The following is an 83231-nucleotide window of genomic DNA, read 5'->3' on the forward strand; positions in this document are numbered from 1 at the left end:
CTAACGCCGGCGTGTTGGCACCACCAGCGTAGTGGCGGCGGGGAGGCACGGTGGCCATTATTCGGTGACCGGGATTGGTCAAAATAGTTTGACTATTAGCGGCTAAAATCGCCCGGCGCTAACAATGGTCACGCCCGAAGCGACGGCATTCATTCCGCGGCCTGCAAACAACAGTGAGAAAAAGTCTTCCAGAGCGACGAAGGCAAATGCCTGAGAACAGTCCATGATGAACGCTGACCGAAGAATGCCATTACCCGCAATAGCAGCACCGATCATCTTCGGGCTAATTCCATGCTCAGGTGTCGCTGCAGTGCCCCCTCTTCGCATCTCAGGAATGCAGACAACGACAACCAACGTCAACACCATTGCGATGATATCCGCCGAAAGACCAATGAGATATGCACCGACAGACGAAATGAAACCGCCCACGCAAGCGGAGATGGCATAAGAGGCATAGAAAACAAATCGCTCAACGACATTAAGTCTTACGAGCTGGTCCTGAGAGACGCTGTCAATGTAGATCGCTTCTATGGATCCGCTCACACATGCAACGGCAAAACCTTTGAGAGCAAACGCGCCGATTAAAAGCAGAGGAGAACGGACGAGGAGCAGGGCGGCGTAGTATCCAAGCATTCCCACGACGCCAACGAGACCGCTTGTCTTTCGTCCAAACCTATCAGCAATATAGCCAGTGGGAACTTCAAGAATGAACTTGCTCACTTGATAGGCAATCATCATGCTAGAAATCGCTACCATCGAGAATCCGACGAATGCAAGATAAACCGTCAGAAAATACAAGATGGTGCTGAAGTTCGACAGAAAAACGAACGTCATATAAAGCAAAACCGTACGGTTTTTCATGCTCCGCCCTCCAAGAGTCAGCAATCTAAATCGAAATCTTGGAAAAGCATGAGGGCAAAGCTGTCAGCTATGTGTTGTAAGGCGTCAATAATCACTTGACGTCTCGAAGCCAACTAATCTCACGAAGCGAGATGACGCAATAGATGAAGAAATACCGTCTGGTGTCGATCGGTCCAGGCATTTTGTCGATAGCAAAAGTAGATGGGCAAGGCTACGTCATGCGAGGCTTCAATGGAGCACTCGCTCACTTCCAATCCATCTGATGCGAGAGAAGAGCCAGAAAAACTCAATATCAATCCCCCGGCTTGAAGAAACTCGGCCTGCGCCCTGTTTCCGTATTCGACATCGCGAAAGCGGAAATTAACCAGTTGAGCTTCGGGACATTGATTGATTGCATTGAGACAGGGTGACAAATTAATTGGAACAGCGAGCCTGCCGCCCAGCAACTCTCGAACGGTCATAGCGCCCACAGATTGATGACCCGCTGGACACGAAAGAACCTTGAGCTCCTTTTCACCCAAGTATTTCGAAGAAAGGACACTGCCCCTTGGTTCCTCAAATGAGATGGCCGCATCCGAAATGCCAAGCACAAGTGATTCAAAGCATGTAGCCGTTGGCTGATGCCACACATCAAGGTGAATCTGAGGGTGCGAGCTTTCAAACAAGTCGTACCAGTTTTCGGAAAAAAGGCGCCCCCGCCCGTGAAGGCAGGGGGCGTAAAGACGGAAGTGGCCGTCGGGCGAAACGCCGCCGTTCCCCGATTGAGCGTACTTTTTGAGATCGTCGATTTGCGCCAGGATCATACGTGCGCGACGCGCAAACTCTCGGCCCGCAGGAGACAAAACAGCCTCCCCCGCCGATCGGTTGAGCAAAACAATCTGGCACTCAGATTCCAGTTTCTTAATTGCCGACGAAACGGCCTGCGGGCTCACGTGAACGGCGCGAGCCGCTTTGCGCACGCCGCCGTAGTTCGCTACCGCTTGAAGGTATTCGAGTTGAGAAAGCTGCATAGGTTACTCCAAAGGCAGCCAAGGCGACGGGCTGTGCGTCCTCAGATGAGGTTCTCGCCCAGGTTCTTGCCACCGAGGACGTGCATGTGGAAGTGTATGACGGTCTGGCCGGCGTTGACGCCCTTGTTGGAGATGACGCGGAAACCGTCCTCCAGACCCTTGGCCTTGGCGACCTCCTGGATGGCGTGAGCCATGGCGCCCATGGTCTCGGCCGGTACGTTGTCGGCGATATCGCTGTAGTGTTTCTTGGGAATCACGAGCGTGTGGACCGGCGCCTGGGGGTTGAGGTCGTCGAAGGCGATGACCTGGTCGTCCTCATAGACAACGGTCGAGGGGATCTCGTGGTTGGCAATTTTGCAGAAGATGCAATCGCACATGGTTGGTTCCTTTCTCACAGACCAAGGTAATTATATTTGGTCGGGATGGTTAGAACGAGAGGTTGTCGTCCGTGTTGGCGGCTTCGCCGTCGGCGAGCACGTCGTTGCCGTCGACGTCCTTAAGGAGCACCGAGACCTTCTGCTCGGCATCGGACAAGCGGGTACGCAGGCTCTTGAGGAGCTCGACGCCGCGGGTATAGCTCTCAAGCGACTCCTCGAGCTCCATATCGCCCGACTCCAGGCTGCGGATGATGAGCTCCAGCTCCTGCGAGGCCTGCTTGTACGTAAGCTGCTCGACCGGGGTCTTCTCTGCCATATCTGTTTCCTTTCCTAAAGGTTTATCACAATGAAACGCGGCCTACTCGACCGTATTGACCGTTGCCGCCACGTTGCCGTCTGCCATGCGTACACGAATGGCATCGCCGGGCTTAAAGGTCTTGGCGCTCGTAGCCACACCGTCATCGCTGTACGCGATGGAATAGCCGCGGGCAAGCACCTTGAGCGGCGACAGGGCATCGAGCGACGCGGCAGCTCGGCCCAGGTCGGACGCAGGTTTGCTGAGCATCGTACGTCCCTGATGCTCCAGACGGGAACTCGCAAGCGTGAGCGCATGGCGCTTGCCATCGAGCCCCGAGGTGCTTGCGATCAAACGCTCGGGCAAACGCTCGAAGTTGGAGCGGAATGTCCCGACCGAGCGCGTTATGGCACCGGACAGGCGATCGGCAGTCAGCGCAAGCTCCGATTCGCGACGCTCGACCATAAATGTGGGGTCGTTGAGGCACGGGCGGCATGCGGCGGCATTGAGCGCGTCGCCCAGACGGGCCGTATAGGTATCCCAGGCACGGCGACCGCGCTGATCGAGCATCTCCAAATCAACCTGATTCGACCCAATCATCGATGCCATCGCGGCGCCCAGGCGCTGATGGCGCGTCTCGAGCACGTCGGCCAACTCCGTCATGGCCGGCGCCACCGATTCTGCCGCCGCCGTGGGCGTGGAAGCGCGACGGTCGCTCACCATGTCGCAAATCGAGGTATCGGGCTCATGGCCAATGCCGGTCACCACGGGCACGGGACAGGCCGCCACCGCGCGGGCAAGCTCCTCGTCGTTAAAGGTCATGAGGTCCTCGAAAGAACCGCCGCCGCGCACCAGCAAAATACAATCGGGCGCCGGCGTAATGGAAGCGGCGCGGCGCAAGCCCTCAATGAGCTCTGTCGGCGCACCCTCGCCTTGAACCTTAGCGCCCACGCAGACGAGCTCGACGAGCGGGTTGCGACGACGCAACGTGCGCTTGACGTCGTCGATTACCGCACCCGAAAGCGAGGTGACGACCGCCACGCGGGAGCAGAACACCGGGATGCGGCGTTTACGAGCTTCGTCCATCAGGCCCTCGCGGCGTAGCTTTTCGGCCAGTTGCGCCACTTGTTGACGCAGCAGACCCTCCCCCGCCAGCGAAAACGAGCGAGCGACAAAGCTCATACGACCCGTGGCCTTATAGAGATTGAAGCTGCCCTTAAAGCTCACCTGCATGCCGTCGCGCAGATCGAACGTGCGCTTGAGATAGGCGCCCTTCCAAATGATGCAGTCAACGGCGGCCGAATCGTCCTTAATCTGGAAGTAGCAGTGGCCGCTTCGGGCATTGGGGCCACGGAAGCCCGTGACCTCGCCCAGGACGCTCAGCTGCGGAATGGCATCGAGCGCACCGGCGGCGATCTCCACCGCCTGGCTCACGCTGAGCTCCTTACGCTCCTGCCCATCCGAACCGTCGAACTCGGCGGAAAAGGCATTGCCGGTTAGATTCCAGCCCGCCACGCAGCCTCCTTTCGTCATCGTGCACAAGGACTCCGGCCCTGCGCAAATTCAAGTCCAACACATAGTACAGCGCCGCGGGGACACGAATCCCCGCGGCGCCCAGCGACCCAATTTGTTATCGGTTGGAGTTTCTGTTGTAGCGAGCCATCAGGTAGAGCAGCTGAATAATCGAAGTGAGCGCTGCGGCCACATAGGTGAGCGCGGCTGCTGTCAGGACCTTCTTGGCACCGTTGACCTGCTTGGAGCTCATACCCGACTGTTCGATGTACGCCACGGCGCGGCGGCTGGCATCAATCTCGACCGGCAGCGTAACCAGTTGGAACAGCACACTAAACGAGAAGAAGATCAGCGCGAGGGTCGTGAGCCCCGCGATGTTCATAAACAGGCCTATGAGTAGCACGATGGTCCAGGTGTTCTGGGTAAAGTTGACGACCGGAACCAGGGTAGTGCGCACCTTCATCATGGCGTAACCGCTTTGGCGCTGGGCGGCATGGCCCGCCTCGTGACAGGCGACGGCAACGCTTGCAACCGAACCGCCCGAACGGTTGGCGTCCGAGAGATACAGGTTGTTGTCCTGCGGGTTGTAATGGTCGGTGAGCTCGCCAGCGACACCCTTGATACCCACGGCGTTACAACCGTTGGCATCGAGCATGCGGCGAGCGACCGTGGCACCCGTATCGCCGTCCGAGCGAACCTTGGACCAGGTTTTGTACGTCGAGTTGATATAGTTCTGTGCGGCAAGACCGAGCACCGTACACACAAGAACAACCAGCAGGTACAGCGGGTCGATGCCAAAGCCGTATCCATAGTAATAAGGCATGCGAATTCCTCCGAATCGAGTTACACGTTGGAGGCATTCTACCCATTCGACTGACCAGCAAATCAACATCGATGTTTTGGCAATGTCAGACACTATGACCCAATCCGAGGGCACGGAAACGACAGGAGCCCCCGCTCGTGACCGCGGGTCGGGGCTGCGACAATGTTGTTGAAGTGCCAGAGGCGCAGCCGCGCCGCAACGAGGTTGGGAGGCTCCCGTGCCTAGATATTCTACCGCCTTCGGAATGGACGTACACCTCAGGTCCACCACCGTCTGCGCGCTCGACGCGGAGACGGGCGAGGCCGTGACGAGGAGGTTCCGCGGCAACCCCTGGGGCGAGGTCGCGGAGTGGATGTCGGGCTTCCCCGGCCCGTCGCTCGCCGCCTACGAGAGCGGCTACCTCGGCTTCGCCCCGCAGAGGGAGCTCTCCGGGCTCGGCGTCGACTGCGTCGTCGCGGCCGTCTCCAGGGTCCCGAGGTCGGCGGCAGACTTCTCGTCCAAGAACGACCGCAACGACGCGGCCAGGATGGCCAAGGCGATACTGTCGCACGACGTCACCCCGGTATGGGTCCCCTCCCCCGAGATCGAGGGGCTCAGGGACCTCGCCGGGGCCCACGACGCGGCGACCGCGAGGCTCGCGGCGGCGAAGCAGCGGCTCCTGGCGTTCCTGGCCCGCCGTGGCTACGCCTACGGCGGCACGACGCCGGCCGGAAACCCCCGGAGGTACTGGACGTACGACTTCCTCAGGTGGCTCGACAAGGTCCGGCCCGCCGACGACGGCGGCATCCGGGCGCTTGCGGCGCTGAGGAACGAGGTCGAGGCGGCCGCCGAGACGCGCGACGACCTCCTCGCCGAGTACAGGGCCGCCGTCGCGGCGGGCCCCCTCTCGGCGGAGGTCGAGGCGCTCCAGTCGATCAAGGGGTGCGGCTTCGCGCTCGCCGCCGCCTTCGCGTCCGAGGTCGGCGACTTCTCGAGGTTCCGCTCCGGCAGGCAGGTGACGTCCTACTTCGGCCTCGCCCCGAAGCAGAGGTCGAGCGCGGACTCCGTGCGCCTCGGCGGGATCAGCGGGGCCGGCAACGCCCTCGTCAGGAGGCTGGCCGTCGAGGGGTCCTGGAGCTACGTCCAGGCGAGCCACCAACCGAAGCTGATGCCCAAGGGCAGCGGCGTCCCGCTCGAGGTGAGGATGCACGGGAGGAAGGGTTCCGAGCGCCTGCTCCGGCGCCGCGAGGAGATGCTCGCCAGGGGCATGCCCCAGGCGAAGGCGAACGCCGCCACCGCCGCCGAGCTCGTGAGGTGGCTGTGGGCCCTCGGCGCGATGCGCCGGGAGGCAACCGAATAGACATAGCCCCCGTCCCGGCGAGCCGGGCAGCCTTCGGGGATACCCCCGCTTTCGCTGGGCGCGCGGCAGCGGCCGCATGCGCGTAGTCAGACTTGGGGAGCCCCGCCGAAGGAGAGGATTGCGGGCCGCCGGAGCGGTATCCGCGGATATGAGACTGAGCCGAAGGCGTCGACGACATGCCGGGGGCGGACCGGGACGGGTTCAACGGCAGGCCCCGCCGACCGATTGCAAGCGGTCGGCGGGGCCATTGTGGCTCTTGACAGCGGATTGGGTCATATGAGCGAAAACGGCCGAGAGCGAGCAAGGTGACGTGAAAGAGAAGCGACGCGTACTTTGGTACGCGAGCGACGATTGAACGTCAGATTGCCGCTCTCGGCCGTTTGCAGCGTCGAGCTGTTACGCGGTTTGGTAAAACCGCGTAACTATATACCTACAGCAATTCAATTTTGCCATCTTTGACCGTCAACCCCATATTACCCGAGAGCAGATCGTCCAGGCGCGAGCCCACAAGCTCAAAGCGCCAACCTTCGCGCAGGCGGCTCTGCTCGGGATGCTCAATGTAGTCGGCCAGGTCATCGCGCGAGGCAATGACCGAGGTCGCAACGCCTGAGCGCTCGGCAACCAGGCGGATGAGCGCGTACATCAGGTCCGTCACGCTCTCCAACTCCGGCGAAATCTGACGGTGCCCGCGCACCATGAGCGGCAGGCGATCGTGCGGACAGCTCGCACCGCGCTTGATGGCCATGAGCGCACCGTCCACGTCGCGCTCCCCCAATTGATCGGTACCGCGAATGCTACGGAACTCCTCAACGCGCACGGGATTGCGCTTAACGAGCGCTAGCAGCGTGTCGTCGGACATGACCCACTTGCGTGGGATGTTGCGCCGCTCGGCGCGGTCCTCGCGCCAGGCGGCGAGCTCGCGCGCGATACCCAGCTGATGACGGCTGCACGAATTGATGCGCTTGACCTTGCGGAACGCCTCGTGGCGATCGGCGCGATAGTGTGACTCGTCAGCCAGCGGGCGCAGCTCGTCGAGCACCCAGTCCACACGGCCCAGCTCGCGCAGGCGGCTCATCATCTCGGTATAGGCGACGATCAGGTACTTGACGTCATCGATCGCATACTCAATCTGCTTATCGGTCAGCGGGCGGCGCGACCAGTCGGTCAGTGACTCGGTCTTGGGCAGCGATACGCCGCAGAACGTCTGAACAAGCGCGCCATACGAAATCTGCTGGCGCTCGCCCAAAAAGGCGGCGGCGACCTGCGTATCGAAAATCGGTCGTGGCAGCACGCCCACGGTATGGAGCATGACCTCCATATCCTGCGAGCACGCGTGGAAGACCTTGGTCACGCTCTCGTCGGCCATAAGCTCGGCCAGCGGCGATAGGTCGTCGATTACCAGGGGATCGACCGCGACGCTCTCAGCAGGGGTGGCAATCTGAACCAAACATAGACGCGGATGGAACGTGCGCTCGCGCAAAAACTCGGTATCGACGGCAATCGCGTCGAACTCACGGGCGCGCTGGCAAAAGTCGAGTAGAGCCTGATGTGTGGAAATGTACATATCAACCCATCGAATAAGGTTAGGCCCGAAAAACACGGGTAGGATATCGGCATTGCCTTACAACTATACTCGGTTAGTCACAGAACGGGAACGTAAGTATGCGCTGCCTTATCATCCACAACCCGGCATCGGGCCCCAGCTCAGATGAAATCTTCGCATTCACGCACGCCCTTGCACAGGGCGGCGACGAGGTCGTGATGCGCTTTATCGGCGATGGCATGGAACCCGAGGACGCCGTGGCAGACGTGCGCGAGTTTGACCGCGTGGTCGTTTCGGGCGGCGACGGCACTGTCTCCAACGTGCTCGACCAGATGCGCGGATGCGGTGTCCCCACGCTCGTCTTCCCCTCCGGTACGGCCTGCCTGTTCTTCAACAACATCGGCAATGCCCCCGAGGCGGCGGCGCTCGCCAAGGCCTGCCGTGCCGGTCGCACGGTCAAAGTCGACATGGGCGAGCTCTTTTGGCTCGACGAGAACGGCAACGAGAAGCGCCACGGCTTCATCATCATCGCCGGCTCGGGCTTCGACGCCGAGATCATGATGAAGGCCGCCCCCACCAAAAACGACATCGGCGAGATCGCCTACTTCCTCTCTGCGCTCGCCACGCCCAACCCTACGGTAGCGCACTTTACGATTGAGCATGACGGCATTGTCGAAGAGCTCGACGGCATCTGCTGCATGGCCGGCAACACCTCGGTCATCCAAAACGACATCAACCTGTTCCCCGACTGCCGTATGAACGATGGCATGGTCGACATTGCGGTCATCGAACCCGTGCGCACCGTGCAGCTGCTGCCTACCGTGATCACCGCCGCACTCGACCCCGCCGGCAAGGTACTCGGGCGCCCGCAGTTCAAGATCATCCAGACCAAGGAAGCCAAGATCACCTGCACCCCGTCGCTGGGCATGCAGTTCGATGGCGAGATTATCTCCAGCAACTCGGGCGTCTTTGGAGCCCGCGCGCTTCCACAATGCCTCGACCTCATCGTCGACGAATTCTCCCCGCTCGGAAAATAGGAGGACCCTATGAACGACAATCCCCTGCTCGGCTTCATCATCATCGTTTTGGCCATGCTCGTCGGCTATGCGATCAACGTGATCCACCGCCGGAAGAAGTAATTCCACATTGGTATGATATTCATCCAATTATCGTCTCCCCTGCTGTTTATGCATTTGCCAAACAGCAGGGGGATTTTCATTTCGGGCATTCCCAGCTACTTTATTCGGCTACAGTAATCACAGGGCGCCTTTATTAAAGTAAAGCTACAAACTGAGTATAATTAACCGCTCATCGCATATTTCATTACGCTTATCGAGTAAGTTTCTTTCATAGATGAATATTGTTTCCAGTTCGTTACGCTAATGGGGTGTCTTTATTGGCTGAAGCCCTCTGGCAACGGAGGGCTTTCGCACGCTGCGAGGGAAAATGAGGAAAACTCACCCCGTCAACGCGCTCAAGAAGCTAGGCATAGGCCTCGCCTTTGGAGCTGCAACCATCATGTCCATGCCGACATCTGCGCTCGCCTGCACGCAGATATACATGGGCAAAAACCTTACGGCCGACGGCAACACGTACTACGGCCGCGCCGAGGACTTTGGCAAGCGCTATCTTAAGCACTACGGCATCGAACCTGCCCACGAACCTGGCTTTAAGTACAGCTCGATTGAATCTGCTTTTGAATACACTTCGAACAAGCCTACCTATCGCTACAGCTATGTACGCGACCACCCCTCCAACTGGATGGGTCGCACCGACGCCTACTCCGAGGCCGGCATCAACGAGAAGGGCGTCTCCTGCTCCGCCACGCTAAGCACCTCCTATAACGAGGAGGCCGCTGCAGCAGACCCCATCGATGAGGAAGTGGGTCTGGGCGAGTACAGTTACGGCAGCATCATCCTGGGCGAGAGCGCCACGGCCCGCGAGGGCGTCGAGCTTCTCGGCAGCCTGATCGATGATCAAGGCGTCTGCACCAACGACCAGATCATCATCGCCGACAACAACGAGACCTGGCTGTTCGCCACACTTTCCGCCCATCAGTGGATCGCCATGAAGCTCGCTGACGACGTCGCGTCGCTCAACCCTAATATCGGGAGCCTCAACTACGATGTCGACCTCAATGACACCGAGAATTGCCTCCACTCTGAAAAGATCCAATCCATGCCCGAAGAAAAGGGTTTCGCCAAATACTCCGCTGACGGCAAATTCGATGTCGCCCAAACGTATGGCGAAAGCCTCGCCGATTCCGGCGTAAACCAGTGGTCCCGTTATGTGCAAGGCCGCAATTATTTTGGTAGTCAGCTGACCGAAGGCACAGATTACGACATTATCACAGTAAAGGAGAAAGGAAAACCTGACCAAAAGGGAGCCATGGTCAGCGAAATCCAGCCCCTGTTCTTCAAGCCTGGCAAGTCTGGTTGGAGCACTTTCGAGTTGATTCGCGCCTTCGGCAACCGCGGCGAGAACGTCCCTGGCCTCAACGCGAACACTGATGGTGTTTATTGCATCGGCAGCGAGCGCAACACCGAGATCAACCTCTTCCAGATTCGTCGCGGGTATGACCCCGAAGTCGCTACCATCCAGTGGGAAATGCTCTCCCGCGCCGCGTACTCCGTCGCCATCCCGTTGTACTCCGCTCTGATAACTGAGGTCAGCCCGTACTTCAGCGATCAGACCGTCTCCTTCGATCACTGCAAACAGACTGACGTCGTGTACAACGAGGAGCCCGAGAACTCAATCAACTACGTCCTCATGGACATCAGCTCGCTCTGCTTTGAGAACCCTGACACCCTTGGTATCAGCGTCCGTGCCTACCTCGATGCGCTCCAGAACGAGCTCATCGAGCAGAACAAGGAAGTCGACACCGCCATGCTGGCCGAGACGACCACCGAGGGCCGCACTGCCCTGGCTAACAAGGCCGGCAAGGCTGCTACCGAGAACACCTACAAGAAGTGCAAGGCACTGCTCCAGGAGATGCGCGCCTATCAGAAGGCCGAAAACTTCGACCAGCCCTTCACCCCGAGCGACCTGAACACCGAGATCAACGGCCTCAAGGTGTCCATCACCTACGCCAAGGACGCTCTTGCCACCGACCCGGTAACCCCGGATCAGCCTGGTACTCCTGAGCAGCCCGGTACTCCTGAGCAGCCCGGTACCCCCGAGCAGCCCGCTAAGCCCGAGCAGCCCACCACCAAACCCGAGAAGCCTGGCAAGTCGGACACCACGACCACGGTAACCACCAACAAGACGAACACCAAGGGCGGCCTGCCCACCACCGGTGATCGTTTTGATGGCCGCATGGTGGCCGCATTCGCCATCGCTGGCGTTGCCGTCATCTCCGCGGGCGGTTACTTCCTCTACCGTCGCAATAAGGAGTAACGTCTTAGCTGAGCGGACAAGGCAGCAATGGCAGCCTCGCCCGCTCAGCCCGCTCTTTTGACCGGCGGGAAACCCGCCTGAAATCTTTTTAAAAAAGATTTCCCCGCACACACTTCGCTGTGCTATAGTGCAGCGCAACAGCAACTAGGTGCGACCGCGCCACGGCATCACGAAAGGAGCCACCAACATGAAGAACACGATGAAGTCTCTCAACAACTGGTGGTGGCGTGATGCGAATACGATCGGTCGACAGTGAGTCCCTCACGCCTGTTTTTGCGCTCTAGGTGATTGGAAGGCCTCCGGTTTCGACCGGGGGCCTTTTTCTATCTCGAGCCCGATCGCATTCGCATCACGCGCCTCCGCTTTTCTCTTGCACCCCCATTCCGAAAGGATTTTCACCATGTCTCAGAACACCACCGCCGCCCAGCCCCGCACCGTCCAGACCGCCGACCGCGGCAAACTCGACGTCCGCGCCCTCGTCCTGCTCGCCATCCTGCTCGCTGCCGGCTTCATCCTCAACTTCACCGTCGGCAAGGCCATCTCGGGCATCTCGGGCGGCATGATCAGCCCCGAGTTCATCATCTCGGCCTTCTGCCTCACCATCCTGGTCGTTCGCCCCAACATCGGCCAGGCGCTCGTCATTGGCCTCATCTCGGCTGCCGTGATCCAGATCACCACCACCTCGCCGTTTGTCGATTTTGCCGCCGAGGGCATCGCCGCCATGCTCATGGCCGGCATCGTCAACGCCGCCGGCAAGAACGGTCAGGTCAAGCCCGCCATCGCCATTGTCGCAACCTTCCTGACCACCTTTGTCTCCGGCGTCATCTTCATGGTCATCAAGATGGCCATGCTCGGCGTGGTCGGCGAGCTCGCCGCCGCCATGCTGCCCGTCGTTGCCATGACCGCCGTCTTTAACGCCATTCTGGTCGGCGCCCTCTACCTGCCCATCCAGAAGGCTCTTAGGCTCAACTAACCCGCTCGGCTTTACGAGCCACCCCATCTTGGCGTTCATTCGTCGCTCGCGTACCCAAGTACGCTTCGCTCCTCTTTCTCGCGCCAACCTGGGGCCCCTCGTAAAGCCGTCTCCGTGCTTCACCACCAAAAACTGTCCCAAACGACTAGCTTTTGGGGACGTTCTTAAACGACTAGTCATTAAAGAACGTCCCTAATGACTATGAAAGGTATCCATGGAAACGATCATCAACGTCGACGATGTCTCGTTCTCCTATGGCACGCAGACCGAGCAGGCGCTCAGCCACATCTCGCTCAGCGTGAACAAGGGAGATTTCATCGGCATCATCGGACCCTCGGGCGCCGGCAAGTCCACGCTTGCCGCCTGTCTGTCGGGCGCCGTGCCCCACCACTACACCGGCACGTTCTTTGGGTCCGTCATGGTCGACGGCCACGACACCTGCGAAGTCTCGCTCACCGACGTGTCGCAAATCGTCGGCAGTGTGCTGCAGGATATCGACACGCAGATGGTCGCTTCGGTCGTCGAGGACGAGATGCTCTTTGGCCTCGAGAACTTTGGCGTTCCCCACGACCAGATCAAGCAGCGCGTGAGCGAAACTCTCGAGACCGTCGGCATCAGCGACCTGCGCGACCGCGAGATCGCCACCCTCTCGGGCGGACAGAAGCAAAAGGTAGCCATCGCCGCCATCCTCGCCATGCGTCCGCGCGTCTTGGTTCTCGACGAGCCCACCGCGGCACTCGACCCCGCCAGCTCCACGTTGGTCTTCGAGACGCTGCGTGAGGCAAACCGCGCACTTGGAATCACCATCGTCGTCGTCGAGCAAAAGGTCGCCCTGCTCTCGGAGTACTGCAACCGCGTGCTCGTGCTCAACCATGGCGAAATCGCGCTGCAGGGCGAGCCACACGAGGTCTTCGCGCATACCGACGAGCTCCGTGCCATCGGCGTCGACTGCCCTCGCGTCACGCGTATCTTCAATAGCCTCGAGGCCGATGGCCTGGTAAGCGGTACCCCCTGCTTGGATGTCGATGAGGCCGAGCGCATGATTTCGGGCATCGTCGACCCCGCACGCGCGGCTATCGAAGCCCAGGCGCCCGCCGGTTCCCCGCATGCACCGTCGTTGCGCCCTCATGCCAAGGACGCCGAACCCGTACTCACCTTCGACCATGTTGAGTTTGCCTATCCCAATGGCGGCGCCGCCGTACACGACCTTAGCCTGACGCTCTATCCCGGCGAGCTCGTGGGCATCGTCGGCCAAAACGGCGCCGGCAAGACCACGCTCACCAAACTGCTCACAGGCCTGCTTAAGCCCGCCTCGGGCAGCGTGCGCGTCACGGGACTGGATACCGCAGCCGTTCCCACGAGCCGTATCGCCCGCGAGGTCGCGACCCTCTTCCAAAACCCCGACCGCCAGATCTGCAAGGACACCGTGCTCGACGAGGTCGCCTTTGGCTTGGAGCTTGGCGGCATGGACCGTGCCGAGGCTCTGCGTCGTGCTCAACTCGTCATCGACCGCTTTGGCTTGCCGGCCGACGAGGCGCCCTTCTCGCTCTCGCGCGGCCAGCGACAAATGGTGGCGCTTGCCTCCGTCGTAGTGGTTGAGCCCAAGATCGTCGTGCTCGACGAGCCCACGAGCGGCCTTGATTACCGCGAGTGCATGACCGTCATGGAAACGGTGCGCACCATGGCCGAGCGTGGCTGCGCCGTAATCATGGTCTGCCACGATATGGAAGTCGTCTCGGATTTTGCCGAGCGCATTGTGGTAATGGCCGACGGTCGCATCCTCGACCGCGGCCGCACGCACGAGCTATTCTCGAACATCGATCTCATGCGGCGTGCCTACGTGGAGCCTCCCCAGGTTATTGAACTCTCGCGCCGTCTGGCATCTTCCGTCTCGCCCGCTTTTGCGCAGGTGAGCGAAGTCACCGATGTCGTTCGAATTACCAAGGAGATGGTCCACCGTGGTTAACGTCATCGATTACATGCCGGGCGATACGCTGCTGCATCGCCTGAATCCCGTCGTCAAACTGGGCCTCGCCGCCGCCATCATCGTCGGCATCTTCTTGTCCGACACCTACGTGGCGCTGCTGGGCTTTTTGGCACTCACCCTTGCGCTGGGCGCCTATGCCGGCGTCGTCGACCGTCTGTTCTCGCTGCTCAAGTTGCTGATTCCGCTTGCGCTTATCATGCTGGTGCTCCAGCTGGCCTTTATGCGCGATGGCAACGTGGTGTGGGGCTTTATCACCGACACGGGCCTCGTCACAGGGTCGAAGGCCTGCCTACGCCTGTTGGGCGTGGCGCTGCCACTCATCCTCATGCTCATGGTGACCAAGCTCAACGACCTTGCCAATGCCTGCGTCGAGGTGCTGCACGTGCCGTATCGCTATGCCTTCACCTTTACCACGGCGCTGCGCTTTGTGCCGGTGTTTGGTCAGGAGATGAACGCCATCATGGAGGCGCAGACCGCACGCGGCGTCGAGTACGACACCAAGAACCCCATCAAGAAGCTTAAGCTCATGCTGCCACTGTGTGTGCCACTGCTCATCTCGAGCGTGGGCAAGACCGATGCCACAGCCTTGGCGGCAGAACAGCGCGGCTTCTATCTGCGTACGCGCGCCAGCTCGTACAAGCGCTACCCCATCAAGGGCCTGGACATCGCCGTGCTCATCGTCAGCATCGCCCTCATCGCCATCGGCTTCCTCTTCTAGTTCACCACCGACAGCAACCGCCCAACGCAAAAGGCCTCGGCTCGCACCAAACGAGCCGAGGCCTTTACTGTTTCACCAGATAAAACCTACCAAAATAAACCTGTCCCTTTTTGGCGGGTCGGAAGCTAGAGGCGGTAGGGGGCGCCGCTGCGGATGATGGATTCGCGCACCAGGACGTCCATGGCGTCGAGGGTGATCTCGGGCATCTCTCGGTACTTCTGCAGCACCGATAGCTCGGTGCAGGCCAGAATGACGCGGTCGCAGCCGCTACGGGCGAACTCCCACATCACGCGGTCGAACTTATCCATATCGGGCTCACGTCCGGCCTTCACATCATCGTAGATAAGCGACATCACATCGTTCTGACGTTTCTCGCTGGGATAGACGACCTCAACACCCGCAGTCTTACATTCGCGGCCGTAGACGCCCGCGCCCACGGTACCGTCGGTGCCCATGATGCCAATCTTGTGCACCGGCTCGGCCGGCATACTCAGGTTGGGGTCGAACTCGCACTCCCCCATCACCGCACCGGCCAGAGCATAGCGCACCGACTCACGCGGCATGTGGATAATCGGCACCTTCGTAAACGACTGGATCTGGTCGTAGAAGTAGTGCGACGTGTTGCAGGGAATGGCAATGTGCGCACAGCCCAGCGACTCGAGTGCCTGGGCACACTCTTTCATGGTCGCCAGCAGCTTGGCATGCTCGCCGGTCTTAATAGCCAGCGTGCGGTCGGGCATGGTCGACTTGGAGAGCACCACCATGTCGATATGTTCCTGATCGCAAGCAGCAGCCGTATGACGCACCACCTGGTCGTAGTAATACGACGTGGCCTCGGCGCCCATGCCGCCGATAACTCCCAGCTTTTCCATCGCCGCCTCCTTGGTGACGCTTGCGCAATTGCGCGTATCATACCCGCGCCCGCCCGATGTAAACCGGACGGGCGCCGCACTCATCTACTTGTAATACGTCTTGAACAGCTTAAAGTGGCGCAGCTTGGTGTGCCACATGCGCAGCCAGCGGTTAAAGACAAAGTCGCCCTTCATAAACGAAGGGTCGGCGCCCTTGCCTTCCTTGTCCAGGCGATGCACCTTAGCGCGCAGCTCGGGATCCTTGACGTACTTGTCGACGACGCCCATGGGGACGACCATCCACAGCGCCTCGTCCTGTGCCGTCACAAACTCCGGCTCAAACGGGCGGTTGAACACATACTCGTCCACCACATACTTGGCAACGTTAAAGCCGCTGTTGGTGACGTAGTAGTTGCTGCGACCCTGGCGCGTGTTGAAATCGAAGAACTTAAACGAGCCGTCGCGCTCGTCGTACTTAACGTCAAAGTTGGAATAGCCCACAAAGTGAAGGTCCTCGAGCAGCTTGCGCACGCCGCCCATGAGCTCGTCGTTGGGCTCGGTAATGATACAAGCATGGTTGCCGACACCGTGGGGCTGATGCTCCTCGAGCAGCACATGGCCCAGGCACATCATGCGCACCTTGCCGTTGCGGTCGGAATAGCTGGTGAGCACGCGCATGTACTCGTCGTTGCCGGGCACGCGGTCCTGCAAGATCAGATCGTCGGTGTAGCCGCTGGCATACGAATCGCGAATGACCTGTTCCAGCTCGGCGCGGTCGGCAATCTCATAGGCCTTCTTCTGGCCCTCGAACTCATGCTGCCACCACATGATGCCGTCAGAAGGCTTCAGAATCATCGGGTAAGGAAAATCGATCTGGTCGAGCACTTCGGCAGGCGCCTCACCCTGGGCATTAAGCATCGCCATGGTGAAGGTAAAGGTATGCGGATAGGGCACGCCATGCTTCTCGCACAGCTCGTAGAAGATCTCCTTCTTCTGGCACTGCTCAAGCATGCTATAGGGAGCGTAAGGCGCGACGATGTTATCCGCCAGCTCATGAGCATCCTTGGCTTGAGCCACGAGAGCGACATAGTTGTCGCCACAGCCCACAAGGACAATCGTCTTATCGGCATGCGCTTGGGCAATGCCGTTGACGGTTTTGAGCATCACGGGCATGGTGTCGATATCCACGTTGGGCGTGTAGTCGATAATCTGGCTGCGGTACGCGGGACCCGTCTGATACTTGCCAAAGACCAGACTCTTGACCTGGTACTCCTCGTAGAAGGCGCGCGCCACCGAATAGGCGTTGATGTCGCCACCGAGCAGCACGGGAATGAACTCGCGCTCTGTAAATTGCAATGCCATGGAAACTTCCTATCATGAACTGCCCACACAACGGGCGGTCTTTGCGCAACTGATTTATTCTAGCGTGCCAAGCCGCCGGCGCCCAAAGCTCCACCGTATCTATGGCAATCGACGTAATCGTCCAGCACGAAGACGGCGCTCACCGTTGTATGACAATGGGCAATGAACCTACCATTGTTGTAGGATTCAGCGTATTGACATCCTCAAGCGAAAGGCGCGCACGTGCCCCAAGACCATCCGACCGATAATCCCATCCTCAATGCCGCGAGGCGCGAGCTGGCGGAACGTGCGAAAGCGACCGCTCCCCTGTGCACGGCAAACGACGCCTACAACGGACCCGCCCGCATCGTCTCGATCAACACGTCGGCACACAAGGGCACGCGCAAGTCGCCCGTCGCGGATGGACACGACACCGTTATAGAGCAATTTGGCCTCGCTTCCGACGCACACGCCGGGCATTGGCACCGTCAGGTTTCCTTTTTGGCCGCAGAGTCCATCCAGACGGCGCAGGCCCGCGGACTCGACGTACACGAGGGTGACTTTGGAGAGAACTTCACAACCCGGGGCATCAACCTGCTCTCGCTCCCCTTGGGCACGCAGCTCAAGCTTGGTAGCGAGGTGCTTGTCGAAATCAGCCAAATCGGCAAGGTCTGCCACACACGCTGTGCCATCTACCATCTTGCTGGCGACTGCATCTTTCCCCACGAGGGCGTTTTTGGCGTGGTGCTAAAGGGCGGAGAGGTCTACGCCGGCGACGATATCCAGGTAATCAAACTCGGCGACGGCACCTGTTCGTTCACCCCCGCCGAGGCCCTCGAAGAGATCGAGCAGGCTCGCCAGAAGGGCACGCTGTAGTTATAAAACCCCACGTTGAGATGGCTTTTACAGCCCAAAATTCCTCTCAAACAGGGCTCTGTAACGTTAAAGTTGAACTCTATGGTTTCTCAACAATTCATCATAACTGCAGGTCAAAGCCAAAGCCTCAAGTTCAACTTGACCCTTTGGGACCTTTAAGGTTCAAGTTGAGGTCGAAAGCAGTAGTAGAATACCGTTCGAACCATAACCTACGATTGATTGCAGAGGGACTGGATGCAGCATTCGAATCATCGCGCCGCAGCGCTCATTGCGTCGAAGCCGGCTCGTATCATCACGAGCGCCGCGCTCGCCGTTGCGCTGACGGCCACGCCGATGCTCTCCCCCGTTGCGGCGTATGCCGCCTCGCAGGCAACGCAGGACCAGCTTTCCGCAGCCCAGCAGAAGATCGAAGCCGCCACGAGCGCCTACAACGACGCCCGCACCAAACTCGATGACCTGCAAAAGCAGATTGACTCCAATGAGGCAAGCATCGAGGAAATCGAGGCTAAGCTTCCCGAGCAGCAGGCCAAGGCAAGCTCCGCCATGCGCGATCTGTACAAGTATCAGAAGGGCACCAATCCCATCGTGAGCTTCCTGGTCAACGCGCAGAGCCTGGGTGAGTTCATCACGACCTGCAAATACACCAACCAGATCACGAGCTCGAGCGTCGACGAGATCGAAGAGCTCAATAACATGCAAACCGAACTCGAACAGAACAAGGCCGAGCTCCAGCAGGCCAAGTCTCAACTTGAGGCAGAGCAGAAAAACGCCGAGGATGCACTGGCGCAGGCCCAGCAGCTCCGCAGCGAGGCACAGGCAAAAGCCGAGCAGGAAAATGCCGCCGAGCTTGCCAAGCTTGAGGCCGATAAGGCCGCTGCCGCCGAGAAGCTCTCGGGCGAGGGCGTAAGCGGCAGCAATTCCAGCAGCCAGGCCACCAACACCAACACCACCATCGACACCACGGTGAACAGCTCCAATACCGGTAGCTCCGATTACGATTCGTTCATTAATGAGTGGACGAGCCGCATCGACAATTATCTCGCCGGCTCCCCCATGGCAGGCCAGGGCTATAACTTTGCCGTCGCCGCTTGGAATACCGGTGTCGACCCCCGTTGGTCTCCCGCTATCGCCTGCATCGAGAGCACCAAGGGTGCTTATTGCGCCAATTCTTACAACGCCTGGGGCTGGAGTGCACGTGGCGGCGGTTGGCGCAGCTTTGGCAGCTGGAGCGAGGGCATCTCCGCTCACGTTGCCTATCTGGGCGCCAACTACGGCTCCACCCTTACCCCGGCTGCGGCCAAAAAGTACTGCCCGCCCACGTGGCAGGACTGGTACAACAAAGTCGCCGCTCAGATGAACCGCATCTAAGTGCAACTGCAAAGGGCCCCAATGGGGCCCTTTTCTTTTAGGTAGCGGAGGTATCGACGACGCCGGTCGCATTGGCAACCGCGACTATGACGATCATGCATAGGAGCAGCACACCCAATGCCTTGAGCCAGAGTTTCGCGAGTTTCTTGCCGCGATAGCTGTCGAGCAGTGCGAATCGCCGACGAAGACGACGCTTGTCGAACAGCGCAAAATGCATAAGCACCATAAGGCCATCGACAAAGAAAAAATACTCGATTATGAGAAGCCACGTCGGGTAGCTTTGGTTTGCTCCCGTGGGGTGAAAGACGGCAAAGTGACTTCCGGCAAAGAACACAAGCAGCGAGACGAAGACGAGCGTATTCCAAATGCGCCCCAGAGACTCCGGAACGCGAGAGAGCAGACCGCATGCAGTGGAGGCGGCAGGCCTAGGAAGCCCTGCGGGTTTCTGGAGCCCTTGGGACGCCAACACTGTCTCCGAGTCTGGAGTACGGACAGGCGCAGGCGCAGGAGGCCGCACGGGGCGACTCAGATCGTATGCCGCGCGCGTCGCCCGTCCCAATGCTTCCGCACTCGCAAAACGCTTGGCCGGATCGAGCGCCATCGACATGCAGACGGCATCGGAAAGTGGAGTGGGAATACCGCGCGCCTCGCATTGCTCGCGCATGTCGAGCCCTGGTTTAGGGTCGACTCCCGTCAAGCAGAAGAACAACAGGGCGCCCAGCGCGTACACGTCGCTGCGAACACTCGTCTGCCCAAACCCATACTGCTCGGGCGGCGCATAGGGTCGCGTGCCAAACTTGACGGTGTCGGCATCGGCGCCATCGCGCCATACGCGCGCGATCCCCAAGTCGATAATCACCAGCGATGAAAATGTCAGGCCGTCATCAGGCGTATAGTTGGCACCTGTCACGATGATATTCGACGGCTTGAGGTCGCGATGGATCACCGGCGCCGACGTCTCCCCCGCTATTGCAAAACCGGCGTGGAGCTCGCCCACGGCATCGCATAGGGCAGGATACAATTCACGCGCATAATCGGGGGTGGCTCCCAGACGGTCCACCAGCGCCCCGAGCGTCTCCCCTTCGATGTATTCCATAACCACGTTGAGCTCGTCGCCCACACGACGACAATCGACGATTCTGGGCAGGTGCTCAAAACGCCTGCCTGCCCGCTGAGCGGCAAACAGACGCTCGTATGCCCCGCCGATTTGAGCCGAAGCATCGATGCGTTTACGGACAAAGGGGCCGAGCGAACCACCGCCGGTTCCTTCAAAGTACACGAGCTCGGTTGCTTCAACGGACGAGCGCTTAAGTACACGCTCCACGCGATAGCTGTCGTCGCGATCGAGCGACGCCAGGTGCTCGGCAAGCGCTGCGGTCAGCTCGTCATCGGAATATGTTGGGCTCTGAGTATCCATAGCCTCCATCATAGCGCAGGGCGCAGACACCCCATGGCATCCGCGCCCCGTTCGTTTGCATCGTTGTTCGACAGCTCTACCGGCTCAGATATCAGCCGCTAACTCACCGTCTCCTCGCCAAAGCGATACAGTTCCTCGTTGACCTTTTGGAGACTGCACCCGCGATCGATGCAAAAGATGATAATCGCATCGCGGCGGTCCTTGCAGTTAAGGACGCTTACCCCGGCAGCCGTCAGCGCACGGTTGGTCTCTTTGAGCGTCAGCGCCATCGCAAAGGCAATCTGCAGCACCTTATTGCGACTCGGATGACGCGCACCGGTAAAGATCTGATAGCCAAAGGTCTCATTGAGATCAGCCATACGGACCACGCGCGAGCGCTCCAAGCCCTTTTCCTGCAGTAGCTGCTTCAGGTAGTCCGAAAGCGACGGGGCGGCAAAGTCGTGCTCCCTGATATAGCCATCGATGTTCGGCGCATCGAGAAGCTCATTGAGCAACTCCTCGGTCAGCTTTTTATCGGACATACGACTTCACCTCCCCCAGTGCATGCAACATGCTAGAAACCGCTTACGTCCGAACGCTCCCAGCTAGCAACCTGGTCGGGAGACACCGTACCCAGCGCCTCGAACTTCCAGGAGCCGCCCGCCTTCAGATGATTGGTGTTTGCAAGAGCCGTTCCAACCTGGTTGCCATCGGCATCATACAGAACATATTCAATCTGAATGTAGCTCTTTTCCTTGTCCGTGTTATTGGTCAGGGTGCCCGTGATCTTATAGGTAAACTGATTGGAAGTGTCTTCAGCCTCGTCAGCAATGGTATACGGTTCTTGCGGTTCTTTTTGCTCCTCAGCCTGCCGTGTCGTCTCGGCAGGTTTTGCCGAATCGCTCGCAGACGAATCGGTTGAGTTGCCGCCCATAGAGCCCACAGCACCGACAATAACCAGCACCACGATGATGCCTAGGACAATCTTACCGATTGGCTTCTTTCCCTCTTTTGCCATTATTCATCCTTCCTACGATCCGGCTACCGTGCCGGTACACAGCACATCGTAGGAAGGATTGAACTTGAATTCATTAGCTGAGAGCTAAGGCTGCGGTAAACGACCAATGCAGTTATCCAAACGCCGAGCAAACGCACTGCGCGCGACCGTCTGCCGGCAGCGATCAACCCACCGTGACGGATTCCCCGGTAAAGGCACTGATCATCAACAGGATAAAGAAGGCCAAATAGCTGATGCTCAGCAGGTAGGCGATGACCAAAAAGGCAATCCATCCTACATTGGTCTTACCGTCGGCGCGGCGCTGTTCACGACTGCGATAAAGCCAAATCGTCACGCCGATGGCAGTGATAAACAGCACAAGTGCTGCCGCGGCAAGCCCGGCAAGCGTAAACATCACGCCAATGCTCACAGCAATAACCGGAAGCAGCAGCAAACCGCACCCGCATCCACCCGGACTATATACGGCAGACTGTCGGCGTCGTTCCATCGTCACTCCATCACAAGCAATCGTTTATAGACATCGAGGCCTGTGAGTAGGATTTCCTCGTCGAAGAGCATGCTATCGGCATGCAGAGCGCTTGTGGCATAGGCGGGGCAGCCATCCGAATCACTCGGGTTGTCTTGGCCCTCTGGCATACCCGTGCCCAGCAGGAAAAACACGCCCGGCAAATGGCGCTGATAGAACGCGAAATCCTCGGCAATTAACAGCGGCTCCTCCATAAGCTGCAGCCCGGGCAAGGCAGGCGCGACGCTGGCAAATAGCTCGGGGTCGTTGTCGACCGGCGGATAGCCCTCGGCAAAGTCGAGATCGTACGTGCAGCCCGTTGCAGCGCAGGCATCGTCCAGCACGCGGCGCACGCCCTCGCGCGCCCGGTCGAACATGTCGTCTGTAAACACACGCAGGCTGCCGGCAACATGGGCCTCCCCCGCCACCGCATTGCAGACGGTGCCTGCCTGCAGCAGGCCGAACTTGCCAATGCAGGGCTCATCGGCACCCAGCTCATCCATCAGTTCGCGCTCGGCAACCAAGAACTTGGCAGCCGCCAGCGCCGCATCGTGCGACTCCTCGACCGGAACGCCATAGGTCTTAGCAATATGGATGCTCGTCCCGTGAATATGAATGTGTGTCTCACTCGAACGCGCCAGCAACGGACCGGAGCAGCTCGCCAACGTGCCGGCGGGCAGATCGGGCCACACATGGAAGCCAAAAATGCGGTCGGCCCCATAGCGCTCGAACACACCGCTCTCGCATACCGTCTTGGCACCACCGGTCGTTTCCTCGGCCGGCTGGAACACAAAGAGAACATTGCGCCTAATGGCGCCCGGATGCTCGCGAATCGTACGGTCGACATACGTCGCGGCGGCAAGCGCCATGGCCATGTGTCCGTCATGTCCGCAAGCGTGCATCTTGCCGGGATGGGTTGAGGCAAAGGCCGCTCCCGTCGCTTCCGCGATGGGCAGCGCATCCATATCGGCGCGAATCGCCGTGGCATGCGCGGCATCAACGCCGGCGTCGAAGAAAGCACAGACGCAGCTGGGGCACGGATGGGTCACTTCGCAGTCGAGCGGTGCCAGCACGTCCTCGATATAGGCGATGGTCTGCGGAAGATCGAAATCGAGCTCCGGAATGCGATGGAGATCGCGACGATAGCGACGGAGTTCTTGGAGCTCGGTCATAGAGATTCCTTTCGTGGAGCGCATCAGTTGCCATCCATGGTGACGCAGGATTGTTGTGTGCATGTTTCTAGCAAAACGCTGCATTTTTTAAACGTTATATACGAATACTCTTGTTTGGTAAAGTGCAACGTGGTAGGGTCGTTACCACTTGATAGAGGCGCGGGCACGAAGAGCCGCGGGCGAGCCGGCAGGCTTTGACCCCGCGGGGAGGCGAAACCCGCCGAACTGGGTTTTTCGGGCACGAACAACCTGGTGGGCCTGCGGGAAACACCCGCAGGACTGTCTGCAGCAATGCGGGGGCGCTATCCGGACATGGGGTCCACGCTATGCGGATTCGATGCGCCGATGGCGCCGTCTGGATAGCGAGGTTTACGGGACATGGCATTGACCCCCAACGAAGCATATGCGGCCAAACAGCCGTTTGTGGACAAGGAAACGCTCGAGCATATCGTCGAGCAGTTCCCCACGCCGTTTCACCTATACGACGAGGCGGGCATCCGCCGCAACATGCAAGAGGTGCGCGACGCCTTTGCGTGGAACCCGGGCTTTAAGGAATACTATGCCGTCAAGGCCAACCCTAACCCGGCACTCATCTCCATCCTCAACGAATACGGCTGCGGCTGCGATTGCTCGAGCTATACCGAGCTCATGATCGCCCGCTCACTGGGTATCACCGGCCACGACATCATGTTCTCGTCCAACGACACGCCGGCGGCGGATTTTGAGCTCGCCGACAAGCTGGGCGCCATCGTCAACTTTGACGACATCAGCCATATCGAGTTCTTTGAGCGCGTCGCGGGCCCCATCCCCAAGACGGTCAGCTGCCGTTTTAACCCGGGCGGCCTGTTCCAGCTCTCTAACGGCATTATGGACAACCCCGGCGACTCCAAGTACGGCATGACCACCGAGCAGCTCTTTGAGGCTTTCCGCATGCTCAAGGCCAAGGGCGCCGAGGACTTTGGCATCCACGCCTTCCTTGCCAGTAACACCGTCACTAACGACTACTACCCCAAGCTTGCGCGCATCCTCTTTGAGCTTGCCGTGCGCCTAGAGCGCGAGACCGGAGCACGCGTCGCCTTCATCAATCTATCCGGCGGCGTCGGCATCCCCTACCTGCCCGAGCAGCAGGCCAACGACATTCACGCCATCGGCGAGGGAGTGCACGCGGCCTACGACGAGATCTTGGTTCCCGCCGGCATGGACGATGTGGCGATCTGCACCGAGATGGGTCGCTTTATGATGGGCCCCTACGGATGCCTGGTCACCAAGGCCATCCACGAAAAGCAGATCTACAAGGACTATATCGGCGTGGACGCAAGCGCCGTCGACCTCATTCGTCCCGCTATGTATGGTGCCTACCACCACATTACGGTAATGGGTCAGCCGGGTGGCCCTAACAAGACCGCAACACCGGTCACGAACACGTATGACATCACGGGCAACTTGTGCGAGAACAACGATAAGTTTGCCATCGACCGCGAGCTGCCGCAGATCGACATGGGTGATGTACTCGTAATCCACGATACCGGCGCGCATGGCTACTCCATGGGCTACAACTACAACGGCCGTCTGCGCTCCGCCGAGGTATTGCTGCACCCCGACGGCTCAGCAGATCTCATTCGTCGCGCCGAGCGCCCGGACGATTACTTTGCCACGCTCGACGTGTTGCCGTGCGGCCGTGAGCTGTTGGCCAAATCGCGTGCTGAAAGCGCCCGCCGTCGCGCCCAGGACGAACGCCTGGCCGTCGCCGCCCAATGGACCAAACGCATCCAGATCGCGGAAGCGAAGGAGAAGAACATGGATATCCGCAACCTCGTGGGTTCAATCGTCGCCCTTGTCACGCCGTTTAAAAAGGACGGCAGCGTCGACTTTGACGCGCTCGAGCGCCTTATCGATTTCGTCCCTGCAAAACGGCACCGACGCCATCCTCACCCTGGGCACCACCGGCGAGAGCGCCACGATGACCGATGACGAGGACAACTCCGTCGTCGCCGCCGTGGTCAAGCAGGTTGCAGGACGCGTCCCCGTCATTGCAGGCTCGGGCTCTAACTCCACGCAGACCATGCTCACCAAGTCGCTCACCTACCAAGGCCTGGGCGCCGACGGTCTGCTACTCATTACCCCCTACTATAACAAGTCTAACGAAGAGGGTATCTACCAGCACTTTAAGACCGTAGCGGATGCCGTGGACATCCCCTGCATCCTGTACAACATCCCCGGCCGATGCGGCTGCGGCATCAGCGAGCGCAACGTAGAGCGCCTGGCCGCGCACCCCAACATCATGGGTATCAAGGAAGCCTCGGGCAACGTCGCCTACGCGGCCAAGATCGCCCACCTGCTGTCCGACGGCTTCCGCATGTACTCGGGCGAGGATGCGCTCACCGTGCCGCTCATGAGCCTGGGCGCCTCGGGCACCATCAGCGTGTGGGCCGACGTTCAGCCGCAGCTCGTGCATGACATGTGCCGCGCCTATCTGGACGGTGACGTGGCACGTGCCCGCGATATCCAGATTGCCGGTCAGCCGCTCATCAACGCCCTCTTTAGTGAGGTCAACCCCATCCCCGTTAAGGAAGCGCTCGCCCAAACGGGTATGATCGAGGCAAACTACCGCATGCCGCTGTGCCCCATGGCAGACGACACGCGCGCTGCACTTACCGATGCTCTGAAGGGAGCTGGTCTGCTTGATTAAGACCGTCATTATGGGAACGGGCCGCATGGGCTCGCTCATCCGAACCACCGCCGAGGGCGTTGTCGACGCCGCCGGTCAGCCCGTTTTTGATATCGTCGCCCAGATTGGCTTCGATTTGAGCGAGCTCGAGAACGCACCGGCCGCCGATGTAATCATCGACTTCTCGAACGTCGTTACCTTCGATGCCGTCGTCGCCTATGTCGAGCGCACGGGTGCCGCGTTGGTCTCGGGCACCACGGGCTACACCCCCGAGCAGATGGACCGCCTACGCGAGCTGGGCCAGAATGCCCGCGTTATGCACTCGGGCAATTACTCCATCGGTATTGCAGCCCTGCGTCATCTGGTAGCGCAGGCCACACGCGAGCTGCCCGGCTTTGACTGCGAGATCGTCGAGACGCACCACAACCAAAAGGTCGATGCCCCCAGCGGCACAGCCAAGTTGCTGCTCGATGCCGTCGTCGAAGCTGAGCCCGAGGCAGGCTACCACCCCGTCTATGGCCGCGAGGGCATGTGCGGCGTGCGTGACCCCAAGGAGATCGGTATGCACTCGCTGCGCGGCGGCACCGTCGCCGGCGTGCACGAGGTGAGTTTCTTTGGCCAGGACGAGGAGGTCACGCTCACCCACCGCGCCACGAGCCGTCAGGTCTTTGTCAACGGCGCCTTGGCGGCCGCGCAGAAGCTCGTCACCCGCGAACCCGGCTTCTATACGTTCGACCAGGTCATGTTTGCCTAACCAGGTATCAACCGGATCCACCCAAAGGAGAGATAGCAAATGAGCAACGCAGCCGAGATGGATGCACGGGAGATTATCAACTACATCGCCACCGCGCCTAAAAAGACGCCCGTCAAGCTGTATGTGCGCGAGAAGCCCGGCATGAAGGTCCAGTGGGGTGATGCGCACGTCTACGGCGGCCGTCGTGGCAAGACCGTCTTTGGCGACTGGGATGAGCTCAAGGCCATCCTCGATGCCAATGCCGAGTCCATCGACTACTACGACGTCGAGAATGACTGCCGCAACTCCGCCGTCCCCATGCTCGACCTTAAGGGCATAAACGCCCGCATCGAGCCGGGCGCGATCATCCGCGACCGCGTCGAGATCGGCGATCACGCCGTCATCATGATGGGCGCCATCATCAACATCGGCTCCGTCATTGGCGAGGGCTCCATGATCGACATGGGCGCCGTGCTGGGCGGCCGCGCCACTGTGGGTAAGAACTGCCACATCGGCGCCGGCACCGTGTTGGCGGGCGTCGTGGAGCCCGCCAGCGCCACGCCCGTCATCATCGAGGACGATGTCATGATCGGCGCCAATGCTGTGGTCCTGGAGGGCGTGCACGTAGGCAAGGGCGCTGTCGTTGCCGCCGGCGCCGTGTGCGTCGAGGACGTCCCCGCCGGCGCCGTCGTGGCCGGTGTCCCCGCCCGCGTCATCAAGATGCGTGACGAGAAGACCGACAGCAAGACCGGTCTCGAAGAGGGCTTACGTCAACTTTAATAGTTACGCGGTTTTGACAAACCGCGTAACAGGTCGACGCTGCAAACGCCCCTAAGCGGCAATCTGACGTTCAATCGTCGGGCATGACCAGAAGGTCAATGCCCTCCTCTTTCACGTCACCTTGCTCGCCTAGGGGCGTTTTCGCTGACGTGTGCTCAACCTGCGGGGTAATGTCAGCAACCAAGCCGAAAACAAAAAAGGCCGAAGTCCCAAAAGGCTTCGGCCTTTGTTTTTTGCAACGTCCAAGAGCAGTTTATCGATTCTCAATACTTCCGATGTTCTTGAGCTCGATGGAGATGAGGCCGTTGGGCTCGTTGACAAACTCGATGTACTCAGAGTTCGAACCCATCTCGGCCGGGAAGCTGATCTCGATGCCCGTGTCGGTACGGATCTTGTGGTTGCGCACCGCCGCGCGTTCGACCTGCTTGCGCTCCACGGGCACACGCTCAGGCACCTTCTCCTCAGTCAGTGCCGCGCGCACGCTCTCCTTGATAACCGGCTCGTCCTCAAAGACCTCATCGACGATATCCCAAGGGGGCAGTTCCTCGTCATCCTCAACTTTCTCGGCAACAGCAGCCTTAACCTTGGCGAGTGCTACAGCCGTGTTGGCACCATGCTCCTCGGCGACTTCCTCGACCACACGCGTCACGGTGTCGATGACCTCCTTGCCCGATACGCCCGTATCGCACTGCAGCAGGCCATCGGGGATAAGCATGCGGTCCTCGCCGGCAATCTTGCGCTTCTTGTCCACGTAGCCGATCTCCATGGTGCTTGCGCGCACGATGGCATAGCTCGGCACCTTTTGCGAGGGGTTCGGCAGAATGGCGTAGTGGCGCGCAATGTCGTTGCGCACCTCCCCCTCCTCGCGGCCCACTTCGTGCATAAAAGCCTGCTTGGAGCCCAGCAGCATCACGGCAAACCAGCGGACATCCTCATCGTCGTCAAAATCGGCCACGAGCACATCGGTGGACTCGGCTTTCTCGGCTTTGGTGAGCTCGGAGGAAATAAACTCCGCAATCTGCTGCGACAGGTCCACGAACTCGCGCTCGCCAAAGAAATAGCCCTTGAGCTCGCCGCCAAACGCAGAGTTCTCGGCAAACATGGCACGTTTATTGTCGGCCGAGGTACGCGCGCGGCGCAGATGCGTTGTCACGAAGTTGCGCACGGTACGGCTCTCGATATCCAACTCGCGCTGGCTCATAACGTTGACGGCAGAGTCAAAGTCCAGGATATGCAGAATCGCGTGATTGATTTTCATATACGGCATTCCGTTCTAGATCGATTTCGGCACGAACCAGTATAGCGGTCGAGCCCGCCCCAGGCGCATCGAAGATTGGTGCATCGGGGACAGGTTGCTTTGCACCAATGGCTAGCGCAGGAGCTCGGACTGCCAAGCCTCGAGCTGTTCTGCCAAACTCTTGCCGGCAGCGGGCATGTCGATCTGGGGTCGTTTGGGCAGCAGTGCGCATTTAAGGATTGCCGCGATGGTCTGCGAGACAAAGCGTCGCGTATCCTTGTCAAAGCCTTGCGCAGCCTGGAGCATCACGGGCAGGCTCTCGCGCAGATTCCCAGCGATATCCGCAAACCGCTCTGCACCCGTAGCCTCAAACACGGAGAACAACGCATCTACAAAACGCTCGCGCTCGCTAGGCGACACTGCAAGCAGCATCTCGCGAATAGAGCCATCAACGTATCGAGCACCGGCGGACAGGCGCTCGCAGTACACGAAGTCGCGACCATCAACCACCCAGCTAAAGGGATTGTGTTGCAGCAGGCTGAACTCGGTGCTCTCAACGATGGCATAGTCCTCCTGTGTCTCGAACATCATGCCAAAGATCGACGACCGAGGTAGTGTCTTGTCGATTCGACCGGAAAGATCGGCAAAGGCGTCGCCGTTCAGGAACTCCTCGACGAAACCCGGACCATCATGGGAATATGCCCGTTCGATTCGCTCGCGGGCGACATCGGAGCACATTGCCGCACCGTACACCGCAAGGTTTCCACCCTTGGAATGACCTCCGCACAAAAGCGGCCCGTCAATCGCATCCGCCGCCTCGTCCACATAACGTGCCGCGGATTCCTGGGCCGGCACAGGACACCGGAACGCCATGTTAAAGTCCTCTTTCCAACCCACAATCGTGCTGTCGGTCCCCCGGAAGGAAAGGTAACTAAACCCCGCCGGAAACCGGAACGCCATGGCTGCAAACTGCTCCGTCGCCACCACATCGCTCACAGCACGATAGCCGCAAACGTGCACGCCACGGTAGCGAGGACTTGCTGCCACGGCCTCCAACAAGGCCCTGCTCCCCTCCGGGTCCCACAAGTCGTCAATCATGTCCCGATAGCACTCGGCACGCAGCAGCTCGCGTACGTCTAGGCCCTGCCAGTTCGTCAGCTCCGCCATATCACCCGGCAAACGCAAATAGGACAACCACGCAAAGACCAGGCTATCCACCGCGCAGAACGGCCGCTCCTCAAACGGATCAAACGCCGTCTGGGCATAGGTCAAAAAATTAGGCGAATCCGACATGGCCCTCCCATCGACTATAGTGCATTGGGGTCAGGTTACTTTGCACCAAAAAAGCGCCCGGGCCGCGTGGACTCGGACGCCTTCATTGTAGCTTTTCGCTCGAGCGAGCTCGATTTAGCAGGAGAAATCGACGCTGTCGATGATGTCCTTGAGAGCCTTTGCAGAGGCGGTGAGCTCATGCTGCTCGCCATCGTTCAGTGGCACGGGAACGCGGCAGACAACGCCGTCGCGACCAACGACCGTCGGCATGGAGATGGCCAGATCGGACAGGCCATACTCGCCCACCATGAGCGAGGAGACAGGCAAAACGGTCTGCTCGTCACGCATGACGGCAGTGCAGATGCGCTTGACAGCCATGGCGACGCCGTAGTAGGTAGCGTGCTTCTTCTCGATGATGGTGTAGGCGGAGTTCTTGACGTCCTCGGCGATACGCTTCTCGGCGGCTTCGTGCTCCAGGTGGCCGTGAAGCTCGCAGAAGGTGTTCAGCGGAACGCCGGCAACCTGAGCGCTGGACCAAGCGACAAACTCGGAGTCACCGTGCTCACCCATGACATAAGCCTGGACATCGCGCGGGTCAACCTCGACATGAGCACCAAGCATCTGCTGCAGACGGCCAGTGTCGAGCACGGTGCCGGAACCGATGACGTGGCCCTCGGGCAGACCGGACATCTTGATGGCGGCGTAGGTCAGAACATCGACCGGGTTGGAGACGATGAGCAGAATGCCGTCGAAGCCGGACTTCTTAATCTCGGGGATAATGGACTTAAAGATTCTGACGTTCTTGTTGACCAGGTCCAAGCGGGTCTCACCGGGCTTCTGGGCAGCGCCAGCGGTGACGACGATCATGGCGGCGTCGGCGACATCGGAATAATCGCCGGCATAGATCTTCATCGGCTCGGCAAACGTCATGCCGTGCGCGATATCCAAGGCCTCACCCTCGGCGCGGTTCTTGTCCACGTCGATGAGGACCATCTCGGAGAACAGACCACTCTGCATCAGCGCGAACGCCGAAGACGAACCGACGAAACCGCAGCCGACAATAGCGACCTTCTTCTCGTTAACCATTAGAAACTCCCATCTCTCTCCACAAACAAGCCGCCCGGGAACGACCCGAGCGGCTTGCCGTAATCCCAATACATCCAATCGGGACTTTGATTATGCTCCTATTCGAAGCCAAAAATCGACCGTTTACCGAAAATGTTTGCAGGATTCGTAAAATAACTGTACGAAATCGGTTTCGATCTATTGACGAGCCGAAATAGCTTTTTAATACAGGCCTGCCTCGCGAATGGCCTCGACAGCCAAAGCAATCTGATCGGGCGGCAGGACCAGCGCCATGCGCACGTGCCCCTCACCCGAAGGACCAAAGCTCGCGCCCGGCGTCACCACAACGCCGGCCTTCTCCATGAGCTCCTCGCAAAACGCCATGGAATCGGTGCGACCACCGGGAAGCTTGGCCCACACAAACATAGAACCATGCGCGTTGGGACGCTCCCAGCCCAGGTCCTCAAGACCGTCGCACAGGGCATCGCGGCGATCCTGGTACTTCAGACGCTGTGCCTCGACCTCATCGCGCGGGCCATTAAGGCACGCGATAGCAGCCTTCTGGATCGGGAAGAACATGCCAAAGTCAATCTGACTGCGCAGCTTGGCAAAGGCAGAGACCACATCCTCGCGGCCGACCAAAAAGCCGATACGCGCACCGGTGACGTTAAACGACTTGGAGAGCGAGAAGAACTCAACGCCCACCTCGATCGCACCAGGGTACTGCAAGAAGCTTCCACCCGGATCGCCGTCGAACACGATGTCGGAGTAGGCATTGTCATGGACGATGAGCAGATCGTGCTCGCGGGCGAAAGCGATGATCTCCTCGTAGACCTCGGGCGTTCCAACCGAGCCCACCGGGTTGGCGGGCAGCGACACGATCATGTACTTGGCACGATCGGCCACCTCGGGATCGATGCCCGCCACATAGGGCAGGTAATTGTGCTCGGCAACCAGCGGATAGTACTCGAGCTTGGCATCGGCGATCTTGGCACCCGCCTCAAAGACCGGGTAGCACGGATCGGGAACCAGGATGGTGTCGCCCGGATCGAGCAGGGCCAGGCCCAAATGGCCCACGCCCTCCTGCGTGCCGTTGCACGACTGCACCATGGACGGCGTAATGCCCGAAACGCCAAAGCGACGCTCATAGTAATCGCACACGGCTTGCTTGAGTTCGGGCAGGTCGCGCAGGGCATACTTCCACATCTCGGGATCTTGGGCTGCCTGCGTGAGCGCCTCGACCACGTGGTCGTACGGCTTAAAGTCGGGCGTGCCCACGCTCATGTTGTAAATGGTCTTGCCCTGAGCCTTCAGCGCGAGGAGCTTGTTGTTGAGCGAGGCGAAGACCTCCGCGCCAAAGCGGTCGAGACGCTGCGATGCCTGCATGGTGCCACCTTTCGATATAAAAAACGCGGCGCTCCGACAAGAGCGCCGCGCGATACGGGCCATCAGATTGCAAAAGTGTAACGCTTACAAACCCCGCATTGGTTCAATTTAGCCAACCTTAGCCAATTGCATTGAGCGCGTCGATCTGCGCAAGCCACAAACGCGAGCTGGCGTCACTCGGCATACGCCAATCACCGCGCGGGCTGAGCGTCACCGAGCCCACCTTGGGACCATCGGGCAGGCAGCTGCGCTTAAACTGCTGGGCAAAGAAGCGACGATAGAACGTACGCAACCAAGCGTGGACGGTCTTGGCGTCGTAGACGCCCTCGAAGCTCTTGAGCGCCATGCGGTAGATCTTGCCCGGCTCAAAGCCAAAACGAAGCAGGTAGTAGAGGAAGTAGTCGTGCAGCTCATACGGGCCCACCAAATCCTCGGTCTTCTGCGCAATCTCGCCATCGCCCGTGGGTGGCAGAAGCTCGGGGGACACCGGCGTATCGAGGATATCGAGCAAGACCTCGGCGATACGCCCGCCAAAGACATCAGCCGCATAACGCACCAGATGGCGCACAAGCGTCTTGGGCACGCTCGCGTTGACGGCGTACATGCTCATGTGGTCGCCATTATAGGTAGCCCAGCCGAGCGCCAGCTCCGACAGGTCGCCCGTGCCGATGACAAAACCGCCAGTCTGGTTGGCCAGATCCATCAGAATCTGCGTACGCTCGCGAGCCTGGCTGTTCTCGTAGGTCACATCCTGCACGGCCGGATCGTGCTCAATGTCCTTGAAGTGCTGTTCCACGGCCGCGTGAATCGAAACCTCGAGGAAGCTCACGCCCAGGTCGCAGGCGAGCGACTCGGCATTCGACTTGGTGCGATGCGTCGTGCCAAAACCGGGCATGGAGACCGCCGTGATACCCGTGCGCGGCAGCCCCAGCGCATCGAAGGCGCGCACGGTCACAAGCAGTGCCAGCGTAGAGTCCAAGCCACCCGAAAGGCCGATGACCGCAGCCTTGGTGCCCGTGTGGGCAAGGCGGGTCTTGAGGCCAGCAGTCTGCAGGTCAAGGATGGTCTCGCAGCGCTCGGCAAGGTCGCCATGGTCGGCCGGCACAAAAGGCGCACGCGGGAAAACGCGGTCGATATCGCAGGCATCGCGCAGGACAGGCTCTTTGGCCGACACGCCCTCAAACGAAAACTCAACGGTCGTGGCCTCCGGCGCATCGTCCGCGCGCGTCCACGTCGTCGAGCGGCGGCGCTCGGCAACCAGACGGTCAAGGTCAACGTCGGCGATGGCCATATCGCAGGTAAGTAGTTTGGTCGCGGCGAGCTTCGAGCCGTTTTCGTAGATAAGGTTCTCGCCCGCAAAGACCATATCGGTCGTGGACTCGCCCTCGCTCGCGTCTGCATAGGCATAGGCGCAGTACAGACGCGCACTCTGGTTAGAGATAAGGCTGCGGCGGTAATCTGCCTTACCGATAATCTCGTCCGAGGCCGACGGGTTGAGGATCACCGTCGCACCGGCAAGCGCCATCTCGGTCGAAGGGGGCGCCGGCACCCACAGGTCCTCACAGACCTCAACGCCCAGCACCAGGTCCTCGGCGCCCTCATCACAGCAGCGGTAGATAAGCCCCGAGCCCAGCGGGACCGGACCCTGACCGGCAAACTCGACCCACACAGGATCTGCGGGCGCCGGAGCAAACCAGCGGCGCTCGTAGAACTCGCCATAGTTAGGTAGATACTTCTTGGCCGTGAGGCCCAAAAGCTCGCCCGCGCAGCACACGGCGGCGCAGTTGTAGATATTCTCGGCAACCGCAACGGGAAGACCAACGGTAAAGACGATCGGCAACTCACGGGTCTCATCGAGGATACGTACAAGCACCGCCTCACAGGCATGCAGCAGTGTGCGGTTATGGAACAGATCGGCCGCGGTATAGCCGCACAAGTTGAGCTCGGGCAGCACCAGAGCACGAACACCGTGCTCGGCAGCCTCGCGAACAGCCGCCAACGCAACCTCGGCATTGCGCCCGGCATCGGCAACGCGAATCTTGGGCGAGGCCGCCGCCACACGCAAAAAGCCGTCGTTCTTAACTTGACCGTTTAGAAAATCGTTCATGCGAGCTCCAACATATCCGTTTAGCCGCGGTGAGCGGCGGCGATAAAGTCCGCTTCCATTGTACTGTCAAGTTCAATCAGTGCTGATGGGACGGGCTCATGCTTAAAATTGAAAAAGGGAAGCCGGGGTGGCGTTTAGCAGTAGAACGAGATCTCGTCCACGAGGAAAAATGCCTTCCATTTAGAGCAGATCAATTCATGCTGAGCGGCGATAATTTCACAGAGGTCGTCAAGCGTGCTCCGGGGGATTTTCGCTTTGTTATTAGCGACAATGCAACCTCCCCTGCGAGTCAGCCAGATTTTGGCCGAGTTATCTGAAGGCGCCCCCTTGCAAACATGGACATGGATTGGCTCGCCCGCTTCGTTGGACCAAAAGAAGATCCTATAGCCGCCAATAAGAAAAAGGCTAGGCAACTTTAGCTCCTCCGTTTGCGGCGTAGCGATACAGCAGATGGGCGTTATTGCTCAGAAAAGTCTCAAATCCTCGCTTCTCCTCGTCGGTGAAATGCCCCTCCCACATGGTCCAATTGTAAGAAGGCAACTCACAACGAGCGGAGTCGAAGCCCTCTGCCGTCGGTCGCTCAAAATGCACGATAACCTTTTCGATATCGCCATCTGTAATCAGGTCAGAATGAATGACCTCGGTACCGTCTTCGAATGTCATATACGGGTACATCACGTAAACCACCTCGCAATCGTAAGTCCAGTTTAGCATCAAGCTATTTCGCCAAAGACAGCAAGCCCCCTTGATGAGTTGATGGTATCTGTTAAATGTCACGTACGATTCACATCTGGTGGGTACCCTGATGGCTACACGAAACGAAGCAGATTTACACCGGGAGGACCCCGTATGACAACCAAGTACACAGACGCGCCGCGCACGCGCGTCATGACACCGGCATCGCTCAACAACGGCGCGCACGAGAACCATTCCATCGGACAGACCATGGCCATCGCACCCAAAAAGGGCCTGTTCGACGACATTTCTATTCCCCAGATCATCGCCGGCGCCGCAGCTGCCGCCACGAGCGTCGCGCTTGCCTCCAAGATTGGTATCGCTGGTTCAGTAATTGGTGCCGCCGTGAGCTCGGTCATCACCGTTGTGTCCTCGCAGGTCTACCGCCACTTTATCTCTGCCAGCGCCGAAGCCCTCAAAGGTACGCACGCCGCCGTCGACTACCCCGCCAGCGCCTATGAGCCCGTTGAGCTGAATGCCGAGGAACACCTGGGCGGCGCCGCGACTACACAGGAGATGCGCCAGGTCGCGGGACGCGCGACCACGGCGCGCGTCGCCCCCAACAGCCTACGCGCCAAGGCGGCGGAAGAGCGCAGCCAGACGCAAAAGAAGGTCATCATCTTCTCGATCGCCATCGCCATCGTCGCGGTTATCGCCTGCGCCGGCGCCATCCTTATAACCACCGCCGGTGAGGGTCTGGGCGAGCGCCCCGAGCCAATCCTTTCGTCGCGTACGACCGAGAGCGATGCAAATGACAACACCCAGTCTCAAGATCAGCAGACGCAGACGGACGACACGCAAGACAGTTCCACCTCTGCTAATTCATCCTCGAACACCCAAGACCAATCGCAGGGCACCGATTCCTCTACGGCCAACAGTGGCACGACATCCGGCACGACCGACTCAAGCCAAACGACTGACGGTTCGCAGCCGAGCACGGGTGGCCAGGCGAGCGACACCACGTCGGGAACGGGCACAGCAGGCAGCAGCAACGGCAATTCGAGTGACACCACATCGGGCACGACATCTAACAGCTCAAGCCAAGGCACGACATCGGGCAACTAGGCGCTGCATCCCCAGATAGGCAACCTGTACAACGGGCGCGAATCGACAGCGGTTCGCGCCCGTTTGCCTTGGGCACCGCCATGGCGAATGCTCTGCGATGGTAAGATGCTTTACATATGTAAAGAGGAGATTTGCCATGAGCAAGACAATAGTTAGGCCCACGCTTGCGCTGGGCAACCACATCTATCTGTATCGCCTGCTGCGCGATGCGATTGGATGCGGCAAGCAAACATTTATGACACAGGTCGAAGAGGCGCTCGCCGCAGACGACATGACTGCTTATGACCTGGGCTTTGAGTCCACGCGCGAGCTGCTCGAGGAGCTTAACGACTGCATTAAGCTGACCGTCTTTAAAGGCGGCCGCCTGTATGCCACCGTCATCGCCAACGAGGCATGGGATGCCGCCCTTGCCAAGGGCGAGGACAAGCGCAAGGCTACCAAGGGCGCCAAGCAGTCCTACAAAAAGAAGAAGCGCGGCAAGAAGGACCTGAAGGCCGTGCGCCCCAAGCACGTTAAGCGTCCCGAGCCCGAAGCCATGGTTGGAGCCGTGCCGGAACCCGAGCCCGAGACAGAGATCGAAGTCGCTATTGGGGTAACAGCAGAGGCCGAAACCGAAATCGCCGTCACGACCGATCCCAAAGTCATATCCGGGCAGGAAGCCACTGCGGAGCTCAACGAGGCTCCCAAGTCGACAACCGAAGAAGCCGCTAACCAATCCGAGACGCCTGCGTTCCAAAACAGCGATGTCTTTGGCGACGAGACCGAGAACGATCAGCCCGACGAGCCCGACGATCAAGACGCTACCGAGCCGACGCCGGAGCCCGAGACGCCGCAGCCTGCCATCTCGCTTACGGTCGTCTATGACCCCGAGAACGCCAACGCCGGCATCACCACCATGGCCTCCACGTCCATCGAGGCAAAGCCGTCTGTCGAGACAGAGGATGCCCCGCAAGCCGATGCCAAAACCGAGACTGAAGACACATCCGTCTCCGTGGAACCGACAGATTTCGCAGGTAAGCCTGAACCGGTGCCTGAGTCCGCACCCGTCATCGAGTCCACATCCGCACCTGTCTTTGACCAGATTCCTGTGCCTGCAGCGGTTCCGGCCCCCGCTGCAGCACCGGCCCCCGCACCCGCAGCGCCCGCCATCCCCGAGGACTTCCCCGTCGATTTCGCGACCGAGGTCTTCTGCCCCGGCCCGCTTCTGCACCAGCTGTCGACCTATCTCCCCTACGGCGCCGATACCCTCGGCATCGTCGGCGAGTACTACTGGATCGCCCGCGAGCGCGGTACCATCGAGGCCGCGCGAAACCGCGCAAGCTTCCCCCTGCGCTACACGCAGGCTGGCGAGCGCCGCGAGGTTACCGTGCGCATCCGCCGCAACACCACCGGCGGCCTTGGAGCCACCTGGGCCATCGACAAGGTCAACGCCCCGGCCGAGTGACAAAACGGCCCTGGATAGCCATTGACCGTCCAGGGCCGTTTGAAATCAGACCTTTTGGCTGTCATCAGCACATATAGACACCAGAGAAGCAAGCTCCTCCTCAAGTTGCGGAGCAAAATACCTAAAAGAAACTTGTGCTCCAATCGGTATCGACTCAATCATATTCGCAGCATTATCTGAAACACGGTACGATGCAGTTTCACCTGTCTTTAATTCCTCTATTGAGCAGACAGCGTCTTCAGCATCAATCGACCTAAGCATGCCTTTACCTTGCAACATCACATCGGCATGCCCACCAGCTATTTCCAATGAATCTGAGTTTGTCACAGACATTTCTCCGGAATCTCCGCGCGGCATCTCTTCTTTTGTTGAACAGCTCACCAATAAAGCCATCAACACCAAAGACAGGACTAAACGAATCGTCCTACTTCGAAAAAGTCGTTCCATAAGTCCACGCATAATAACTCTGATCATACTTCAGGAAGGATAAGGATGAATTCCAGCCGTCCGCTATGCCAATCATCTGCCTTGTCTCTCCAGTTTTCTTACCAGTAAGTGTGGCGTAAGCCTCCGCTGTTACAGAATGGGCTGATCCGTTGTACAAACTCGCATGTAAAACACTCGGTCTATTAGAGTTAATCTCATTTTGAATGTTCGCGATAGCCGGGGAGGAGACAGTGCGGGCGATAAGATTACTCCCTCTGCTTGCGCAGTAATTTGTAAACCCCGTTGCACAGGTTGCAATCGGCGTTCCGCCCAAAACAACACCGGGAACAGTCTGTTCTTCATCGGAAAGAGCATGGGTATTGGTGTAATTCCATATCTGCATATATTGCGAAGGGTCGCTATATAAATTGGCAATGCCATACAGTTCCGCAACGTTCGAAAAAGCTGTCACCATACAAGCATAGTGGGCGGTAAGCCTCTTAATCTCGCTTTCATCATATGACATAAACTGAGAAATGGAACGAAATCCAGATACTGTGTAATCCTGCATTTGAGTTGCGTAAATTACAACATCGTTCCAGCTTGAAGGTTTATTCGATAAAACGACAGGCCGTCCTTCTATGGAAACAGCCGGGATTGTTCTTCCGCAATTTGTTGTTATTGAACCGTCCAAAGATTGCACGCCGAATTCGAATGGATTGATCATTACGACTGGGTTATTGAAAGAATAAGACTCGACACCAAGATCTCCTCCCCGATCCATAGGGCTGACTAAGCCGTCTCCAAAACGATATCCCGTAAGTATTTCATCATCTGAAGCATCTAAAACCAAATAGCCCGCGGCTCTATTGGATGTCACAACCGGAACAATGTAACCAAGCGGGGACCCATCAACATCTACAAAAGGAATAGGGTCAGAAGGCGTATACGAATAGCCGAGGAGTCCCTTTATATATTTATCGGCAAGCTCTTGCGCAATTTCAGAAGTAAATTGTATCTGCTCACCATCAATATTGCCCGTCGAAGCAAAAACCTCTTTCGGACGTGCGGCTAAGGCGACAATTGAAGACGCGACAAGTTGCAGAAAACGACGACGCGAAAGCAAATGTTCTTCTTTCTTGAAAAGCGACTTATAAGATACTCCTATTCTATAATCTTTTTTGTAACGTTACAGCACTGGTTATATTTCAATTCGATTTGCTTATGTCCTTGCAACCCAATGCGTCTTTACGTTTTAAACGGAATTAGAAAATCACTCAAAGCAAAAACGAGCTTTAATCCCAAAGAGATGACTTTGATTATGAATCAAACCAGCAGCCCTGACATAGCTGCAATGCAATTGCTACAAGAAAGGCCGCCCTTGCTGGCAGCCTTTCTTCTTGTTGCTAATCGCGCGTCAGCTTGCGGTGAATACGATGCGGCTGGGCTGCGTCCTCGCCCAGGCGCTCGATGCGATTGGCCTGATAGGCCTCGAAGTTGCCCTCGAACCAATACCAGTTGCCCGGATTCTCGTCGGTGCCCTCCCACGCCAGAATGTGCGTGGCGACGCGATCCAGGAACATACGGTCGTGGCTAATAACCACCGAGCAGCCCGGGAACTCGAGCAGCGCCGCCTCGAGCGAAGACAGCGTCTCGACGTCGAGGTCGTTGGTAGGCTCGTCGAGGAGTAGCAGGTTGCCGCCCTGCTTGAGCGTAAGCGCCAAGTTCAGACGGTTGCGCTCGCCACCGGAGAGTACGCCAGCGCGCTTCTGCTGGTCCTGGCCCTTAAAGCCAAAGCTCGCCACGTACGCGCGGCTCGGAACCTCGGTCTCGCCGACCATCATGTGGTCCAGGCCGTCCGAGACGACCTCCCATAGGTTCTTATCGGGGTCGATGCCGGAACGGTTCTGGTCGACATAGGAGATCTTGACGGTCTCACCCACCTCGAGCTCGCCCGAAGTCAGCGGCTCCAGGCCCACGATGGTCTTGAAGAGCGTAGTCTTGCCCACGCCGTTGGGGCCGATGACGCCCACGATGCCGTTGCGCGGCAGGGTAAACGAAAGGTCATCGATGAGCACGCGACCGTCGAACTCCTTGTGCAGATGATGAGCCTCAAGCACCTTATTGCCCAGACGCGGGCCCACAGGGATGCGGATGTCGGTCCAGTCGAGCTTCTGGCTTGCGCGGGCCTCGGCCTCCATCTCCTCGTAGCGAGCCAGACGGGCCTTGTTCTTGGCCTGGCGAGCCTTGGGCGAGCTGCGTACCCACTCGAGTTCGGCCTCCATGCGCTTGGCGAGCTTGGCATCGCGGTTACCCTGAGCCTCGATACGGGCGGCCTTGGTCTCCAGATACGTGGAGTAGTTGCCCTTGTAGGGATAAAGGTGACCGCGGTCGACCTCGCAGATCCACTCGGCAACGTTATCCAAGAAGTAGCGATCGTGCGTGACGGCCAGGACGGCGCCCTGGTAGTTATGCAGGAAGTGCTCGAGCCACAGGATCGACTCGGCGTCCAGGTGGTTCGTGGGCTCATCGAGCAACAGCAGGTCGGGAGCCTCGAGCAGCAGCTTGCACAGGGCCACGCGACGGCGCTCGCCGCCAGAGAGAACGTTAACTGGCATGTCGGAATCGGGCAGCTGCAGGGCGTCCATGGCCTGGCCAAGCTTGGAATCGATATCCCAGCCGTCGGCGGCGTCGATCTCGTCCTGGAGCTTGCCCATCTCGGCCATGAGGGCGTCCATGTCGCAGTCCGGGTCGCACATCTCCTCGCCGATCTTGTTAAAGCGATCGACCTTGGCGATTGTGTCGCCAAACGCCATGCGTACATTCTCAATGACAGTCTTGTCGTCGTCGAGCGGCGGCTCCTGCTGCAGGATACCCACGGTGTAGCCGGGGGTGAGCCTGGCATCGCCGTTGGAGACCTCTTCGATGCCGGCCATAATCTTGAGCAGGGTCGACTTGCCCATACCGTTGGGGCCCACGACGCCGATCTTGGCACCGGGGTAGAAGCTCAGGGTCACGTCGTCAAGGATTACCTTGTCGCCATGGGCCTTGCGAGCCTGATACATCTGGTAGATAAACTCTGCCACAGTCATTTCTCCTTATCCAGCTGCGAAACGTCTTCTGACCTGCCCTTCTGGAAAAGACAGGAAAATAGGTCCGCGCATTCTAATAAAAGGGGGCATGGTTGCCCACACCCCCTAATACTACCTGGGAAAAGTCCCCCGGAACATACTATGAACTGCGTACGCTAGTTTTCCGCAACCTTAGCGAGCGGTTCTCTGCGATTTACGCCACAAAAGATACGAGTAGACATAGGCAGCTCCGGCCGAACCAAACGCCAGAACCGCAATCACCGCGGCGACGACTTCACTCGAAAGTACGCTACCCGCCACGCCCATCACAATCAAACCAACACCCAGCACCATCAAGCAGGCACCGCCAAAGCGCTGCGTACGGCGCCAGTTCTCGGGATCGGCAAGCGCCCAAGGCGTCTTAATACCGAGCGTATAGTTCTGCTTCACACGCGGCAAGTAGTTGCCTGCGCCGATGAGCAGCAAACCGACAGCACCGGAAGTCAGCACGTTGACCGTTCCGACCGCGGGCACAACGCCCCACACCGTAAGCTCTCCCAGCCAGCTTATAGCACACATGAATACCGTGAAAGCAATTACGAAACCCTGGTAGAACTTGCCCGAGGTCCGATACGCCTCGCCCTTGGGGTCAATGCGTGGCACCACGTAGAACATCGCGAGCAACACCAGCGGCAACGCGCCGAGCGCCGATGCCATCCAGCTGGGACCCCAACCGTTAACGGCGCCGCTCGCTCCCCAGTGCGTGGGAATCTGCGCCGGCAGGCTCGGCATCACCATAAGGTGCGCTGCGACGTTGGCGACGCACAGAGCGACCAGCACAATCCACACGCGTGGCGATACCCCCGTGGCGTGAATGCCCTTGTTTTCGTTATTCATCCTTATCACCTTCCGTGTTTGTAAAGCCCATAAACCAACCGATCAAGTCCTGCATGACGGTGGTGTTTAAGCTGTATACGATGTTTTGGCCATGACGTTCGTCGGTCACCAACCCGGCGTTTTTGAGCGTCGCCAAGTGATGGCTCAATGACGGCTTACTGATGTCAAAATGCTCGGCAAGCTCCCCGGCCGTGCAATTGCCCTCGCGCAGAAGTTCCAAAATGCGACGCCGTGTAGGATCGGCCAGCGCTTTAAAACCCTCTCCCGGCATAAGACCTCCTCTCATCATCTCTCATGACGCGCACACTATACTCGATATTTAGATGTTTGTCTAACTATCTAATCTTGTACTCAAAAAATAGCCGCCTCCGCGTAATGCGAAGACGGCCACTTCTCACGCTACAAACGTGTTTTAGAGTTGGCCAACCCGCTGCAACGGGTGCCATCTGCTTCAATCTTATGCGAACCCCGATCCCATTTCAACAAGCCCAAGGGCTCAAATGGAATCGCGATAACACCTATAATGGCGATAGCTAAAACACGATTCGCTTCCCCATCGGAGGATGTCTATGACCGAAACCGCTGCCGCTCTCGTCGAGACACGCGACACCAAGCTCGAGATCATCATGGGCCGCGAGGCACTCGATAAGCTCGCCGATGCTACGGTGCTGGTGCTCGGCTGCGGAGGCGTGGGCTCCAACTGCTGCGAGGCACTCGCCCGCGGCGGCATCGGTCATTTCGTCATTCTGGACAAGGACATCATCGCGCCCAGCAATATCAATCGCCAGGCCATCGCCTTTCACAGCACCATCGGCAAGCGCAAAGTGGACGTGATGGATGCCATGATTCGCGATATCAATCCCGCCGCCACCGTTATCAAGCGCACCGAATACCTGCTGAGCGACAACATCGACGAGTTCTTCGCGAGCGTTTTGGAGCAGACGGGTGGCAAGCTCGACTACGTCGTCGACGCCATCGACACCATCTCGGCCAAGCTTACCATTGCCAAATATGCTCAGGACCACGGCATTCGTTTGGTTAGCTCCATGGGCGGGGCCAACAAGCTCCATCCCGAGTGCCTCCGCTTTGCCGACATTTTCGATACGGTACGTGACCCCATGAGCCGCATCATGCGCAAAGAATGTAAGAAGCGCGGCATCAAGAGCCTACATGTACTGTTTAGCTGCGAGGAATCGGTTAAGACACAGCCCCGCGACCCTTCCAATATCCACGAGCGCACCGAGTTGGGCACCGCCAGTTTTATGCCGCCCATCATGGGTCAGATGATCGCCGGCGAGGTTATCCGCCAGATCAGCGGGCGCGGCACCGAGCGCGTACGCGCCGACGGCCAACGCCTGGACTAGCAGGATGTCCTGCGATGGAACCGCAATTCTTTGACACGCATTGTCATCTTGATTTGATGCTCGGCCCCGATGCTGCAGCCAGTGAGTCGGCGGCGTCGGGTCTGGGGCTCTTTGACTGCGGGGTCGACCCACGCGACTTTTCGGCCGCAAACGAGCGCGCCCGTCGCCTACCAGGCGTCATCGCTGGCGTTGGGCTCCACCCCTGGTGGCTCGCCGACGGCCGCTGCGGTCCTGCCGAAGTCGATCTGCTTTGCGAAGTTGCTGCCCAAGAGCGCTACATCGGCGAGGTGGGACTCGACTTTTCCGCACGCTTTGCCGGAAGTGAGCCGCTACAAATACAGGCATTTGACCGGCTCTGCGATACACTCGTGCAGCATCCTCTTACCGGGCGCGTGATATCAATTCACGCCGTTCGTTCGGCAGGAGCCGTACTGGACGTCCTCGAATCGCATGGACTACTCATCCCAAACCCCGACTCCCCCGTTATCATCTTCCACTGGTTTAGCGGCACTTCGGACGAACTCGTCCGCGCGCGTGATGCGGACTGTTATTTTTCCGTCAACGAACGCATGCTCGCGTCTAAACGAGGACGCGAATACGCACGACAGATTCCACTCGATCGTTTACTGCTCGAGACTGATGCACCAGCGGAGGCAAACACAGAAACAAGCGCGCAGTCGCTCATCAAATCGCTCACAAGGACCTCGATGCGCATTGCCTCACTCAAAAACTGTGACGCTAAGCACATTGAGTCGGCAGTTTTAGCAAATGCGCGCTCTGTATTTGACCTTCGCTAACCCCTGTGGGCAAAAAATGTCAAATATGAGTACTGTTGCAAATCCAGTAACATTATTTTACGGCAAAATAGTGCCTTGATAATGTACAGCCATCCATTATCAAGGCACTTTAAGGTGGTTAAAGTCATTTTTAGCAGGTTTTAATCGCTCGCAGACACCCAACTAGGCCCTCAAAAGCTTAATTTCGCTGTTACTAAATTAGTGACAGTACTCATATTTAGCATTTTTTGTCCATGGAGTCCCGGGGGGCGACAATTCGACTCCCCGGGACTGCTCACCTATTCGGAAATCGGCACTCCATGGCCCCAGGAGCCTTCCATGCCGCATACGGTCGAAGCAAACCCCGCCGCAAAGTCGAGTGCACGCTCGATGGCCTCGGCACCATCCTCGCCACGCTTGACGGAATCGAGGTAACACATCAGGAACGAAGTCAGGAATGAGTCGCCCGCACCCATGGTGTCCTTCATATCCGTTACCGGCTTAGCCAGTTGGCGGTAATAACGATCGCCATCATAGGCAATGCGGCCCTCAGCGCCAGCCGTTGCCGATACGAAACGCGGACCTAGGCTCCTCACCCATGCCAGACGCTCGCGAATCTCATCCTCACTCGCGGCGTCTGCCGCGCTAAAGAACGCGAAGTCAACGTAGGGAGCAATCTGCTCGTAGTACTCGTCGGTCGAATCGTCCGAGAAGTCAAACGAAACCGTGATGCCCGCGGCCTTCAACTTGGGAAGTTCACGCTCGGTAAAGCAATAGTTGCCCGAGTGGACTACGTCGAACTGCTTCACGTACGCAAGGTCAAAGCGATCGAGCACATAGCGCGCATCACCACGGATGCCGCCCTCATTGGAGCCAAGGAAAACACGGTCGCCGTTAACGACGGTCACGCGTGCCGCACCGTTCTCGCCGATGAGCTGCTTGCACTTGGCAAGCTCAACGTCCTCATCCTCAAGACTCGCAATCACATGCTCAGCAGCAGCGTCATTACCAAAGATGCCCATATACGCAGAGCGTGCGGCACCGCATTTCTTGGCATACACGGCAAAGTTCACCGCATTGCCACCCGGATACATCGTGCGAATATGCTCGTAGCGGTCGACGACGTTGTCGCCAAACCCCAGTGCGCTCACGTTAAATGCCATAGCGCGCCCCTCTCTTATGCCAACGGAACCACTGTTGTGACAGCAGTACCGCCCAGGATCTACGCGAATTCCAGTAGCTCCGGCAGCTGGTCGATAATCTTGTCCGCGGCATCCTGGCTAAAGCCAAAGCGCTCCTCGCGCTTGGCAATGACTGTCAGGCCGGCTCGCTTGCCGGCAGTGATGCCAGGCACCGAATCCTCAACGCAGCAGCAGCGATTCGCGGGCAGCCCCAGCAGGTCCAGCGCATGCAGGTAGATGTCGGGCTCGGGCTTGCTCTCCTTAAACTGCTCGCCGCTCACCACATACTCAAAGGCATCCGACAGCCCGCATGCGTTGAGCACTTCCTCGATGCTATCCATGGGAGACGAGCTGGCAAGCGCCACGCGAACGCCGCGGCGCGGCAGCTCTCGAATCGTATCCACGGCGCCTGGGTTAATCAAAGCCTGATAGTCGCGCGGACGCTCATGCGCCCACTCGTCCCAACGGGCCAACGCTTCCTCGCCAGTGAAATGCCCCTTACCGGCGCGCTCAAACCAATCGACCAACATATGCAGGAAGAACTGATGCGAGGTACCGACCTGCCCATTCAACTCCTCTTGAGTCAGGTTAAGCCCAAGCTCCTTGGCAAACGCGGCAGTCTCGCCCAGGTAGTAATACTCGGTATCGACAATGACGCCGTCCATGTCAAAGATAACGGCGTCGAACGGAAATGCGGACACGGCACCCTCCCTAACAAAAGGGCGCCTGTAAGCAGGCGCCCGAACCATGCATTATCGGCGATTCTAACGCAGCAGCTTATCCAGCGCCACCGCAATACCGTCTTCATTGTTATTGGCGGTCACCATCTGGGCCACGGCCTTAACCTCGTCAACCGCGTTGCCCATGGCAACACCGGTGCCGGCCCACTCAATCATGGACTTGTCGTTCTGGCCGTCGCCAAACGATACAACCTCACTGGCATCGATGCCGAGCTTGGGCAGGGCACCCTCGAGCGCACGGGCCTTGTCGATACCGGGCGCCGTGTACTCAAAGTACCAGTCGGCCGTAAACATGCCCGAAAGCGTCTGCTTAAAGGGCGCATACATCTCCTCGTAATGCGCCTGCAGGTAGGCCGGATCGCCCGCCGTCAGCAGCTTGTCCACGGGATAAGCATCAGCGACCTCATGCAGGCTCTCGACCTCGCGGATCTTAAGATCGCACGCATCGCGCTCGTATTTGACGATGTTTTTCTGCGAGCCGTCAGGCAGCGTGATCATGCAGCGGTACGAGTCCTCAACGTGCAAATCGCGACCGAGCGAAATCATAGGGATCACGTCAAAATTACGCAGGTGATCAATCAGGCGATGCAATTCGTCGGCAGGCATAGCCTGATCGAACAGCACCTCGTCGGTCTGGGCATCGACGACGTGTGCGCCGTTAAAGGCCACCAGCAGACCGTCATGGTTTTGAAGGTCGAGCTCTTGTGCCAAGGCCTGCAGCCCCCATGCGGGACGGCCCGAAGCCAAAATGAGCTTAATGCCCGACTCCTGCGCCGCGAGCAGCTTCTCGCGCGTACGCGGGCTAATCACTTTCTGATCGTTGGTGAGCGTACCGTCGATATCCATCGCGATGGCTTTGATTGCCATATATGCCTCCCTGTCATTGAACAACCTTGTCTGAGCCATCATACAGAACACCCATCGCGACTCCGTTTACAACGGGCAAAAAGTCATATTGTCTCGAACATGAACAGCGTGTGGTCGTGAAGCTTTATCGCTCAGGTCAAATACGTCTGCTAGCGACGCTCATCCGTCGGTGCGCCCTCGACGATCGCGATGCCCGCCGATGCACCTAACGCGCTGGCGCCGGCCTCGATGAATGCGCAGGCCTCTTCGTAATTATGGATACCGCCCGCCGCCTTGATTGCCACGGCATCGCCGAGCACCTCGTGCATCAGCCGCACGTCCTCGAGCTTAGCACCGCCAAAGCTTCTGCCGGTCGATGTCTTAAGGAATCCCGGCTTGGCCTCCAGCGCGATCTCGCATACACGGCGCTTGGCGGCGTCGTCGCCGTCCAGCTTGCACATCTCGACGATTACCTTGTCAGTGATGCCATGCGCGCGACAAAAATCAGCAATGGTAGTCATCTCGCGCTCGATGGCATCAAAATCGCGGTTCTCGATCGACCTCTGATTCAAAACGTAGTCAATCTCGGTAAAGCCACACGCAGCGTATTCCTCAAACCTCGCAAGCTTCTCCTCAAGCGCCATAGTGCCCTGGGGAAAGTCGATAGCGCCGGCAAGGATGATGTCAGAGTCCTCGAGCATGGCGCGGCCCGTCTCGTACTCCTGCAGGTTCGCAAATACGCAGCGAAAGTTGTACTTTAACGCCTTCTCGACATATTGCTCAAACGTGTCCTCGGGGGCATCGATATAGTCGATGTATTTGTTGATGGGTTTGGCAAGCGTCATGCTGGGCCTCCTTGTTCAGGACTGACAACCGATTCGTGGTTTCACGCGAAAAACCACGTTCAATGTACGCCCGACATACAAGGACAGCGTCCGCATTCCGACAAGTGGTATGAAATTAGCTGTAAACGTATATTTACAGACAGCGAATGGCACCGCACGCGGATGCCGACAGCAAGACATCCCCCCTCAATACACCCTCACGCCCATTTAAATAGCAAGGGGCCCGTATCTGTTGGGATGCGGGCCCCTTTCGGCCATGACCTATCTCAGCAACAAAGACTACTTGCGGCGAGCGCGGTAGAACTCGATCGCACTATCTTATCCGAGCCGGGGCACGTTCGCACAGCGCGCGTATGACGGTTGCAAAACCACCCCATTTGAAACAAAGACAAAAAAGTACTTGCAAAGACGCGTTCTGACATATAAGTTGATAAAAGACCGCCGTTGCGGTTTTAAGTAGATCGAGCATATGAAGTTTGAGTTTTAGCGTGTAAGAGAAGGAAGATCGGCAAAGTACAACCCCAAACGCAATGACAACTTAATGAGGTAACTGCCATATGTGAGGCACCCAGGGCATTGCTGTCTCGATTTTGAGCACGATGCCTTCCGCCTTGCATGGGCCGTTCCATCCCGCCCCTGCAGCAACTGCCTCACGGGCTCATTGAAAACCGCATAGCACCCCAACGTCAGCACATCACCCACGGTAAGCGCATCACTCACGACAACCAGCACATCAACAAACAGCACGAACATCAACCGATTGGAGAAGCTATGACAAACCACCACGCTGAAGACGGCGATAAGAAAAGCATTCTGGATGCCCGCATTGAGCGAGCATATGCAAACGAATATGACGCCGCCTTTGCCGCCGCGACCATCAAGAACTACGCGTCGCTACCGCTCGCGACGATCTTGGCCGACCACCCTCAACTGCTGAAGCGCTGCACAAAGATCATGGGCGACCCCGACATTCGCAAGCTGACAGACCCCTATGCCCCAAAACGCGACAACGATTCGTACGTTCTTACCGTAGGCTGCCTAGCCCATATGCTTACGGCGCTCGACACGAAACTCAAGCTCGAATGGGAACCCGACGAGCGTCATGAACTCGAAAGCAAGCGGAACACCCTGCGCACCGCACTGTTCCTTCCGTTGGACGGCCTCAAGCGCTGCAACGTCGAGCTCAATACACAGGCGCGGCAAAAGCCCGGGACCACGGGGCAGAAAACTCCAAGACCCCATGTGGCCATCGTCGACCGCAACCGATATAACCGCATGACCGCGCGCTTTTCCGCCGAGGGAGCAGCCATAAGGACGCTGATCGACCTGCTGTGCCTCCTGAGCATCAACGAGCTATTTGAGGGCTATCTCGCCCTTGTTCCTGCGACGGCACCCAAGTCGGTAGCAAAGATCATCGAGACCTGCAGACGCCAGTTTGAGCGCCATCGCAATGGCAGCGAGATGAACGCCAGCATCGCGCAGTACTACGCGGCTCATTACAAAAATGACGGATGTGCCCCTATCGAGCATCAGCTGCGGCTCGCCTACACCACGCCCGTCGCAACGCTCCATCGCTTTGGAGCCCTTGGCGCTTGCGAGCCGCACGGACAGGCAGCCTGCCCCACAACCGAGCTCGATCTCAGGCTCGGACGAACCCTGTAGCCCGCCAGCCCCTCCGCGGGCAACAATCCTATTCCACAACACAACCAACAGAAAGGAGTCCTCATGGACACCAATCATTCCCCCATCATCAGCCCCCTCACCATGCGTGAATCCGCCCGAGGTATCACGCTCACCAGCATTTACGATGAGATGCTCGCCCGTCGCGAGCTCTCCGTCATGGGAAACATCGAAACCCCGATGGCCCACGACCTATGCCAGCAGATCCGCCTGCTCGATGCCACCGACCCCAGCCGCCCCATCACCATATTTGTCGCCAGCGCCGGCGGAAGCGTGCGATCGGGTCTTGCGATCTATGACGCCATGCGCCTCGCATCGTGCCCCATCCGCACCGTCTGCCTGGAATTCGCCGCGTCCATGGGCGCTGTGATCTTTATGGGCGGCGACGATCGCCGTATGGCGCCCCATGCAGAGCTCATGATTCACGACCCACTGATCCCCCAGGGGGCAGGCGGCTCGGCACTTGCGCTGCAGGAAACCAGCCGGCGTCTCATGCAGACCCGCAAGACCCTCACGCAAATCCTCTCGGACCGCAGCGGCCTCACGCCCAAGCGCATCCAGTCCCTCACTGCAAAAGACACCTACCTTTCGGCCGAGCGCGCCGTCGAGCTCGGCTTTGCCCACGAAATCCTCTCGACCACCAAGGAGGTCGCCCATGTCTAACCTCACCAGCCGCCTCGCCGCATCTGAGTCCGCATCGTCCACCATCCTCGCCAAGGATCGAACGCTTTCCTGCGACACCCGCCAAACGGGACTCAACAACAACGCACTTGTGATCGGCCCCTCGGGAGCCGGCAAGACCCGAAACGTCCTCAAGCCCAACCTGCTGCAAATGAACGCAAGCTACATCGTGCTCGATACCAAAGGCACGCTCTGTCGCGAAGTGGGACCCGTGCTGGCAGCCCACGGTTACCGCGTGCAATGTCTCAACTTCGCCGACCTCAACACCGTCCCGGCCCTTGCGCCCGGCATCGAGCGCTGCGGCTACAACCCCCTGAGGCACATTCGCCGCAAGGCGGACGGCAGGCCCAACCAGCAGGACATCCTCTCGGTGGCAAAGGCCATCTGCCCCATCGAGGACAACAACCAGCCTTTTTGGGATCATGCGGCGGCAAACCTGCTGTCGTGTCTTATCGCCTACGTCACCGAACAGCTACCCGCCGACGAGCAGACGATCAGCTCGGTCATCAAGCTAATCGAGCACCTGCAGGACGGTGCCACGGGTCGATTGTTTGACGACCTGATCACGACCGACCCCCAAAGCTATGCCCTCTCGCTATGGCGGCGCTACGCCATTACGCAAAATGCCGAGCGCATGCACGCGAGCATCGTCGGCATCCTTGCCGAAAAGGTCATGTGTCTGGGATTCGACGGTGCGGCACAGCTCTATCGTGAGTGCCATCAGGTGGACTTCGCTTCCATGGGACACACCCCCTGCGCCCTGTTTGTAACCGTGAGCGATATTGACCGCAATCTCGATCCGCTGACCGGCCTCTTTATTTCGCAGGCGTTTATGGGCCTCATTCGCGAAGCCGATAGGCAGCCCGACGGCAGCCTGCCCGTACCCGTGCGCTTTATGCTCGATGACTTCGCAAATCTGCAGATCCCCCAGATCGACAACGTGCTCTCGATTATCCGAAGCCGCAACATCTGGGCAACGCTGTTGCTGCAGTCGACCAACCAGCTCGATGCGCTCTATGGCGAGGCACGCGCACGCTCCATCATGGGCAACTGCGACACGCATCTGGTGCTGGCGTTCCAGGATCCCGAGAGTGCCCGGGTGTTTTCCGACCGCGCCGACGCGCTGCCCAGCACGCTCATGGCGACGCCGATCGATCGCTCGTGGCTCTTTGTGCGCGGCCACACTCCCGAACAGGTCGAGCGCTTTAGGCTCGAAGACCATCCGCTCTACGGGGAGCTGCCCGAGGCGCAGCGAGACCATGCGGAGGCCGAGATCTAGGCGCAGGGTTCTCGCGGCGCGCGGCGCCCCGGCGATGTTCCACAAAGGCCGTGCGCCCCGGGACTACGGCAAAGCAAAGGGGCCCGCATCCGATAGGATACGGGCCCCTGACTATAAGGCGCGATGCGTTAACAGCAGCGACTACTTACGATGCGCGCGATAGAACTCGATGAGCGCCTGGGTCGAAGCGTCCTGCTCGGCCTTGGCGGCGTCATCGTGGAAGGCAGGGGTGATCTGCTTGGCAAGCTGCTTGCCCAGCTCGACGCCCCACTGGTCGTAGGAGTCGATGCCCCAGACCGTGCCCTCGACAAACGTGATGTGCTCGTACAGTGCGATGAGCTCGCCGAGTGCGAACGGGGTCAGCGTGTCGCCAAAGATCGAGGTCGTCGGACGGTTACCCTCAAAGCAGCGGGCCGGGACGATCTGCTCGGGCGTGCCCTCGGCACGAACCTCGTCGGCCGTCTTACCAAAGGCGAGCGCCTTGGTCTGGGCCAGGAAGTTGCCCAGGAACAGCTCATGCACATCCTGACCGCTATCGGTCGCAGGGTTGGCGGTATTGGCGAAGGCGATGAAGTCGGCCGGAACCACCACAGTGCCCTGGTGCAGCAGCTGGTAGAAGGCATGCTGGCCGTTGGTGCCGGGCTCGCCCCAGAAAATCTCGCCGGTATCGGAGGTCACAGCGCTGCCGTCCCAGCGGACGTGCTTGCCGTTGGACTCCATGGTGAGCTGCTGCAGGTAGGCCGGGAAGCGGTGCAGATACTGGCAGTACGGAAGCACGGCGTGGCTCTTGGAGCCGAAGAAGTTGACGTACCAGACGTTGAGCAGGCCCATCAGCGCGACGGCGTTGTTCTCGAGCGGCGTGTTGCAGAAGTACTCGTCGATGGCGTGGAAGCCCTCGAGGAACTGCTGGAAGCGCTCGGGGCCGAGCACGACAATCAGCGACAGGCCCACGGCGGAGTCGACGGAGTAGCGGCCGCCGACCCAGTTCCAGAAGCCGAAGGCGTTGGCGGGGTCGATACCAAAGGCCTCGACCTTCTCGAGTGCGGTGGAAACGGCGACGAAGTGCTTTGCCACGGCCTCGGCGTTCTGCTCATCGGAGCCATCGATGGCACCCTGAGCCTTGAGCTGCTCGAGCATCCAGGTCTTGACCTCGCGGGCGTTGGTGAGGGTCTCGAGCGTGGTGAAAGTCTTGGAGACGATGATCACGAGCGTGGTCTCAGGATCGAGGCCTTTGAGCTTCTCGGCCTGATCGTTGGGGTCGATGTTGGAGATGTAGCGGCAGTCGATACCGGCGTCGGCGTAGGGACGCAGGGCCTCGTAGGCCATGACCGGGCCCAGATCGGAGCCACCGATGCCGATGGACACCAGGTGCTCGATCTTCTTGCCGGTAACGCCCTTCCACTCACCGGAGCGCACGCGCTCGGCGAAGGCATACATGCGGTCGAGGACCTCGTGCACGTCGGCGACGACATCCTGGCCGTCAACGATGAGCTGGCCCTTCTCGCTTGCCGGACGGCGAAGCGCGGTGTGCAGAACAGCGCGGTCCTCGGTGGTGTTGATGTGCTCGCCGGAGAACATGGCGTCGCGGCGCTCCTCGAGCTTCACCTCGCGGGCAAGATCGCACAGCAGCTTGACGGTCTCATCGGTCACCAGGTTCTTGGACAGGTCAAAGTGCAGGTCACCAGCGTCAAAGCTCAGCTTGTTCACACGCTCGGGATCGGCAGCGAACCAGGCCTTGAGGTCGATGCCCTCGGCCTCGAGCTTCTCCTGATGGGCCTCGAGCGCCTTCCAAGCGGCGGTCGACGTAGCGTCGATAGGTGCGGCAACAGTTGCCATAAAGTCCTCCTCAGCATACGGGCGCATACCTCCATGCGCCCGGATAATCAGATGCCCCTATTCTAGCGCAGGTCAAGACTACAATCAGCGAGCGTTGCCAATCCGCCCCCAAACGGCGACCCGCCAAAAAGGGACAGGTTTATTTTGGCAGGTCAAACGCTTTACCTACCATAATTAACCTGTCCCTTCCTGGCAGGTACTAGGCCGCGGCGCAGACGCTACCGAGCAACTCTCGCAGAGGAGACCCAATGCCCTCAAGCAGTTCGGGAGCGATAATGGCAAAAACGGGAACCTCGCCGGCTCCCACGACGGCAGGCACTTTGCCCTCCGAGACAATACATCCATAAGGGACAAAACCGTCTTCGCCGGCATCGAGCACCGCCATTCGACGCGCGAGTTCGCGCGCAAAGCCGGCAGTATCGGCATCGCCAATCGCCAGGACAAAGTCCACGCCTTCGTCGGTCACCAGGGCCACGGCTTCGTCGATCAGCTCGTCTCCCCCGTCGCTCTCAACCGAGTCGCAGCGAAAAAGCACGCGTTCGAGCAGGGCGCGATCAAGCGAGCCGAGTGCCGCCGAGACAAGCTCATCGCGCGTATGCTTGTCGCCGCCCAGCACGACCAGCGCCTTGGTGCCACCGTAGTGAGCGACCAATCGCCCGCACCAGCGAGCCACGTCTCCATCCGCAACAAGGCGCGTCGGCATACCAAACCCATAGTTGACCATTGTCCCCACAACCCTTCCGTGCTTTATGGTGGTATCGATCGTTAGGCTCATGCTACAAAGCGAGCTTTTCCGAGCTGTTTCGCGCTCTTTAGGGCTGCGTTAAAATCAGATTCGATCCGACATGGCGTCCAGTTGCGACAATTAGGCGGTCAAAATCCAAGGGCCAAGACGCACGAACAGGATGAGCCAGACAAAAGACAGGCAAAACCCGCCCAGCACATCCGAAACGTAGTGCACGCCCAGATAGACACGGCTGACACCCACCGCAAGGATGACGCACGCAAGTGCAACCTCGATGGCGGCGCCGAACGGAAGGCCACACACGCCACACCGCACCAACCATAGGCCATAGCCATAAAACGCCATGGCCGCCATCGAGTGGCCCGAGGGGAAGCTCAGCCCCGGTGCCTCGACAAGCCGAAATCCCTGTGGACGAGGTCGACGCACAAGTACCTTTAACAGCTGGTCGATTGCGCTGATAGCACCGACATTGAAGGCGGCCCAGACAACATGGGCCCAATTGGGCGCCCACAGCATCGCCGCGGCTAGCACACCGACGACAAACGGCAGCGACGCCAAACTCGAGGCGGCTTTCATCGCGGCCGTCAACACCGGCGACCGAAGCCTCTCGACAAGCAGCAAGTATCCCACCTCATCGATTCTTATAGCCCGTCCTTTGAGGACCTTGATCAGCAGGTAAACAAAGATCGCAAGGCACAGCACGAACAGTATCAAAAGTGCAAGATCACCCATACCTATGGTCATCCATACCCCCTCAGCGTATTTAACACATTAAGGCTACCGACCCACCGTAAGCACTCGGTAAACCGACCAAAAAAACCTGTCCCTTTTTGGTAGGTTTTGACGGTGTCCGGTCGAGCGGGTATTATCGAACAGGTATTCGATAAGAACATGTGTTTGATGAAAGGGCACAGATGGCGCACGAGCAGCACACCTACATCTGTATCGACCTCAAGACGTTTTATGCCAGCGTCGAGTGCGTCGATCGTGGGCTCGATCCGCTCACCACCAACCTGGTCGTTGCCGACGAATCGCGCGGACGCACGACCATCTGTCTCGCTATCACGCAGGCCATGAAGGACCTAGGGATTCACAATCGCTGTCGCCTGTTCGAAATACCCGATGGCATCGACTACATCAAGGCCGTACCGCGCATGCAGCACTACATGGAGGTGTCGGCGCAGATCTACGGTATCTACCTGAAATACGTCAGTCCGCAAGACGTTCACGTCTACTCAATTGACGAGTGCTTTATCGACGTGACGCCCTATCTGGACCTCTATCACACCGATGCGGAAGGCTTCGCCTGCATACTGCGCGACGAGGTCCTGGCGCGCACCGGCATCACGGCGACGGTCGGCATCGGCCCCAACCTATTCCAGGCCAAGGTTGCACTCGATATTACCGCCAAGCACGTGCCCAGCCGTATCGGCATACTCGACGACGAGACCTTTCGCAAGGAGATCTGGCCCCATCGCCCCATCACCGACATCTGGGGCATCGGCCCCGGCGTGGCGGCCCGTCTCGAGAAATACGGCGTCTACGACCTAATGGGCGTCGCCGCACTCGACGAGAACCTGCTCTACGACGAGCTCGGCGTCAATGCCGAATATCTTATCGACCACGCCTTCGGGCGTGAGCCGACAACCATCGCCGATATCCAAGCTTATCGCCCACAAGCGACCTCGACCACCACGGGGCAGGTGCTCTCGAAGGGCTATGCCTACGAGCAGGCCTACACCGTCTTGCGCGAAATGGTCGATGCCGCCGTGCTGGATTTGATCGACAAGCACGTGGTGTGCAACAGCATCTCGCTCTTTGTGGGCTATGCAAGCGAGCACGCCGACATACGCCGGCTCAACGCCAGCGGCACGGCGCAGTATATAGACGGCTGCGGACATCTGCGCTCGAGCACTTCGGGCATCGAGCCCGCAGCGACCGACGGCCCCGAGCTCGCGCACCGCGCACCGAAACCCGTCCAGCGAGATGACGAACGCCGACGTTTGGTGCGGGAGGCACAGGCGATTGACGGCATCTTTGTGGGCGAACACGGCGGCAAGCCGCGTGGTGGCTATGCCGCGCTCTTTGCGCACTCCAACGCCTCACGCAAGCTGCCCGAGAGCACTAATTCGTTTAAGAAGATCATGGGCTATTTCGATGACCTTTGGGCACAAACGGTCGACCCTAAGCGACCGGTCAAGCGTATCAATCTGGGCTTTGGCAATCTGGTACCCGAGGAATTTGCCACCATCGATCTGTTCAGCGACGTTAAGGCCGATGATCGCGAGCGCGACCTGGCACGCGCCATCTTGGCCGTGAAGGGCAAGTACGGCAAGAACGCGCTCGTCAAGGGATTAAGCTTTACCACCGGCGCCACCGCACGCGAACGCAACGATCAGGTAGGAGGACATCGTGCCTAAGTCCCAACAACAGCCGATGCGGCCACCGACGCCTTTTGAACGTCTAGCGGACCCCGAGGGAAGACGCCGATCCGCCGACCCCAGACTCACCGCCAACGGTGCCCTGCGTGCCAACCGCGCCGCACAGTTTATGCCCTTTGCCGCCCTCACGGGATACTACGAACTCGTGCGCAAGCAAGAGATCACCGTCGAACCAAAATGTGAGCTCACGGAAGAGAAAGCCCTCGAGCTTTCGCATAAGCTCGAGGGCCTCAAGCGTGGTGACCTGGTCCGCGTCACCTATTACGATACGTACGGCTATCGTAGCCGCACGGGCATCCTTGACGAGGTGCTCCCTGCCTTCAAGCTCCTCAAGCTCAAAGACATCGCCATCGACTTCGACGACATCCAAGACATCGAACTGCGCGGACGGGCCTAGCCAAGGAAGCGCATCCAGGGCGGCGCTTAGAGCGTCATGACGTAGTAACCCGCGTCCTTCACGGCGGCCACGAGAGTACCGCGATCGATCGGCTGCTTAGAGCGCACGCGCGCCGTGTGGTCCGCATACGTCACCGTTGCCCACACGCCATCCAGTGCATTCAGGGCATTGGCCACGTTCTGAGCGCAGCCGTCGCAACTCATGCCACCGATAAGCAACTCATCGCTATAGGGATAGTGAGACTCATCGGTATCCGTCACAACAACCTTTTTGGCCTTCTTGCCGCTCGCGCCATCGCTGCAACAACTCTTCCCGTGTGTCGAAGCGGCAATGCGGCGCAGTCCAAAAAACATGCCGACGGCAATGACGGCCAGCACGATGAGATTTGCAGGGTTGAGCAAGTCACTCATGCGCTCCCCTTTCAAGTAGCCCTATCTAGATACCCCCATGGGGTGTCCCCATCTTAACCCAAAATCATGTCCGTTCGGTCAATTAGTTTCCCTATTCAAACTTTTTTGTTGACCATGGCTTACTTTCGTGTATAAGTTTTCCTAGGCTAACAAGTGAGAGCTCGAAAGGGGCAACGTGACTCGAACCATTGACATCCCAACATACCAAACGGCTGTCGTGCGCAACTGCTCCCCTACGCTCGCAGGTATCAAGCCGGCTTCGCTCTTTACCTATCCCGGCGTTTACGCCAACCAAAACGGAAAACTCGGCGTCATTCAAATCGAAGAGCGACGCTCTCGCCTGCTCGCCGTCATAGCCCAATGCAACCGCGAGCTCCAGCCGCTCGGAATCCATATGAGCGTTTTGGTCTGGCGCCCCTGCGGAGCGCTCATCTATGTGTATCGCCCTGCGGACCTCATGCGATACCTCTCCGACCCCCGTGCCACGACGGCGCTAGCCGCCGAAGGTTACGATGTCCACAACCTGCCCGCATCCCTGGTGCATCTCGCCGCGCGCATCACGCTGGCAAGCAGCAATGCCGCAGAGAGCGCCTATGACGGCAGCGTCTGCGCGCTAGCGCGAAATAGGCACTGCGATACGGGGTGCATGTGCGAGTTCCCCCACGAAATTGGCTATTTTTTGGGCTATCCCTACGAAGATGTCCATCAGTTTATCGTCCAGCACGGCGAAAACTATAAGGTCTTTGGCGCATGGAAGGTATACACAAACGTTGAGCAGGCGCTCACGACCTTCGATTCCTATCGTGCATGCACGCAATACCTTACCTACATCTATCAACAGGGCTGCACCCTGGAACAACTTGTCCAGGCAACCCGATAGAGCATACAAAACGCGGCCGCACGCCGCGCAACCGAAAGGAAAACATATGAGCAAGATCGCAGTCGTCTACTGGAGCGGTACAGGCAACACCGAGGCCATGGCAAACTTCGTTGCCGAGGGCGCAACCGGTGCCGGCGCCGAGGCAGAGGTCATCTCCTGCGCCGACTTCTCCGCCGACAAGGCCGCCAACTATGACGCCATTGCCTTCGGCTGCCCCGCCATGGGTTCCGAGGAGCTTGAGTATGACGAGTTCCAGCCTATGTGGGACGAGGTCAAGGAGACCCTCGGTGACAAGAAGGTCGTCCTCTTTGGCTCTTATTCGTGGGCCGAGGGCGAGTGGATGGACAACTGGAAGGCCGATGCCGATGAGGCAGGCGTCAACGTCGTCGATTCCGTCATTTGCTACGATGCGCCCGATGATGAGGGCGAGACCGCTTGCAAGGCCCTCGGAGCCGAGCTCGCGTAACGAACCCAGGGCCTCCAAAAGAGCCTGCATCAAAGCGCATCCTCATCCCTACAAAAGAGCGGGGGCTGGATTCAAGTCCAGCCCCCGCTCTTTTATAACGGCAGTTACATCAACCGGCTACGAGATATTGCCCAAGAACGCCTTGGTGCGCTCGCTCTTGGGGTGGTCGAAGACCTCGCTCGGCGTACCCTCTTCCACAATGACGCCGCCGTCCATAAAGACGACGCGGTCGGCGACGTCGCGGGCAAAGCCCATCTCGTGCGTCACGACAATCATGGTCATGCCATCGCGTGCCAGGTCGCGCATGACACCCAGAACGTCGCGAACCAGCTCGGGATCGAGCGCCGACGTGGCCTCGTCAAAGAGCATAACGTGAGGGTTCATCGACAGGGCGCGGGCGATGGCAACGCGCTGCTGCTGGCCGCCCGAGAGCTGGCTCGGCATAAAGTCGATACGCTCGGCAAGACCGACCTTGGTCAGCTCCTCGACGGCGATCTTCTCGGCCTCTTCCTTGCTGCGCTTGAGCACCTTTTGCTGCGCAAGCATGACGTTCTTTTTGACCGATAGGTGCGGGAACAGGTTGAACTGCTGAAACACCATGCCCAAGTGCGTACGCACCTTATTGAGGTCAACGCCCTTGGCGCACACATCCACGCCCTCGACGACAATCGAACCACTCGTAGGATGCTCCAGACGATTGATGCAGCGAAGCATCGTCGACTTGCCCGAGCCCGAAGGACCCAGAACTACGACGACCTCGCCCTTATGCACATCCAGATCGATATCGCGCAGGACCACGTTATCGCCAAAGGCCTTCTGGAGGTTCTTAATGCTGACGACGACCTCGTTCGAGTTATTGGTTTCGCTCATGATAGGACCTCCTTACAGACCGGCGATGTGATCGGCAGGCGTCGCGACAACCTGTCCGGCGCTCTTAGCGGGACGCTTCTTCTTGGTCTCGGTCGTACCCAAAAGCCTCGCCTCAAGACCGCTCACCAAGCGAGCGAGCGGCAGGGTGATGACCAGATAGAACAGGGCGGCAACCACGTACGGTGTAATGGAGCCCGTCGTGGCCACGATGGTACGGGCGTTCATGACGATTTCGACCACACCCACGGCGGCAAGCAGCGACGTATCCTTGTAAAGCAAGATAAACTCGCTGGTCAGCGTAGGCAAAACATTGCGGAACGTCTGCGGAATCATAACGTAGAGCAGCGTCTGGAAGGCATTCATGCCCAGAGAGCGAGCAGCCTCGTTTTGGCCCTTGGGGATCGATTGAATACCGGCACGGAAGATCTCGCACAGGTACGCAGACGAGTTCATGGCCATGACGATAACGCCCAAAACATAGTCGTCCACCTTGACGCCGGCCAACGGCAGACCGAAGAACGCGATATAGATCTGCAGGAACGCCGGCGTACCGCGAATGATATTCACGTAGATGCCGGCGAGGCAGCGCAGGATGCGCGACTTGGAGATGCGCATAAGCGACAGGGCAAAGCCAAAGGGAATTGCCAGCGGAAACGCCACGAGCACGATCGAAAGCGACATGAGGAAGCCCTTGAAGACGATCGGCAGGCTCTGGACCAAAATGACCGGGTTCAGGAACAGGCGCAGGAACATATTGGAGTTCCACGCCTCGACCCACGGCTGCTCCTTAAGGTCGGCCAGGAAGTTATCGAAGACCGTCACGCCCTTGATCTCCACCGACGGAATCTTGGAGATCTTCTTGGTCGAACCGTCGGCGAGCGTATAGGTGCCGCTAAAGGCCTCATCGCCGCCCTCGACGGGAAACGTCACACCGTAAACCTCGACGCGGAAATAGCCGCCGGCAGGCGCCGTCTCGCCAAAGTCAATCTTGAGCGTCTGGCCGTCAGCCTTGCACGTGGGCTTCATGGGCGTACGATCCATGAGGTCCTCGCCCGAGAGCATCGTCAATCGCGTGTCATCGGTACCAAACGTCGTGCCGTCGACAAACGTCAGCGAAAGACCGCTCAGCTCCTCGTCGGCATCGGCCTGGACCTCCCAGGTGATGCGCGTCTCGGTGGCGCCGACCACATCGCTACCCGAACCGGTATTGGGTCGGGCGGTAATCCTTGCGGTCTCAAGCGCCTGGGCGGTCGTGGGCACGCAGGCCCCCGCGCATACCAGGGCGAGCGCCACAGCCAGGGCACAGGCCAGCTTTTGGAGCATCGAGGGCAGTGGAAAACGCTGCTCCGCGGCCCCTTTGTTCAGTCGAGACAAGGTGGCTCCTATCGTAGAAGTTGCCGGCAAAACGAGACGGAAACGCTCTCCGTCAAGAGAAGCGCAAAGGCCCTTTCCGCCAAAACGGAAAGGGCCCGCGCGCAATCAAGTAGTTATTTTACTTGATATTGTACTTAGCCATGAGGGCGTCGACGGTACCGTCGTCGGTCAGGTCCTTGATAGCCTGGTTGATGTCGTCCTTGAGCTTGGTGTTGCCCTGGTTGATGGCGATGGCGTACTCCTCGCCGGTGCTGATCTGCTTGATGGTCTGGCAGGTGTTGAACTGCTCGGCGGTCAGCTGGCTGGCAACGGAGCGGTTGGTGACTACGGCGTCGCCCTTATCGGACTGCAGGGCGCTGAAGCACTCGGTGGCGTCCTTGTAGGGGACGATCTTGGCCTTGGGGAAGTTCTCCTGGGCAAAGGCCTCGGCGGTCGAGCCAGACTGGACGATGATGGTAGCGTCGGCGTTGTTGAGCTTCTCGCTGTAGTTGTCGGCCGTGATGTCGGTGTTATCGACCTTGGTCACGATAGCCTGATCGTCCATGTAGTAGGAATCAGAGAAAGTGACTTCCTTCTCACGCTCGGGCGTGTCGGTGATAGCCGCGATGGAAACGTCATACTTGGCGCCCGAAGCGACGCCCGGAACCAGCGTGTCAAAGTCATTGTTGACGTACTCGACATCCAGACCCAGCTTGTCACCGATAGCCTTGATGAGCTCAAGGTCAAAGCCCTGGTAGTCGCCGTTGTCATCCTTGTACTCAAACGGCGCGTACTCGGCAGAGGTGCCGACGGTCAGCGTGCCGTCCTTGACGAGCGCGTACTCCTTGGAGCCGTCGACCTTCTCGACCTTAGCGTCGTCAGAGCTGCTGGGACCGGCATCAGAACCAGAGGTGGCGTTGGACGAACCGCAGCCCGTCAGAGCAAGGGCGAGTGCCATAGCACCCGTGGCGGCAAATGCGCCAAGCTTCTTCAGCTTCATAATCAGTCTCCTTCCGGTGACCTCGTTTGATTCAGAGGTCTGCAAAAACTGTTGGCTATTATGCACCCGGAATTACGAATCTGCAATGAGAAAACTGATTGAAACAAACCCATAACGTGAATGGAATACTCTACTTTGTGACAGTCATTACTGCTGCAATGACCTTAATAGTCTAATTTCAGCTGCATAACCTGCAAGTTCGTTCGGAGTCTCCAAAATAAACGGCAGCGAACGCAAGTGGCCATTCGATACAATATTCTGCATAACCTGCATACCGCCACCAAATTCCTCGCTGCCAAGGTATCCCTTGCCGATGCACTCGTGACGATCTTTATGGGCGCCACAAGGGTTCTTCGAATCGTTGATGTGTACGGCATGCAAGCGATCGATACCCACCACGCGGTCGAACTCGTCGAGTACGCCGTCCGGATCATGGATGATGTCGTAGCCGGCATCGCTCACATGGCAGGTGTCCAAACAAACGCCCAGCTTATCGGACAGCTCTGGGCGCTTGGCGGCAACGCCCTCGATAATGCACGCCAGTTCCTCAAAGCTGCGGCCCACCTCGGTGCCCTTGCCCGACATGGTCTCGAGCAGCACCGTCGTCTGCTGGCCCTCAAACATCACCTGACACAGGGCATCGACAATCATCTGAATGCCGGCGTCGGAGCCCTGCCCCACATGCGCACCGGGATGGAAGTTGTAGTAGTTGCCGGGCAGCGCCTCCATGCGCCGCAGGTCCTCGGCCATAGCCTCCAAGGCGAACTCGCGCGCCCGCTCTTTGGCAGAACAGGGGTTGTAGGTATACGGGGCATGCGCCACCAGCGGTCCAAAGTCGTTTTGCGACATAAGCTCGCGCAGAGCCGCCACGTCATCCATGTCAAGGTCTTTTGCCTTGCCACCGCGCGGGTTGCGCGTAAAGAATGCAAAGGTATTGGCGCCAATGGACAACGCTGTCTCCCCCATTGCCCGATAGCCCTTCGTCGTCGAAAGATGACATCCGATCGTCAGCATCTCCAACTCCCCTTCATCAGTTGCGGTGAAATACGGTCTATTGGTGCCTTATTTTGGCGCAAACAGACCGTATTCCACCGCAAGTTATAAAAGGGGCATCAGGAGCAAAGGCCTCCAGGCATTCCAAGCGCTGGCGCCATGCCCCCACGCCCTAAAGTTTCAAGCGAATCGCATCGATGATGTGCGCACAGCGCTGTGTGGCGGCAAGGGGCATGACGGGACTCTCGAGTTTCCCCGCCCGGATGAGCTGGGTCGCATGCTGGATTTCGCCGTAGAAATCATCGACCTCAAACGGGGCATTTATTTCGAGCATTCGTCCGTCGGAGTACTTCACATAGGCGAGCTCGGGACGATGGAGGCGCTCGATTTCCAACGAGCCTCGCTCGCAGTCAATCGTTAAGCGGCTTTCATATGCAGCTTTGCCGTCGCACGCCATATGAATGGGTATGCCGCCGACGCTCATACGAATCTCGTCGACCCAATCAACGCGGCCGTCCGATACGTCACGCCAGCAAACTTCACGAGACGAAACATCGCACGCACCCGCAAGCAGATCATCAAACCACCCGACCGCATAGCAGCCCATGTCATATAGACAGCCACCCTGCAACGGGTCGAGCAGATAACTCGAAGGGGGCTCACCATAATCAAGTTTTTGCACGCTTTCGATCGAAACGATACGGCCGAGCTCACCCGACGCAAGCAAGTCCTTCACGCGAGTGCGCATCGGGCAAAACCGATTCTTCATCGCCTCCATAAACAGCACGCCGCGCTCACGGGAAACGGAGGCGATCGCATGGGCCTCTTCTTCATTCAAAACGGCCGGCTTTTCGCACAGCACGGCCTTTCCCGCGCGTAGTGCCCGACAGACCCAATGCGCATGCATGCCATGCGGAAGAGCCAAGTAGATTACGTCGACATCGGGGTCGGCAATCAACGCATCATAAGCCGCATCGCCGTTATCGTCAGCTGTGGCATAACTGTGCACGGCATCAATCGAAAACGCCCTGCAAAACTCCTCAACATGCGAAGGAGTGCGACCGGCGGCAGCCACAAGCCGTGCCCCGTCCACCTCCTTGAGCGACGATGCAAATCGATGCGAAATGCGCCCAGCGCCCAAAACGCCCCAACGAACCTCACGCGAATCATTACGTAAACCTCGGTCACCCACGATAGCCTCCCATCAGTTGCGGTGAAATAGTTCCTGTTGATGCCTTATTCTGCCGCAAACAGGAACTATTCCACCGCAAGTTATAAAAGGGTCATGAGGAGCGCGTTTTGCCGAAGGCCTTAAGCACTGCCGTCACGGGGCCAGGCTGGAAACGTCGGCGCACGTCATCGAGACGCTCGGGGATATCGATATGCTGTGGGCAGTGGCGCGCGCATTTGCCGCACTTGACGCAATTGCTCACCAGCTTGGCCTCGCTTGTACGCACCGCGCTCGCCGTAAAGTACTGCGATAGACCCGTAAACCAGCTGTGCGCATAACTCGCGTTGTAGGCGGCAAAACATCCAGGGATATTGATGCCTTTAGGGCACGGCATGCAATAGCCGCATCCCGTGCAGGGCACGCGATTCGATTTTTCAAACTCATCCAGCACGTGCGCGATCGTGTCGAGCTGAGTAGCTGTCATCGAATCCGGCAGGGCCCGATCGGCCAACACCACGTTCTCATCCACCTGCGCGGTATCGGTCATACCCGAAAGCAGCATCGTCACCTGAGGATGATTCCACACCCACGAAAGACCCCAGGCGGCAGGAGTGCGCAAATGCGGGTCACGGGCACTATCGAGCACAGCGCGGGCCCGTGGCGGCAGCTTGCCCGCTAAACGCCCGCCCAGCAGCGGCTCCATCACAAACACCGCGAGGCCTCGCTCGGCGGCGGCCATGAGTCCCGCCGTTCCCGCTTGGTAATGCTCGCCGGCATAGTTGTACTGGATCTGGCAAAAATCCCAGTCATATGCGTCAAGCATCGTAAGGAAGTCAGCCGCGCTGCCGTGGTACGAAAAACCAATCTGGCGAATGCGCCCCGCCGCCTTTTGATGCGCGATCCAGTCCTCGATGCCCAACGCCACCACACGTTCCCACTGGGCGGGCGAGGTAATGTTGTGCATGAGGTAATAGTCGATACGGTCGGTCCGCAGGCGACGCAGCTGCTCGTCGAAGAACCGATCGAAATCCTCCGCGCATTTGCACGAAGCATGCGGCAGCTTGGTTGCGAGCAAAACCTGGTCGCGCAAGCCCAGGCGCTCAAGCGACGCACCCACGCACGCCTCGTTACCGGGATAGAGATAGGCCGTGTCCAGGTAGTTAATCCCCTGCTCCACCGCACGGGAGATGATGGCGTCGGCAGTCTTCGCATCCGGGCGTCCCGGCGCACCGGGAAACCTCATGCAGCCCAGCCCCAACGCCGAGATACGGTTGCCGCTTTTGGGGTCAACGCGATATTGCACGGCCCCTCCCTTCGCCATCAGCGCCCCGGCAAGGCGAAACACAATGGTCACGCAGCCGAAACATCGTGGAATCGCAATCGAGAACGTATCGTAACGCAGCAGAAATCGAGCCGTCACGGCACCGCTTTAACATCAGCAAAAAGCCCGATGAAAGGAGACGAGCGTGACCACACGCGAGGACGCCTACCCCTACCCCGGCGAGCAATACATCCTCTCGGTCGACCGCTATCAGATCGAAGTCATGGACCATCTAAACGAGCTTCCAGCCACGAGCGCCGTCATCTTCTGCACCTTCCCCAAGGTCCGCGATGGCGTCGGATACCCCGCCCGCGTCTTTGCGGTCTGCCCCGCAGTGTAACGTCCAGGCAAACGTTTCTTTTTTATAACAGCCGCCCCGCGCACCCATCAATCACCCCGGCAGCATACAATCCATCAGGCGCCCCTTACGCGGGCGCCTTTTATATGAGGAGATGATTCACATGCAGATCAACAAGGTCGCCTTTATCGGCAAGGGCGGCGTCGGCCTGCTCTACGGCAGCATGATTGCCAAGGCCCTCGGCAATGACGCCGTCGAATACGTTATGGATGACGCCCGTTTTGAGCGTCACGCGGGCGATGTGCTCACCGTCAACGGAAAGCCTTGCGATCTCACGTCCGTCCGCGCCAGCGAGGCGGCGCCCGCCGATCTGGTCATCCTGACGGTCAAGACCACCGGTCTCGACCAAGCACTCAAGACTATGGAGCGTGTCGTGGGACCCAACACGCTCATCGCCTCGCTGTGCAACGGCATTACGAGCGAGCAAAAGATTGCCGAGCGCTTTGGCTGGGAGCACACCGTTCTTGGTATCTGCCAGGGCATGGACGCCGTGTTTCTCAACGGCGCGCTCACCTTTACCAATGCGGGCGAAATCCGCTTTGGCGCGGCGGCCGGCACGAACCCCGCAACCATCACCGCAATCGACGAGCTCTATACGCGCTGCGGCATCGCCCATACCGTCGAGGACGACATCGCCCACCGCATGTGGGCCAAACTCATGCTCAACGACGGCATCAACCAGACCTGCATGGCCTACGGCGGGACCTACGGAAGCGCCACGGAGCCGGGCTCCGAGCAGCGTCGCTGCTTTGTTTCCGCCATGCGCGAAACGCTTGCGGTCGCCAACGCCGAGGGCGTTGAACTGACCGAGGCAGACCTGACGCAAATGGTGCACCTCATCGAGGGAATCGACCCCGCCGGTATGCCCTCGATGGCTCAAGACCGCATCGCAAGGCGCAAAACCGAGGTTGATGAGTTCGCGGGCACCATCTGCCGCCTCGCAGCCAAACACGATATCCAGGCACCGCAAAACGAGTGGCTCTATCGGCGCATCCGCGATATCGAGAAAAGCTGGTAGCGCCGACGCGCCGCATTCAACAGCCTTAACAGCAAAACCGCCGCAAGGGAACCTTTCCCCTGCGGCGGCCTTCATCTTCGTCTATGACCGGCGGCCGATCTCACAACAGTTAGCGTTGCGACCCCGGCACCTCGTCCTCATCGTCGCGGCAAAGAACCACGCCTGCGCTTCCCAGCAGCGCGGCCGCGATCAGCGCGCCGACCACGATAGGAGCAGCCCCGCATGTCCCCTGCATGCCCGCGACGAGCGCGGCCGTGGGACCAAGGCAGCCAAGCATCAACGCGACGGCGGCAACGGCAATATCTCGAGCATTCACAAGACCACTTCCTCCAAGAGAAAGACCTTATTTCTCAAGAACCAGTGTGCCCCGCATCCATAAGCCCAGCGTACCGCCACGGTAAGGGCTCTGTTAACTCAAACGCATACATAGAACGGACGTCCTTACGTTGCCCTAAAGCTCGGTAAAGACGCCCGTCCGCCAAATATCCGTGATGCAGAAAAATTACCAACCGGTGTAGTAATCGGTGGTTCCGGCAGCGCAGCCGGAGTCATAGACCTTGCAATCACCCTTGGAGCCCGTAAAGGTCGAGCCCTGGGCCATATCGCCCGCGGCAACAACGTAATAGCCGTCGGAATCGCGCCAGAAGCCCTCAGAATCCTGAGTCCATTCGCCCGTGCGATAGTGATAAAGCACATTGCTGCTGTAATAGGTCTCGCGGCGACCGTTGTAGTTATTGACACCCGCAGAGCGCGTCAGGCCCGATCCGTTCGCGTAGGACGCGGCAGACGCGTAGGACGGAGTGTAACCGGCGTTGTAGTACGAAGCCTGGGCGGCCTCGGCAGCCTCCGCCTCGGCGGCAGCAACCTCGAGCGCTTCGCGCTTGGCATCCTCAAGTGCAGTGCGCAGCTCATCGAGCTCGGTCGACTTCGCGTCGACCTCCTCCATCGTCAAAAGACTGCCCGCACCGTCGATACAACTCTGCAGTACAGCGCGCTCGTCATCGGTGGCATAGTCACCGTACATGCTCATGATGATCTGAGCACGCATCTCAAGGGAATCGCGCTTGGCCTCCATCGAGGCGTTCCACTCCTGCATGGAGCCAAAGCCGTCGCTGCGATAGTCGACGGGCTGCACCAGCGTCGTCTCGGACGGCGTGGATCCAACCGTGTCGGACAGTGTTGCCGCGTGGGCATCAGTTGCACCGGCGCCCGCCAAAAGTGCCACGGTCAGAGCGGCGGAAAGGGCGGCGGCTTTCGGTTTTCGTGAATCGATCCTCATGTAGCTGGAAACCTCCGTAGTGCGTTTTTGCTGCGTTTGAGCTGCGTGTGATTCGATCGCGCTGCATAGTACCCCGAGCAAATCGCGACCTGCGGTTTTACTCAAAAGGCGCACGTCAATTGCGTAAAACTCACATCCTCTCAACAGGAGTTTTCCACAACTCGAATGCATAAAGCATGTCAAAAACCCTGTTTTTGCGCCCTCTCTATGCAAAAAAGACGCCTGTGCAACCATTGTTCGCACAGGCGCCTTGAGCAGGCATTTTATGCAGTTATACCTATCGAGTCGCAAGGGGTCCTTGCACAAGTCGCCTTACTCGTCCAGCGCGGCGAAAGCCTGCTTCAGATCCCAAATGATATCCTCAGCGTTCTCGGTACCGATGGAAAGACGGATCGTGGAGGACGTGATGTTCTGCTCGGCGAGCTCCTCGGCAGAGAGCTGGGAGTGCGTGGTGGTAGCCGGGTGCACGACGAGCGACTTGACGTCGGCCACGTTGGCGAGCAGCGAGAACACCTGTAGATGATCAATGAACTTCCAGGCGGCCTCCTGGCCACCCTTAATCTCAAAGGTAAAGATCGAGGCACCGCCGTTGGGGAAATATTGCTTGTAGAGCTCATGGTCGGGGTGCTCAGGCAGGCTCGGGTGGTTCACCTTGGCAACATGGGTGTCACCGGTCAGGAACTCAACGACCTTCTTGGTGTTCTCGACATGACGGTCAACGCGCAGCGACAGAGTCTCTGTGCCCTGGAGCAGGACCCAGGCGTTGAACGGGCTGATGCAGGCACCCTCGTCACGCAGAAGGATAGCGCGGACATAGGTTGCGAAGGCGGCGGGACCGGCAGCCTCGGCAAACGAAACGCCGTGGTAGGAGGGGTTGGGCTCAGCGATCTGGGCGTACTTACCGCTCGCCTTCCAGTCAAAGTTACCGCCGTCGACGATCACACCGCCCAGCGAGGTGCCGTGGCCGCCGATGAACTTGGTTGCGGAGTGGACGACGATGTTGGCACCATGCTCCAGCGGACGGAACAGATACGGGGTGCCAAAGGTGTTGTCGACGACAACCGGCAGACCGTGCTTCTTGGCTATTTCGGAGATGGCGTCGATGTTGGGGATGTCGGAGTTGGGGTTGCCGAGCGTCTCGAGATAGATGACCGTGGTGTTGTCCTTGATGGCCCCCTCGACCTCTTCCAGGTTATGAGCGTCGACAAACGTGGTCTCGACGCCAAACTGGGAGAGCGTATGCTCCAGCAGGTTGTAGGAGCCACCGTAGATGGTCTTCTGAGCCACCACGTGGTCACCGGCCTGGGCAAGAGCCTGCAGGGTATAGGTGATGGCAGCAGCACCGGAGGCGACGGCGAGACCTGCCACGCCACCCTCGAGTGCGGCGATACGGTCCTCGAAGACGCCCTGGGTGGAGTTGGTCAGACGGCCGTAGATGTTACCGGTGTCGGCAAGACCAAAGCGGTCGGCGGCGTGCTGGGAGTTGCGGAACACATAGCTCGTGGTCTGGTAGATAGGCACGGCGCGGGAGTCGGATGCGGGATCGGCACTCTCCTGGCCAACGTGAAGCTGCAGGGTATCGAAACCAAAGGTGTGCTCGGGGTTGTTGATGAACTGGCTCATGATGATCTCCTTGATCGAACAAAAGTAAATAAAAAGAGAGAAGTAAGTCGCTGTCTCCTGATCACGCCGACGGGCGCAAACAGGAGCCCGGCATTCGTCGGCATTCGTCTTGGTAAGCAATTCATATGCGGGCCTCCTTTCGCATCCCGGTTCTGTGGTCGGTTTAATTACCTACCGCCTTTGTGTGTTTTGAATAGTACGAGCATTGTTTCGCTCGGTCAATCACTTAAAAGCGCTAACCTGTTATCGGTTTTATAGATAGCAATCGAAAGGATGGCGTCGATGACCCTTCAGCAGCTTCGTTTTCTGATTGCCGTGGCAGAGTCCGGCTCAATTAACGCCGCAGCTCAGCGCCTCTATACCGCTCAGTCCAACATCTCAAACGCCGTCAAAAGCCTGGAACAGGAGCTCCACCTGGAGATCTTTACGCGCTCCAGCCGCGGCGTCACGCTCACCAACGACGGCACCGAGCTTTTGGGCTATGCGCGCCAGGTCGTAGAGCAGGCCGATATGCTCGAGGCGCGCTACGAGGACGGCGGCACCCCGCAAGCCCGCCTCGCCATCTCCGCCCAGCACTACGCCTTTTCGGTCGAGGCCTTTGTCAACGTGGTCGAGCGCTGCCGCGACAGCAAGTTCGAGTTCATCATGCGCGAGACCACCACATCGCAGATCATCGATGACGTCCGCGCGTTTCGCAGCGACATCGGCATCCTCTATCTGGATGACTTTAACGCCCGCGTTCTGCAGAAGGCCTTTGCCGATGCCCGTACAAGCTTCCATCCCCTATTCGACGCGACGGTCCACGTCTTCGTCAGCGAGCGCCACCCGCTCGCACGCCGCCCTCAGCTGTCCCTTGCCGACCTCACGCCCTATACGCGCTACAGCTTTGAGCAGGGAACCTCAAACTCCTTCTATTACGCCGAGGAACCTTTTAGCTATATCCCTTGCGATCGCAACATACGAATCTCGGACCGCGGAACACTTACTAACTTACTTATCACGTCGAACGGTTACACCCTGTCGACCGGCGTCCTCTCCAATGAAATGCAACGGGGCATGGCATCGATCCCGTTAGCAGACGCCCCAACGATGCGCGTAGGCTATATCATGCACGACGAGCGCAAGCCCTCTCCCCTCTTGCAGCAATACCTCGACGAGCTCAACCGCATCATCCATGCCAACTAACTGTCGGAAGACGGGGTAGAAATCGTAGATTGCTAGCCCCCGGCAGGCATGACGCTACAATGGTCACTCACACGAAACGTACCCAACGAAAGGAACCATGTGAAGGTCATCATCTACACCGACGGCTCGGCTCGATCAAATCCGGGACGTGGCGGCTACGGCGCCGTGCTCAAATACACCAACCCCGCCGGCAAGACCTTCACCTCCGAGCTTTCGCGCGGCTACGCCAAGACCACCAACAACCGCATGGAGCTCATGGCGGTCATCGTGGCACTCGAGGCGCTCAACCGCCCCTGCGACGTCGAAGTCCATTCCGATTCGCAGTACGTCGTCAACGCCTTCAACAAGCACTGGATTGACGGATGGAAAAAACGCGGCTGGAAGACCGCCAACAAGCAGCCTGTCAAGAACCGCGACCTGTGGGAGCGCCTGCTCACCGCAAAGAGCAAGCACAAAGTGGAGTTCATCTGGGTTAAGGGCCACGCCGGCCATGAGCTCAACGAGCGCTGCGATGAGCTCGCAACCACGGCGGCCGACGGCAGCAACCTCGATATCGACACCGGCTTTAACGAGAGCGACCTGTAACGGCGTTTTCGCACGCCATTTCCTACCCCCCTCGCGCTACACTCATCCTGTAAACCGAACGGCACGAGGGGGACACATGCTGCGCATCGCAACCATCGGCACATCCATGATCACCGACGACTTTATCCAAGTCGTCAACGCCAACGACCAAGCCGCGTTTGTGGGCACGCTTTCACGCGACGCCAATCGCGGTACTGCCTTTACCGCCGAGCGCGGTGGCGAGCGAAACTTTACGTCACTCGATGAGCTTGCGGCAGCCGTCGACGTCGACGCCGTCTATATCGGCAGCCCTAACGCACTTCACTACGAGCAGGCCCTTGCCTGCATCGCCGGTGGCAAGCATGTCATCGTCGAGAAGCCCTTCTGCGCCACCGAAGTGCAGGCGCTGGAAGTCTTCCGCGCTGCCGAGGTAGCAGGTGTCGTGACCCTCGAGGCCATGCGTCCCCTCCACGACCCCGCTTTCCACGCCATCGAGGACGCCCTGGGCGAGATCGCCCCCATCCGCCGCGCCTCATTGCGCTTTGGCAAATATTCCTCGCGCTACAACGAGATTCTCGCGGGACGCGCCACCAATATCTTCGACTGCAATATGGCATCGGGTTCCCTCATGGACATTGGCGTCTACACCGTCGAGCCCATGGTCGAGATTTTCGGCATGCCCTCCGGCCTTACGAGCATGACTACTCTACTCGACCCCACCACGAGACAGCTCACGCACGGCCCCATCGACGGCTGCGGTTCCATCCTCGCCAGCTACGGCGGTGGCCGGATCTCCGTCGAGCTCGCGCACTCCAAAATTACGAATGACCTGCTGCCCTCGCAAATCGAAGGCGAGCGTGGCACTATCCAGATCGACCATCTGTCCACGCCCCGCAACGTCCGCATCGACTATCGCGGCGACGTCGTACGCGGCTCGGCGACCGAGGCACCGCGCGAACAGGGCGACAACGGCCGCGTGCTCGACCTGCCCAAATCGAGCAACACTATGGAATACGAACTCACAGACTTTATCACCGCCATCGGCGGCATCGATAACGTTAAGGAAGAGATTTGGGAGACCCCGGCGGGACGCCATGAGCTTGGCCACTACCGCGATGTCACACTCGTCTCGCTGCGCATCATGGATGCCGTGCGCCAGCAGGCCGGCATAACCTTCCCGGCCGACGCAGGCAAGCAGGCATAGCTATGGGCCTCTTCGATACGTTCTTCTCCAGCGTCACCGGCGGCAGTCGAGAGCCTCAAAAACCATCAAACGTCGAGCTCGAGCTGCGCCGCAGGCTTACTGTGCTCGCAAGCGACGAGGCCACTCAAGACACTCCCCTGCGCTATTTCCTGCGCTGGGCGGGGCAAGTCCAAGGCGTTGGCTTTCGCTTTACCAACACCAACCTCGCGCAGGCACGCTCCCTCACCGGCTGGGTGCGTAATATGGAAGACGGCTCAGTCGAGATGGAGATACAGGGAGCTCCGGCAAACATCCTATCTCATCTCGAGGCGCTTCATGCCTCCTACGAGCGCATGGGAACGCGTTTTCGCCTTGTAGACGCCCAGGCCCGAGCCCCACTTGCCAATGAAGACGGTTTCAGTCCTCATTATTAGTATTGTGTGCTAAATACGGTATCATTTATCTACGAACCGTTGATAGAGAAGAGGCGAGGCGCATGGCGGTGCAAAGAAGGAATACCAAGCAGCGAAAGCTGGTTCTTGACGCCGTGCGCCAAAGCTATAACCATCCCACCGCCGACGAAATCTACAATGTCGTACGCGAACAGGATGACAAGATCAGCCGCGGCACAGTCTACCGCAACCTCAATCTCTTAGCCGACGCCGGCGAGATTCTCTCTATTAAGACGCCGGGCGGCAGCCGCTTCGATCGCACCATCGAGCCGCACGCACATATCATCTGCACCTCGTGCAGCCGCGTCATCGACGTGCCGCTCCCCTTCGATGCCCAGCTCGACGCCAGGGCATCCGAACAAATCGGATGGAGCGTCAGCTCGCACTACACCATCTTTGAGGGACTCTGCCCCGACTGCCGGTAGCCTTTGGGGCATGCCTGCAAATCTACTTTCCCATCCGTTACAGCAAACAGTACATTTCTAGGCATGTCCCGAAAACCTACTCGGCGAGCAGGCGGCGCAGTTCTTCTTCGACCGTGTGCACGTAACGGACGCGATCGTTGATACCGCGCATGGTGGGGTTGCAGCTCTCCATCAGATAGGGATGGCCCACGACGTTGAGCATGTCGCGATCGTTCTCATTGTCGCCAAATGCCATCATCTCATCGGGCGAAATCCCCAGGACACGACCGTAATCGACAAGCGCGGAGCCCTTGCCCGAACCGAAACCGATAAGGTCCGTCCATGCGGTTCCTGACGTCATCACATCGACACGGTCGCCAAAGAGGCGCTCGAAATACTCCCGGGCCGCCGGATAATCCACCTCGGGCGTCTGGAAGCCAATCTTAATGACATCCTCGTCGATGTCCTCGGGACGGTCGACCACCGCCACATCGCAGTGGACCACATAGCGCAAATGGTCGACGAACGCATCGTTGCCGCTCATGGTGTAGATGTGCCCCTCACACGAAAGGGTCATGTCGGTATGGGGATACGCAACCACGGTATTCGCGATAACCATAGCAAGGCTACGCTCCATGGAACGCTTGACGACGGCACGCCCCTCGCTCATCACCAGGGTTCCGTTTTCGCATACATAGGCGAGCTCATCGGCCACCGGGGCAAACAGGTAGCGCAAGCTCGCATATTGACGGCCACTCGCCGGCATAAACACGATACCACGACGATGCAGCTCATCGATAAGCTCAAAGGCCTCGGAACGCAGCTCGCGCTCCCCCGGATGCAGCAACGTGCCGTCCAAATCGCATGCAATCAGTTTGATTCCCTCAAGACCCATATGCTTCCCCCAAAGCCTCATATCAACAGCAAGACGGACCTTGATCGGTCGCCCCTCAAAGCCCGTCTTGCGCATACGCGCGCTTAGCCGCGCGCCTTTTTTACGATCGTAAAGTCTGGAGCCATACTCACAACGGCATCCGCCGCACTCGACGCAAAGCGCCGGTCCGAATCGAGTTCACGGGTAACCGTCGAGAGCCGAACGCCCTCGACGCCCCGGAGCATGCGGCCCAAAACAGGCTGCACCGGCGTATACATGCGCACGGTATGCTCGTCCGAATCGCCTCGAAAAAGCGGCGCATGCATATTGCCGATCTCCCAGCACGCATGCGCGAGCGCAATCGGGTCCATGCGGTCAACTTCGACCAAATAAACCTCGGCGCTGCGCAGGCGCACGACAACCGCCACGGGCACCACGCCCGAACGGTCGACGGCGAGCACGTCGCCGTCGACAAGACGACCGCTGTCGGCAGTATCCAGCCGAACATCGACCGTGCGCCCCAGCTCCGTCACGCCCACAAACGCGTATACATCAGCCTGGTCCCAATCGAGCAGCAGCTCGTCAACTTCAAAGACGCCGCCCAGCTTCCGGCGAAGCAGGAGTTCATAGGACGGATCGTTGAGATTTCCCAAGCATGTCGTCGAAACCAAGCGCTCGAGCATACTCTAACCCTCGACCTCGACGAGCTCGATATCAAAGTTGAGGTCCTTACCGGCCAGCTCGTGGTTGGCGTCGAGCGTCACGGCCTCGGGCGTTACGTCGATGACCACGGCGGGGACGGGCATGCCGCTCGGCGTGGACAGGAAGAGCTTCATGCCCTTCTCGATCTGCTCGATGTTGGGAACCTGTTCGGCCGGGAAGGTAATAACCATCTCGGGATTGTGCTCGCCGTAGGCATCGGCAGCAGGAATGTGCACGGTCTTCTTCTCGCCCACCTGCATGTCGACAACGGCGGCGTCGAAGCCCTTGATCATCTGACCGGCACCACAGGTGAACTCCAGCGGCTCGCCGCGATCGTAGGAGCTATCGAACTGCGTGCCGTCGTCGAGCGTGCCGCGATAATGGGTCTTGACCTTCTTGCCCTGGTTGGACATGGTAACCTCCGTGATAAGGGCGGCGCACAACGCGGGCCGCCGTGAACATATGGCGCTAACTATACCCTAGTCATACAATTCAAGGACAGTTTGCAAAGAAACGCTGCATCCGGAGGAACCATGGCATATCCCGTATTTGACCTACATTGCGACACCGCCGACCGCATCGGCTGGGCCACGCTCGATCTCGACCTGCGCTTTACCGCCGGCACCGACGGTTATTTCCCCGGCGACGAAACGCATCCGCAAGATTTCGACCTCATCGAGGGCAACGCCTGCGCCATCTCGCTCGCAAAGATCGGCAACACGCCGTGGGCACAGTGCTTCGCCACGTTTGTCCCCGATGAGATTCCCACCGCCCACGCCGCGCGCTTCCAGGCGCAGATCATGGCGCATATGAGCGGCCAGGCAATGCTCAACCACGACCGCATGGTCAACGTACGCAGCGCGGCAGACATTCGCCCCGCGCTCAAAGACGGCAAGGTCGCCTGCATCCACACCATCGAAAACGCCACGTTCTTTGCCGAGGACCCCGCGCTGATCGAGGTGCTCAAGAGCTTGGGCGTACTCATGTCATCGCTCAGCTGGAATGCGCAGGGACCGCTCGCGAGCGGACACGATACCCACGCCGGCCTCACCGCCGCCGGCATCGAGGCACTTACGCAGATGGAGCACGCCGGCATGGTGCTTGACGTCTCCCACCTCAACGATGAGTGCTTTGACGAGGTTGTCGCCCACGCCACACGTCCCTTCGTCGCCAGCCACTCCAACTCCCGTGCGGTTTGCGGCGTCAAACGCAACCTTACCGACGACCAGTTCCGCACCATTCGCGACATGGGCGGTATCGTCGGCCTCAACTACTGCAGCGAGTTCCTTTCCAACGACGCAACCGACAAGACCGCCGCAGACGTCACCTTCGACCAGCTAGCGGCACATATCGAGCACTGGCTCGACCTGGGCGGCGAGGACGTCATCGCGCTCGGCGGCGACTGGGACGGTGCCACGGTACCCGCCTTCCTCTCCGATGCCAGCAAGATGCCCGAGTTCCAGAACATGCTCTCCAAGCACTTTGGCAAGACCGTGATGCAGAAGCTCTGCAGCGACAACGCGCTTGCCTTCTTTGAGCGTTATTAATTTCACATCCCTTGAGCGGGCCGGCATGCCGAACGGTCGACATGCCGGCCCGTCCCCAATCTGAAGGACCGCTTTTGACGCAGCAGTTTACGATTTCCGCATCCCGACCGGATGGGACGCCCATCCCCGTCATCGTTACCAAAAAGCGCGTCAAGAACTTCAACCTACGCGTCACGTCGAGCGGCGAGGTCCACGCCAGTGCACCGCTCGGCGCCAGCCGCGAGCGTATCGAAGCGTTTGTGAAGCGCAACAGCGCCTGGATTATCAGCCGACTTGCCCAGCGCGGGCAACGTCAGGCGACGGCGCGAGAGCCGCTCAGTCCCTCGTCCATCATTGCGCTTTGGGGCAAGCCCATCACCGTACAGGATGCGCTCGATCACAACTTTGCATCACCCGCACCGCGACCCAAACAGGCCACCTTCGCAAGTTTTATGGGTACCGATGAATCGGACGAAGGCCCACAGGCCCAGCGGCGCGCAATCCTCGACGGCCTAACGTCCGATGAACTCCAAGCCCACATCGACCAGCTCTATGCAACCGAGGTCGCCACGGCGCTGCGCGATATGGTGCACGCATACGAAATCGCAATGGGTGTCGCCGTTTCCCGCGTTTCCGTACGCAGCATGAAAACGCGTTGGGGCTCATGCACTCCCAAATCCGGCGCCGTTCGCATCGCACGAGAACTTGCCGCCTACCCCGTCGAATGCCTCGACATGGTTGTCGCCCACGAGCTCGTCCACTTGCTCGAGCCAAGCCACAATCAGCGGTTTCACGCGCTGCTCGACACGTACTGCCCCAACAACAGGGCTCTGTCGCAGCGGCTCAAAAAACCGCCCGCCAACGAGCTCTAGAGTCGGTTAGCGCACGCGCTCGATCTCGACACCGCAGCTTGCCAGGGGAAGACCGACGGGCGCCCAAGGCTTATCGAGCTTAACGTGCACGCCAAGCAGCAGGGGGTAACGACGCAGCAGCATCTGGGCCACACCCTCGGCTGCAGCCTCGATGAGCTTAAACGTATGCTCGCGCAGATAGCCATCGACATCGTGGCATACCGAGCCGTAGTCAATCGAGGCGTCCAGGTTATCGTGCTCCCCCGCTGCACGCAGGTCGGCATAGAGCACCAGGGACACGATGAACTTCTGGCCCAGCGCGTTCTCTTCGGGATATACGCCGTGGTTAGCAAAAACCTCAAGACCTTCAACGGTGATGCGGTCGGCATGGCGCAGATCGTCATAGCTCACGTGGGGTACCGCCGTTGCGGTGGATATTTCGCCCCTTCCACGGCGGGCGAGCTCGGCACCTTCAGTCTTGGTTGCATTCTCGGGCAGTTTCTTATTGCTCATCGCGATCGTCTCCTTCGTTTAGAACCCCGACCGCGCAAACTAACTACACGCGAATCGACAGGTTCTTTTTATCATCGCTCCAGTTGCAAGCATTGCGCGCGGGGCATGCAAAGCAGGCGCGCGACGCTTTATCGGCCGCATAGAGCAGACGCTCAAGCGGTTGGCTGTTCACGCGCAGCTTTCGATGGCCCAGAATGGCCGTCTTAATGGCTGCGGCATCGGCCGGCTCAAACGCCACATCATCGGGCATGCCGCCGAGAATCGCATCGGCGACGCGTTCGCTTGCAACATCATGGGATATACCCGATTCATACTGTTCATCTTTGCCGATATCGTGAAGAAGCGCCGTGGCATAGATGACTTCACGGTCAAACTCGAGCTCTTCCTCAAGATTCTTGATCCACATAATGCGGGCGACATCCAGCAGATGGTCAATACCGTGGCGGCAAAAGATGCGCCCCGATTCCAAGCGCGCAATATTGCCCAGATGGCGCCGGAATAGCCCGTTGTCAACGATATAGTCAATGCGAGGCATGACGCCAAAGGGAGCCAGGCCCGAAGCCATAAAACCGCGACGCGGCGTCCCCTCATCGGTCTTCGATGTAAAGTCGTTGACGACCCTCATGCTAACGGCCCAGCATCCTAAAGAATCGCTCCTCGAGCGCCGGATCGGCCTCAAAGACGCCGCGACGAGCGAGCGTCACGGTCTTGGTGCCAGGCTTTTGCACGCCGCGCATGGTCATGCACATATGCTCGGCTTCCATGAGCACAATCGCTCCCTGGGGAGCGAGATAATCCATGAGAGCGTCGGCAACCTGCGCACACAGCTGCTCCTGCAGCTGCAGACGGCGGGCATAAACCTCAACCGTGCGGGCGAGCTTGGAAAGCCCAGCCACCCGACCGTTAGGGATATAGCCAATGGCGGCCTTGCCATAAAACGGCAGCAGATGGTGCTCGCACAGCGAGTAAAACGTAATGTCGCGCTCGATAACCAAATCGTTCGAAGCGACGGCAAAGGTTTTGGACAGGTGCTCCTCGGCACTCTGGTCCATACCGCCGGCGATCTCACCATACATACGGGCAACGCGCGCCGGGGTCTCCAGCAGGCCCTCACGAGTTGGGTCCTCGCCTATGCCTTCAAGCAAAAGCTTAATGGCGGCCTCGACTTTTTCCTGATCGACCATCTGGGCCTCACTTTTCCGATTAAACGTTCGCGCTATAGTACCACGCCCTCCGGCATCGACCACAAGCTACATAGTATGGGTCGAATAGACCGGCTCATCACGCCAGAGCTCAACAGCATCGCAAAGCGCAACGTTCTCGCGCTCGGCACGGGCGCGCGTGGCGTTCATATCGATCACACGTTGATTGCTCGAACCCCTAAAACGAAGCGAAATATCGTACAGGTCCTGAACAAACGGACCGTCTACCAACATATCAAGACAGGCAAGGATACGGTTCGTCACCTCGGTATGATGACGGCCACCCGACATAAGCTCCTCGAGCACGTCGCCGGTAAAGCACCAAATGGTCTTGCCCGACCCCGCGGGATAGGCCGCACGCACGCGTTCGATAAAGTCAACAAGCCCCACCTGATTCTCGGGCTCCATAGGCTCGCCGCCCAGAATCGTCAGGCCATCGATAAAGGGATGATCGAGACTCTCGATAATCTTGTCCTCGACGGCACGATCGAACGGCTCACCCGCAGCAAAGTCCCACGCGACAGAGTTAAAGCAATTCTTGCACCCACGACGGCACCCGCTCACAAACAGAGAAGTACGAACGCCTTCCCCATCAGCAATGTCGAAATACTTGATGTTCGCGTAGTTCATAAGTAACTCTCCCGGGAGGCCGGGACATATCATCCCGTCCTCAAACATTCTCGGTCTTCGGCCTGCGAAACTGCGGGCGGGACGATATGTCCCGGCCTCATGCAAAGGGTAGCTCAATGAACGAAGCGAACATCGAGCATAGGGTTCGAGATCTAATAAAAACTGGGTTGCGGCTCAACCGCCATCGCAAGTAAATCGCAGCTGCAGCTCGAATTATCTCCGCTAAGAACTTCGAGGAGTGAGCAGACCGCATGCCGCATCTCAGCTACGTCAACTTGGCCGCCCCGTAGCGAGGCCCCGGACCTTTGCTCGATATGAGTTCCGCACGAACAGGAGGCGCCAGTGGCGCCTCCGTCGTGAGCCAGGACTGTCCGAAATAGCGAGTAAAGGTCCGGGGCCTCGCTACGGGGCGGCCTGGGATGGTTATTAGAGATGCAGCACGCGGTCGCGGATCTCCTCGGTTCGGCCCTGGTTCCAGAACTGGGTACCGATGTAGCCGCACGTACGACGAGCGACGTTCATCTTCTCCTGGTCACGATTGCCGCAGTTGGGGCACTCCCACACCAGCTTGCCGTCATCCTCGACAATCTTGATCTCACCGTCGTAGCCGCACACCTGGCAGTAGTCGCTCTTGGTGTTGAGCTCGGCGTACATGATGTTGTCGTAGATGTACTGCATCACGCGAATGACAGCCTTGAGGTTGTCCTGCATGTTGGGAACCTCGACGTAGGAGATGGCACCGCCCGGCGAAAGCTGCTGGAACATACCCTCGAACTTGAGCTTGTCGAATGCGTCGATCTCCTCGGACACGTGGACGTGGTAGCTGTTGGTGATGTAGCCCTTGTCCGTCACGCCCGGGATGATGCCAAAACGACGTTGCAGGCACTTGGCGAACTTGTAGGTCGTCGACTCAAGCGGGGTACCGTACAGCGAGAAGTCGATATCGCTTTCGGCCTTCCACTCGGCGCACTTGTCGTTCATGCGCTGCATGACGGCCATGGCAAAGGGCGTGCCCTCCTTCTCGGTGTGGCTGTGGCCCGTCATGTACTTAACGCACTCATACAGGCCGGCATAACCCAGACTAATGGTGGAGTAACCGCCCACGAGCAGCTTGTCGATCGTCTCGCCCTTCTTCAGACGGGCGAGAGCACCGTACTGCCAAAGAATCGGTGCGGCGTCAGAAAGCGTGCCCATCAGACGCTCATGGCGGCACAGCAGGGCGCGGTGGCACAGCTCAAGGCGCTCGTCGAAGATCTTCCAGAACTTGTCCATGTCCTGATGCGAGCTCAGGGCGACATCGGGCAGGTTGATGGTCACAACGCCCTGGTTAAAGCGACCGTAGTACTTGGGCTTGTTTGGGTCATAGTTCAGCGCGTTGGCCACGTTGTTAAATCCGTTACCGGAGCGGTCGGGCGTCAGGAAGCTGCGGCAGCCCATGCAGGTATAGCAGTCGCCGTTGCCCGCGGTCTCGCCCTTCGACAGCTTGAGCTCGCGCATCTTCTTCTCGGAGATGTAATCGGGCACCATGCGCTTGGCGGTGCACTTGGCAGCCAGCTGGGTCAGGTAGAAGTACGGGGAATCCTCGTGAACGTTATCGTCCTCGAGTACATAGATAAGCTTGGGGAATGCCGGGGTAATCCAAACGCCGGCCTCGTTCTTAACGCCCTCGTAGCGCTGGCGGAGCGTCTCCTCCACGATCATGGCAAGGTCGTGCTTCTCCTGAGGCGTACGGGCCTCGTTAAGATACATAAAGACCGTCACGAACGGCGCCTGGCCGTTGGTGGTCATAAGGGTCACGACCTGATACTGGATCGTCTGGACGCCGCGACGGATCTCGTCACGCAGGCGGTCCTCAACAACCTCGCGGACCTTTTCGGGAGATGCGGAAACGCCGAGCTCCTCGAGCTCGCGGGCGACCTCGCCGCGAATCTTTTGACGGCTCACCTCGACGAACGGGGCAAGATGGGTCAGCGAAATCGACTGGCCACCGTACTGGGAGGAAGCAACCTGGGCGATGATCTGCGTCGCGATGTTGCAGGCGGTCGAGAAGCTGTGCGGCTTCTCAATCAGCGTACCCGAGATAACAGTACCGTTCTGGAGCATATCCTCCAGGTTCACCAGGTCGCAGTTATGCATGTGCTGGGCAAAGTAGTCCGAATCATGGAAGTGAATCAGACCCTCATTGTGGGCATCCACAATCTCCTGGGGCAGCAACACACGCTGAGTCAGGTCCTTGGAGATCTCGCCGGCCATGTAGTCACGCTGAACGGAATTGACGGTCGGGTTCTTGTTGGAGTTCTCCTGCTTGACCTCTTCGTTGTTGCACTCAATCAGCGACAGAATCTTGTCGTCGGTCGTGTTCTTCTGGCGCTTCAGGCTCTGAACATAGCGATAGATGATGTAATGGCGAGCGACCTCGTAGCAGTCGAGACGCATAATCTCGTCCTCGACCAGATCCTGAATCTCCTCGACCGACACGGTGTGGCCCGCGTTCTCGCATGCCTCGGCGACGTTTTGTGCCGCGTAAACCACCTGGCGGTCGGTAAGACGAGAGCTCTCCTCGACCTCCAAGTTTGCGGCGCGGATGGCATTGACGATCTTATCGATGTCAAAGACAACCTCGGTGCCGCTGCGTTTGATGATCTTCATCCTCTTGCCTCTTTCGCATCGTAGCCTCATCGCGCTTCAGAGCCAAACGATACCCGGCAGGGCTTGCCCCTGTCTTGCGGCGCCGTCGCGCAATCTGTGTTCTCGATAAACCATAAGTCCTCATGCGGACAATCCTCGCGGCCGATCAAGCGGCTCAAAGACGTGTCCAAATGGGGCGAATAAGGTTCTCGTTCTCTGTCCGCCATCTATCATACGACAAAGAGGCATCTATATCCTGTATTCTTTTTTTAGGTCAAACACAACATATAGTGTTTCAGCAGGTCAAAGCAATTAGTCTATTTGCAGACGCATTAAAAACGAGGGGTTCTTGGCAAGCCGCTAAAACGTTACCAACTCGACTACCTGCAAGGCAGTTATAAAACCCCCTTAAGCAAGACGCGGACAAATCCTACCAAAACCAAGCCGCTCACGCCAAAAGAATCCAAAAGATAATGCTTGACCAACATGTTGCGGTCGAGCTGATATCAAGTCCGGCACAAGCGATCCTTCAAACTCAAAAGTCATCCATCAGCCACGGCCGAAGCATTTTGACTGAATTGCTCAAGAAAATCAAAACCACCCCTAAAAGGGGTGGTTTGCTCTTAGGGTATAACCCTTGGATTTCCGGCACGCGTCTAAAGGCGCCGGCCCTCACGGGGTTCGGGCCGCACTGCAGGTTGACCCGTGACGGGCCGG

The 83231-nt window shown here is 58.9% G+C and carries 83 protein-coding genes and 1 riboswitch; of the genes, 32 read left to right on the plus strand and 51 right to left on the minus strand.

Translation table 11 applies throughout. The features are described 5' to 3' along the window. Positions 1–102: 102 nt before the first annotated feature. From AAAX59_RS03465 to AAAX59_RS03490, 6 genes are all read right to left on the minus strand, one after another. Positions 103–861, minus strand: coding sequence for an MFS transporter (locus AAAX59_RS03465; RefSeq protein ID WP_349070601.1), 759 nt, complete (start codon positions 859–861; stop codon positions 103–105). Positions 862–980: 119 nt separating this feature from the next. After that, complete coding sequence (locus tag AAAX59_RS03470) at positions 981–1871, minus strand: LysR family transcriptional regulator (protein ID WP_349070603.1); 891 nt, start codon at positions 1869–1871, stop codon at positions 981–983. A 41-nt stretch (positions 1872–1912) separates the two neighbouring features. Further along, positions 1913–2248, minus strand: a complete 336-nt coding sequence (locus AAAX59_RS03475) for a histidine triad nucleotide-binding protein (RefSeq protein WP_349070606.1) — start codon at positions 2246–2248, stop codon at positions 1913–1915. A 49-nt stretch (positions 2249–2297) separates the two neighbouring features. After that, positions 2298–2564, minus strand: a complete 267-nt coding sequence (xseB, locus tag AAAX59_RS03480; RefSeq protein ID WP_006234311.1) for an exodeoxyribonuclease VII small subunit — start codon at positions 2562–2564, stop codon at positions 2298–2300. 42 nt (positions 2565–2606) lie between these two features. Then, the gene (gene xseA, locus AAAX59_RS03485; protein ID WP_349070697.1) at positions 2607–3977 is read right to left on the minus strand and encodes an exodeoxyribonuclease VII large subunit; all 1371 of its coding nucleotides are present in this window, start codon (positions 3975–3977) and stop codon (positions 2607–2609) included. A gap of 196 nt (positions 3978–4173) precedes the next feature. Beyond that, positions 4174–4878: a zinc metallopeptidase gene (locus AAAX59_RS03490; RefSeq protein ID WP_349070608.1), complete on the minus strand. Its 705-nt coding sequence runs from the start codon at positions 4876–4878 to the stop codon at positions 4174–4176. Between the two features lie 217 nt (positions 4879–5095). Here AAAX59_RS03490 and AAAX59_RS03495 point away from each other — a divergent pair, with 217 nt between their 5' ends. Beyond that, complete coding sequence (locus AAAX59_RS03495) at positions 5096–6217, plus strand: IS110 family transposase (RefSeq protein WP_349070609.1); 1122 nt, start codon at positions 5096–5098, stop codon at positions 6215–6217. Between the two features lie 430 nt (positions 6218–6647). On the opposite strand, the gene rnd is transcribed toward AAAX59_RS03495, so the two are convergent. Beyond that, positions 6648–7781: a ribonuclease D gene (rnd, locus tag AAAX59_RS03500; protein ID WP_128620448.1), complete on the minus strand. Its 1134-nt coding sequence runs from the start codon at positions 7779–7781 to the stop codon at positions 6648–6650. A 98-nt stretch (positions 7782–7879) separates the two neighbouring features. On the opposite strand from rnd, the gene AAAX59_RS03505 reads away from it, so the two are divergent. The 5 genes from AAAX59_RS03505 (at position 7880) to AAAX59_RS03525 (ending at position 14834) form a co-directional block, all read left to right on the plus strand. Further along, positions 7880–8797: a diacylglycerol kinase family protein gene (locus tag AAAX59_RS03505; protein ID WP_006234316.1), complete on the plus strand. Its 918-nt coding sequence runs from the start codon at positions 7880–7882 to the stop codon at positions 8795–8797. A gap of 409 nt (positions 8798–9206) precedes the next feature. Next, positions 9207–11156 (plus strand): C69 family dipeptidase, encoded by a 1950-nt coding sequence (locus tag AAAX59_RS03510; RefSeq protein WP_349070612.1) that lies wholly within the window; start codon positions 9207–9209, stop codon positions 11154–11156. A gap of 400 nt (positions 11157–11556) precedes the next feature. Next, entirely contained in the window at positions 11557–12129 is a 573-nt protein-coding gene (locus AAAX59_RS03515) for a hypothetical protein (RefSeq protein WP_349070614.1), read from the plus strand. A 214-nt stretch (positions 12130–12343) separates the two neighbouring features. Further along, positions 12344–14095 (plus strand): energy-coupling factor transporter ATPase, encoded by a 1752-nt coding sequence (locus AAAX59_RS03520; RefSeq protein ID WP_349070616.1) that lies wholly within the window; start codon positions 12344–12346, stop codon positions 14093–14095. Further along, positions 14088–14834, plus strand: coding sequence for an energy-coupling factor transporter transmembrane component T (locus tag AAAX59_RS03525; RefSeq protein WP_349070619.1), 747 nt, complete (start codon positions 14088–14090; stop codon positions 14832–14834). Before AAAX59_RS03520 ends, AAAX59_RS03525 begins: the two co-directional genes overlap by 8 nt. A 125-nt stretch (positions 14835–14959) precedes the next feature. On the opposite strand, the gene AAAX59_RS03530 is transcribed toward AAAX59_RS03525, so the two are convergent. After that, the gene (locus tag AAAX59_RS03530) at positions 14960–15706 is read right to left on the minus strand and encodes an aspartate/glutamate racemase family protein (protein WP_349070621.1); all 747 of its coding nucleotides are present in this window, start codon (positions 15704–15706) and stop codon (positions 14960–14962) included. Positions 15707–15790: 84 nt separating this feature from the next. Further along, positions 15791–17047: an ATP-grasp domain-containing protein gene (locus AAAX59_RS03535; protein WP_117629769.1), complete on the minus strand. Its 1257-nt coding sequence runs from the start codon at positions 17045–17047 to the stop codon at positions 15791–15793. A 222-nt stretch (positions 17048–17269) separates the two neighbouring features. Between AAAX59_RS03535 and AAAX59_RS03540 the strand changes: the two genes are divergently transcribed. Both AAAX59_RS03540 and AAAX59_RS03545 read left to right on the plus strand, forming a co-directional pair. Then, entirely contained in the window at positions 17270–17902 is a 633-nt protein-coding gene (locus AAAX59_RS03540) for an MOSC domain-containing protein (RefSeq protein ID WP_349070623.1), read from the plus strand. A gap of 234 nt (positions 17903–18136) precedes the next feature. Next, on the plus strand, positions 18137–19270 hold the full coding sequence (locus AAAX59_RS03545) for a hypothetical protein (protein ID WP_349070624.1): 1134 nt from the start codon (positions 18137–18139) through the stop codon (positions 19268–19270). A 37-nt stretch (positions 19271–19307) separates the two neighbouring features. Here the strand turns inward: AAAX59_RS03545 and AAAX59_RS03550 are convergent, their stop codons facing one another. The 5 genes from AAAX59_RS03550 to AAAX59_RS03570 all read right to left on the minus strand — a co-directional run bounded on the left by AAAX59_RS03550 (position 19308) and on the right by AAAX59_RS03570 (position 23361). Beyond that, on the minus strand, positions 19308–20687 hold the full coding sequence (locus AAAX59_RS03550) for a protein kinase (RefSeq protein ID WP_349070626.1): 1380 nt from the start codon (positions 20685–20687) through the stop codon (positions 19308–19310). Between the two features lie 98 nt (positions 20688–20785). Beyond that, positions 20786–21208, minus strand: a complete 423-nt coding sequence (locus AAAX59_RS03555; RefSeq protein ID WP_006234330.1) for a hypothetical protein — start codon at positions 21206–21208, stop codon at positions 20786–20788. Between the two features lie 32 nt (positions 21209–21240). Then, on the minus strand, positions 21241–21684 hold the full coding sequence (locus AAAX59_RS03560; protein WP_006234331.1) for an FxLYD domain-containing protein: 444 nt from the start codon (positions 21682–21684) through the stop codon (positions 21241–21243). Between the two features lie 163 nt (positions 21685–21847). Beyond that, positions 21848–22171 carry a hypothetical protein gene (locus tag AAAX59_RS03565; RefSeq protein WP_349070627.1) on the minus strand — a complete coding sequence of 108 codons (324 nt, stop codon included), beginning with the start codon at positions 22169–22171 and terminating at the stop codon, positions 21848–21850. 2 nt (positions 22172–22173) lie between these two features. Further along, positions 22174–23361, minus strand: coding sequence for an N-acetyldiaminopimelate deacetylase (locus AAAX59_RS03570; RefSeq protein WP_349070630.1), 1188 nt, complete (start codon positions 23359–23361; stop codon positions 22174–22176). Positions 23362–23505: 144 nt separating this feature from the next. Then, positions 23506–23674, plus strand: a riboswitch (Lysine riboswitch). Positions 23675–23739: 65 nt separating this feature from the next. Here AAAX59_RS03570 and AAAX59_RS03575 point away from each other — a divergent pair. Genes AAAX59_RS03575 through dapD form a run of 4 tightly spaced genes read left to right on the plus strand, consistent with a single transcriptional unit; the run spans position 23740 to position 27542 of the window. Next, positions 23740–25332, plus strand: a complete 1593-nt coding sequence (locus AAAX59_RS03575) for a diaminopimelate decarboxylase (RefSeq protein WP_349070632.1) — start codon at positions 23740–23742, stop codon at positions 25330–25332. Next, positions 25232–26050: a 4-hydroxy-tetrahydrodipicolinate synthase gene (gene dapA, locus AAAX59_RS03580; protein WP_349070634.1), complete on the plus strand. Its 819-nt coding sequence runs from the start codon at positions 25232–25234 to the stop codon at positions 26048–26050. The genes AAAX59_RS03575 and dapA overlap by 101 nt, the downstream gene beginning before the upstream one ends. Further along, complete coding sequence (gene dapB, locus AAAX59_RS03585; RefSeq protein WP_349070635.1) at positions 26043–26783, plus strand: 4-hydroxy-tetrahydrodipicolinate reductase; 741 nt, start codon at positions 26043–26045, stop codon at positions 26781–26783. Before dapA ends, dapB begins: the two co-directional genes overlap by 8 nt. A gap of 39 nt (positions 26784–26822) precedes the next feature. Beyond that, positions 26823–27542, plus strand: coding sequence for a 2,3,4,5-tetrahydropyridine-2,6-dicarboxylate N-acetyltransferase (gene dapD / locus AAAX59_RS03590; RefSeq protein ID WP_349070637.1), 720 nt, complete (start codon positions 26823–26825; stop codon positions 27540–27542). 253 nt (positions 27543–27795) lie between these two features. On the opposite strand, the gene AAAX59_RS03595 is transcribed toward dapD, so the two are convergent. The 7 genes from AAAX59_RS03595 to AAAX59_RS03625 all read right to left on the minus strand — a co-directional run bounded on the left by AAAX59_RS03595 (position 27796) and on the right by AAAX59_RS03625 (position 35284). Further along, a complete protein-coding gene (locus AAAX59_RS03595) occupies positions 27796–28800 on the minus strand; it encodes a nucleoid-associated protein (protein ID WP_349070639.1) in 1005 nt (334 codons plus the stop codon). Positions 28801–28911: 111 nt separating this feature from the next. Then, positions 28912–30072, minus strand: coding sequence for an Mbeg1-like protein (locus tag AAAX59_RS03600; protein WP_349070640.1), 1161 nt, complete (start codon positions 30070–30072; stop codon positions 28912–28914). Between the two features lie 114 nt (positions 30073–30186). Further along, the gene (locus AAAX59_RS03605) at positions 30187–31137 is read right to left on the minus strand and encodes an L-lactate dehydrogenase (RefSeq protein WP_118256447.1); all 951 of its coding nucleotides are present in this window, start codon (positions 31135–31137) and stop codon (positions 30187–30189) included. 201 nt (positions 31138–31338) lie between these two features. Beyond that, on the minus strand, positions 31339–32502 hold the full coding sequence (locus tag AAAX59_RS03610; RefSeq protein WP_349070642.1) for an aminotransferase class I/II-fold pyridoxal phosphate-dependent enzyme: 1164 nt from the start codon (positions 32500–32502) through the stop codon (positions 31339–31341). Positions 32503–32620: 118 nt separating this feature from the next. Further along, complete coding sequence (locus AAAX59_RS03615; RefSeq protein ID WP_349070643.1) at positions 32621–34609, minus strand: NAD(+) synthase; 1989 nt, start codon at positions 34607–34609, stop codon at positions 32621–32623. A gap of 134 nt (positions 34610–34743) precedes the next feature. Then, entirely contained in the window at positions 34744–35022 is a 279-nt protein-coding gene (locus AAAX59_RS03620; protein ID WP_349070645.1) for a DUF4160 domain-containing protein, read from the minus strand. Further along, on the minus strand, positions 35015–35284 hold the full coding sequence (locus AAAX59_RS03625) for a hypothetical protein (protein ID WP_161161112.1): 270 nt from the start codon (positions 35282–35284) through the stop codon (positions 35015–35017). Before AAAX59_RS03625 ends, AAAX59_RS03620 begins: the two co-directional genes overlap by 8 nt. Positions 35285–35458: 174 nt before the next feature. On the opposite strand from AAAX59_RS03625, the gene AAAX59_RS03630 reads away from it, so the two are divergent. Both AAAX59_RS03630 and AAAX59_RS03635 read left to right on the plus strand, forming a co-directional pair. After that, positions 35459–36409: a hypothetical protein gene (locus tag AAAX59_RS03630; protein ID WP_349070646.1), complete on the plus strand. Its 951-nt coding sequence runs from the start codon at positions 35459–35461 to the stop codon at positions 36407–36409. A 136-nt stretch (positions 36410–36545) separates the two neighbouring features. After that, positions 36546–37853 (plus strand): hypothetical protein, encoded by a 1308-nt coding sequence (locus AAAX59_RS03635; protein WP_349070647.1) that lies wholly within the window; start codon positions 36546–36548, stop codon positions 37851–37853. Between the two features lie 45 nt (positions 37854–37898). Here the strand turns inward: AAAX59_RS03635 and AAAX59_RS03640 are convergent, their stop codons facing one another. From AAAX59_RS03640 to AAAX59_RS03660, 5 genes are all read right to left on the minus strand, one after another. Then, positions 37899–38246, minus strand: a complete 348-nt coding sequence (locus tag AAAX59_RS03640) for a hypothetical protein (protein ID WP_349070649.1) — start codon at positions 38244–38246, stop codon at positions 37899–37901. Between the two features lie 31 nt (positions 38247–38277). Continuing rightward, positions 38278–39405 (minus strand): hypothetical protein, encoded by a 1128-nt coding sequence (locus tag AAAX59_RS03645; RefSeq protein ID WP_349070650.1) that lies wholly within the window; start codon positions 39403–39405, stop codon positions 38278–38280. A gap of 280 nt (positions 39406–39685) precedes the next feature. Next, positions 39686–41365, minus strand: a complete 1680-nt coding sequence (gene ettA, locus AAAX59_RS03650; RefSeq protein WP_349070651.1) for an energy-dependent translational throttle protein EttA — start codon at positions 41363–41365, stop codon at positions 39686–39688. Between the two features lie 177 nt (positions 41366–41542). Continuing rightward, positions 41543–42247, minus strand: a complete 705-nt coding sequence (locus tag AAAX59_RS03655) for an SdpI family protein (protein WP_349070652.1) — start codon at positions 42245–42247, stop codon at positions 41543–41545. After that, entirely contained in the window at positions 42240–42518 is a 279-nt protein-coding gene (locus AAAX59_RS03660) for an autorepressor SdpR family transcription factor (RefSeq protein WP_022094448.1), read from the minus strand. Before AAAX59_RS03660 ends, AAAX59_RS03655 begins: the two co-directional genes overlap by 8 nt. 298 nt (positions 42519–42816) lie before the next feature. Between AAAX59_RS03660 and AAAX59_RS03665 the strand changes: the two genes are divergently transcribed. Next, positions 42817–43611 carry a tRNA threonylcarbamoyladenosine dehydratase gene (locus tag AAAX59_RS03665; RefSeq protein WP_117770138.1) on the plus strand — a complete coding sequence of 265 codons (795 nt, stop codon included), beginning with the start codon at positions 42817–42819 and terminating at the stop codon, positions 43609–43611. A gap of 14 nt (positions 43612–43625) precedes the next feature. Continuing rightward, positions 43626–44408 carry a TatD family hydrolase gene (locus AAAX59_RS03670; protein WP_117770139.1) on the plus strand — a complete coding sequence of 261 codons (783 nt, stop codon included), beginning with the start codon at positions 43626–43628 and terminating at the stop codon, positions 44406–44408. Between the two features lie 278 nt (positions 44409–44686). Here AAAX59_RS03670 and AAAX59_RS03675 read toward each other — a convergent pair whose 3' ends face one another. The 4 genes from AAAX59_RS03675 to deoC all read right to left on the minus strand — a co-directional run bounded on the left by AAAX59_RS03675 (position 44687) and on the right by deoC (position 47999). Continuing rightward, a complete protein-coding gene (locus tag AAAX59_RS03675; RefSeq protein ID WP_349070653.1) occupies positions 44687–45550 on the minus strand; it encodes a PfkB family carbohydrate kinase in 864 nt (287 codons plus the stop codon). A 59-nt stretch (positions 45551–45609) separates the two neighbouring features. After that, positions 45610–46269, minus strand: a complete 660-nt coding sequence (locus tag AAAX59_RS03680) for an HAD family phosphatase (RefSeq protein WP_349070655.1) — start codon at positions 46267–46269, stop codon at positions 45610–45612. Between the two features lie 63 nt (positions 46270–46332). Continuing rightward, positions 46333–47175, minus strand: coding sequence for a Cof-type HAD-IIB family hydrolase (locus tag AAAX59_RS03685; RefSeq protein WP_349070656.1), 843 nt, complete (start codon positions 47173–47175; stop codon positions 46333–46335). Positions 47176–47324: 149 nt separating this feature from the next. Then, the gene (gene deoC, locus AAAX59_RS03690) at positions 47325–47999 is read right to left on the minus strand and encodes a deoxyribose-phosphate aldolase (RefSeq protein WP_117770143.1); all 675 of its coding nucleotides are present in this window, start codon (positions 47997–47999) and stop codon (positions 47325–47327) included. Positions 48000–48770: 771 nt separating this feature from the next. On the opposite strand from deoC, the gene AAAX59_RS03695 reads away from it, so the two are divergent. From AAAX59_RS03695 to AAAX59_RS03705, 3 genes are all read left to right on the plus strand, one after another. Then, positions 48771–49661, plus strand: coding sequence for a hypothetical protein (locus AAAX59_RS03695; RefSeq protein ID WP_349070658.1), 891 nt, complete (start codon positions 48771–48773; stop codon positions 49659–49661). Between the two features lie 63 nt (positions 49662–49724). Then, a complete protein-coding gene (locus tag AAAX59_RS03700) occupies positions 49725–50342 on the plus strand; it encodes an ATP-dependent Clp protease proteolytic subunit (RefSeq protein WP_022094432.1) in 618 nt (205 codons plus the stop codon). Then, positions 50335–51639 carry a VirD4-like conjugal transfer protein, CD1115 family gene (locus tag AAAX59_RS03705; RefSeq protein ID WP_349070660.1) on the plus strand — a complete coding sequence of 435 codons (1305 nt, stop codon included), beginning with the start codon at positions 50335–50337 and terminating at the stop codon, positions 51637–51639. The genes AAAX59_RS03700 and AAAX59_RS03705 overlap by 8 nt, the downstream gene beginning before the upstream one ends. A 141-nt stretch (positions 51640–51780) precedes the next feature. Here AAAX59_RS03705 and pgi read toward each other — a convergent pair whose 3' ends face one another. The 3 genes from pgi to AAAX59_RS03720 form a co-directional block, all read right to left on the minus strand. Beyond that, a complete protein-coding gene (gene pgi / locus AAAX59_RS03710) occupies positions 51781–53475 on the minus strand; it encodes a glucose-6-phosphate isomerase (RefSeq protein WP_217749973.1) in 1695 nt (564 codons plus the stop codon). A gap of 199 nt (positions 53476–53674) precedes the next feature. Then, on the minus strand, positions 53675–54178 hold the full coding sequence (locus AAAX59_RS03715) for an iron-containing alcohol dehydrogenase (RefSeq protein ID WP_349070662.1): 504 nt from the start codon (positions 54176–54178) through the stop codon (positions 53675–53677). A 162-nt stretch (positions 54179–54340) separates the two neighbouring features. Continuing rightward, entirely contained in the window at positions 54341–54952 is a 612-nt protein-coding gene (locus tag AAAX59_RS03720; RefSeq protein ID WP_349070664.1) for a phosphatase PAP2 family protein, read from the minus strand. A 182-nt stretch (positions 54953–55134) separates the two neighbouring features. Here AAAX59_RS03720 and AAAX59_RS03725 point away from each other — a divergent pair, with 182 nt between their 5' ends. After that, the gene (locus tag AAAX59_RS03725; protein ID WP_349070666.1) at positions 55135–56640 is read left to right on the plus strand and encodes a DNA repair protein; all 1506 of its coding nucleotides are present in this window, start codon (positions 55135–55137) and stop codon (positions 56638–56640) included. Next, positions 56633–57058, plus strand: a complete 426-nt coding sequence (locus AAAX59_RS03730; protein ID WP_349070667.1) for a hypothetical protein — start codon at positions 56633–56635, stop codon at positions 57056–57058. The genes AAAX59_RS03725 and AAAX59_RS03730 overlap by 8 nt, the downstream gene beginning before the upstream one ends. Before the next feature lie 26 nt (positions 57059–57084). Here the strand turns inward: AAAX59_RS03730 and AAAX59_RS03735 are convergent, their stop codons facing one another. Further along, on the minus strand, positions 57085–57468 hold the full coding sequence (locus AAAX59_RS03735; protein ID WP_349070669.1) for a heavy metal-associated domain-containing protein: 384 nt from the start codon (positions 57466–57468) through the stop codon (positions 57085–57087). 175 nt (positions 57469–57643) lie between these two features. On the opposite strand from AAAX59_RS03735, the gene AAAX59_RS03740 reads away from it, so the two are divergent. Beyond that, on the plus strand, positions 57644–58348 hold the full coding sequence (locus AAAX59_RS03740) for a DUF3793 family protein (RefSeq protein ID WP_349070671.1): 705 nt from the start codon (positions 57644–57646) through the stop codon (positions 58346–58348). Positions 58349–58394: 46 nt separating this feature from the next. Further along, entirely contained in the window at positions 58395–58814 is a 420-nt protein-coding gene (locus AAAX59_RS03745) for a flavodoxin (protein WP_117640805.1), read from the plus strand. A gap of 117 nt (positions 58815–58931) precedes the next feature. Here AAAX59_RS03745 and AAAX59_RS03750 read toward each other — a convergent pair whose 3' ends face one another. The 6 genes from AAAX59_RS03750 to AAAX59_RS03775 all read right to left on the minus strand — a co-directional run bounded on the left by AAAX59_RS03750 (position 58932) and on the right by AAAX59_RS03775 (position 65504). Then, positions 58932–59684 carry an amino acid ABC transporter ATP-binding protein gene (locus AAAX59_RS03750; RefSeq protein WP_055251428.1) on the minus strand — a complete coding sequence of 251 codons (753 nt, stop codon included), beginning with the start codon at positions 59682–59684 and terminating at the stop codon, positions 58932–58934. Between the two features lie 12 nt (positions 59685–59696). Continuing rightward, on the minus strand, positions 59697–61058 hold the full coding sequence (locus AAAX59_RS03755) for an ABC transporter permease subunit (RefSeq protein ID WP_349070674.1): 1362 nt from the start codon (positions 61056–61058) through the stop codon (positions 59697–59699). Positions 61059–61176: 118 nt separating this feature from the next. After that, entirely contained in the window at positions 61177–62037 is an 861-nt protein-coding gene (locus AAAX59_RS03760) for an ABC transporter substrate-binding protein (RefSeq protein ID WP_349070675.1), read from the minus strand. A 147-nt stretch (positions 62038–62184) separates the two neighbouring features. Next, positions 62185–63051 (minus strand): deoxyribonuclease IV, encoded by an 867-nt coding sequence (locus tag AAAX59_RS03765; RefSeq protein WP_349070678.1) that lies wholly within the window; start codon positions 63049–63051, stop codon positions 62185–62187. Positions 63052–63202: 151 nt separating this feature from the next. Next, a complete protein-coding gene (locus tag AAAX59_RS03770; RefSeq protein ID WP_195232114.1) occupies positions 63203–64222 on the minus strand; it encodes a Gfo/Idh/MocA family oxidoreductase in 1020 nt (339 codons plus the stop codon). A 91-nt stretch (positions 64223–64313) separates the two neighbouring features. After that, positions 64314–65504, minus strand: coding sequence for an aldo/keto reductase (locus tag AAAX59_RS03775; protein WP_195232115.1), 1191 nt, complete (start codon positions 65502–65504; stop codon positions 64314–64316). 163 nt (positions 65505–65667) lie between these two features. Here AAAX59_RS03775 and AAAX59_RS03780 point away from each other — a divergent pair, with 163 nt between their 5' ends. Together AAAX59_RS03780 and AAAX59_RS03785 are read left to right on the plus strand one after the other, a co-directional pair. Then, positions 65668–65862 carry a hypothetical protein gene (locus tag AAAX59_RS03780; RefSeq protein WP_195232116.1) on the plus strand — a complete coding sequence of 65 codons (195 nt, stop codon included), beginning with the start codon at positions 65668–65670 and terminating at the stop codon, positions 65860–65862. Positions 65863–65983: 121 nt separating this feature from the next. Then, on the plus strand, positions 65984–66898 hold the full coding sequence (locus AAAX59_RS03785; protein WP_349070680.1) for a ketopantoate reductase family protein: 915 nt from the start codon (positions 65984–65986) through the stop codon (positions 66896–66898). Positions 66899–67007: 109 nt separating this feature from the next. Here the strand turns inward: AAAX59_RS03785 and AAAX59_RS03790 are convergent, their stop codons facing one another. The 3 genes from AAAX59_RS03790 to AAAX59_RS03800 all read right to left on the minus strand — a co-directional run bounded on the left by AAAX59_RS03790 (position 67008) and on the right by AAAX59_RS03800 (position 69800). Continuing rightward, positions 67008–67214 (minus strand): hypothetical protein, encoded by a 207-nt coding sequence (locus AAAX59_RS03790; protein WP_349070681.1) that lies wholly within the window; start codon positions 67212–67214, stop codon positions 67008–67010. 186 nt (positions 67215–67400) lie between these two features. Then, positions 67401–68177, minus strand: a complete 777-nt coding sequence (locus AAAX59_RS03795; RefSeq protein ID WP_349070682.1) for a hypothetical protein — start codon at positions 68175–68177, stop codon at positions 67401–67403. A gap of 312 nt (positions 68178–68489) precedes the next feature. Next, positions 68490–69800: an O-acetylhomoserine aminocarboxypropyltransferase/cysteine synthase family protein gene (locus AAAX59_RS03800; RefSeq protein ID WP_349070683.1), complete on the minus strand. Its 1311-nt coding sequence runs from the start codon at positions 69798–69800 to the stop codon at positions 68490–68492. Between the two features lie 282 nt (positions 69801–70082). Between AAAX59_RS03800 and AAAX59_RS03805 the strand changes: the two genes are divergently transcribed. From AAAX59_RS03805 to AAAX59_RS03825, 5 genes are all read left to right on the plus strand, one after another. Beyond that, positions 70083–70985, plus strand: coding sequence for a LysR family transcriptional regulator (locus AAAX59_RS03805; RefSeq protein ID WP_349070684.1), 903 nt, complete (start codon positions 70083–70085; stop codon positions 70983–70985). 48 nt (positions 70986–71033) lie between these two features. Continuing rightward, a complete protein-coding gene (rnhA, locus tag AAAX59_RS03810) occupies positions 71034–71570 on the plus strand; it encodes a ribonuclease HI (RefSeq protein ID WP_349070686.1) in 537 nt (178 codons plus the stop codon). A gap of 76 nt (positions 71571–71646) precedes the next feature. After that, on the plus strand, positions 71647–72753 hold the full coding sequence (locus AAAX59_RS03815) for a Gfo/Idh/MocA family oxidoreductase (protein WP_349070688.1): 1107 nt from the start codon (positions 71647–71649) through the stop codon (positions 72751–72753). 2 nt (positions 72754–72755) lie between these two features. Next, positions 72756–73166, plus strand: coding sequence for an acylphosphatase (locus AAAX59_RS03820; RefSeq protein ID WP_349070689.1), 411 nt, complete (start codon positions 72756–72758; stop codon positions 73164–73166). A 62-nt stretch (positions 73167–73228) separates the two neighbouring features. After that, positions 73229–73609, plus strand: coding sequence for a transcriptional repressor (locus AAAX59_RS03825; protein ID WP_349070691.1), 381 nt, complete (start codon positions 73229–73231; stop codon positions 73607–73609). A gap of 76 nt (positions 73610–73685) precedes the next feature. Here the strand turns inward: AAAX59_RS03825 and AAAX59_RS03830 are convergent, their stop codons facing one another. From AAAX59_RS03830 to AAAX59_RS03840, 3 genes are all read right to left on the minus strand, one after another. Beyond that, complete coding sequence (locus tag AAAX59_RS03830) at positions 73686–74483, minus strand: HAD family hydrolase (protein WP_271759088.1); 798 nt, start codon at positions 74481–74483, stop codon at positions 73686–73688. A gap of 83 nt (positions 74484–74566) precedes the next feature. Next, positions 74567–75145, minus strand: a complete 579-nt coding sequence (locus AAAX59_RS03835; protein ID WP_349070693.1) for a hypothetical protein — start codon at positions 75143–75145, stop codon at positions 74567–74569. A 3-nt stretch (positions 75146–75148) separates the two neighbouring features. Beyond that, the gene (locus AAAX59_RS03840; protein ID WP_055286916.1) at positions 75149–75577 is read right to left on the minus strand and encodes a peptidylprolyl isomerase; all 429 of its coding nucleotides are present in this window, start codon (positions 75575–75577) and stop codon (positions 75149–75151) included. A 120-nt stretch (positions 75578–75697) separates the two neighbouring features. On the opposite strand from AAAX59_RS03840, the gene AAAX59_RS03845 reads away from it, so the two are divergent. Beyond that, positions 75698–76711 carry a membrane dipeptidase gene (locus AAAX59_RS03845; protein WP_117640822.1) on the plus strand — a complete coding sequence of 338 codons (1014 nt, stop codon included), beginning with the start codon at positions 75698–75700 and terminating at the stop codon, positions 76709–76711. 74 nt (positions 76712–76785) lie between these two features. Next, a complete protein-coding gene (locus tag AAAX59_RS03850; RefSeq protein ID WP_349070694.1) occupies positions 76786–77562 on the plus strand; it encodes a SprT family zinc-dependent metalloprotease in 777 nt (258 codons plus the stop codon). A 6-nt stretch (positions 77563–77568) separates the two neighbouring features. Here the strand turns inward: AAAX59_RS03850 and folB are convergent, their stop codons facing one another. The 5 genes from folB to nrdD form a co-directional block, all read right to left on the minus strand. Then, the gene (gene folB / locus AAAX59_RS03855) at positions 77569–78054 is read right to left on the minus strand and encodes a dihydroneopterin aldolase (RefSeq protein ID WP_195624795.1); all 486 of its coding nucleotides are present in this window, start codon (positions 78052–78054) and stop codon (positions 77569–77571) included. A 43-nt stretch (positions 78055–78097) separates the two neighbouring features. Then, positions 78098–78679: an HD domain-containing protein gene (locus tag AAAX59_RS03860; protein ID WP_349070695.1), complete on the minus strand. Its 582-nt coding sequence runs from the start codon at positions 78677–78679 to the stop codon at positions 78098–78100. A gap of 1 nt (position 78680) precedes the next feature. Continuing rightward, positions 78681–79238, minus strand: coding sequence for a GTP cyclohydrolase I FolE (gene folE / locus AAAX59_RS03865; protein WP_055309734.1), 558 nt, complete (start codon positions 79236–79238; stop codon positions 78681–78683). 66 nt (positions 79239–79304) lie between these two features. Continuing rightward, complete coding sequence (gene nrdG / locus AAAX59_RS03870) at positions 79305–79886, minus strand: anaerobic ribonucleoside-triphosphate reductase activating protein (RefSeq protein ID WP_349070696.1); 582 nt, start codon at positions 79884–79886, stop codon at positions 79305–79307. Between the two features lie 426 nt (positions 79887–80312). Continuing rightward, positions 80313–82535 (minus strand): anaerobic ribonucleoside-triphosphate reductase, encoded by a 2223-nt coding sequence (gene nrdD, locus AAAX59_RS03875; RefSeq protein ID WP_055309732.1) that lies wholly within the window; start codon positions 82533–82535, stop codon positions 80313–80315. Between the last annotated feature and the right edge of the window lie 696 nt (positions 82536–83231).

This window comes from Collinsella sp. CLA-ER-H2 (assembly GCF_040092405.1).
GTDB lineage: Bacteria > Actinomycetota > Coriobacteriia > Coriobacteriales > Coriobacteriaceae > Collinsella.

Excerpts from the sequence above, each read along its gene's own strand:
- AAAX59_RS03465 (WP_349070601.1), bottom strand. The coding sequence starts at position 861 with ATGAAAAACCGTACGGTTTTGCTTTATATGACGTTCGTTTTTCTGTCG.
- AAAX59_RS03470 (WP_349070603.1), bottom strand. The coding sequence starts at position 1,871 with ATGCAGCTTTCTCAACTCGAATACCTTCAAGCGGTAGCGAACTACGGC.
- AAAX59_RS03475 (WP_349070606.1), bottom strand. The coding sequence starts at position 2,248 with ATGTGCGATTGCATCTTCTGCAAAATTGCCAACCACGAGATCCCCTCG.
- xseB (WP_006234311.1), bottom strand. The coding sequence starts at position 2,564 with ATGGCAGAGAAGACCCCGGTCGAGCAGCTTACGTACAAGCAGGCCTCG.
- AAAX59_RS03490 (WP_349070608.1), bottom strand. The coding sequence starts at position 4,878 with ATGCCTTATTACTATGGATACGGCTTTGGCATCGACCCGCTGTACCTG.
- rnd (WP_128620448.1), bottom strand. The coding sequence starts at position 7,781 with ATGTACATTTCCACACATCAGGCTCTACTCGACTTTTGCCAGCGCGCC.
- AAAX59_RS03505 (WP_006234316.1), top strand. The coding sequence starts at position 7,880 with ATGCGCTGCCTTATCATCCACAACCCGGCATCGGGCCCCAGCTCAGAT.
- AAAX59_RS03510 (WP_349070612.1), top strand. The coding sequence starts at position 9,207 with ATGAGGAAAACTCACCCCGTCAACGCGCTCAAGAAGCTAGGCATAGGC.
- AAAX59_RS03515 (WP_349070614.1), top strand. The coding sequence starts at position 11,557 with ATGTCTCAGAACACCACCGCCGCCCAGCCCCGCACCGTCCAGACCGCC.
- AAAX59_RS03520 (WP_349070616.1), top strand. The coding sequence starts at position 12,344 with ATGGAAACGATCATCAACGTCGACGATGTCTCGTTCTCCTATGGCACG.
- AAAX59_RS03530 (WP_349070621.1), bottom strand. The coding sequence starts at position 15,706 with ATGGAAAAGCTGGGAGTTATCGGCGGCATGGGCGCCGAGGCCACGTCG.
- AAAX59_RS03535 (WP_117629769.1), bottom strand. The coding sequence starts at position 17,047 with ATGGCATTGCAATTTACAGAGCGCGAGTTCATTCCCGTGCTGCTCGGT.
- AAAX59_RS03545 (WP_349070624.1), top strand. The coding sequence starts at position 18,137 with ATGCAGCATTCGAATCATCGCGCCGCAGCGCTCATTGCGTCGAAGCCG.
- AAAX59_RS03550 (WP_349070626.1), bottom strand. The coding sequence starts at position 20,687 with ATGGATACTCAGAGCCCAACATATTCCGATGACGAGCTGACCGCAGCG.
- AAAX59_RS03555 (WP_006234330.1), bottom strand. The coding sequence starts at position 21,208 with ATGTCCGATAAAAAGCTGACCGAGGAGTTGCTCAATGAGCTTCTCGAT.
- AAAX59_RS03560 (WP_006234331.1), bottom strand. The coding sequence starts at position 21,684 with ATGGCAAAAGAGGGAAAGAAGCCAATCGGTAAGATTGTCCTAGGCATC.
- AAAX59_RS03565 (WP_349070627.1), bottom strand. The coding sequence starts at position 22,171 with ATGGAACGACGCCGACAGTCTGCCGTATATAGTCCGGGTGGATGCGGG.
- AAAX59_RS03570 (WP_349070630.1), bottom strand. The coding sequence starts at position 23,361 with ATGACCGAGCTCCAAGAACTCCGTCGCTATCGTCGCGATCTCCATCGC.
- AAAX59_RS03575 (WP_349070632.1), top strand. The coding sequence starts at position 23,740 with ATGGCATTGACCCCCAACGAAGCATATGCGGCCAAACAGCCGTTTGTG.
- dapD (WP_349070637.1), top strand. The coding sequence starts at position 26,823 with ATGAGCAACGCAGCCGAGATGGATGCACGGGAGATTATCAACTACATC.
- AAAX59_RS03595 (WP_349070639.1), bottom strand. The coding sequence starts at position 28,800 with ATGAAAATCAATCACGCGATTCTGCATATCCTGGACTTTGACTCTGCC.
- AAAX59_RS03600 (WP_349070640.1), bottom strand. The coding sequence starts at position 30,072 with ATGTCGGATTCGCCTAATTTTTTGACCTATGCCCAGACGGCGTTTGAT.
- AAAX59_RS03605 (WP_118256447.1), bottom strand. The coding sequence starts at position 31,137 with ATGGTTAACGAGAAGAAGGTCGCTATTGTCGGCTGCGGTTTCGTCGGT.
- AAAX59_RS03610 (WP_349070642.1), bottom strand. The coding sequence starts at position 32,502 with ATGCAGGCATCGCAGCGTCTCGACCGCTTTGGCGCGGAGGTCTTCGCC.
- AAAX59_RS03615 (WP_349070643.1), bottom strand. The coding sequence starts at position 34,609 with ATGAACGATTTTCTAAACGGTCAAGTTAAGAACGACGGCTTTTTGCGT.
- AAAX59_RS03625 (WP_161161112.1), bottom strand. The coding sequence starts at position 35,284 with ATGTACCCGTATATGACATTCGAAGACGGTACCGAGGTCATTCATTCT.
- AAAX59_RS03630 (WP_349070646.1), top strand. The coding sequence starts at position 35,459 with ATGACAACCAAGTACACAGACGCGCCGCGCACGCGCGTCATGACACCG.
- AAAX59_RS03635 (WP_349070647.1), top strand. The coding sequence starts at position 36,546 with ATGAGCAAGACAATAGTTAGGCCCACGCTTGCGCTGGGCAACCACATC.
- AAAX59_RS03640 (WP_349070649.1), bottom strand. The coding sequence starts at position 38,246 with ATGGCTTTATTGGTGAGCTGTTCAACAAAAGAAGAGATGCCGCGCGGA.
- AAAX59_RS03655 (WP_349070652.1), bottom strand. The coding sequence starts at position 42,247 with ATGAATAACGAAAACAAGGGCATTCACGCCACGGGGGTATCGCCACGC.
- AAAX59_RS03660 (WP_022094448.1), bottom strand. The coding sequence starts at position 42,518 with ATGCCGGGAGAGGGTTTTAAAGCGCTGGCCGATCCTACACGGCGTCGC.
- AAAX59_RS03665 (WP_117770138.1), top strand. The coding sequence starts at position 42,817 with ATGACCGAAACCGCTGCCGCTCTCGTCGAGACACGCGACACCAAGCTC.
- AAAX59_RS03670 (WP_117770139.1), top strand. The coding sequence starts at position 43,626 with ATGGAACCGCAATTCTTTGACACGCATTGTCATCTTGATTTGATGCTC.
- AAAX59_RS03675 (WP_349070653.1), bottom strand. The coding sequence starts at position 45,550 with ATGGCATTTAACGTGAGCGCACTGGGGTTTGGCGACAACGTCGTCGAC.
- AAAX59_RS03685 (WP_349070656.1), bottom strand. The coding sequence starts at position 47,175 with ATGGCAATCAAAGCCATCGCGATGGATATCGACGGTACGCTCACCAAC.
- deoC (WP_117770143.1), bottom strand. The coding sequence starts at position 47,999 with ATGACGCTTGCCAAACCCATCAACAAATACATCGACTATATCGATGCC.
- AAAX59_RS03695 (WP_349070658.1), top strand. The coding sequence starts at position 48,771 with ATGACAAACCACCACGCTGAAGACGGCGATAAGAAAAGCATTCTGGAT.
- AAAX59_RS03700 (WP_022094432.1), top strand. The coding sequence starts at position 49,725 with ATGGACACCAATCATTCCCCCATCATCAGCCCCCTCACCATGCGTGAA.
- AAAX59_RS03705 (WP_349070660.1), top strand. The coding sequence starts at position 50,335 with ATGTCTAACCTCACCAGCCGCCTCGCCGCATCTGAGTCCGCATCGTCC.
- pgi (WP_217749973.1), bottom strand. The coding sequence starts at position 53,475 with ATGGCAACTGTTGCCGCACCTATCGACGCTACGTCGACCGCCGCTTGG.
- AAAX59_RS03715 (WP_349070662.1), bottom strand. The coding sequence starts at position 54,178 with ATGCCGACGCGCCTTGTTGCGGATGGAGACGTGGCTCGCTGGTGCGGG.
- AAAX59_RS03720 (WP_349070664.1), bottom strand. The coding sequence starts at position 54,952 with ATGGGTGATCTTGCACTTTTGATACTGTTCGTGCTGTGCCTTGCGATC.
- AAAX59_RS03725 (WP_349070666.1), top strand. The coding sequence starts at position 55,135 with ATGGCGCACGAGCAGCACACCTACATCTGTATCGACCTCAAGACGTTT.
- AAAX59_RS03735 (WP_349070669.1), bottom strand. The coding sequence starts at position 57,468 with ATGAGTGACTTGCTCAACCCTGCAAATCTCATCGTGCTGGCCGTCATT.
- AAAX59_RS03745 (WP_117640805.1), top strand. The coding sequence starts at position 58,395 with ATGAGCAAGATCGCAGTCGTCTACTGGAGCGGTACAGGCAACACCGAG.
- AAAX59_RS03750 (WP_055251428.1), bottom strand. The coding sequence starts at position 59,684 with ATGAGCGAAACCAATAACTCGAACGAGGTCGTCGTCAGCATTAAGAAC.
- AAAX59_RS03760 (WP_349070675.1), bottom strand. The coding sequence starts at position 62,037 with ATGAAGCTGAAGAAGCTTGGCGCATTTGCCGCCACGGGTGCTATGGCA.
- AAAX59_RS03765 (WP_349070678.1), bottom strand. The coding sequence starts at position 63,051 with ATGCTGACGATCGGATGTCATCTTTCGACGACGAAGGGCTATCGGGCA.
- AAAX59_RS03785 (WP_349070680.1), top strand. The coding sequence starts at position 65,984 with ATGCAGATCAACAAGGTCGCCTTTATCGGCAAGGGCGGCGTCGGCCTG.
- AAAX59_RS03795 (WP_349070682.1), bottom strand. The coding sequence starts at position 68,177 with ATGAGGATCGATTCACGAAAACCGAAAGCCGCCGCCCTTTCCGCCGCT.
- AAAX59_RS03800 (WP_349070683.1), bottom strand. The coding sequence starts at position 69,800 with ATGAGCCAGTTCATCAACAACCCCGAGCACACCTTTGGTTTCGATACC.
- AAAX59_RS03805 (WP_349070684.1), top strand. The coding sequence starts at position 70,083 with ATGACCCTTCAGCAGCTTCGTTTTCTGATTGCCGTGGCAGAGTCCGGC.
- rnhA (WP_349070686.1), top strand. The coding sequence starts at position 71,034 with ATGACGCTACAATGGTCACTCACACGAAACGTACCCAACGAAAGGAAC.
- AAAX59_RS03815 (WP_349070688.1), top strand. The coding sequence starts at position 71,647 with ATGCTGCGCATCGCAACCATCGGCACATCCATGATCACCGACGACTTT.
- AAAX59_RS03820 (WP_349070689.1), top strand. The coding sequence starts at position 72,756 with ATGGGCCTCTTCGATACGTTCTTCTCCAGCGTCACCGGCGGCAGTCGA.
- AAAX59_RS03825 (WP_349070691.1), top strand. The coding sequence starts at position 73,229 with ATGGCGGTGCAAAGAAGGAATACCAAGCAGCGAAAGCTGGTTCTTGAC.
- AAAX59_RS03830 (WP_271759088.1), bottom strand. The coding sequence starts at position 74,483 with ATGGGTCTTGAGGGAATCAAACTGATTGCATGCGATTTGGACGGCACG.
- AAAX59_RS03835 (WP_349070693.1), bottom strand. The coding sequence starts at position 75,145 with ATGCTCGAGCGCTTGGTTTCGACGACATGCTTGGGAAATCTCAACGAT.
- AAAX59_RS03840 (WP_055286916.1), bottom strand. The coding sequence starts at position 75,577 with ATGTCCAACCAGGGCAAGAAGGTCAAGACCCATTATCGCGGCACGCTC.
- AAAX59_RS03845 (WP_117640822.1), top strand. The coding sequence starts at position 75,698 with ATGGCATATCCCGTATTTGACCTACATTGCGACACCGCCGACCGCATC.
- folB (WP_195624795.1), bottom strand. The coding sequence starts at position 78,054 with ATGAGCAATAAGAAACTGCCCGAGAATGCAACCAAGACTGAAGGTGCC.
- AAAX59_RS03860 (WP_349070695.1), bottom strand. The coding sequence starts at position 78,679 with ATGAGGGTCGTCAACGACTTTACATCGAAGACCGATGAGGGGACGCCG.
- folE (WP_055309734.1), bottom strand. The coding sequence starts at position 79,238 with ATGGTCGATCAGGAAAAAGTCGAGGCCGCCATTAAGCTTTTGCTTGAA.
- nrdG (WP_349070696.1), bottom strand. The coding sequence starts at position 79,886 with ATGAACTACGCGAACATCAAGTATTTCGACATTGCTGATGGGGAAGGC.
- nrdD (WP_055309732.1), bottom strand. The coding sequence starts at position 82,535 with ATGAAGATCATCAAACGCAGCGGCACCGAGGTTGTCTTTGACATCGAT.